We start from the raw sequence: 115343 nt of genomic DNA on the forward strand, positions 1-115343 counted from the left end.
CAGTAACCGGAGTACGCGGCCGACTTGATCGCTTCCTGTGCCGCAGGGGACTGCTTGCCCGGGCCGACGAAGGGATCGAGCAAGCCGCTCGACGTGAGGTTATTGACGGCAATGGCGCCAGGATAGCCGGAAATACTGCCTTTTACGCGGCTTTCGGAGAAGTTATAGGCTGCGTTATAGTCCCAGCCGGCCAGAATGCCGCGCGTGCCGACCACCACACTGGCAAAATCTGCCGTATCTTTCGAGGTACGCTGGCCCATGTCGAACAAGCGGTAGAACGCCGTGCTATCGCCGGTGATACCCGCTGGCACCAAGTACTTGTCATGCAGCGGCGTGCCCGCATCGACGGCGATCGCGCCAGGTACGGGAGCGATGCGCGAAGTCTGCTTGGTGCGTGACAGCAATACGTCCGCATACACTTCCTGGCCGGCGAGCTTGAAGGTGCCCGACGCCATGAAGTTGTCGCGTTTGCGTTCCGGATAGATTTCCAGGTCCTTGGTAAAGTCATAGCCGCAATAGTCATCGACCAGGCCGCTGCCATCGTTATACGGTTCAATCACGCGGAACGTCTTTTCCGGGCAGGAACCGTTGGCCTTCTGGTAAGGGCTGATCAGCTGGCCATTGTCATCGGTGGCATTGGCAGGAATCGGGCTGGCCGAAAACTGCTGCTTCTGATAGCGCTTGCCATTGGCCGAGAATTGCACCTTGCCCGTGTTGGCGAACTTGCGGTCGACGGAAGCGAGCTTGTCGCGCTCATCGTGGCCAAAGGTCAGCACCACGTTGTAGCCATCTTCGTCCAGATTGCCAAAGCCCTTGGTGGCGCTGAGGCGTTTTTCACGCGCACCGTTTTTGGGTGCGGAATAGCCGATGGTCACATCACCGATCGTCGTATCGTGCTTGGTAATGAAGTTGACCACGCCGGCGATGGCATCGGCACCGTACAGGGCGGAGGCGCCATCGGTCAGCAGTTCCACGCGTTCAATTGCCGAGATAGGGATCGAGTTCAAGTCGAAGCCAGCGGCGAAACCCGTCAGCGTCTGGCCGCCGAACTGGGCCAGGCGTTTACCGTTCAGCAAGACGAGCGTACGCGTCTCACCCACGTTATGCACGGAAATACCGGAAAAACCGAAGGTGCTGCCGCCAACCGAGGAGCTTTCACTGGTGGCGCCCTGGGCGGAAGAGAGTTTCTTGACCAGATCGGTGACCGAGGTGGCGCCCGATGTGCGGATGGCTTCAGCGGTCAGGACAGTGACCGGCAAGGCGCCTTCGGCGGCGATCCGTTTGATCGACGAGCCGGTGACTTCAACGCGCTGGATTTGCGCATCGGCGCCCTGCGCATCTTGTGCAATCGCGGACTGCGAAACAACTGACATGGCGGCAACTACACCACCGGCGCAGACGATGCGAACTGCACGAGAGATGACGGTTTCTTTAAGCATGGTGAACCCTTTTTTCATTTGTACGGTTATATATGACTCCGGATTTGCTACCCGGATTGCACTCGTTCATCTAAAGGAAACGTCTCGCACGGCACCTGATCAGGCACCGTGAAGTTCGCTGGCACACTTGTACAGAAATGGCACTAGGAGACTAAAAGTCAACTAGACAACTACATAGAATCACGGCAAGAATATGAGTGTCAACAGAACTCAGCATGCGTATGGCGTACATACAACATGTGAAAAACGGAGGCGGCTTGGGATAGGACGGCCCCTCCCCGCTAGACGGGAGGCCGCGCGGTGTCAGTTGGCCAGCGGCAGCCTGATTTGTATATGACAGCCGGGAGTGCAGTCGATGGCGCACACCTGGCCGCCCAGTTGCTGCACGATGGTGTAGACGATGTGCATGCCCAGGCCGGAGCCGCCCTGGCCACGCTTGGTGGTGAAAAACGGTTCAAACATGTGTTCGCGCACGGCCGGCGCCAGGCCGATGCCGTCGTCGGAAAAGTCCAGCAGCAGCCAGCGCGCATCGGCGCCATCGCCGTCCGCCTCGATGCGCGCGCGTATCGTGATGCGGCCCGGGCCGCCCTGCGGATAGCCGTGGCGCGCGCTGTTCATTAAGAGGTTCGAAAGGATTTGCGACAGCTTGCCGGCCGCCAGGCGCACCTGGCAATCGGGGGCGATATCGAGTTCCACGCCCAGCGCCGCCTTGCGCAGTTCCGGGCTGTGCGCCGACACCAGGCCGTGCACATAGTCGTGCAGCGCCAGGTCGGCCACATATTCGCTGACCTGGTCCACGGCCAGCTGCTTGAAATTGCCGATCAGGTCGGCGGCGCGCGCCAGGTTGCGTTCGATCAGGGCGGCCGCGCCTTTCAGGGATTCGGCAATGTCGATCAATTCAGCGCGGCTGACCTTGGCGCCGCCCAGCAGTTGCACCAGCTGGTCGGCATAGCTGCCCATGCTCGACGCCGCCGTCAGCGCCACGCCGATCGGCGTGTTGACTTCATGCGAGACACCGGCCACGAGCGAACCGAGGGCCGCCATCTGTTCCTGCTCGATCAGGTTCGCCTGCGCCGCCACCAACGACTCGGTGCGCACGCGCACGATTTCTTCCAGCTGCTGGGTGCGCTCCTGGTGCTGCAGCTCGGCCGCGCCGCGCGCCGAGAAGATCGACAGCAGCAGCAAGGCCAGCAAGCGCTTGTTTTCATCGATGGGACGCGTGTCGATGGCCGACAGGATGCCCAGGGTCTTGCCATCGGTATCGATCAGCGGCATGCCGACATAGCTTTCCGCATGCATGTCGACCAGGAGGGTATCAAGTGGAAAGCGACGCTGGATATCACTGCCGTGAAAACACATGCTCTGGCAGGTCACGTCCTGGCAAGGCGTGTGCTGCAGGCTGTATTCGATATTCGGCTGATAGTCGCCGCCACCCCACAGGGCCAGGGTGCGGATGCCTTCGCTGCCATCGTCCATGCGCACCAGCCGACCGGCGATCACATAGTGCACGTCGAGCGCTTCGGCCAGATCCTTGACGAGGATACGCAGGAAATCGTCGCCACGGGCGTGCGCCGTCGAGGCGGTGATCGAGCGCAGGGCCGCCTCCGCCAGGGTGCGCCGCTGCTCGGGATCGAACAGGGGTTCTTGCGAATTCACATCAAACAACGGAATACTCATGAATGCTCCTGCGCAGCACGGAAAGCGCAGGCAAAGCTGCCGGCGCGGCGATCCTCAGCAAAGGTCCGGGTCAACGGACTTGCCGCGATTGTACCCCTGGCTATTGTTTAATAATACAGATACACAGGAATTTTTTATAACCAGCCGGAACGCTTGAACAAGTAATACATATAACCGCAGACACAGCTCATCACTGCCACGGCGGCCGGATAACCATAATGCCAGTCCAGTTCCGGCATGAACTTGAAATTCATGCCCCAGATACCGGCAAACGCGGTAAATACGGCGAAGATGGCGGCCCAGGCCGCCAATTGCTTGTTCACTTCGCTCTCATCGATGGCGACCATCGACAGATTCACCTGGATCGCCGTGCTGATCGTGTCGCGGATGGTGTCGAGCGTTCCGTTGATGCGCGCCAGATGGTCATGCACGTCGCGGAAATACTCCTGGGTATCGTGGCACAGCGGCGGCACCCTTCCGCCGTGCAGCTTGCCCACCGCTTCCATCAGGGGTGCGACCACGTGGCGCAAGACCATGACCTTGCGTTTCAATTGATACAGCCGTTCGATATTGTCACGCTCGGTGCCACGGTCGAAGATGCGGTCCTCGATCAGTTCCAGCTCCGATTCGAGCGCGTCGAGGACAGGAAAGTATCGGTCGACGACGGCGTCCATCAGCGCGTACAGCACGAAGGCCGATCCCTGGCGCAGCAAGTGCGGTTCGCGCTCGGCGCGCGCGCGCACGCCAAGAAAACCTTGCGAGCTGTTGCTGCGCGACGAGAGCACGTAATTGGCGCCGACAAAAATGTCGACTTCGCCCAGCACCAGTTCGTTCTCGACCATTTCCACGGTTTTCACGACGGCGAACAGGGAGTCGCCATATTCCTCGATCTTCGGCCGCTGGTGGCCCCGCTGCGCGTCTTCCACCGCCAGTTCGTGCAGGCAAAACTCGTGCTGCATCTGTTTCAGCTCGTCCGGCGTGGCGTCGAGCAGGGCGACCCAGACGAAACAATCGGGGCGCTCGACGTAATCGCTGATATCGTCGATCGGCAAGTCGGCCAGTTTTTTGCCATCCTGGTAGGCCACGCAGTTAATCAGCATACAGTTTCCACAATAAAGTTAAAACCGGACGAAACAGTCCGGCAGGCGCTAGCTTACCTTATCGCCTGCTGTGGGTGTTGTGGCGTGCGAGGAACGCCAGGAGGGGAAGCGGACGGGGCGGAGCCCCGTCCGGACGGCAATCAGTCGTCTTTGGCGCCGTCGATGCCCAGTTCGGATATCTTGCGGGTGATGGTGTTGCGGCCGATGCCCAGGCGCACGGCGGCGTCGTTCTTGCGCCCGTGCGTATGCTTGAGCGCCGTCTTGATCAGGGCCGACTCGAACTGCCGCCCCAGCACGGCCATGACTTCCTGTTGCCCCGCGCCCAGCATGCCGGCCGCCTGCAATTCCAGCAAGCCGATCCAGCCCGGCGGCGCGCCGTTGGCGGGCGCGACGGCTTCAAAGACCTGGCCGCCGTGCGGGTGGGCAACGGCTGCTGGCGCAGCTTCGCCCGCCGCCGCCGTGGCCGCGCCATCGCCCTGCCCCTGCGTCAATTCCAGCGGCAAATCCTTGATTTCCACCGTCTGGCCCGGCGCCATCACGGTGATCCAGTTGCACAGGTTTTCCAGCTGGCGCACATTGCCGGGTAAATCGAGGCCGCTCAAGAACTGCATCGTCGGTTCGCTCATGCGTTTGGCTTCGACGCCCAGCTGGCGTGCGCTTTGCACCAGGAAGTGGCGCACCAGGATGGGGATATCCTCGCGCCGCTCCCTCAAACTGGGCAGGCGCAAACGGATCACGTTCAGGCGGTGATACAAGTCTTCGCGGAACAGGCCGTCGCGCACGCGCTGCTCGAGGTTCTGGTGCGTGGCCGTAATGACGCGCACGTTCGCCTTCATCGGCTGATGGCCGCCGACGCGATAGAAATGGCCGTCGGACAACACGCGCAGCAAACGCGTCTGCAAGTCGAACGGCATGTCGCCAATTTCATCAAGGAACAAGGTGCCGTTCTCCGCCTGCTCGAAGCGGCCCCGGCGCGTCGTCTGCGCGCCCGTAAACGCACCGCGTTCGTGGCCGAACAGTTCGGACTCGAGCAAATCCTTCGGTATCGCCGCCGTGTTGAGAGCAATGAAAGGCTGCGCCGCGCGCGGGCTGTGCTTGTGCAGCGCGCGCGCCACAAGCTCCTTGCCGGAACCGGATTCGCCCGTGATGAGCACCGTCACGTTCGATTGCGACAACCGGCCGATGGCGCGGAAGACTTCCTGCATGGCCGGCGCCTGGCCGAGGATTTCCGGGGTTTCGGACGGGCCCGATTCAACGCTCGTCTCGCGCAGGCTTTCTTCCAGCGCGCGGCGGATCAGCTCGACAGCCTTGTCGATATCGAAGGGCTTGGCCAGGTATTCGAAGGCGCCGCCCTGGAAGGCTGCGACGGCCGAGTCAAGGTCGGAAAAGGCCGTGATGATGATGACAGGCAAGCCGGGAAAGCGCGACTTGACCGTCTGCAGCAATTCCAGGCCGGATGCGCCCGGCATGCGGATATCGGACACGAGCACTTGCGGCGTGTCAAATTCCAGCGCGGCGATGGCGTCGCGCGCATTGGCAAAACTCTTGGTGGCGAGATTTTCCCGCGCCAGGGCTTTTTCCAGCACCCAGCGGATTGATTCGTCGTCGTCAACTATCCAGATTGGCTTCATTAGTGTGTGCGTCCCGCAATGGATTTCATGGGTGGGATACCTCCTCGCTTATGGCAAGGGTAGAACGATCCTGAAATCGGTGTATCCAGGCCGGCTTTCGCACTCGATCACGCCCAGGTGCTGTTGCACGAAGGTTTGCGCCAAGGTCAGCCCCAGCCCGCTGCCGCCTTCCCTGCCCGACACCAGCGGGTAGAAAATCCGGTCGCGGATCTGGGGTGCGATGCCCGGTCCATTGTCAATGATATGCAAGTCTAATGCCAGGTTGTAGCGGACCTTGGCCAGGGTCACCTGGCGCGCCACGCGCGTCTTGAAAATGAGCTCCGCATCGCCCGCCTCGATGCGCTCTGCCAGCGCTTGCGCCGCGTTGTGCGCGATGTTGAGCACGGTCTGTATCAGTTGCTCCTTGTCGCCGCGAAACTCGGGAATCGAAGCATCGTAATCGCGCGAAATGCTCAGGCCGCTGGGGAACTCGGCCAGGATCAGGCTGCGTACCCTTTCGCACACTTCGTGGATATTCACGTCGCCGACGATATGCGGGCGGCGGTGGGGCGCCAGCAAACGGTCGACCAGGGTTTGCAGGCGGTCCGCTTCCTTGATGATGACTTGCGTGTACTCGCGCAGCTCGCTCAGGTGCAGGGCCGGCAATTCCAGCTCCAGCAGCTGGGCCGCGCCGCGGATGCCGCCCAGCGGGTTCTTGATTTCATGCGCCAGGTTGCGGATCAGCTCCTTGTTGACCTGGCTCTGGTCGAGGATGCGCTCCTCGCGGTCAAGTTTGAGCTGCTGCACGTTTTCGCGCAGCTCGATCAGCACGCCGTCGCGCGGCGCGTCGAGCGCGCTGATGATGCTGTGCACGCGCAGCGGCTCGCGCCCCAGGCGCTCCAGAGTCAGGTCCTGGCGCAAGTCGGAAAATTTATGCTCGAGCGCCTGCGCGCAAATGCCGGCCAGCTCGTCGGGATTCAAGAACAGCGCCGTCAGCTTTTGCCGCGACAGGGCCTTCAACGAGCTTTCCAGCAGGTTTTCCGCCGCCGCGTTGGCATAGCTGATGCGGCCGTCGCCGTCGAGCAGGATCACGGCCGAAGCGAGCAAATCAAGGCCCGCCAGGTGGGCCGGGCGGCTGGAATGGTTGTCTAGTGTCATGTGCTTTACCGAATATTCGCGATCTCGCGTTTCAGGGCCTCGACGTTCTGCTGTGTCCGGCTAATGTTGTCCTTCAACTGCGCCACTCGTTCCTGGTATTTCGCGTAATTGCGCTCATTGCCCTGGCGCTCAGGCTGGCCGCCGTTGAACTCCAGGCGCTGCGCCGCCAGCTTCTGCTCTTCGCTGCGCAATTCGTCCTGCAGGATCTGGCGCCGGTCCAGGTCGCGCGCGCGCTGCTCGGCGCCATCGACCTTGGGAAACGCGCCTGCGGCAGGTGCTGCCGTGGCCGCCGCCTGCGTGGCGGGCCGGGACGGCGCGCCGGCCAGCGGCGCCGTCTTGCGTGGCGGCTCCGTCATGGCGCCCGGCAAATCGAGCAGCTGGCAATGCGCGCCAGCCCGCTTGTCCGTGTACGTCTTGTGTCCTTGCGCATCGGCGCACACATACAGCTGCCCGTGCGCCTGTGCCGCCGCGCCCAGCAATCCTGCCATCAGCGCCATTCTGCAATGCTTGGTCAATCTCTACTCCTGTCGGCGCGTGCCGCATCGTTCCTGGGCCGACTATACAACAACGCACTGTGGCGCCATAACAAAAAACGCGGGCAAGACCATCGCCTCACCCGCGTTTTTTTATTCACTACCGGCACATTGCCGGCGTGGCGCCATTACAGCGAGTAGTACATGTCGAACTCGGCAGGATGCGTGGTCATGCGCATGCGCTGTACGTCCTGCATTTTCAGTTCCAGGTAAGCATCGATCATCGAATCGCTGAATACGCCGCCACGGGTCAGGAACTCGCGGTCCTTGTCCAGTGCGTCCAGGGCTTCTTCCAGCGAAGCGCACACGGTCGGGATCAGCGCGTCTTCTTCTGGCGGCAGATGGTACAGATCTTTCGAGGCGGCTTCGCCCGGATGGATCTTGTTGGCAACGCCGTCCAGGCCAGCCATCAGCAGTGCGGCGAAGCACAGGTACGGGTTCGCCAGTGGATCCGGGAAGCGCGCTTCGACGCGGCGGCCTTTTGGATTGGCCACGTGCGGAATACGGATCGAAGCGGAACGGTTTTTCGCCGAGTACGCCAGTTTCACTGGCGCTTCGTAGCCTGGTACCAGGCGCTTGTACGAGTTGGTGCCCGGGTTGGTGATCGCGTTCAGTGCCTTGGCGTGCTTGATGATGCCGCCGATGTAGTACAGGGCGAAATCGGACAGGCCGGCATAGCCGTCGCCAGCGAACAGGTTTTTGCCATCTTTCCATACGGATTGATGCACGTGCATGCCCGAACCGTTGTCGCCAACGATAGGTTTCGGCATGAAGGTGGCGGTCTTGCCATAGCTGTGCGCCACGTTCCACACCACGTATTTCAGGTTTTGCGTCCAGTCGGCGCGCTCGACCAGGGTCGAGAACTTGGTGCCGATTTCATTCTGGCCAGCGCCGGCCACTTCGTGATGATGTACCTCAACCGGGATGCCCAGCGATTCCAGAATCAGGCACATTTCCGAACGCATGTCCTGGAAGCTGTCCACTGGTGGCACGGGGAAGTAGCCGCCCTTGACGGTAGGACGGTGGCCGCTGTTGCCGCCTTCGATGTCCTTGCCGGTCGACCACGAACCTTCGTCCGAACCGATCTTGACGAAGCAGCCCGACATGTCGATCTTCCAGCGCACGCTGTCGAAGATGAAGAATTCTGGCTCAGGGCCGAAGTAGGCGGTGTCGCCCATGCCCGACGATTTCAGGTAGGCTTCGGCGCGTTTCGCGATCGAGCGCGGGTCGCGGTCGTAGCCCTTGCCGTCCGACGGTTCGATCACGTCGCACTGCATGAACAGGGTCGTTTCTTCCATGAACGGGTCGATATTGGCCGTGTTTGGATCCGGCAGCAAGATCATGTCGGACGCTTCAATGCCTTTCCAGCCAGCGATCGAAGAACCGTCAAAGGCGTGACCGGACTCGAATTTGTCCATGTCGAAGTGCGACACGGGAACCGTCACGTGCTGCTCTTTACCACGGGTATCAGCAAAGCGGAAATCAACGAATTTGACTTCGTTTTCTTCTACCATCTTCAAGACTTCTGCGGCTGTCATTGCCATGCGTATCTCCTAAATGAATGTGGGGTGAGCCGACCTTAGTGCGTCTGGGCTGATGAAGCGAAGCAAACATTGCGTGCCACCAAAACTCATAAGGATCATAGCAGATTCCATGCCAGCTTCTAGTGGGATGTCGCCGCCAAGGTCAAAACCCGGCCATCCCAGTGAAAGTTTTCCTGCCCGCGATTTTCATGCTGGGTTTGCGTCAAATCAAGAATGCACTATGCAAGTGCAAAAAACGAATAACGCACTATTATCGTGCATTTTGTACCAATTCTTGAAAAATGCCTCGTTGTGGTGCATGCACCGTGCACCGTGATTTCCCGTTTGCGGGGCGCCGACGGCGCACTATAATCGACCACACCTGCCCACTTTCATCGAGGACGCCATGACCACCGCCGCCGACATCCTGACCACCGCCCGCAGCCGGGCCAATGAAGGTACGCCGTATGCCGGCGCCGTCACGCCGCAGGAAGCGTATGACTTGCTGCAGGGCGATCCCGCCGTCAAGCTCATCGACGTGCGCACGAATGCCGAGCGCGACTGGGTGGGACGGGTCGACATCGCCGATACCCAGCATGGTGCGGTGCAGTGGGCCACCTACCCCGGTGGCGTGCCGAATCCCGACTTTCTCGCGCAACTGGCCGCCCAGGCCGGCAAAGACGAGGTGCTGCTGTTCCTGTGCCGCTCCGGCGTGCGTTCGCGCCACGCGGCCAAACTGGCGACCGAACACGGCTACCTGCACTGCTTCGACATCCTCGAAGGCTTCGAGGGCGACAAGGATGCCGACGGCCACCGCAAGCAGATCGGCGGCTGGTGCAAGGCGGGACTGCCGTGGCTGGGCGCCTGACGCTGGCCACCTCACTATCTGAACAGTGTTTGATCTGGCGGGCCACCCTGCGGTCCGCTATCGGCTACAACCATCCATGCGCGCCCGATTTTTTTCAACTACGGCGCAAATTCTCCTTGCGAATATGTACCTTATATAGTACAACGTAGAGGTGCGTCATGGATGCTTCCGGCTTGCGGCAGATTACCCTGCTGTTCTATGCGAACGGCAATGGCGGCGAACCCGTGCGCGACTGGCTCAAATCGCTGCCCATCGAAGAGCGCCATGTGATCGGACAAGACTTGATGCATGCGCAATGGCGCTGGCCCGTGAGCATGCCCCTGTGCCGCCATCTGGGGCAAGGATTGTCGGAAGTACGCAGCAGCCTGCCCGGCAACCGCATCGCGCGCGTGCTGATCTGCCATCACGGCGATTGCCTGGTGGCGCTGCACGGCTTTATCAAAAAAACCCGCGCCACGCCCGATGACGATCTGGCGCTGGCCCGCAAACGCTACAAGGAACTGACATGAACGCCACCGCTCCCCACCTCGGCAGCAGTCTCGACGACTTCCTCAAGGAAGAAGGCATTTTCGAGCAAACGCAAAACCGTGCCATCAAGGAAGTGATCGCCTGGCAACTGACGCAGGCGATGCAGGAACAAGCGATGTCGAAGACGCGCATGGCGGCCCTGCTGCAGACGAGCCGCTCGCAGCTCGACCGCCTGCTCGACCCCAGCAGCGACGTAACCCTGTCGACCCTGGAGCGAGCCGCCGCGCTGGTTGGACGCAAGCTGTCGATCACCCTCATTTAGTACGCCTATCAAAACCTACTACGCGTCGTAATTTGCGGTCTGCGATGCTCACTGTACCTTCGTACAGCTGCGCTTCTCAACCACAACTTCCTTCCGCTCGCTACGGTTTTGTTAGGCGTTGTTAAGCGAGTTAATCGCTCAGGCCGGCTCGCCCACCTCAGCGGCAGGGTGCTCGCCCATCAGGGACAGAATGCGCTTGCGCACGAAATTGATGTGGCTGCGCAAGCCATACAGGCCATCGGCAAACGACAGGGGAATCGAGATCTGGTTGACCATTTCCTCGATCTGATCGAGCCGCTTCAATTGCGCCGCATACACTTGCGCGCGCTGCTCTGGCGGCACGTCCTCCAGCGCCTGCTCGACCGTGCGCAACTGGCCATACCAGCGGTACACGCGCGAGCGGATGCGCCATACATACAGCGGCGGCACCACGCGCGACAGGGGCAGGATCAAGGCGCCCAAGGCCACTACCAGCACCCACATACGGTCAAAGAAATTGGCCAGCCAGAAACTCATGTAGCGCTGCAGCACGGGCGCGCCATCCTTGTAGAATTTCAGCGCCTCCGGTGCCACGGGAATTTCCGTGTAGCGCGCGGACGGAAACTGCCCCTGCTGCTGGAACCAGCCCGTGCCGCCATGGATGCGGGCCGCGGCCTGCACGAACAGGTCGACGAGGGCCGGATGCAAGTCTTCGCGCGCGACCAAAGTGGCCGTCGGCGCGATCAGATGATAATCCTGGGCGGGAATGTTCTGCCCCAGGTCAACTATGCCGCGCGGCAAGACGACATGCGTGAGGAAAGGCAAACGCCGCGTGTACGCCTCCGCTTGCGAAAAATCAAACAGCTTGATGCCCGGCGTTTGCAGCAGCATCTGGATCAACGGCGCTTCCGGGGCCGAGCTGAACACGAGGCCATCGATGCGCCCTTCCAGCAGCTCCACCGTGGCAGGCGTGTTTTGCAAGTCGCTCACCGTCAGCTCGTTCGCCTCGACGCCATTAACGGACAGCAACTGCCGGAACAGGCCGGGCACGCCCGTGCCTTCCGGTCCCAGGTTGATCTTCATGCCCTTCAATTGCGCCAGCTCCGTCACCGCCTTGTCTTCGCGCATAAACAGCCAGACGGGTTCCGTAAACAGGCTGCCCAGGGAAATCAGGCCATGGCGTTCGGCATCCTCGTGCTCCGTCGAGCCGCTTTGCACGAAGGCGATATCGGTCTTGCCGCTATTTAATCGCTGCAGGTTGTCCTGCGAACCCAGCGACGGCTGCAAGGTCACCTTGATGCCGTGCTTGGCCAGGGTGGCCACATATTTTTTGCCGAACTCTTCATAGGCGCTGTTGTCTTGCCCCGTCGACAGGCTTACCTGGCGCGGTGGCGCCGGGTCGACCAGCCAGTAAGCGAGCGCGCAAAACGCGCCGACCAGCAGCAAGGTGGGACCGGCGGTGGCGAGGAAATCGCGCACGGAAAAGCGGCTGAACGCGAGGATTTTGGACATGTGGTGGCGCATAGGTTTCATGGGTGGCTACGATGCCAAGAAAACCTCAACTATGCAAGGCACTTTCACATGCGCGGCGTGGCCAAATCCGCTACAGTGCAAGATCGACCACCTGCCCTCTGGAGCCCCGCATGCTGAAAATTCTTGGAAAAGCCGCCTCGATCAATGTCCGCAAGGTCCTGTGGACATGCGATGAACTCGACTTGCCGTACGAACGCGAAGACTGGGGCAGCGGCTTTCGCGGCACGGACGACCCGGCTTTCCTGGCCTTGAACCCGAACGCCATGGTGCCCGTGCTGCTCGATGGCGACCTGGTGCTGTGGGAATCGAACACGATATGCCGCTACCTGTGCGCCCAGGCGGGCCGCGACGACTTGCTGCCAAGCACGCCCCGCGCCCGCGCGGAAGTGGAAAAATGGATGGATTGGCAAATGGGCGATTTGAACAACAGCTGGCGCTACGCCTTCATGTCGCTGGTGCGCCAGAGCCCGGCACACCAGGATGCGGCGCAACTGGCGGCCGGCATTGCCGGCTGGAACAAGATGATGGGCGTGCTGGAACAGCAGCTGCAGCGCACGGGTGCCTTCGTCTGCGGCGAAACGTTCACCTTGGCCGATATCGTGCTGGGCCTGTCCGTCAAGCGCTGGCTGATGGCGCCGCTGCAGCGTCCCGACTATCCTGCCATCGCCGCTTATCACGCGCGCCTGGAAGGTAAGACGGCCGTGTTTGCCGGCTAAAAAAAACGCCGGCGCGAACGCCGGCGTTTTGCCACAACTACCTGCCAGCGGCTAATTCGTGCACTGTTTCGCCACGCCTTCGGCCGGCGCAGGCGCCTCGATCAGCGGCATCAGGCTTGGCGCCAAGGACACCAGCAATTGCACGGGCAAGGCGCTCGTGAAGTCGTAGTTCTTCGATTCCGGTCCGCGCACATACGCCGTCATGCTGCCGTAGAAGCGCTCGCCGATATTGAACACGAACGTGGCGGAACGGTTCACATAGCGCGACTCGATCAGGCGGCCACCGGCGCCATACACGTCGAAGCGCTGGTCGCCCGTACCCGTCTTGCCGCCCATGGGGATCGGCACGCCGTCGGCGCCGACAAACGCCGTCTTCGCCCGTTTCGCCGTGCCGTCCGACACCACTTCGCGGATGGCCTTGGCGACGGCGCGTGCCACGTCCGGTGACAACACTTGCTCCGCTTCCACCTTGCTGCCCCGCTTGACCATCGTGTCGTACGGCGTGTTGGCGGCGAAATGCATGGAATCGATGCGCACGCTCGGTTTGCGCACACCGTCGTTGATGATGATGCCCATCAGCTCGGCCAGCGCGGCGGGACGGTCGGCCGACGCGCCCAGGGTCGTCGCATACGACGGCACGAGCGAATCGAACGGATAGCCCATCTTCTTCCACTGGCGGTGGATTTCCAGGAAACCTTCCACTTCCAGCAAGTTGGCGATGCGGCGGTCCTGCGCATGCTTGCGGTGCGTATTGAACAGCCATTTATACACTTCCTGGCGTTCCTTCTCGCTGGCCGCCACCATCTGCGACAAGGTGGAACCTTCATGCTGGCGCAGATACGCCACCATCCACAATTCCAGCGGATGCACGTTGGCAAGATAGCCGCGGTCGGCCAAGGACCAGTTTTCCATCGCGTACTGCTGGTACATCTTGGCCACGCGCTCGGGCGGTACTTCGTTTTGCGACGTCAGGTTGGCGTTGAGGAAATCGCCGAACTCCGCCACGGTCCCTTTTGGATTGACGGTGCGGAAGATATTCGCCAGGCGCACGGGTGTCGGGCGGATGCTGGCTAGCAGGATCTTTTCCTGCTCGTCAACGCTCTTGCCGCGGTACTTCTGGTAGAAGCGGTGCAGGAATTCTCGCCCTTCCTTGTCGGCAAACCGGCTCAGGTACTGGGCCCGGCGCGGATCGTCGGCGTCCGCCAGCAGCGAGGCCGAGGAATCGGGGCGCGAAAACATGTAGTAGCGGGCCACGTCGCGCATCAGGCGTACGAACACCAGGTTGGTCGACTGGCGCAGCGCCTGCTGCACCGTCATGATGCGGCTGTCGTCGAGCTTGGAGAAGTTGCCGAAATGGTGCAAGCCGCCGCCCGTGAAGAAGCCTTCGCCCGGGTTGCCCGAATATTTGCGCTCCATGGCGGCCGCCAGCATGGCGGGCAAGTTGCGCGCCTCGCCCATTGCCAACGGTTTCAGATAGGCAATCGCCCACTGCGACAGCATGTCCTTCGGATCGACGGCGATCTTGCCCAGCTCGGCGGCGCCCATGCCGCTGTAGCGCTGGTGCAGCTGGTCGATGATGTCCATATACGTGACCAGGGTGCGCAGCTTGGCCGTGGAACCCAAGTCCAGCTTGGCGCCCTCGTTGATGTCGAGCGGCTGGTCGTAGTTATCGGTCTGCACGCGCAGCAAGTTGGCCTGGTCGCCCTTTTGCAGCAAGGTAAAGCTGTAGACGACATTGGCCGGGTCGCCATTGCCCAGCATGCCCTTGCCCGTCAGGCCGGCCGCTTTCGCCACTTCCGGGTCGCGCAGCTCGCGCAAGACCTTGGTGACGGCGTTTTGCGCCTGCGCGTCGAGCGTGCTGACCACTTTCAGGTCGAGGCGGTCGAGGTTGTACAGGCGCGGATCACCGAGCATGCTGGCCAGGTGATTGCGCACGGCATTCGAGGCCTTGCGCGTGACAAACGAGGTCGACGCTTCCGATTGCACGCCCGAGGCCGTCGACGGACGCAGCTTTTCGGCGATGGCCGCATCGCGCAGCTGCGGCGAAATCACGCCCGCTTGCGCCAGCAGACGCAGATGGCTGTTGGTCAATTCTTCCAGGTCGGCACCGCCGGCCACCAGGTAATGCGAAGGACGGCGCTGCGCGATCAGCAAACTCAGCGCCTGCTTGTAGGCCAGCGCGCTGCCCGGCTGGTCCATCTTACCTTTGAGCAAAGTTTTCACTTCGGCAAATGGACGGCCATACCAGACCCACATGCCGTCGCCGATGCCGTTGACTTCGCCAAAACCGCTCTTTGCCGACAGCGGCACGGTGTTCAGGTAATTGACGACGATCTTGCGCCGCGCTTCCATGGTGTTTTCGCCATCCTGGTACGAGCGCAGGCTGGCCGAAATCATCTGCAGCAGCTTGTCCTGCATGGAACTGGTGCGGCCATCTTCCGAATGCCGGTATTTTTCAATCTGCGTGGCCAGGGTGCTGCCGCCGCCACTGCGGTGGCCGCCGAACAGGTTCAGCGCCTTGTCGAGGACAGCCTTGCTCAGGCGGTCCCATTCCACAGCCGGGTTACGCTCGGGCGTGCCCGGGTCGAGCAATTCGCGGTTTTCGATGAACAGCAGGCTTTGCACGAGCGCGAGCGGCGCTTCAGCAAAGCCGTCGAACATGCGCTCGGGATAGCTGGCCGCGAACAGAGGCGCGGCGCGGCAATCGAGGATGGTCAGTCCGGCGCGGTTTTTCTCGTGATACGTGGCAAAGATGCCCCGGTCGACCAGTTGCACCATCTTCGGCGACATGCGCGCCTGCGCCGTGACGGCATAGTCGCGCGCGTTGAGCTTGGTGATGAAGTCCGGCAGGCTGGCATAGCCAAGGCGCTCGTCGTAGGGCCCATGCTGCGGATAGCGGATGGCGCCCGCCGGTGCGGGGCCAGGCTCGACCTTGAACGCCAGCTGGCGGTCCAGGCGCGTGAAAAACTCCGCCTGCAGGGCCGACGTGCGCACTTCGCGCATGACGAACCACGCCACGCCGGCGATCAGCGCCAGCACGATGATGGCAAAGATGGGCCAGATGCGCGAACGGCGCTTCTTCGGCGGACTCGCCGGCGGCGCCTCGGCGCCCGTGTCGGGGAGTGGATCAGAAGGGGGCCGCTCGTGCGCGGCCAGATTGACGCCTGTGTCTTTCATGGGATGCTGGGGTAAGGTTGGGTTTGGACGGCGCGGGAAATGCGGTAGCGATACCGCTCCGCGCGGGATAAGACGAGGGCCAGCCAGGGCCGGTCACAACAAAGCTTGCTTAACATGATGTCCATACCGGTGAATCAAAAAAACACGCTACTGCACAGGCAGGCGACCCCGCGTTTGACACGCAAGGCCCCTGTTCACCATTCCACCACATCGGCATGAAAACGACTGACGAGCGCACACAAAAATCTTGCTTCATTGAAGATTTTCGCAAAAAAACAACGTCTTGGAATGTACGCTTGCGTACATAGATGCAAAGCGGGCTGAGCGCCAGCGAAAAAGCCGCCGGCGCCGGGCTGGCTGCGTCTCAGATGGTGGTGTATTCCGCCTGCAAGGTATCGAGCGCGGCGCACATCTGCGCAAAGGCGGCCTCGGCCTGCGCGGGCTCACCCTTGACGCCCAGTTCGATATGCCGGCGCGTCTGCGCATCGCCCACGCTGGGCAGGCTGAACACCTTGATCAGCGGGAACTCCGCTTCCAGGCGCACCATCAGCGGCGTGAGCAGCGATTCGGCCGTTTCGTACACGAGCAAGGCGTGTTCCGCATGCGGCACCTGGTTGAACAGGTGCGCATAATGCGTGTCGAGCACCCATTCGATCATGGGCCAGGACATGACGGGAAAGCCGGGCACGAAATAATGCTCGCGCACGGCAAAGCCCGCAATCTTGTTGTACGGATTCGGAATCAGCTCGGCGCCTTCGACAAATTCCGCCATTTTCAGGCGGTGCAGGTTTTCCGGCGAGTTCAAATCGGCCGGCACGCCCGCCTCTTCACCCATTTCCGTGATCCGTTGCTGGATATTGAGCTTGCCCTGCGGATGCAGCACCAGCGGCAAACCCAGCGCATCGGCCGCCGCCTGGCGCGTATGGTCGTCCGGCGTGGCGCCGATGCCGCCAAAGCTGAAGACGATGTCACCGCTGGCAAAGCTGCGTTTGAGCAAGGCGACCAGGCGGGCCGGTTCGTCGCCCACGTATTCCGCCCAGCTCAGCTGCAAGCCCCGCGCCTTGAGCATGCTTACCACTTTCGGAAAATGCTGGTCCGTGCGCTTGCCCGACAGGATTTCGTCGCCAATGATGATCAATCCGATAGCCATGAAGCTTCCTCGTAGAATTCGATAAAAATACTCAAGCGTCCGCCGGCGCCACGTCGGTCATGCCGCGTACGCCCCGCAAACGCGACAGTGCTTCCAAGCAGTAATACTGGAACCACAGACCCGTAAAGATAAAGATCAGCACATACAGCCAGATGGCGAACGCCGCCAGGAAGGGGAAGAACACCACGGCCATCACGCCGCCCATCCACAGCATGCCCGGCACGGCGCCGGCCGCGCCCGATACCATGCCGATGGCCAGCAAGGGCCAGCGCTGCGTGCGCATGATGGCATGGCGCTCTTCCGCGCTGGCGTAATCGGCCATGGCGTCATACGCCATCACGCGGTAGGTCAGCCAGCCCCACAGCACGGCTTGCCCCACCAGCGCGGCCGGCGGAAACGCGTACAGGGGCAGCATGATGACCCAGGCGATGATGAACAGCAAGAACGTGGCCAGCGAAGTGGCGACGCTGCCGAGCAGGCTGCCGCCATGCTTCTTGTCCAGTTGCGGAAAGTGCCGCCCGCCCACATGGCGGCCGATGGCCGGCATGGCGAACAGGCCCATGAAGATCAGCGCCGTCAGGATCATCAGCGGCAGCAGCATGAACATGGCGATCAACGGCACGATCACGGCTTTCAGCATGCCCAGGCCGAAGGTGGACAGCACCTGCCCGCTGGTGCGGAAGAAATCGTATTGCGTAAACAGCGCATGCAGGCTGTCGATCAGCGGCTGCAAGCCCACATACAGCAGTCCTCCCCACAGCACCAGCGAGAGGATGAACGGCGCCACGCTCAGCAGCAATATCCTGCCGTGCAATTGCGACAGCAAGGCGCGGCCATACGAATTCAACACATTACGCATCAACGGCGTCCTTTTCGTTTGATTCTTGCAAATTCCACCATACGGCGCAGGCCCAGCCATTGCTGCTGCCAGAAGCCGCGGCCATAGTCGCGTCCCGGCCGGCCCATGCCCTTGCTGTCGATGCGGGCCAGCTGGTCGCGCACGCCCGTGCGCGCATAGCCGGCCGAGAAATTCGCGGTGCCCAGCAGCATATCCCAAATTGGCAAGACCACGCCGAAGTTGCAGCCGCCCATGCTGCCCTTGCCTTTCGACTCATGCCCCACGCCGATCGCATGGTGTGTACGGTGGAAACGGGGCGAGATCAACAGCCGCTCGCCGATGCGGCCGAAGTGTATCCTCACATTCGCGTGCTGCAAGCTTTGCAGAATGCGCGAAACCGACACCAGCAGCACGTACTGGCCCGGCGGCACGCCGATGCCGAGCGCCACCAGCGCCATCACCACGTCGCGCAGGAAGTCATCGAGCAGGTGGTTGCGGTCATCGCTCCACAAATTCATGTTTTGCTGGCTGTGATGCAGGCTGTGCAAGCCCCACCACCAGCCGAAATGGTGCGAAGCCCGGTGGTAGCAATAGTCGACGAAGTCCAGTATCACAAAATAAATGATAAAACTGAGCAAGGGACTGATGCCGGGCAACAGCGATTCAAGGTTCAAGGGGTGGATGTCATCGAAACGCAAGGCGCCCGCCAGCGCATCCATCAGCGGATCGAGCGTGAAGAAGACCACGACAGAAAACAGGCCGATCCGGTGCAGCACCGTGTAGATAAAATCGTTCCAGCGGGCGCGCGGGTCGGTGATCTTTTGCGCGGGAATCAGGGCTTCGAGCGGGCGCAGCACGAGAAACAGCAGCACCAGTTCGCACAGGCCGATCAGCAGCCACTCCGTGCCTTCGAACGCTTCTTCCGTGAATTCGCCAAAGCCCAGGTGATAGACGAGGGGATTGACCACCGTCTGGAACAGCCAGCCTTGCGCCACGCCAAAGGCGTCGACCACCGTATCGATGACGGGCGTGACGAAGCCGAGGATGTCGGCGGCCATCATGGCTGGCCCTTCTTCTGCGCGTAGGCAGGGTGCTCGCGCAGGGTGGCAAAGCAGAAACCCTTGTCTTGCAGGCCGGAAATCAAAGCATCGAGGTTGGCCGGTGCCCACGCATCCTTGCGCGACCAGATGCCCATGTGCGAAATGAAGATGTCGCCGCTGCGCAAGTTCGCCAGCGATTTCTTCAGCAGCATGGCGTTCGGATACCTGTCGCTGGGCAGCTCATCGCCGGAATACCCCGCCGGCGCCCAGCCCGCGTGCTGGTAGCCGCAAGCGCTGCCGGCCGCCAGGGTACGCGGCGACGTGTAGCCGCCCGGCGCGCGCCAGAATGGGTCGAGCTTGTGGCCGGTCAGTTCCTGGAAGCGCGTATCGACACGGCGCAATTCCTCGCAGAACTGTTTATCGCTAAACGACGCCAGTTTGCCGCCGTCCTTGCCGAACTGAGGCTTAACCTGAATCAAGCCGTTGGCCAGATCCTTCTTCCAGTACACATGGTCAAACGTATGCGTACCGAACGCATGGCCTTCGGCGACCCGGGCTTTCCAGTACGGCGCCCACGAGGCATCGAGCGAATAATCGCCGCGCGTGGTCTTTTCGTTGGCAAGGAAAAACGTGGCTTTGATATGACGCTTGTTGAGCACGTCGGCGATCAGTTGCGCTTGCGACTGGCTGCCTGTGTCGAACGTCATATAGATCGTGCCCTTGCAGGCGGCCGGCGCTGAAGATGCGGCTGGGACCGGTGCTGCAGGTGCCGGTGTGGCGGCATACGCGGGGGACAGCATGGCGCTGGCGCACAGCAGCATGGCGGACACGCGGCCCGCAGGAATCAGGTGTTTCATCATCACACCCGCCATCACATGCGCGGCGAGTGGGTGGCGAAATACACGCCATGGGGCGAGCGGCCCACCGGTATGGTCTTGATGACCTTGCGCGTGGTCAGGTCGATCACGGCCACTTTCTTGATCCAGCGCAGGGTCACCCACATGGTCTTGCCATCGGGCGTGATTTCCATGCAGTCCGGACCGCCCGGCACATTGATGGTGCCCACGTTTTCAAGGGTTTGCTGGTCGATGATGTTGATGGTGTTCGATACGCGGTTCGAGACGAACGTCATGCGGTTGTCACCGAGCGCGCGGAAATTATGCGTACCGGCGCCCGCCTTGATGCGCTTGACGGTCTTTTGCGTGCGCCAGTCGATCACTTCCACGTAATCGCTGCCCATGATGCCGACCAGCAAATGCTTGCCATCGGGCGTCATCGTGATACCGGCCGGCGCGGGGCCGACAGGCATGGTCCATTTGACGGTTTGCGTGGCCAGGTCGATGGCGCTGACCTGGTTGCTGCCCTGCTGCGTGATGAAGGCCATGGTGCTGTCGGCCGTGAACGCCATGTGGCTGGGCAGTTTCGGCAGCGGGATGCGCTTGGCCAGGGTCAGGTTCTTGCCGTCGTAGCGGTACAGGTCGATGCGGTCCAGGCGCAGCGAATTCGAAATGAACCATTTCTGGTCCGGCGAAAAGCCGATCTGGTAAGGATCGAGGATGTTGCTGATGCGGCGCTGGATCTGGCCCGAGACAGGATCGAGGAAAATGAGCTCGTTGCCGACGGAACTGGCGACGATCAGCGACTTGCCGTCCGGCGTTTCCATCAGATGGTGCGGTTCCTTGCCGACGGCAAAGGTGGACAGGGGAGCATAGGTTTTCTGGTCCAGCAGTTGCACCGTAGCATCACGGGAATTGAGTACCACCACCACTTCGGCTTGCGCCGTCGATATTGCGGAAACCAGGCACAGCGAGGAAAAAACAAGGCGGCGTAGACTGCGGAACATGGAAGAAATCACTGTTAAATACAAAACATGCATTTTACGTGGAACACTGTATTTATTGTGTGAAATCCCCCCTTAAATACAACCGGCAGCCACACATCGGCGTAATTTCCGGTTTTCGCTTGCGCCGGGCCTGGAATGGCGCTTTGCAACTCATTGCTCTACAATCTGAAGCTTTCATCGCCTACACAAGGATTATCATGACCACCACCACTACCGCTTCCGGCCTGCAATACATCGATACCGTCGTTGGCGAAGGCGCTGAAGCGCAAGCCGGCAACAATGTTGTCGTGCATTACACGGGCTGGCTGCAAAACGACGACGGCAGCGCCGGTTCGAAATTTGACTCGAGCAAGGACCGCAACGATCCATTCGAATTCCCGCTGGGCGCAGGCCGCGTCATCCAGGGTTGGGACGAAGGCGTGCAAGGCATGAAAGTGGGCGGCAAGCGCCAGCTGATCATCCCTGCGGCACTGGGCTATGGCGCACGCGGCGCCGGCGGCGTGATTCCACCGAACGCCACCCTGATTTTCGACGTCGAACTGCTGGGCGTATAAGAAGCTGAAGGCTGCGTTCCAAGGACCGTGCCAGACGCCGCCACTGATCACTCAGCGGCGGCGTTTTTGTTTTGAGGGTGTCCTCTAATGCACGGCGCGCTTTTTTCACTATGATGTCAGGCACTGCAGCACGCACGGTGGCCACTCCGCCGGGCCTGCCGCACTTTTCCAGCGATTCCATCAGCACACAGGAGCCATCATGAGTTTACAAGAGCAATTCGAACAAGCGCAGCTCGATTCCAAGACCCTGTCCGAGCGTCCGGACAATATGACCTTGTTGAAAATCTACGCCTTGTTCAAGCAAGCGTCGAGCGGCGACGCCACGGGCGAGCGTCCTGGCATGACCGACTTCGTCAACCGTGCCAAGTTCGACGCCTGGGCGGCCCTGACCGGCACCTCGAAGGAAGATGCGCAGCAACAATACATCGACCTGATCGAAGACTTGAAGGACTGATCGTCCCTCCCTGCCCCGGCGCCTGCCGGGGCAGTATAATTTCTGCATGACACCATCACCGAATTCCCTGGTTTCCCTGGCCCATGCCGCCGACCTGCCCCGCTTGTTCGATGTCTGGCACCTGTCCGTACGCGCCACCCACGATTTCCTTGCCGATAGCGATATCGCCTTCCTGATGCCTTTCGTCCGCGACGAGCTGGCCAGGGTGACGGCCGAACGCCTGCTGCACGTGCTGCGCGCCGATGACGGCGTCGCCTATGCCTTCCTGTGCGTCGAGCACGCCAAGATCGAGATGCTGTTCGTACATCCCGACCAGCGCGGCAGCGGCGCCGGCCGCGCGCTCGTGCGGCACGCCATCGCGGCCCTGGGCGCCACGGCTGTCGATGTCAACGAACACAACACGCAAGCGCATGGCTTTTACCTCCACCAGGGCTTTATCGGGGAAAGCCGCTCCGAACGCGACCCGTTCGGCAAGCCTTTCCCCATTTTGCCCCTGAAACTGGCCGAAAACGGCTAAAAACTCACCAAAAACCACCAAAACAGGCCGTTAACGCAAAAGTGGCTACCAAAATGGTAGCCACTTTTTCATGTTGAAACGGCGCTAGAACTTACTTTTTCGCCGCTGCCAGCGCTTGCGCGATCCAGCCGTCAAACTTTTGCTGGTGGAACTTGATCCAGCCAGCCGTATGGCGCGCGATATCGGCTTGCGTGTTTTCGCCACGGCGCATGCGTTCGTTCTGCGCATTGATGTCGGCCACGGGCAATTGCATCACTTCGAACAGCTTGGCCGCGGCCGGGTTTTTCTCGGCCCAGGCCTTGTTGGACACGATGCGCGCCGTGTTGACGGCAAAGCCGTAATCGCTGCCATTGTCCAGACGCGTGTTTACTTTCTCCGGATTGGCCGAGAATGGCACTTTCAGCCAGACCACGTCCTTGCCCGGGACCAGCACGCCGCTGACCCAGTACGGCGTCCACGTGTAGTACAAAATCGGTTCGCCACGCTTGTAGCGGCCCATGGTGTCGGCGATCAGGGCCGCATAGCTGCCCTGCACGTGCGTCACCGTTTCGCGCAATTTGTACGCATCCATGTGATTCTCGATCAGCGCTTCGCAGCCCCAGCCGGGGTTGCAGCCCGTCAAGTCGGCCTTGCCGTCGCCGTCGTGATCGAACAGCTTAGCCAGGTTCGGGTCGCGCAACTGGTCGATATTCGTGATGTTGTACTTCTCGGCAGTCGCCTTGTCGATCAGATAACCTTGCGCGGCAGGGCCGGCGTATTGGCCCGTGCGCAACAGCTTGGCGTCGCCGCCCGCATTGTTATAGAAATCCTTGTGCATCGGGTCCCAGTGCACGGCCATGAAGGTGGCGTCGCCGTTGGCAATGGCGATATGCGCGGTCGGATACTCCACTTCCTTGATCGGCTGCACTTCGTAGCCAAGCTTTTCCAGCGCCTTGTCGACCAGCATGGTCTGGAAGGTTTCTTCCGCGATCGAGCTTTGCAGCGCCTGCACCTTGATGCCCTTGCCGGGCAGCGCATCGGCGGGCGCGGCCGGCGTCTGCGCCATGGCCAGGCTCGTGGTCAGGGCCATGGCGGCGATCGCCAGGGCGGAAAACAGCTGGAACTTGCGTTGCGATTTTTGCGTCTCTTTAAAATGTGCGATTTGATGCATGTAAATCCTTTCTTATTGTGCGTTGGCCAGCGTAGCTTGCTGTGCAACATTATTTTTCTCCGTGTTGCCGCGCACCAGGCGCAGCACGAAACCGGCAGGACCCGTCTGGTACCAGTGGCGCACGCCACGGCGTGGCTGGCCCATCGCTTGCGTCAAGCGGTCCAGGGTAATGGCCAGCAGCACGATACCGAGGCCACCGACGGTTGCCAGTCCCATGTCCAGGCGGCCGATGCCGCGCAATACCATCTGGCCCAGGCCACCGACGGCGATCATCGAGGCGATCACGACCATCGACAGCGACAGCATCAGCGACTGGTTGATACCGGCCATGATCGATGGCATGGCCAGCGGAAACTGCACGCGCGTCAGCAACTGCCACGGCGAGGCGCCATAGGCGCGGGCCGCTTCGATCAGGTCGGGACGCACCTGGCGGATGCCGAGGTTGGTCAGACGCACGAGCGGCGGCAGGGCAAAGATGATTGTCACGATCACGCCTGGCGCATTACCGATACCAAACAGCATCACCACCGGCACCAGATAGACGAAGGCGGGCGTCGTCTGCATGGCGTCCAGCAAAGGGCGCAGGATATTCTGCGCGCGGTCGCTGCTGGCCAGGAAAATACCGAGCGGCAAACCGATGGCCAGACAGAAGGCCAAGGAGGTGAGCACCAGCGACAAGGTCGTCATGGCTTCCGGCCAGATGCCCAGCATCGATACGACCAGCAGCGCCAGCACGGTGCCGATGGCCAAGGTGCGGCTGGTAAATTGCCAAGCCAGCAAGCCGATGATGGCGATGACCGTCAGCGACGGGGCCGCCAGGAGCACGCCTTCCACGCCGGACAGCACGCTGTCGATCGGCGCGCGCACGGCCTGGAAGAAAGGACGGAAATGGGCGACAACCCAGCCCAGGCCCTGGTTGATCCAGCTTTCCAGCGGCAGCGAGCCGTCGAAAATCTGCGTCAGGTGAAAACCGGAGGCCGCGTGTTCCGGCTGTACGGCCGGTCCGGCCGCATCCAGCCAGGACGTGTCGCCCGGCGGCGTCAGCGCCCAGGGATTGATTTGCGCGGCCGGCTGTTCAACAACAGCTTCTACTGTGGAAACGGTGCTTGGATTCATGCTTGTCCTTTCTGTTGTTGTTCGGCAATGGCTGGCGTATCGCGGTCGAGGAACTTCAGCAAGGTCGTCTTGCTGATGGCGCCGCGGAAACTGCCGTCATCGGCCACCACTGGGACGGCGTAAGGCAGTTGCGCCACCTGGCCGAACAGGCCGGCGACTGGCTCGTCTGCATTGATGGTCTGCACGTCAGGCAGATAGGCATGCGCCAGGCCCAGCGGGCCCACATGGCCGTCGAGCGCACTGCGCAGCGAATCGGCCGACACGACGCCGAGGAACTTGCGCTGCGGATTGACGACGTAGGCAAACGCGCGATCCTGCTCTTCCAGCATCGACAGCGCGGCGCGCGAGCCGCGGCTCGGCGACTCGGACACGACGATCTGGCTCTTGCGGGCAATATCGCTGGCCTTAAACACGGCCGCAGCATCGACGCCGCGCACGAAGTTGCGCACGTAATCGTTGGCCGGTTTGCGCAGGATTTCTTCCGGCGTGCCCACTTGCACCACGTGGCCGTCTTTCATGATGGCAACGCGGTCGCCGATGCGCATGGCTTCATCGAGGTCATGCGAAATGAAGACGATGGTGCGGCGCTTGATTTGCTGCAAACGCAGCAGTTCCGATTGCATTTCCGTACGGATGATCGGATCGAGCGCGGAAAACGCTTCATCCATCAGCAGGATCGACGGATCGCAAGCCAGCGCACGGGCCAGGCCCACGCGCTGCTGCATGCCGCCCGACAATTCGTCGGGATAGCTGGCGGCGTAGCCGTCCAGGCCCACTTGTTCCAGCGCTTGCTGGGCCAGCGCATGACGCTCAGGCTTGGGCATGCCGGCCAGTTCCATGCCGAAGGCAGTGTTGTCGAGCACGGTAATTTGCGGCAGCAGCGCGAACGACTGGAACACCATACTGATGTCCTTGCGGCGCAGGGCGCGCAGCTGGGCATCCGGCAAGGTATTGATGTCGTTGCCGTCGATCAGGATGCGGCCGGCCGTCGGTTCGATCAAACGGTTCAGCATGCGCACCAGGGTCGACTTGCCCGAACCGGACAGGCCCATGATGACGAAGATCTCGCCCGCTTCAATGGTAAAGGTGGCGTCGAAAACGCCGATGGTGCAATCGGTCTTGGCCAGGATGTCCTGCTTGCTGGCGCCTTGATGAACGAGTTCAAGTGCTTCTTCTGGCTTGTCGCCGAACACTTTGAACACATGGTCGATAATGATTTGTTTTGCCACGATGTGGTTCTCCCTCGATTTGACGAATGGAATGAAACCCAGCAAGCCTGCTAGCTTGCGGCGGGAATCAACAAACCCTGTTGCGTCGGCTACGCCACGGCGCAAAAAGCGCACGGGAGCGACAGGAAACAGGGGGTGACACGCGTGTGACCAGCGGATGGCCAAGGCCGGTGCCGGGGTGCCGTGTGCGTGCTAAAAGAGGCTGTGGTTCAGGACTTTTAACAACGCTAGCGCCATGCAAATACATGGCACCAAATGTATTTGACCGAAAAAAAATCGACCAAGCTACTTTTAACTGGATGCGGGTGTAAAACCCGAAGAATTATTCACCACTGAGCGAGTGGAGAGTACTGCGAAGCAGAAGGTGAAACGCGGTGTAGCTGTTGTAAATATGACTCAAGTATAACGCAAAAAGCCGCCAAAGTCCAATGGCTTTCCAAATAGAAATGTGCTAGCAATGTTCGCTAGCGTACAGTCAGGCGTAAAAAAGGCGAAAAGCGACGTGTTTTCGTCGTCTTTTCGCCTTCCGCCGCAGCGCCATTTTTACCACCAAACTTGGCGCGAGACAAGCGGGGCAAACGCCATCAAGCTGGCTCGGCAAACACCTTGCGCATCTTCTCGGCAATCTTGCCTTCGATAGTGGAAGCAAAGGCGCTGAGCATGAAGCCCAGCTTGATTTGCAGTTGCGCCTGCTCTTTTTCCAGGGTCAGCGAACCATCAACGCCGCTGCGCTCGAAGCGCAGCACATCGCCATCCCAGGCGCACGCCAAATCATATTCCTGGGCCAGCTTGTCGGCCACTTGCTGCGCCGCTTCGCGCGCCTTTGCCGCCGTCAGCTTATGTTGCTGAACTATATTTATATCCGCCATCAAACGATCCTTTTATTATAAAAACGGGTGCCATACGGCCAGCATCATACCAGCCGCCATGCGGCGGGCGCGGCCGAAGCTGGCGCCGGACGGCTAAAAAAGCCCGTCCTTCCCGCGCATCGCTTGCGCCGTATCAAACCGGATACGCCGAAGCGGGACGACTATTCCAGTTCCAGCTGCGCGTGTCTTGGAGAGCTACCATGGACCAGAAAGTCATCGTGCCGGTCGAAGCCGTACTGACCAAATGCGTGTCCCTGCCTGTCGGCTATGTCCCCACCCCCTCGGCGCCGTACCGCCAGCACCGCAAGAATGCGCAACTGACCCTGCAGCCGGGGCCGCCCCGCCTGACCGAGGCCACGGTGTGCAACGCGGCCGCCGTGCCCGTCGGTTCGCGCGTGCTGATCTGGAAGCAGGACCCGTCCGTCAGCGAACTGGGCACGCGCAAGACCTTCCTGCCCGGTCTGATCCTGCAAGGCCCGCGCGACGCGCGCGTCACGTTCGGCGAACCGGGCATCGCGCAGGTCAGTCCGAATGCCTTCGGCGACTTCATCGTTTCGCCCAACACCGACCAATTCGACGCCGTGCACACGTTTGCCATCGTGCGCATGACATTGACCATGTACCAGCGCGCGCTGGCCAGCAACGACACGGCGCCGCCCCTGCCCTGGCAATGGAATAGCGCCAGCAACACGGCACCGCTGCGTGTGTTCCCGCACGGCTTGCCCAATGTCATGAATGCCTATTACAGCCGCAGCGACAAGGCGCTCAAGTTCGGCGATTTCATCCCCAGCGGCGCCACCGAGCGCGTCTACACCTGCCGCTCGCTCGACATCGTCTCGCATGAAACGGGGCACGCCGTGCTCGATGGCCTCAAGCCCAACTGGCTGCTCAGCAACAACCCGCCGCAGACGGGCGGCTTGCACGAATCGTTCGGCGACCTGACGGCCATCTTCCTGGCCCTGTCGCAGCTGGACCAGGTGGAAGCGGTCATCGCGCAAACGAAATCCGACTTGCACGACAAGACGTTTCTGGCTGATCTGGCCGAGCAGTTCGGCCTGGCCCTGGGCCGGCCGAACGGCTTGCGCAATGCCGACAACGACATCAAGTTGTCGGAGGCAGGCACGGAAGTGCACGCCATCTCGCAAGTGTTTACGGGCGCCATCTACGACATCCTGGCCGACATCTTTGCCCACGAACGCCAGCCACAGCTGGAAGACGACGCGGCCGTGCTGCACCGCTGCGGCGACTACCTGCGCAGCCTGGTCCTGCGCGCCCTCGTGGCATCGCCCGACCAGGCCGCCACCTACGCCGACGTGGCCGGCCACATGCTGACGATCGCCGAGACCGATGGCAACAGCGCCTACCTGGACTTCATCCGCAACAGCTTTACCGTGCGCGAAGTGCTCAAGGCCAATGCCATGACGGAGGATGGGCAGATGACATTTGCCCCCGCTGTCGTCGACGAAGACGACGCCGTGCAAGACAGGCGCGCCTGCTGCGGTACCATGAACCATGCGGAATACAGCGAGTCGGATCAATTGCTCGAAGCGGAGCGTGAAGCCCTGGCCGCCTGGTGCCGCAGTTACGGCCCCAAATAGACAGCACTGCAGCGCACCAGCGCGCCCTATCCAGGCCTGCCGGAACAGCGGCAGGCCGTGGCGCGTCCCACCACCACCCCAACAGCAAGGAGCAGCATGAAAATTTCAGCCCGCAGCAGCGGCGGCTTTGCCGGCCTGAGTGAACAGTACGAGATCGATACGCAAGCCCATCCGGCTGGCCCCGGGCTGGAAGCGGCACTGGCCAGCAGCGGCTTTTTCACGCACGCGCAGGCGGCGGGCGAACAGGTGGGCGCCGATATTCCCCACTGGCAGATCACCGTCGACGCGCCCAACGCGCGGCGCACCATCACGTTTGCCGAGGATGGCAGTGCTGAAAATGCACGTTGGCAGCAATTGCTGAAGCAAATACGCGCCAGCGCCTGATAGTTTCGGCACGATTTGGCACTTATTTTTACCGATCTTGATTTGGGTAAAACAAAAACACCACACGGCAAGCCAGCGCGCCGCCCGCCCCGCACCCTGCCGCATCGGGCGACTGTCGCTTTCTTGCCGCGTTCTTCATCGCAACGTCCCGGATAGTCGCTGAATTGCCCGCTCTGTGTGGCAACGCCACTGCCAAAAAATGAATTTGCTTATATGTATTGTATATAAGCGGGATTTGTGAGAAATAGCGAATTGCCTTAAAATACAATGCTTTGCTTTAGTACGCGCCGCCGAGGTTCCTGCAGGCGCTACAGCACCTCCCCCAAATTGATAGGACTGTTATGACCCACGTTGTCACCGAATCCTGCATCGCCTGTCGCTATACCGACTGCGTCGATGTCTGCCCGGTAGATTGTTTCCGGGAAGGCCCAAACTTCCTGGCAATCGATCCGGACGAATGTATTGACTGCGCCGTCTGCGTGGCAGAGTGCCCGGTGAACGCGATTTTCGCGGAAGAAGACGTGCCGGGCGACCAGCAAGCCTTCATCAAGATCAACGTCGATCTGGCGCGTAACTGGCCGTCGATCACCAAGACGAAGGCTGCCTTGCCGGAAGCCGAGCAATACAAGGACGTCAAGGACAAGCTCGACATGCTGGTGCGCTAAGCGCACGGCAGCTGCGGCGGCGATTCTTGCGGGGGAGGCTCTTCCCCGCAGGGGCGTAGCGGCAAAAAAACAGACAAAAAGCAGCGGAAACGCTGCTTTTTTTGCTTTTAAAGCATGGTTGCAGGTCTATCCATGCAAGTGTGGCGCGCTGTCACAACTATGCGCAAACTGTGGATCTATGCGCGGTAAAGCACATTTTGTCCTCAACAAATATCGTAAAATTGGATTATGATATTTGAGCCGATATTGGCGCTTGGAATCAAACAAGGACTCTATATGCTTTACCAACTGCACGAACTGCAACGCTCTTTCCTCACTCCGGTGATGCAATGGGCAGACATGTCCTCCAAGTTATTTACCAACCCGGTTTCTCCACTGGCCCACACCCCGTTTTCGCAACGCATCGCAGCCGGCTACGAGCTGATGTACCGCCTTGGCAAAGACTACGAAAAACCGCAATTCGACATCCAATCCGTTCTCGTCAAAGGCGAGAGCGTCGACATCCGCGAACACGTTGTCGTGACAAAACCGTTTTGCCGCCTGATTCACTTCAAAAAAGAAACCACTGGTTTGCAACAGCCCAAAGTTTTGCTGGTTGCCCCCCTGTCCGGTCACCACTCGACCCTGCTGCGCGACACCGTGCGCGGCTTGCTGGCCGAGCACGATGTCTACATCACCGACTGGACGGACGCGCGCATGGTACCGCTGACGGAAGGCCCGTTCCACCTGGACGACTACATTTATTATGTGCAGGAATTCATTCGCCTGCTGGCGCCTGACTTGCACGTGATTTCCGTCTGTCAACCGACCGTGCCCGTGCTGGCCGCCATCTCGCTGATGGCGACGGCAAAAGATCCACACATGCCGAAAACCATGACGATGATGGGCGGCCCGATCGATCCGCGCCGCTCGCCCACGCAAGTGAACAACCTGGCGACGGAAAAGAAATTCTCGTGGTTTGAAAACACCGTGATCTACGCGGTGCCGCCGAACTACCCGGGCTTTGGCCGCAAGGTGTATCCGGGCTTCCTGCAGCACGCCGGTTTCATCGCCATGAACCCGGGCCGCCACGCGCAAAGCCACCGCGAGTTCTACATGCACCTGGTGACGGGCGACGATGAGCCGGCGGAAGGCCATCGCCAGTTCTACAACGAGTACAACGCCGTGCTGGACATGCCGGCCGAGTACTACCTGGAAACGATTAAAACGGTTTTCCAGGAATTCAGCCTGCCGATGGGCACGTGGAAAGTGGGCGGCCAGCTGGTGCGTCCGCAAGACATCACGAACGTGGCGCTGTTCACGGTAGAAGGCGAACTGGACGACATTTCCGGCGCCGGCCAGACGCAGGCGGCGCATGATTTATGCTCCGGCATTCCTGCCGAGATGCAACAAGACTTCGTGGCGCCGAAATGCGGCCACTACGGCATCTTCTCGGGCCGCCGCTGGCGCGAAATCATTTGCCCGAAAATCGGCGAATTCATTCAGAAACACGGCTGATACACGGCATCTCCATCAAAACGCCACGCCAGTTCACACTGGCGTGGCGTTTTTTTTAGGCACGTGCAACAGCGGCGCCGCACGTCAAGGGGAGGACGGGGCCGTGGCCAGGCTCTGGTCGAGCCGCTTCCAGTAATCGCGTTCCAGCCGGGCCGTGTCGATATCGCGCGCCGCCTCGTTGAAGCGCTTTTGCCGCGCAGCACCTTCGGCATCGCGCTGGAAGCACACGTAGACGGGGCGCTCCTTGAAGACGGTATCGATGATGGCGATGCGTTCCCGTTCGGCCTTGCTGAAGTTGCGTCCCATCAGCAAGTGCTGCAGGACATGGCGCTCGATGACGATCACGCGGTAACGCTTGATCAACAGCTTCTTCAGATTCGTCGCGTCGTTCAAGCCCTCTTCTGTCTTCAGTTCGCCGCGCGCCACCATGCCATCGAACTGTTCTCCATTCGAATAACCGGCCACGGTGCCGATGCGCAGCTTGCCCAGATCGGCCAGGGTGGCGCCGGGCGCGCCATCTTCCTTCAAATAGGCCAGCACGCCCTGCGTATTGCCAACCGGCACAGAAAAGTGGCAGAGCTTTTCCCGTTCCGGCGTGCGCCAGACGGCCAGCAGCCCGGCGTAGCGGGGGCTGGCCAGGCCGAACTGCATGGCGCGCTTCCAGGGGAAATATTCATATTTAACTGCATAGCCGAGGCGCTCGAAGACGGCGCTGACCATGGCGCCCGACATGCCGTCGGCAGGCAGGCTGCGGGTAATGAAGGGCGGCCAGTCTTCCGCCGCGAAGCGGACGATGCGCGAGCTGGCAGCGCCCGGCGCCGCCATGGGCGAGGCCGCCTGCCCGTACGCAAGGGCAAGTGTAGAGTGCATGAGCAAACAGAAGGGCAAACCAACTGTCCGGAGGAAACGCATGTTTGGCTCCTATGGCCTGGCGCGCATTGCAATGCAGGCGCGGCAACAGGACTGGCGGTCGGCTTTTGATAACTAACTTGATAAAATCATGCTCCCACAAAAAAAAGAAATTGCAAAGTTGTTTATTTGCACTTTGACATTCCCAAGGGAAATAAAATACGATTGCGGCGCGTCTGCAACAGCCCGCCTTGGTGCACCTTATCCCCTCTTGCAAAACAGGTTTTTACTTGTGCGCGCCCCGGATGGCCGATAATGGCGTTTTACCGTATCGAAGATGACCGTGCCGCACCCTGCCCCTCCCTCACTTGCCGACCAGATCGAAGACTTGCTGCCGCAAACGCAATGCACCAAATGCGGCTACAACGGCTGCCGCCCGTATGCGGAAGCGATAGCCGCCGGCAGCGCCGACATCAACCAGTGCCCACCGGGCGGCGTGCAAGGCATCGCGCGCCTGGCCGGCTTGCTGGGCAAAAAAGTCATCCCGCTCAATCCCGTCAACGGCCTCGAGCGTCCGCGATCTGTCGCCTATATCGACGAATCGCTGTGTATCGGCTGTACCCTGTGCATCCAGGCCTGTCCCGTGGACGCCATCGTCGGCGCCGCCAAGCAGATGCATACGGTGGTCACTAGCCTGTGCACGGGTTGCGACCTGTGCGTGGCGCCCTGCCCCGTCGACTGCATCGTCATGTACCCGGTCAGCGGGGACGCCACGGGCTGGGATGCCTGGAGCCAGGCAGAGGCCGATGACGCGCGCGCGCGCCACGATTTCCGCACGCAGCGCCTGCGCCGCGAAGCCGAGGCCAACGACGCGCGCCTGGCCGCCAAGGCCGTCGCCAAGATGCAGGAAGTGACACAGGAAGTGCCCGTCACGCCAGATGAACAGGCAGAAAAGGAGCGCAAGCGCGCCATCATCGCCGCCGCCATGGAGCGCGCGCGCGCCAAGGCCGCTGCCGCCAGCACGGACACCTCCCCGCCAGCCCCCAACACGCCGAAAAAAGACGCATGAACGCCGCCAAACGCCTGGAAATCTTTACGCGCTTCCGCGCCGCCAATCCATCCCCGAAAACGGAACTCGAATACACGACGCCGTTCGAGTTGCTGATCGCCGTGCTGCTGTCGGCGCAAGCAACGGACGTGTCCGTCAACAAGGCGACCCGTTTGCTGTATCCGGTCGCCAATACGCCGGCCAAGATACTAGCCCTAGGCGTTGACGAGCTGACCAGCTACATCCGCACCATCGGCCTGTTCCGCACCAAGGCGAAGAACGTCATCGCCACCTGCCAGATCCTGCTCGAGCAGCACGGCGGCGAAGTGCCGCGCGACCGCGCCTCGCTGGAAGCCTTGCCCGGCGTGGGCCGCAAGACGGCCAATGTGGTCATGAACACGGCGTTTGGCGAACCGACGATGGCCGTCGATACGCACATCTTCCGCGTCTCGAACCGCACCGGCATCGCACCGGGCAAGAATGTCGATATCGTCGAGCAAAAGCTATTGAAGTTCGTACCGAAAGAATTCCTGCACGACGCCCACCACTGGCTGATTCTGCACGGCCGCTACACATGCACGGCACGCAAGCCGCAATGCTGGAACTGCATGATCGCCGACCTGTGCGATTACAAGGACAAGTCGCCGATGCCGGCTGTGGTGTAGTCAAAAAAAAACGGCCCGAATGGGCCGCTGTGATTACGTCGTAGGTCGGATTAGCGCGCAGCGCGTAATCCGACAGGACGCGGCAACAATGTTGTCGGATTACGCTACGCTAATCCGACCTACAGCAACACCATATTGTCGCGGTGAATCAGCTCATGGCCTTCCATGTAGCCGAGTATCGCCTCGATCTCGGTGGACGGCTTGCGCATGATGCGGCGCGCTTCGCCGCTCGTGTAGTTCGACAGGCCGCGCGCCACGGGCACGCCGTCCGCGTCGACGCAGGTGATGACGGCGCCGCGGCCGAACTCGCCGTTCACGCCCGTCACGCCGATCGGCAACAGCGACTTGCCTTCCTGGCGCAGCTTTTGCACGGCGCCCGCGTCCAGCACGACGGCGCCGGCCGTATGCAGATGATCGGCCATCCACTGCTTGCGCGCCGTCAATTGCCCCGTTTGCGCCCGCAGCTCCGTGCCGATCGCTTCGCCCTGGGCGAGACGGCTGAGCACGTCGCTGTCGCGGCCCCAGGCGATGATCGTATGGGCGCCGGACTTGGCGGCGCGCTTGGCGGCAAGGATTTTCGTCAGCATGCCGCCGCGTCCCAGGCTGCTGCCGGCGCCGCCGGCCATCGCTTCCAGGGCCGGGTCGCCGGCGATGCCTTGCGTGATCAGGTAGGCGTTCGGGTCCTTGCGCGGGTCGGCCGAGAACAAGCCGTGCTGGTCCGTCAGGATGACGAGCGCATCGGCTTCGATCAGGTTGGCGACCAGGGCGCCCAGGGTGTCGTTGTCGCCGAACTTGATTTCATCGGTGACGACCGTGTCGTTTTCATTAATGATCGGCACCACGCCCAGGCGCAGCAGGGTCGTCAGGGTGGAGCGGGCATTGAGGTAGCGTTCGCGGTCGACCAGGTCGGCGTGCGTCAGCAGCACTTGCGCCGTGCCGAGGCTGTGGGCGCGGAAGCTGCTTTCATAGATTTGCGCCAGGCCCATCTGGCCGACGGCGGCGCACGCCTGCAATTCGTGGATATCGGTGGGGCGCTCCTCGAAACCGAGGCGCAGCATGCCTTCGGCGATGGCGCCGGAGCTCACGAGCACGACTTCCTTGCCCAGGGCGCGCAAGCCGGAAATCTGCGCGGCCCAGCGCGCGATGGCGGCATGGTCGAGCCCGCGGCCGTCGTTGGTGACCAGCGAGGAGCCGACTTTGATGATGATGCGGGTAGCTTTTTGAATCACGGAATCCATGGGGCGGCGCTCTTCACTTAATAGACGTCAGCGCGCAGGACGCAGCAGCAGCAAGGCCAGCCCCGCCGTCAGCTCCATTGCGCACATGAACAACACAAAACCCTGGGGCAAGCCGAAGCTGATGGCCGCGAACAGACGGCCGGCGGGCTGCGCCAGGACCAACATTGCAGTGATATCGCCGAGGTCAGGCGGTTCGCCCTGCCGTGCCGCGAACAGCGCCAGGAGTGCGGTAGCGCCCCAGACACCGACATGCGTAGCGTAGAACTGGCTGTAGCCATTGACGCCATTGAGGAAGATGCCCATGCCGGCCGCCATTGCATCGGCGAACAGCAGACAGGCGACCGCGCTCAGCCCGTAAGCATACGCGATCAGATGCAATACACGGCGCTGCCACGCTTGCTTGCGCGCGGACGCGGCAGCGACCGTTTGTACCGACATCAGGATAAAGCCTTAGTCGAGGATCTTGAAACGCGGATCATCCGGGTCGATCGACGAGATACCGCGTGCTTCTTCGGTCATCTGCGTTTCTTCGGCACGGCTTTCGCTGTGTTTCTTCTCTTCCAGATGCTGGTAAATCGCGTTCACCAGTTCCGGGCAACCCTGATGGTTCAGCGCGGAAATCTCGAAGACGGGACCCTTCCAGGCGAAACGCTTGAGGAAGTCCTTGACGATCTTCTTGCGCTCTTCTTCCGGCACCATGTCGAGCTTGTTCAACACCAGCCAGCGCGGCTTGTCGACCAGCGACTCGTCGTACTTTTTCAATTCCTTGACCAGCGCCTTGGCTTCCTTGACAGGATCGACGTTGGTTTCAAACGGCGCCAGGTCGACGATGTGCAACAGCAGACCCGTACGCTGCAAGTGACGCAGGAATTGATGGCCCAGGCCCGCGCCTTCGGAAGCGCCTTCGATCAAGCCGGGAATATCGGCGATCACAAAGCTCTTCTCGTGCGACACGCGCACCACGCCCAGGTTCGGGTGCAGAGTGGTAAATGGGTAATCGGCAATTTTCGGACGCGCGTTCGAGACGGCCGAAATGAAGGTCGACTTGCCGGCGTTCGGCATGCCCAGCAGGCCAACGTCAGCCAGCACTTTCAATTCCAGGCGCAGTTCGCGGCGTTCGCCTTCCTTGCCCTCGCCTTTTTGGCGTGGTGCGCGGTTGGTCGAGGACTTGAAGTGGATATTGCCCCAGCCGCCTTCGCCGCCCTTGGCCAGCATTTCGGTCTGGCCGTGCTCGGTCAGGTCAGCCAGGATTTCGCCGCTCGCGTTGTCGATGATCAAGGTGCCGACCGGCATGCGCAGGTGGATGTCATCGGCGCCCTTGCCATAGCAATCTGCGCCACGGCCAGGCTCGCCATTGCGAGCCTTGTGCATTTTGGAGAAGCGGAAATCGACGAGCGTGTTGATATTGCGGTCGGCGACTGCCCAAATGGTGCCGCCCTTGCCGCCATCGCCGCCATCGGGACCGCCGAAAGGCCGGAATTTTTCACGGCAGAAAGAGGCGCAGCCGTTGCCGCCATCGCCCGCGATGACTTCGATTTTTGCTTCGTCGATAAACTTCATAATTTTGCCGCCATAAAACTAAAAAGGCTCTACCTTGGGCAGAGCCTTTCGATTGAAGGCTTGCGCCTTACATCATGCGATCATTGCGGAGCGAACTGGCTCCGCGATGAATTACGCTGGTACTGCTGCGTTAGGTACAACGGTCACGAATTGCTTCGAGCCAGCACCTTTGACAACGAACTTCACTTTGCCCGCGATCAGCGCGAACAACGTGTGGTCCTTGCCCATGCCTACGCCTTCGCCGGCGCGCACTGGGGTGCCGCGTTGACGAATGATGATGCCGCCAGCATTGATAGCTTGGCCGCCGTAGACTTTAACGCCCAGACGTTTTGATTCTGAATCACGGCCGTTTCGCGTTGTGCCGCCGCCTTTTTTATGTGCCATTTAAGACTCCTTGATAGCTGATTAATTCAAACAGCGGCGATTAGCCGTTGATCGAAACGATTTGGATTTCGGTAAAATTCTGGCGATGGCCTTGATGCTTTTGGTAGTGCTTACGACGACGCATCTTGAAAATTTTGACCTTATCATGGCGACCATGCGCCACAACCGTAACCAGTACCGTTGCACCTTCGACCAATGGAGCACCAAACTTGATGCTGTCGCCCGCGCCTACTGCGAGAACTTGATCGATGGTGATTTCGGAACCAATGTCTGCCGGTATCTGTTCTACTTTAAGTTTTTCGCCAGCGACAACTTTGTATTGTTTGCCACCGGTTTTTATGACCGCGTACATGATTTGAAACCTCATCAAATGTTGAAAGAATTTGTCCCATTGCCGTGCAAAGCAAGCCGTACACAACAGGGGGAACCAGCGATTATACACGGACTGAGAAATTGCGTCAAAAACTATTCACAAAGGCCGATGATCGTGGTATGTCGGCAACCCGGCCATCCTGTCAGGCTTGCGCCAGGCGGACAGCAAAACGCGCGCCAGTGCCAACAAGATCAATCAATTGCCCTACAGTCATAGGCAAACGTCACGCACGCGCAAGCCTTGTCGTATAATCGCGGCACCCACAATCTAATGCAGGTTCGCCTTGTCTGACGCTAACAAACACGTTAACCAAAACACCATCGTGCAAACGATTGCCGCCGATATGGACGCAGTCAATACGGTGATCCGCCAAAAGTTGCACTCCGATGTGATTCTGATCAACCAGATCGCTGAATACATCATCAGCGCAGGCGGCAAACGCATCCGTCCCGTGCTGATTTTGCTGGTGGCCAATGCCCACGCCTATCGGGGCACGGCGCACCATGAACTGGCCGCCGTGGTCGAATTCATCCACACCGCCACCCTGCTGCACGATGACGTCGTCGACGAATCGTCGATGCGCCGCGGACGCCAGACGGCCAATGCCCTGTTCGGCAATGCCGCGTCGGTGCTGGTGGGCGACTTCCTGCACTCGCGCTCGTTCCAGCTGATGGTGTCGCTCAATAATATGCGCGTCATGCAAATCCTCTCCGACGCCACCAACGTGATCGCCGAAGGCGAAGTGCTGCAATTGCTGAACATGCACGATCCGGACGTGACGCAAGAAAGCTATTTGAACGTCATCCGCTCGAAGACAGCCAAGCTGTTCGAAGCGTCGGCGCAACTGGGCGCCCTGATCGCCGGCGCCAGCGAAGACGATATCGAAGCGGCAGCCGAATACGGCCGCTCGCTGGGTACGGCGTTCCAGCTGATCGACGATGTGCTCGACTATGCAGGCGACGCCGCCGAAATCGGCAAGAACGTGGGTGACGACTTGCGCGAAGGCAAACCAACGATGCCGCTGATCTGGCTGATGGAAAACGGTACGCCGGAACAGCGCGAACTGGTGCGCAGCTGCATCGAGCAAGGCGACGAACAGCATTTCGATACCGTCCTGACGGCCATCACCAGCAGTGGCGCCCTCGACTACACGCGCAAGCAGGCGGAAATCGCCGGCCAGCGCGCCGCCGACGCCATCGCTGGCTGGCCGGACAGCGTCTACAAGCAATCGATGCTGCAACTGTGCTCGTTTGCCGTGGACCGCAATCACTGATCGCGTTTTACTCTCCATAATACAAAACGGCGCCAATGGCGCCGTTTTTTTATGCGCGCCTATTTCACCGGCTTGCCATCGGCGCCGACCACGGCCTGGCCATCTTCCTTGGCAAACGCCCCTTGCTGCGGCAGCGGCAGAATCTCCAGCGCCTTTTCCGACGGCCGGCACAGGCGCACACCCAGTTCCGTGACGACGATGGGACGGTTGATCAAGATAGGATGGGCTTGCATGGCGTCCAGCAGGGCAGCATCGCTCAGCTCAGGATTGGCCAGGCCCAGTTCGTCGTACAGGGCGCCCTTGTCGCGCATGACGGCGCGCACGGACAGGCCCGCGCGCTTGATCAGGTCGACCAGTTCCTCGCGCGAAGGCGGATGCTTGACGTAATCGATGATGACGGGCTCGACGCCCGTGTTGCGGATCAGGGCCAGAGTATTGCGCGACGTGCCGCACGCCGTGTTGTGATAAATCGTGATCGTCATGTCGTGATGTCCTTCAATAAATGTGGTTCGCTGACGCAGCAAGGCGCGCCAGCACAGCAGTTCTCGGTCAAAAAGGCCAGCAAGCCGTTCATGCCCGCATAATTAGCAGAGTAGATGATGGAGCGGCCCGCCTTGCTCGCCGTCACCAGATTGGCATGCGCCAGTTCTTTCAGGTGAAACGACAGCGACGATGGCGCGATCGCCAGCGCTTCGGCGATTTTCGTCGCGGCCATGCCTTCCGGCCCCGCTTGCACCAGCAGGCGGAACACGGCCAGCCGCGATTCCTGCGCCAGCGCGGCCAGCGCTGCGATGGCGGCCGCGCTCGTCAGTGGCTCGGCTTGCGCCGCGATTGATTTTTCATTTTCCATACTTCAATAATAGTCGAATTATTGAATCACTTCAAGCGAGGTGTCTTACGTAACCCAGCGCACCGACTGTTATGGCCTATCGGTCTACCTTGATGAAAAAATCACTGCGATTGGCATCCTCATGACACGCTCAACCCCGCTCAAAATCCTCGGCTGGAGCCTGGCCGCCCTGCTCGCCCTGATCACCATCGTCGTCATCTTCGTGCTGACCTTCGACTGGAACCGCGCCCGCCCCTACATCAACGAAAAGGTGTCGAAAAGCACGGGCCGCAGCTTCGTCATCGGCGGCGACTTGCAGGTGAAATGGCAGCAGGGGCTGAAGACGGAGCCGGGCTGGCGCCGCTATGTGCCGCGCCCCGTCATCAGCGCGCAGGACGTGCGCATGAGCAACCCGGACTGGGCGACGGCCGGCCCGCAACTGGCCAGCGCGAAACGTATCGACGTGGCCATCCATCCCTTGCCCCTGTTGCAGCATCGCGTGGTACTGACGGACCTGGCGCTCCAGGCGCCCAACATTGCCCTGCAGCGGCGCGCCGATGGCAGCAACAGCTGGACCTTGAAAGACAACGGCCCTTCGGCATGGGATTTGGAAATCCAGCGCATGGCCTTCGGTGACGGCGTCATCCGCTATCTGGACGAGGGTATCGCCCTCGACGTGCACGCCAAGGTCAGCTCGACGGCGCCCGACGCCACACCCGGCGATGCGCCAGGCAATGCGCCCGTGCAGAAATACGGCATCGCATTCACCCTGGGCGGCAGCTACCGCAAGGCGCCCGTGACGGGCGGCGGCAAGGCGGGGGCCGTGCTGTCATTGACCGACAACAACACCGTGTATCCCATTCAGGCGCATGCCGTGCTGGGCAAGAACAAGGCCAGCATCGATGGCACGCTGACGGACCCGCGCTCGCTGTCCGGCATCGATTTGCAGCTGAGCCTGGCCGGCGCCAGCATGGCCGACCTGTACCCGCTGACGGGCGTGCTGCTGCCGGAAACGCCGGACTACGCCACCAAGGGTCGCCTGCTGGGCAAGAAGGACGGCGCCAGCTGGAACTGGACCTATCAGAATTTCAAGGGCACGGTAGGCGAGAGCGACCTGGCCGGCACCCTGCAATACCTGCCGCGCCAGCCGCGGCCCTTGCTGCGCGGCGAAGTGGCGTCGCAGCAGCTGCGCCTGGAAGACCTGGGCCCCACCATCGGCGCCGACAGCAATGCGCGCAAACAGGCGCGCGGCAGGGCGCCCGTGCAGCCCGGGAATAAAGCCTTGCCCGTGGAACAGTTCAACACGGCCAAATGGGATGCGCTCGACGCCGACGTGAAGTTCACGGGCAAGAAACTGGTGCGCACGCACGATATCCCGCTCAACGGTATCGTCGCCAACATCCGCATGAAAGACAAGGTGCTGAGTTTGACGCCGCTCAATTTCGGCATGGCCGGCGGCAATATCACCTCGAACATCACGCTCGACGGCCGTCAAAAGACCATCGCCGCGCAAGCCAAGGTGGCGGCGCGCCACCTCAAGATACGCGAACTGTTTCCCAAGCTGCAATCGATGCAAGCGAGCTTCGGCGAAGTGTATGGCGACGCGGCACTGACGGGCCACGGCAATTCTGTCTCGGCCATGCTGGCCAGCGCGAATGGCGAACTGGCAGCCACCGTCAGCGAAGGCTCCGTCAGCCAGTTCATGCTGGAACTGGCTGGCCTGAACCTGGCCAATGCCGTCTTCGTGAAAATCTTTGGCGACAAGCAAGTGCACCTGAACTGCCTGGCCAGCGACTTCGCCGTGACGAATGGCCAGGCCGACGTGCGCCGCTTCGTGCTCGACACGGACACGGCCGTCGTCAATGTCACGGGCAACGTCAACCTGGCCACCGAAACCCTGGACCTCGACGTGCGCCCCCGTACCAAGGGCGCCCGCATCATCACCCTGCGCACGCCGCTGTACGCAAAAGGCACGTTCAAGAACCCGGACGTGGGCCCGCAAAAAGGCCCGCTGGCATTGAAAGCCGGCGCCGCCGTGGCCCTGGCCACCGTCGTCACGCCGCTGGCCGCCCTGCTGCCGCTGGTCAACGTCGACAAAGCCCCCGACACGGACTGCGCCGCCGTCATGGCGCAAGCGAACGCCACCCGCAAGGCCCCGACTTCGCCCGCAACGAATGCGCCAGCGAAAAAAGTGAGCGAAGCGGAAATCAAGAAGGCGCAGCAGGAAAAGAAATAAGCAGGCTTGCAACAAACAGGCTTGATACAGCCGCTTGAAACCCGCCCCGCCATCTGCTGTAATGAAGAAAAGCGGGGTGTGGCTCAGCCTGGTAGAGCGCTGCGTTCGGGACGCAGAGGCCGGAGGTTCGAATCCTCTCACCCCGACCAAAATACCCTTGAAAAACAATTACTTACCTCGCGGTCATTTTCTTGCTAATGCGATACGGTGGCAAATCAGTGGCAGCTATCATATGACGGGCAAGTGATTGAAAAAACAAGGCCTATTTGCAGGGACATTGTCTACTCGATAGTGCATGCTCCCCGTTTGACTCTATACGGTACTCCACAACTTCATGGAGTACGGACATGGCGTCCATCGAGAATCGCTCGCACTACCAAGTCGCGGTCAAGAACCGCGACGATCTCACGCAGACCTTCCCCCACGACAAGTTGGAAAAAGCGGAAGCTTACCGCCAGTCGCTGAAGGCGCAAAAACTCAAACCCAAGCTGATCCCCTTGGATAATCATTACATGATTCGCATCCGTAAAAAGGGTCTTAAGGAACAGGTGCTGTACGCAAACTCCCTGAAGGAGGCCGAACTTGTAAGGGCTAAACTGCAGGTCGAACACAGCCAAGGTATCCTTATCGACTACTCAAAAGGCCAGAACACCACGCTCGCGGAACTGATGATCCGCTACCTGCACGAAGAGGCGCCACGCAACAAGAGCTTCGAGATTGATGCCTACAAAATCAACGCGATGCTGGAAGATGCGGGCTTGCAGAGGCAATCCATCGCGGAGATTGTCGCCAGCCATCCCAATCCCTGTGCCAAGGTCAAAGCGATGAGGATTCGCAAAGAGATTGGCAAGAAAATGCGCCCAGCAGCCTGTTCGGCTACGCGCTTCATTCTGAAGCCATTTGCGCAAATCGTCCCGGACGACCTGACTGAGTATGTTGACGAGCGTTGCCAGACGGTATCGGAATCGACCGTAGACCGGGAACTAGATATCTTCTCGGCCGTCTGCAACATCGCCATCAAAACTTGGCGCATCCATGTTCTCAACAGCCCAATGGACGGTGTAAAGCGCCCGCCATACTTTAATGAACGGGACCGCCGCCTCAAGCCTGGTGAGGAGGATCGCCTGCTGGTCGCAGCGTTTGAAGAGGATGAAAAATGGTCCCAGTCCTACTGCCATGACCAACTGGTCGCCTCCGAGCTCAAAGACATTGAAGGAAGGCCTACCCGTTATCGTTTCTGGCAAACCCGAAAGCAGCTTCTGAAAGAGGCACAAGCCACCTGGGTTCACATTCCCATGTACGAGTGCTTCGTACAGTTCCAGCTCATGACCGGGGCCAGACGCGGTGAATCTCTGTCCCTGCGCTGGGCTAACGTCGATCTCGATGTTCAGACCGCCTTCCTCCCAGAGACGAAGAACGGGCGCCCTCGCAAGCTACCACTGCGCAGAGACCTTATAGAGTTGCTTCGTCAGTTACCGCGCACCAACGAGCTCGTATTCGAGTTCAGCAATGATGCCTTGCGGAAGGCATGGACGCGCATGTGTGAGTGCGCGGGACTTACCGGCGAGTTCGACCTGCACGTCCATGATCTGCGGCACGAGGCCATCTCACGGGTCGCAGAGATCGGCAGCAACACGCCCGGCGGCTTTTCGTTGCTCGATCTCCAGGCATTCAGTGGCCACCGCGATGTGCGGATGTTGCTGCGATACGCCCATTTATGCGCGCAAGGCTTGGCGAAGCGGCTAGATGACGCGTTCCGTTCCAAGGACCCCGACAAACAATTCAACTCACATCATGGGCGCAAGCGCCTTAACCCGAAAGTAAAGGTAACGCTCAAAGACGTTATTGACCACGCAGTTGCGGAGCAGCCAGTTAGAGCATTAGAAGATCATTCGCATCAACAAACCGCGTCTATGACCACGCCTTCACCCGCAGCCGACATCCCTTCGGTGTACCCGGCGACGGCCGAGAACGCCGCTCCATCCGCAGAAAACGTCATTCACGTGAACTTCCGACGCCAAGCAGCCTAACCATTTTCACTAACGTCTTTAGTCCGCCGATCTCGGCGGGCTCATCCGGAAAACCTCCCCCCAACTAGAGGCCATTTCGTTCACCTATCTCACTTGATACTGGATGAAGATACAGTATAATAAAAAATCATTCTAAGACGTATTGAGCATGGGTAAAGAGACATCAATCGAATGGACGCATCACACCTTTAACCCTTGGTGGGGTTGTGTCAAGGTGTCTGCTGCTTGCGACCATTGTTATGCCGAGACTTGGGCTAGGCGGCTAGGCGAGGATGTGTGGGGGCCAAAGTCCGAGCGGCGCTTCTTCAGCGATGCGCATTGGAAGGAGCCACTGAAGTGGGATGCCGATGCCAAGGCTCAAGGCGTCCGGCACCGAGTATTTTGCGCGTCTATGGCTGATGTGTTTGAAAACCGTGCCGATCTCATTCCCCATCGACTGCGCTTGTTTGAACTGATAAAAAACACTCCACATTTGGATTGGCTTTTACTTACAAAGCGAATTCATCTTGTAAAAAAACAACTACCGAAGGGATATCAGTTCCCGTCCAATGTATGGCTGGGCGCAACAGTCGAAAATCAAGCCTCTGCGGGTAAGCGAATTAAGTATCTACTCGAATTCACTTCGCCAGCCGTTCGATTCTTATCTTGCGAGCCGCTACTAGGGCCTCTCGACATCAGCGAATTTTTGCGCAAAGGTCCATTGGGTACAAAAGTGGATTGGGTGATCGCCGGCGGTGAATCAGGGCATGGTTCTCGCCCAATGGAACCACAATGGCCAGAAGATTTGCGTAAGCAGTGCAGTGCAGCGCGAGTACCATTTCATTTTAAGCAATGGGGACATTGGGCACCGATTGAGTTGGCGGGAGACGCGGTCACTCGAAAGACGGTAATTCATATTGTTCGACATGCCGGCGAAGAGATTACACTGGTCGCAGTAGGAAAGGGCAAAGCAGGCCGATCACTTGGCGGCAGGCATTGGGACCAATTCCCCAAAGTGCGCAGGGCATAAAAATTATCCCACTATTGAAAGGCTCCCTTGGCAAAGAAGCACTATGATTGGGCAAATGGTCCCGCAGAACTGGATGCCCACAGCTTAACAAAGCATGATGTCTTGGTCGGTTATCTTTGCCGTTACTTTGAGCAACGGACACTCAACGCTAGGGGGCGAGAACTCTTCCGAATTACTTTAGTAGATGGTTTCTGTGGCGGCGGTCTTTACACTGTTCGTGGTACAGGCAAAGAGGCACTAGGCTCTCCACTGCGTATGTTGAATGCTGTTGAGGAGGCGAAGGTTCGAGTCAATATAGGCCGTACAAAGCCTTTAAACCTTGACGTCAAATTCATCTTTATCGATAAAGATAAGAGCGCCATCGCATTTCTAACTAGAGTCCTTATTAATAGGGGCTACGGCGCGGCTATTGGCACGTCGATCCACTTAATTCACGAGGAATTTTCTGTCTCGTCGCCGGCAGTCATGAATTTAGTCAAAAATCACACTCCGAGAGCGGGGAAAGCACTCTTCTTTCTTGATCAATACGGATATAAAGACGTACCGGCTCCGCTTATTCAATCCATATTCGCTACTCTTCCGCACAGCGAAGTCGTGTTAACCTTTCATGTATCGTCATTTGCCACTTATACCAATGACGAGTTTACAGATCATGTCAGTTCAAAGTTAGCAATCGATATCCGGTCGGCGCTAGGTGGCCGATCAATTGAGGAACTCAAGAACAACGACGCGGATTGGCGCAGGCTTATTCAGGGAGCACTTTATCAAGCTTTAGTTAAGAACTGCGGCGCCAGATTCTTTACGCCTTTCTTTATCAGAGGAGAAGGTAGCGGTCACGGTGAATATTGGCTCGTTCATCTGTCGCAGCACCATCGCGCTCAGGATGTAATGAAACAGGTACATTGGCAGCACCAAAACCATTTCATTCACTACGGCGGTGCTGGTCTGGACATGTTAGCGCCACATACCATGGGCTTCCGCCAAGAATTTACTGGTGGCTTTCAGTTTGACGATGTCGCTCTCAATCAATCCAACAAAGCACTCCTGCAGCAACTCGCCGACCATATCTTTGCGAAGAACCAGCCAACCACTATTGGAGATTTGTACGCGTCGACATGCAATACCTCTCCAGCCACAACAAGCATGTATAAGGATGTTTTAGAGATTTTGGTTGGGGAGCGAGATCTTCTTGTCACCTCAAGTGAAGGAAAGCCAAAGAATTACGCCAGGTACATGAGCGATACCGACATAATAGAGCGCAGCCGCCAAACAAGCTTATTTCCTTCATCATTCGAGGCAATATAATGGCCTTCTCACTTGCACATGATATCGATCCCTTCCCCGAGCTTCCAATAGAGCGAGGCCGCAATGGTGAAGGCGTGGGAATTTGGGTACCGGAGATGAAGCATACGTTCTTGGCAAAATATATCGAAGGCACACGCCAAGCTCGAAAGAAGTTTCCTCAACGAGTATTCTTAGATTTATTTTGCGGCCCTGGGCGAATTCAAGTAAAGGGCGAGATAGCTACTCGATATGGTGGTGCATTGGTGGCTTGGCAACACTCCAGACTTGATGCTGCCGCATTTACAGAATGTTTCGTTGCCGATCTGGACAGTGCCCGAGCTACGGCGTGCGGAGAGCGTCTGCGCGCAGTCTCAGCTCCTGTGCGCGTGTTCAATGGACCAGCAGAAACTACGGTTAATACCGCTGTGGACGCCATCGCTCAAAACGCTCTTTGCCTCGCCTACCTCGACCCATACAACCTACAGTATCTTTCATTCAACATCATAGAAAAACTTGCGACGCTAAAACACGTAGATATCGCCGTGCACTTTAGCACTATGGACTTACGCAGAAATATCTTTATGGAATTCAACGAAGAAAGAACGCGGTTCGATATGACTGCGCCCGGATGGCGTGACCACATTGATCCTGCTGCGTTTGTTCGAGGGGATGCTGATGAGGCATTTTTTGATTACTGGTGCTCGTTAATTACGAATCTCGGATTTACAATTAGCAAAAGAATGCCATTAGTTCGAGGTGATGGAAACCGTCCTCTATATCACTTGGTCTTTTTCAGTAGGCACTCGCTTCCGAATCGCATATGGGGTGACGTGGCTCAGGGTCCCAATCGAGAACTAGATTTCGGTTAAATTTGGGCAACTAAAACGGCGCCCGGTCGACCATAGCTGGATGCGACTACGAGAGATGCGTCACAAACATGCGAGCGATGATGGTCCGACACAGCCATTCCGACGGGACGCATCCAGAAAATTTAACTCCATGCGCAAACGTCGCCGACTCTTGATCGGTCAATTTGATTGCCGCATCACTATTTCCTTCGAGTTTCATCGCTGCAGTAGGTGCTTGAACGCTCAATGCATCAAATTTGACGCGCCCTCCCCCATTGGCAGCGGCACGCGCGTAGGTCCGATTCGCCTTCGTACCAGCGAATGTCCATGTACGCGTCTGACTTTCTTCGATCCTCGACATAAAGTAAGCATCGGAGGACACGTACAAGTCGTCCTGCAAAGCAGCAAGCTCAACTTTTCCACGCTGTGAAAGCTGAATAGCAGGCAACACACCCTCTGACAAGGCAGCACGTATGCCCTGGCACACCTCTCGGCTTAAAGTGCGAGCACCGCCCATCCATCGGGCTTTACCGCCTTCTTTCGCAGGCTCCAGCCAAACAGTTCGTTTGGACCACTCGACCTCCTTTACCAGCCAACTACGACCAGCCAGAAGCAGCAGCCGTTGAGGCTCTTCTCCGGTCAGCACTGTCGGATCGATGTAACCAATCTCCGCACTTCCGCATCTACCAGTCAAGAGCTGTGCACCGCTAAAGGACGCCAGCAGTTCGCGATAGTGGCCCCGGCCGAACTCTCGCTCTGTTTGTGGGCCGATGCGAACCAATCCCTCCGCACCGTCCAGATAGGCCTGCTGAATCATGTGTTCGATCATCGACCTGAATCCGTCCAATGGAAGCTCAGGGAAGCAACGGATCAACAACGAAATGGCTTCTCCGGCAGGCCATTCTCCTCGTTCCAAAGTGGCGACTAGAATCTGTTGTCCCACAATCGGCCAGGGCTCTTCAGGTGGTCGCGCTGCTTCTACCCAGGCCTGGGACCATAAATGGGTGACCCCCAACGCCAACATAAAAGCATCTTGGTTAGTCGTTAAGAACAGGCAGTTCCTGCGGCTCCCTGAACGCCTGCCGGTACGCCCCATACGCTGCAAGAATGACGACACGGTAGTCGGCGAGTCGATCTGAATCACTCGGTCCAGATCACCGACATCGATTCCCAGCTCCAGTGTAGAGGTTGCTACGATTACGCAATCTTTCTCTTCTCCGAACGCAGCTTCGGCTTGCCGCCGTTCGGATGCGCTCAGCGATGCATGACTCACGAAGGTCCGCACATCCTTGGCGCGCAGCATGCTACTCAGCTGCTCAGCGCTGCTGCGCGAGTCGCAAAACACCAGGCGCTTCTCGCCACGATGAAGGCGCGAAATGACCGTCGCTGCGTTCTCAAGGCTACCAACGTGGTCGACGGTGACGTCGGCGTCGGTACTGACTGATGCGCTGCCCACTACTCGCCGATCACCGAAAGGAGCAAACCAGTTCAGAAGCTCCTCAGGGTTGCTTACTGTCGCTGAAAGGCCGATGCGCTGGAGGGGTTGCGGCAAATAGTGCTCAAGCCGTTGCAGAACCGAGCGCATGTGCCAGCCGCGGTCGTCTCCAGCAAAGGCGTGCAGTTCGTCGACGACCACCACTCGCAAATTTCCAAACCAGGTGGGCCGATCCACCCGGACGGAAATTAACATAGCCTCGATGGACTCCGGCGTGGTCAAAAGGATGTCCGGTGCGTTCTTAAGTGCCTTTTTCTTGCGGGACTGCGACACGTCGCCATGCCACACCTCCACCGTGCGACCGACAAGTCCCGCGTAGTGTGTCAGTCGGTGTTCAAGGTTGTTAAGCAGCGCTTTGATGGGGCAGATATACAGTACGCTCGTTCCCGGCCAAGATTCCTTCAACATCCTAGACAGGATAGGTATTGCTGCCGCCTCTGTCTTACCGCCCGCAGTGGGTGCCAATAACAGGCAGTGAGCGCCGGCATGAATAGGTTGAATCGCTGCGAGCTGCGTGGGCCGCAACGTGCTCCAACCCAACGTGTTGACCACGTGGTACTGGAGAGACGGATGCAACTGCTCGAAGTCGTTCACAGCTCGATATCGTCCACGGAAGTCGCGCTTGCCGCAGCCCGCTCAATAGCAGACATCTCGGTTTCGGCGAGGGTAAGAGAGTAGTGCTGACGCGGATCGAAATCCGCATGCAGGTCGACACGATCAAGAACATCTGCAACGAGTTTCTTCAAGAACAATCGAGGCGCCACACCGACCTTTCCTCCAAGACCACCCGCCACGGCTCGGGCCAGAGAGCCTAAGTAGGCATCGTCGACAATAGATCGCAGGCGCTGTTCGTGCTCTCGCCCTTCTGCGTAAATGTCGCGCACCCGCCGCCCCACCGAAAGCAACGCGCTATGATCGAACGTAGCCAAACGAATCTGTACAGCGCGGGGGTTGTCGAACCTACGATCAGTCCCAAAGTCCACATGCAGCCTTTGCGCCAGCGGTGCCAGCCGTTGCACTCCCTGCGGACCATCAAAGAACGCCGGTGTGCCGGTGATAACCAAATATAGCCCGGGGTAGCGGCCCGTATCGATCTCATCGATCCACTGCCTCAGGGCATTGAGCCCCTTCTCGCGCGTATCGGTGCGCATACGCTGCAGTGTCTCAACTTCGTCCAACACCATCACAAGGCCCGGAAATCCGCTGTCTCGTAAGATTGTGAGCAGGCCCACCAAGAAGTTGCTCGCCCCAAAGTGGTCTAGGTCGCCCTTGATGCCTGCAGCACGCTTCACGCTAGCCGCTACATTGGGCTGCCCAGCCAACCAACTGATGAGGCCTTCAGCCAACATACCATCGTTTTCGGCAAGCGCTTTTCGATAAGTACGCAGCACCGCAGAGAACGCGGGGGCTGTCTTGCTAATGGCGCTTAGCCGGGCTTCCATGAGTGCATCTGTCTGATGCAACAGCATTTGCGCATCGTCAGGGTCCACCGACGGGTCAGCCAACACATCCTGCTCCAACGCGTAGAACCAGCCGTCGATCACGCTTCGGAACGCGCCGCTAGCCATGTCCGCTGTTCCCAGGTGCTCGACGAGTCGCCTGTAGACAGTTTCCAGCCGATGCAACGGCGTCTCGGTCTCGTTAATCTGGACTTCGGTCGCAGCAAAGCCCCTGGAGCGCGCACGCTCTTGCAGCCAACGGCCGAAGAACGTCTTGCCGGTACCATACTCACCTCGCACTGCTTTAAAGCCGCCGCGACCTGATGCCACCGACTCTAGCTCCTCGCTGAGGGTGGGCGAAAATGTCTCAATGCCAACCGCCAAGACGTCCAAGCCGCTGCTTGGAACAGTGCCTCGACGCAATGCACTAATGATGTCTTCTCTGCGAGCCGAGCTTATCATCGTGCACCTCCCTGCTTGACTAGATTGAACTGCTGATGCAACAAGGGTACGTTTAGTTCGATCAATCCCGCAGCTTCGTCGACCGTCAGGACCGCCGCCTGGTCCACGTTCAACATCCGGCGGACTGCGCTAAGCAGGCCACCTACGCGAACCTCAGCCAAAGACAGGCGACTCGCCAGCGCCGTCCGAGACAATTTACCGCCTCGTTCGGATAACGCCTCCAACAGCAGCCTCATCTTATCGTCAGGCAATGCCACACGCGCTGCCAGTTGCCGCTGAGATGCATAGATAGGACTGACGAGTAAGTCAGCAATCCAGTCTTGGGCTGCCACATCCACTATAGGCGAAGGCAGATCGACGGGAGCGAAGAGACCCGATTGAGCTTCGGTTTCGACCGGCTTTTTGTGAGTAGGCTTGGCTTGCGTTGCTGGGGGAAGCGCAGATTTCTTAGGTTGCATGAGGGGTGGCACTTCCCACCACTCCGGCTGAATCGGTGGCGCAGGGCTCCAACCAGCAAGGCTGGCACCTAGCGGGGCAAAGACGCTCAATGGAACAGTCACCTCTTGGGGCGACAAACCACCGTGGTAACCGTTCTTACGGCCCACATAACGAGTACCTTCGCCCCAGAGGCAAACCACCTCGTTACTACCATCACTGGTAACCACGCGGTCACCGCTGACAGCTAGCTCCTGTGGGGATGCCGCAGTTCGGCCCAGCCTCCAGCGGTCACTCTCGCCGCCTGGGATCTTCGTGGTTCCATCCTCCAACAAATGGCCATGATCAGCCGTAATCACCACTACCCGCCGTGCTTCGCGGGCTTCCCGCAACAAGGGCAGCAATAATCGCAGATCCTCCAGCGCCCAGCGCTGGTTGAGCTGATCCGGTCCGCTGAGGTGGTCGTCAACCGCGTTATAGACGATGCCCACGACCTGCTGCTTTTGGTTGGTGATCGCAGCGCGTATCTCGACAGCAAGATTGCCGCCCTCGGCCAAATCAGCTTTATGGAAGACCTTGGGCGCGTACTCTGCTCGGCTTGTTGCCATCAACGCCGAATGCGCCGCAAAACCGGATTTCTCCTGCGCCTGCGCACCTGCCATGAGTCGGCCACACAACAAACTGGTACGGCTTATCTCGGTGATCGTAGGAACTACAGCGACGCCAACAAATGGCTTTCCCTGCGACGTGGGCACCAGTTCAGTCCAACCGTGGGTGGCAGCACGTGCAAACAGTTCCCGGAAGATACTGTTGCTCAAGCCGTCCATCACCAGCAACAGCACAGGTTGTGCTGCTGCAATCGGAGCCACGACACGGTCCAACACCTGTTCAAGCGGAACCACTCGGCCACTGGCAGCAAATGCTTGAGCGTTCCATAGAACCAGCGCTTGAGCAAACGGCTTGGCAAAGGCGTCACGCCGGGTAATAACAGCTCGGCGGCACGCGGCGTAGGCGTCAGACAACTCGGCCAACTCATCGCCACCCAACAGTCTAAATCGGGCCCAGTCAACGTAGGCGCCCTGGTCAGCTTGCCATTCCACTGACTGCGGTAGCGACGTCCCCGAGGCCATAGGGGTCAGCAACCAACGCGCCAGACGTCGCGCCATCTCTACACTTTGCATGCGCGGTCGCTGATCGTTCATTAGCGTGTGCTTCAGAGCACGGTCAGCCTGAATTTCCACCTGCTGAAGGCTGGCTTCGGTAGGCGCTACAGCATGGGCGCTTAGGGCCAAGGCGAAGTCAATTAGCCTCTGGTCCAACGCAGACGGCAGCACATCACTTAGCTGCGCGAACTCCGCGATACGAAGATCACGCAATAGGGCATCGGCGCGATCTAGTAAGGGGCGACAGGCTTCCACACCCAAGCTCCGAACTACTTGCTCGGCAGCCAACGCCCAGGCTCTGCCCTCCGTTACGCCCACATGCTTGTCACTAACAAAGCGCTCAAGGCGAATCGCCGCCTGACCTAGCCCGGCACTGCCCTCCCCATCTGGCGCAAAGATTACACCACTGACCAAACCCAGAGGCAACGCATCCCCCGTACGACCCGCCTCTACACAACCAAGCACCATGGCTCCCGCCACACCGGCAGTATCGGCCAACCAACTAAAGATATCCGAACGCATCACTGCAGGCAAAGGCCCAAGCCGGGCATCCGCATCGGCTGACATCGACCAACCCAAGAGCATCATCGCGTCCGGGCGGGAAACTTCAATCCCGACAAAGCGTGCTAACACTTCGCGCCAAGCTGTTTCCAAGTCCAAAAAACCGCTAGCCACAGGCTGGTAATCGCCTTGAGATGCACCATCAATCAAAGCCTGCGGCATCCAAGCGAACCGCCCCAACCGCGCGTCGGTCTCCTTTGCCTGAAACATAAGACGAACGATATCCCACCCTTCTGGCTGAAATATCCGAGCACGGGCCAACCTGGCGGCGATGTCCTCTGATACCTCGTGCGTCAACAACGGAGTAATTACCAATATGCCCGAAGCTGATGGAGCCAACTGCTCCAGCTCGCACAACGCCTCGCGTATAGCTAGCGACGATTCGCACCAGCGCAGGACAAACGACCGCCCATGCGGGGTGACCACGTCCGGCCAGGGCTGCTTCGTGACCGCACGAATCGCTACGGCTTGGGCAGCCGGGTCGCTGTCGAGCACACGCTCCAATTGCGCTTTGATCTGATGAGTCGACAAACTCATAGCTGGGTGCCCTTGCGCTGCAGACGCCAGCTGAGCGTTAGCTCCAAATCTCGTTCGCTAGTCATGCGAGACTTCAGCTCGTCCAGTGCTTTCACGGCCTCAACACCAGTCAGATGCAACTGCTGTTTCTCGGCGATCACTTCGGGCGCTAGATTGGCTGACAAAGGAGGGATTGTCACGGGCGCAGGAACAGGCACGCCGAGCGTCGGCACCGGGCCAAAACCGGGAGTTGGAGCAGGCACTGGAGCAGCTGCAGCAAGCAAGCCCATAGCGTCACGTTGCAACTCATCGAGCCGGCTCTTTAATGCCAGCACATGCTCGTCGCTGGTCAGCACCTCGGCCAAGCGCCGCCCGATAACTTGTGCTGCTTCAGACCGGTGATCACTTAGCTTCAGCACTACGTCAAAAAGCTGCCAGTAGCCGCCCGCCTCCAGCGCATCGGCACAAGGCTTAGCCTGTCCCAACGCACGCCCGACGGCGGCCTCTGACGTCTGCAGATCGGCCGTAGCCAGTGCAGTGACCAGCTCTGACTCTGCCGCAGATACCACCGCAGCCAGCAGGGCCTGCGCGGACTCGGCGGTTTGCTGGCGAGCACCCGTTGCTCCGGCCGCATAGCGACCTGCCCTGTCTCGCATTTGTACCACAAGACGGGTCACCGCATCGCGCTTCTCACTAGCTTTCTGCTTCACCTCGTCAACCAGTTTGCCCACATTGGCGGCGTTGAGCGTCTGACCCAGAGTCAGGCCAAACAGACTAGACGCACGCTGCAACGCCAATTGCCAATCGCCGGCATTGGGCAGGGACTGTTCCCGCAACTCCAACTCATCCGGCAAGTTATCTACCGTCGGCTCGTAGGGTCCACCGCGCATTGTGAAACGTCGGCTCGTGGACGCAGCGAACGCCAGTATGATGAGATTCTGTAGCTCCAGCGGCAGCCCCATAGGCGTGGGAATGTCAATCCACTGCCGCAACTTAGCCACAGTGATCGGCCCACCACCATCTCGTGCGTGGCTTTGGGAGAAGCGCGATTGCCAGTGCGGCTCAATCAACAGGTGCGTTTCAGCCATCTGCCCTAACTTACAGGGATTGACAACCGAACGCACAAGCTTGCGAAGTCCTGTGTCTTGGACCAGTCCTCGGTGCCCCGGTGCCTCAATAGCCTTCTGCACTTCTGGCCAGATTTTGCGAATAACTACAGGCTTGATCTCGGTGTCGAACTCCGGGTGGGCAGGATATTGGTGGGCAAACAACTGCCCCAGCAGGTTCTCGAAAGCCGACTTGAAATCTGCGCCAACGGGTGGTCGCGGCGACAGAGTTGGGTCCAGCGAGCGGAACTGCTGATCAGCCGTTAACGGGCTGTTAACCGCATCTCGCGGCTCTGTACTGATTCCATAGGCCACTTCGAGCTGCGAGCGCAGCTTGATACGTAGCGTATCCAACTGGTTACGGGCAAGTGCCTTCGCCTGCACACGGTCCACAAACGACAGGTGGCCCGCATAAGTATCAAAACGATCTCCTTGCAGAATGTAGTCCAACACCACCAAGCGGCCAAGATCAGCCAGAGCTTTGTTGCTCAGGAATGAAGGGAGCCAGACCAAAGTCTTGGTGTCTCCGCCGCGGTAAGACGTGAGCTTCGCCATGTCATCTGCCGGACCGAAATTTGCGTCGTCGAACGGAAAGTCCAACACAACCGTCCACGTGCCGGAACGGCCACGTAGACGGTCATCCGTCATTTCACGCACGTTCTCGTACAACAATTCGATCTCACGCTTCGTACCACGCCAATTGAACTCATAGCTATTGAACAGGTCGCCCGTGTCGCTAATTTCGAGCTCCTTGAACAGAGCTTCGCGAATCCGCTTGCGCCGGTTGCCCGGGTTGTCGTTTGCCTCCGCCGCACGCAGAATGGGTTCAATATCGACGCCCGTCACCTGAATAGAGATAATCGGGTTTTGGTCCTCTGTAATCTTGATTTCGCCAATCTCACTGGCCCAATCTCGGCACTTGCGCAATACATCTTGCGCCTCCCGCCCCGGAATTGGTGACCGGAAGGTGCCGTGGTTCAACGCTGCCAGGCGTTGAGCACTCAAGGCCTTAAGCGATTCCACCTCAGGCACCAACGCGCCCAGCAGGAGAGTTTTCAACAACCGCGCATCGTTACGGAGGTTCTTCGCAGCCGCCGGATCAGCCAGGCCCACTTTGATCGCATCCCAGGTCACGCTGTGCTGCCGCTCAAGCATGGGCAGCAAACGCTGGTTGTACAGTCTCTTTGCGTTCTCAAAATGCAGGCGCATACCCTCACTGAACGGTTCATCCCCCTCGGCGATGGCGTCGTACAAGTCACCCACGGGGATCAGTTGGCCCAGTTCCAAGTCTGCGCGCCGCTCAACCAACAAGTGCAACATCAGCTTGAGTGCCGTGCGCTCACGCTGAAGCGCTGCAGATACAGCAATCAAGGTCTGCACCAGAGCCGGTGAGAATGGATAAACCTTACGGAACATGTCTCTATCGGCCGTGGTGGTCAGCAGCGTGTCCAACACGTCCTTGCGCATCTTCAATAGATCGTCGAAGGTACTCTGCAGCGTCTGCCGCGCCGCCTCATCAACTGGGCGCAGAACACGCTTCTCAGCAATGGCAGGCAAATTACGGTCTTCCAGGGTGATGCGGTGGAAGCGCGCTTCCCAGTGTTTCAACACGTCGCTGAACTGTACCTGCACCGACCCGGCCAAATTCTCGCCAACCAAATCGCGTAGGTCACGCTGCCTCGCCACGAAACTGACCAGTGGGATGGGCCGGTCTGCGTTGGTGGCCTCAACTAACTTGACAAGCTTGGTTCCTTCACGGCTAACGAAATTGACGTCGGCCGCATGGCTAGCTAGCCACAGCACCAACTCATCCAAGAACAGTATGACAGCGTCATAGCCCAGCGCTTTGGCGTGTCGGCTCATGATGCTGAGGCCAGCATCGAGTGAAACATAGGACTCGCCACTGCCCGCTAAGGTTCGATAAGCCGAGAAGAACTGGGTGATTAGATCCCCCACCAAGCGGGAACGTTCTTCCCCATTCGGGGCTTCCAACATCGCAGCCTCGAAGGCAACGGCGTCCCAGCCGCTTTCGAAAGCGCCCCAACCGCCTTCGCCCTCACTAGCCCCCTCGTTGAGCTTAGCGAAGAACGCATCGTCTCCCATGCGCTCGCGCATATCGCGCGCATCCTTGAACATACCTTCAGCTAAGTAAAAACCAGGCACCGGCGCATCCGGATGCTTCTTACGGACGAACTCGGCATACTGTCCGAGGATCGCAGACTCCATGTCGCGAGCCCCAATCATGTGATACGGTACCAGCAAGAACTTGCGCTCATCAGTCCAGCTATGGCGAGCTACTACATCGGCAAGTTCTGGCGTTGCACGGGCTTGGGCATTCCCCGCCAGCAGCAAGTTCAGCACTGCCATGAAGTGGCTTTTACCAGAACCGAAACTGCCGTGCAGGTAAGCTGCCTTGCTGCCGCCAGTCTGCACTGCCTGTTGGATGAAGCCCAGCGCGTTGGCAAAGGCATCCACCAGCTGAGGCGTGACAACGTAGTCACGTAGCGTTTGTTCGGGTTCGGTCACACCCTTGGATAATTGCAGGACGAAGTCGCCCTGATGCACCCGTTCAGGGATGGTGATGAGGTCTTTTAATAAAGTCATTGGTGTTCTTTCCCTCCGGATCGCAGTCAAACCGGTGGTTGCCATCCGGAAGCAGTTATTGGTTCATTATTTTTTCAAATCTATCTGCAGAAATATTGAAGCTTGGCATGTCTTTCTGCGTCGGTCCACTTGCCCTGGCCGCTCTGGTTTAGCTGGCCCACCATTACCGCCACCGTCAAAATTCATCTGTGCAGCTAACGGTGGGTCGAGAGCATACGGACTTCGGTTGTTCCAAGGCAGCCTTCCAGTTGTCGCGCTTATGATAATTCTGGATCTTCAAAGCGGGCTGCCGCCGCACTCCAAACTTTTGGCCTCAAGCCACGTAAAACTCCTTAACTACTAGTCTCTTTTTCATGCGTTTTCCTTCTTCCTACGTCCGCGCTTGGTAGTCGTGGCAATCGGCTTTAACGCTCTCAAGTCGTCCAGAGTGAAACCCAACGCATGCGCTTCCTCTACGACGAAGCCGCGATAATAGTCCCCCATACGTTCGCCAAATACCGGATCTAGTTCGTTATGCCATTGCACCAACCAGGGGACCAGTTCTAGCAAACTTGCTAGCAAAGGTTGCAAGCGTAAGGGCTCCCAGCCTTCCCCGTCCTTCATGTCCACGTAGTAGCTGGCCACGGCGGTTGCTTGCTGTAGATGATCCCAGCCGGCCCAAGCGATCACCAAGCTTCCGTCCGAACCGCGCTCGCAACCAAGGTAGCTGATCCACCGCTCCTTCGGAACATCCATGCCACCGCGTAGCCGCCAAAAATCGGCTTTGAGAAAGTCTTTGTTCGTGTACTTGGGTGGCACTGGAATGGAACCAATCTCAGTGGCTTTGCGTTCATTCTGGTTACGCCTAATTTCCGCGACTAATTGCTGTTCCACCCAGGCCTCTGCTTCCTCACTAAGGGACTTGCCTGCCGCGATGTGAAAACGTTGGCGTGCATCCTTGCCGAGCTCTACTCGCAAGCCCTCCGCGATATCAGCCACTACCTGGACATCGATACCATCTTCGCGGCGCTGTAGACTCCAAGTGTCATGCCACTGGCCACGCTTTCGGAGCCCAGTGTCGCTGTAGCACTGGACAGGCAATGCTGGGACGGACTCGGCGGCAACCAGTTCGGCCACCAACTGCGGCAGGTCAAAATCGGTATGACCGGCGTACAGCGTGGCGATCTGCATGAACTGAACATCGTGCGAAACAGCCTCGGCGAGGCGACTAGAGCTGCTCAGTTGAGGAGGTTGGTCAATACTTGACGGCCAAAATTCCGGTGCCTCAAGCCGATTCAACATCCAATCGCGCAACGCATTGGTAAACTCATTGGCTTTCGCACCGTGATTAAACAATCCTTGTCGGCCAATCCAGCGTCGTTTGTAATGGGGGTCCTCGATTGTCCGCAACGACGGGATGTTTTGTATAGCTTGCATTCGTCGTGCCCAGACTGCACGCATGTCCTCAGGCCAATCGGCAGGAACGGACGTCGGAACGTCAAATCCGTCTACGTTCTTTTGGCCCAAAATGCAAAACGGGCGGGCGCCGGGTTCGAGTTGCACGCTCCAGCTAGAAGGCTCGGAAAGAAGGTCGGCGTCCACAGCAAGCCCGTACATCGCGTAGCACAAGAAATCAATTTCTTCTTGCAAAAGAATGGAATTTGAGCGGCCCAGCTGCCGGAGCACCAGTGCATCATCCCAGGCCTTGCCTACATCAGCATCCGTAGCTAAGCTATTTTCTATGACTATACTGGCTCGCAGCAATGAAGACTCATGTGCGAGCCGATCCATTTCACGAGAAAGGTCGATCAATCTCGATTTCAATACATGAGAATTCCAGTTCTCTGGGATTGGAAGTTGCTGCAGTCGCGTGCTGGCAAACTGAAAGGGGACCTTCGACTTCTCTGAGATCCGGATTCCATCCCCCCCCATCATTTGCTTCTGATGGCTTACCTGCTTCATCCAAAAACAAGCGACAGACGAGTTCAAGAGCCCGATCAACGCCAAATGTTCATCTAAGCTTGTCCCAGTTGGAAGCTTGATAACCGGTGCAGTTTGCTTGAAGACCTTGTCGCCACGGTCGAGAACAAAGTGATTATGAGTGGCAACTTCAGCAAAGGTTATGGTCAGTGGATCTCGGTACTTGGACGGCACCCAACGATACCAAGTCCACCATTGATCGCCGCACTCCTTTCGGGTTTTTCCCGCGAAAGAAATGACACCTTCCAAGCTTGCCCGATACGGCCACATAGCCCGTGCCCAAGAACTGTCGGGGTCCAACGAAAAAGGAGATAAATCGGCATGATATGGCGTGAAAGCGAAGTCGTCAGCCCCTATTTGGTAGTCACGTACCGTATCCCCTACGACAAACGTACGAATGGATTGCTCTGGAAAACCTTTGCGCCTTAACGCTGTAGCTGGCACGCCGAATACCTCGTCCGTTCCGGTGAAGCTGGCGAATCCAATCGATCCAGCCAATGCTCCCAATGTTGAGCGCATTCCTTCAATCTTTTCTTTGACATCGGCCGCACCGCCTCCCGCAATGCTCCATGGATGCTTTGCAAACGTGGTGCGCGAAGTGTCGGCGATACTGACGAAATCGCTCTCACTGCCTAAATGATCGATCTGATTAACTATGGAACTCCACACCAGCCCGAGAGCTGGATCATCCGGAGTGCTGGGTTCTCCCTTGATACCCATCACCGTGCGAACACCATCATTGACCGGCCTACGATTTCGACCAAACAGAATGACAGTTGGGGTACCGTGTCCTGGGATGTAGGCACCACTTGTATCCACCACATGCGTCAGGTCTAGCAGTGGCAGCACCTGCTCGATCAGTTTGCTGCCGAACTCGCGCTTCATGAATGAATTAGCCGTGATTAGGCCCACGTAGCCGGCTGAGCGTCCATCCACAGCAGTTACAGCAAGCTCGAAAAAGCGCTCAGTGAACGGTGCACCGAGCGAGTATTTCATATGGCAACTGGCGTACTTGCGCCGGTAGGCAGCATTCAGCGCGGCGTCCTTGACTACGATGTAGGGTGGATTGCCCACTACCGCATGATATTGGCGGCCCAGAATGCGCTGCACCTCGGCGATATCCTCACTGGCGTAGGCATGCGCCAAGCCGGTGTCAGCATGGGTCTCGACCGCGTCGAACAAGTCCTGGCTCTGGGTTAAGCCAAAGCGGGTGCCGTGCAGCAAGCTATCACCAATCGCAACCGAGATTTGGAAGTCGTGGGCATTGGCTAGGCGCTTTACACCTGAGGCTTGCAATGCGGCCACGAACAGCCTGAAACGCGAAATTGCCACAGCGAAGGGGTTGAGGTCTACCCCCGCCACGGCGTCAAGCGCCTTTTGAGCAATGTCCACCTGATTGCGGCCGGGTTCGTGCCGCTGCCACTCGGCCAGCACGCGATGAAATCCCCCCAACAAGAAGTGCCCCGACCCACACGTTGGGTCGATTAGACGCACATCGCGGAAACCAAACTCACGAATAGCCGGCGTGAGCGTTCGGTCGAGGATGAACTCTTCCACAAAATCAGGCGTTTGCAGCAGCGCGTAACGCTTACGCGTGGCTTCGCTCAGATCCTGGTAAAGGTCGCCCAAGAATCGAGTGTTCCAGACTGGATCAGTAAAGTCATGACGGAGCGCACCAGTGTTCGGGTCCACCTGCTGCCAAAACTGACGCACCGTCATAGCAGCATCACCACTGATGCCCAACCTAAAGGCAGGGTTATGGACTTCATCGAAAAAAGTATGTAGACCGGGCAGAGCGCCAGCCTCTCGGAACGAGGCCAGCAAGTAGTCGCGGTCGTTCTCTAGCGGATGCGCTTGGAAGTAAGCCTCATGCCTATCACGTACTAGGGCTAAACGGCCCGACTCCGGCGTGCCGCCCAACCAAGGGCGGTCGATCAGTTGGTTGTCTTCAATGAAGCGCAAGAATACACAGCTCAGGAGCCAGTGCACACCGGCCTGGGTGATGACTTGGTCAGCCCAAGTCTCGAAGGTTTCGGCACAACGCGCCGCGTCACGGGCGGCCTGCCATTCAGCTTGCAGACTACCTCTGATCTCTGGGATTTCTTCGATGCGCTGCAGGATATCTCCCTCCAAGCGTTTGAGCAACTTGGTCAGGTCTGATAGCAGTTGGGGGGCGTTGATCACGGAAGTGCTTTCAATAAGTGGCGGACGAACCGGCCTGGCTGCCCGCGTTTTGGCCAGACTTGGCCCGATGCGCGTTCTCCATCCAAGCCTGTGGCAATGCTAAGGCGCGGGTATTGTTGATGTTATTGACCAGGGGCACTGCAACGCCGTCGATGACCGGCAAGCCTTGGTGGCTAGTAGGGATGAGCACCCAAGCACAGGGCGTATAGCCGGGTCGGCCAGCAAGTTCTTCTAGCTCGGTGACAAGGCTCATCAATTCATAGCGTGCCAGCAGGCCAACGCACACCAGCAGGATGGGCGACGGGCTATTGAGAAGGTCAGCTCGTATAGTTGCTACAGAGCGCTGCACCAGGCGTTGCAAATTGGTCCAATGGCGGCTACCACGATCTGCAGCGTCAGCTTGGAGGACAACATTCCAATCTACATTCATAGCTCGTGCTTGCTCACGCAGGGCAGCAAGCAGCAACGCGTCGACATTGAGCCGCCTTACGGCAGTGGGCGAGGCAACAGGACCGCCGAATCGATGTATAAGTTCAGCATCAGCGCGGCGAGCAATGCGCGGATGAACCGTTAACACAAGCAAGCCACCCTGCTCCAGCGAGCGCACCAGTCGCTCTTCCACCACAGCGGCCTGGTCCGCATCGCCATCACCCATCACATGGGTAGTCTGGAGCGTGGCATGGCGCGAGAATTGAGTAGTGGTGCCGGCGGTCTGCCCACGGCCCATAGTGGCTAGGCGGTAGGCGCCTCGACCATCAGCCGCAGTCACATCCCACGTCAGCGGCGCGCCAGCTTCTTCGAGCAAGCGATCCAAGCTGGGGCGGTCAGGGAGTGCCGATGCCTCGGGATAGCGACCGCGGACACGATCCTGAATATCCTTGACCCGCAACTCAAGAGCACCAACCAATGCGCCCAAGGATTGGCGCAGCGCCTGAATGGGAGCCATCCCGCGTGCATACATCTCTTGTCGGCTTGACACAGCTGCCTTGCGCGACGCTGACGCAGCCAGACGTAGCAGCCTCGTGGGAGTGAGCGGCGCCGGTGCTGCGCCTCGCAATTGTTCCGAGGACGGCATACTAACCCCCTCCAGCAACTCCAACACACGGGCGGGAGGAAGTAAAGGGTCAGCCATCGCACAGGCATCTGCCGCAGCACCCAACTGGCGAGCATAGTCGGCCCACGGCGCAGCACTAGCGATCAGTAAATACGGCTGGTGCTCATAAACTTCAAAACGAGGCTGGTCAAGATGCGCCTCAGCCTCCAGCGCGCCGCGCAGTACAGAGGTGGCTTGTCGCAAGCGTTCCGCATCATCCTGTGAAGCACAGCCTCGCAGGGCCAATAGGGCTAGCGCGCCCTCTCGTGTACTCATCACATGGCCCTGACTACGAACAAGCGCGTCAATCTGGTGCCGCAGCTCGGTAAAGGCGGGATTCTTGAGCCAACGTTCACGTGCCTTTATCAGCGTAGTAGTCAAGATGGTGCGATCCACCTCGCCCGCCTGCGCCGAATCACCTAAGCTCGGCCAAGCTCCCGCTTTCACAACATCGTCCAGGCCCAGGTAGTAAGCTAAAGCGGCTTCTTCGGGCCGGTCGTCGCCAGCCGGGCGGCGCGGCAGCAACTGGGTAGCAAGTTCGTTGATACTGACTGCGCGCCCGACCTCTTCATCAGAATCGAGCAAAACACTTCGGCCTTGGGTCAGGTCAGGCCGCAAACGAGCCAGCTCCTTAGCGGTGAGCCGGATTTCCTTGCGAATCTTGTCGCCCACGCCCTTGAGGTAACGGAAAACGATGCGATCCACCGCGAGCAGCTCTCGGGCATTATGCACGCCCATACGCTCCAGCACATCCTGGGCTTCCAGACTATAGCCCAGCTCCGCCATGGTAGTTTGAGGGGTCGCAGTAGGGGCGATGGCAGCCAAGCCACTGGCCGGTACGACATCACTTGGGTGCACAGTCCGGCGTGCCGTGAAGATGGCTCGCCAATCTCGGAGCATATCTTCAGCGTTGTCAAAACGTTCGCGGAAGTCGCGTCTCAACGCTTTCTCAAAGAAGCCGGCAAAACCTTCACGCGTGACTGGGTCGAATACATCCCGCTCGATACTGGCTTCGACATCGAGCATAGCAGGCGAGGTCTGACCATCCCCCCACACCGGCGGCTGTCCGACCGCCATCTCGTACAGCGTAACGGCCAAGGCAAAGCGCTCGGCGTACAGATCCCAACGAGGTGGTCGGCGCAGCGACAGGAAAGGATCGAGGTACGGATGAGTACCTGCGGTAATGTTACTGGCTGGCGTACGGCACAGCGAAAAATCAAACAGCACCAGCTGCAGCTTGCCACTACGATTCTCAGAGATGCCAATATTCTCGGGCTTGATATCGCGATGCGCCACCCCTTCGGATTCGAGGTGGTTCACAGCCTCGATCAATTCTTCGCCGAAGCGCTGCAACATATCGAGCGACAGACGCCCCTCTTCCTTGAGCTTCTCGGCCAAAGTCTTGGCACCCGCGCTCTTGAGCAGCAGAGCGGTGCGACCGGAAACGGTGAGCGTTTCGCGATGGGCAACAATATTCTGATGGTGAAGACGTGCCAATACCTCGCCCTCGGCCACGAGACGCTCGTTGTGAGCAATGTCGCAAGCCACCTTGAGGATGGCTTCGTCGTCACTACCGTCGCGGCGCACCAGCAACGCGTCGCTGGAGGAGCCGCGCCCCATGCGCTTGACGACGGTGAAACCGCCAACCAAGCGGTCACCTGCACTGGCGATACTAGGGTCAACGGTGATTTCAGGGTCTGGCGTGGTCAGCTCGTCTTCGACCAGGTCCAGATCGTCCAGGAAGCCCTGGATCGTGTCATAACGAGCCAGAAGGTCGGGCGCCGTAGCGAACTGAATGAGGTCTTGCTGCCGGGCCCCACAGCCGTCCATCGTATCGGAAAGGCGCAAGCCTTGGCCGACACGCAGCTTTTCCGCTAGTTCCAACGTTGACTCTGCTGGGGGTTGGCCACTGAAGATGTAGAAGGCAATACAGCCAAGTGAAAAGACGTCAAGGCTGGCCCCGTGGGCTGGATCGGCGCGGGTGGTTTCTGGTGCTAGGTACAGCAGACCCGGGTCTTCGACATAGTCCTCAACGTGGCGTGTTCCTGTTGTACGGTGAACGGTGTTGGCTCCAGCGGAAGCACTCACGTTACGCGATGCCGTCTGCCAATTCATCAGGCGTACTTGCACTGCGCCGGTATCCGCGCCGTACACCATGACGCTCTGCGGTCCAAGAGCTCGGTGGTACAGCCGCTTGGCATGTGCGTACTTCAGCGTCTCGGCAATGTCGCGCACCATCTGCAACCGCTGGGTAATGGTGAGTACCTTGCCCTTTTCCCGAAGTAAGTGGTCCAGCCTCACAGCCTTGGGAGAATGCTCGAAAATCAGCGCCGGGCCGAGTTCGGTTTCTTTCAGATCGTTGACACGCAAAATACCAGGGTGATCTATACCTTCGAGCACCTCAAATTCACGGCGCGCCTGCCTAAGCCGAGCCGCACGCATCTCCGGCGTGGACGCAGAGGCCACCGTGTAGATACGCACACGGCGTCGGATAGTGTCGACGCTGACGTGGCTAGCTTCCCAATCCTGGAAGCCGTCGCCTTCGGCAGCGAGTTTAGTCAGCTTGTAGTCTCCCACTTGGCGGTGCTTGTTGGAGGGGCGAATGCCAGCCTCAATCACGGCCCGGCCAATCGCGCGTGCCTGCGTGACATCCACCGGCGTGGCCGCCCTTGTGGTGATGCCATTGCTGAGCGCACCAATGATGCCTGAGTCATCTAACGATCCTGGCCTCCCATGTTGATATGTGGCGGTCTTGGCCAGCCCCTCCAACTGACAAGCCAAGCTTGAAGAGGACAGGAAGATGGCTGGCTCCACGAAGGGCAAACGAACCTTGGCCTTCACGATGGCTGGCTGGCGACGCAACAGGTTCGCCAGGCGTTTAGCCTTGCGGTTAGCGAGAATCAGCGGATTGTCGTAAGTGGATGTGCGCCCATCGGTAGTCCAGGTCCAGCTGTGCGCATCCCCACGCAATACCCCGGGACGACTCTTGATTTCGACTAAGAACAAACCAGCTGGTGAGAGCACGAGCGCGTCGACTTCGTTAACCTTTCCCTCGTCGTCGATGAACTCGAAGTTAGTCCAAACGTGCCACGAATCGCGGTCGGGCAAATGCGCGCGCAACCATTCAAGCGCCTCGCGTTCCCAAGCGAAGTTTGATTCGGCAATCACATGCCAACGGGATGCGTTGAGCGTCATGAACCACTCCTGTCAACATCGGGAAGATGCTCAAACAACTCGCCGACCGAACAGCGGAACAATTTGCAGAGAGCGTCGATGGCGGCCATGTCCAGACGCGTTGCAGTCTCCTTGTACAAGGAGCTGACGGTGCTGCGATTCAGGCCCGTCAGGCGAGAAACGTCAGAGATACGGAGCTTGTCGCGACCCATGAGGGTCGACAGATGACAGCGGACCATGGCAAGCCTACAATGATGGGGTGATGCGCAGTATAGCAAAACGATAGCTTGCGCACAACCCCGATGCATCTAGCGACAAGTCCGTGCGCAGAAATCAGAGATCACAAGCACCATGCCTGACCGAGTGAAAATTACTCCGACGTCCTTGTCACGCAGCTACAATATTTCTCATAAGAAATCCTTGGGCCGACGCCAAATGAACATCTATAAACTCCGAATCGAGCATACTGCAGCTAAAACGATTTCCAAGGAATCCTTCGAGGAGGAGACTCGCTGTCGAGAGCCTTGGTATCAAGACGGTTCAGGAAATAGACCATGGATATTTGCCTATTTATCCGACGCCACAGACCTGTTCGGCCAAAAAGTCACAGGTAATATAGCACTCTCAAAAGCGATCTCAGATCATGCCCCTGAGGCTCGAATCGAGAACGGACGTGTCTTATCTATGTCGCGACCGGGAGAAAAGTGCTTTTGTCGATCTGAAGATAAGCTTCATTCGACACCGCATTACCAAGGATATCGAAGGGATGAACTAGTGGAAACCATGGCATTGGTGGTATCTCGGCAGGAGAAACGAGAACTTATAAACATCCACAATGAGGTAATCGAGTTCGACCAGAATTGGTTCGAGCGCTTGATCCAGTTACCTCCAGATCACCAAAACCGGAAAATGGGCAGGGTGACACTTGCGAGAGAAGTGTTGGGCAGCCTGCTCTAAATGAGCACCAGGGAATCAAGGAAGCGGAGACATTGTGACAGGTCGCGGCGCGGTCAATGTCGCGAAGCGCGGGCAGCGCATTGATCGAATAGGTCAATTGAAGGGCCCTTACTATCCCACTCCATAGAGTACCATCTGTCAGTGTATGCTTGCCGACAAAGTCTAGCCCTCCGCAGTAGGCAATTTCGGCTTGCCTGGCCCTTTTGTGGCATCGATCAGACTCCCGCCAAGCCCAACCAGGGCGTCGATGACGCCACACCGTAGGCCCTGCACTCTACTTGCGGCGACGCTATTCACGGAGACAACTTGAACAACGAAATCGGCGAGCCGCCATATGTACTCTGGGGCCTGACAAATGGCCCAGCAAGGCGTCACCGGAGCGACCTTGCAGCACAAACTCAGGCATAGCCAACACCATCAAAACGCATCCCACTCATGATTTCTCCTTTGCCTAAATTATGGCTCAAGAGTGTCTACAATGGTCATGACGATTCAATTCGCGGCGCGGCGAAAGTCGCGAAGCGCGGCCAGCATTTTCATCAAAGTTACTTAAGTAGTACCCAACCTATCCCACTCCATCCATCGTATCTTCGTGCTATGCACCCAAAGCACATGAGCACACGTTCCCCGGCGAACATCGCCCGGCTACAGCGCCCAATTGGCCGCTGCGACCAGCGTGAACGGCGGGCTGGAATGAAGGCCGCAGCTATGTCAAAATTGGCAAACTTATCAATCTGAGGATATATCGACATGCCCACGGTCACGCGCGAGAAGCTCTACGAAGCGACGATGCAGCAGTGGTTCGAAGCGTTGGACTGTATCGCCTCGGCGATTGACAATATCGACTGGGACGGGCTGCTGGCGCCGTCATCGGCACCGCTCATGGTGGAACGTGCGCCTGTCCGTGACGCCAGGCGCGTTTTCAACAGCCTTTACGAGACCCGCCAGCATTCCGCTGATGACAATATCGCGGAGAAAAGAGCCCACCGCTTTAAGCCCGACGTGTTACTTTTCAACGAGAGTTCCGGCGCCTACATTGTCGTTGAACTGAAAGCCAGCGCGACAGCAGCAAGGCAGACGCTGACGGAGGTGCTGGGCTACGCTCAGGAGATTCAGAAGCAGACCAATGACACGCAAGTGTTCATCGTCATCGTTGCTGCGGAATGGAATCCACTGCTCGACAACGCGGTAGCGGCGCAACTGCGCAGCCGTCATTTTCCGCTGCTTCCGCTGCAGTTTTATGATGAAGACGGTTTCCGCCTGCGCCTAAGGACAGAACCATTCGTTCCCCGGCTGACGACGATTGAATATATCGATCAAGAAGCTTTTAGGTGCGACACGCGGAGTTTTTTTTTCCAGCGCAGCGATTATCTGTATCGGGACATGCAAACAGCTGAAGTGCGCATCGTGGAGGAAGCGCAATACCTGGCTGCACGTGGAGAAAGGACCAGCACCTCCGGCTTGGTCATCGCATGGCGCAACGGGCACGCATGGATACTCACCACCTGCATACTAAATTCGGCGCGACTTGCGTTGCCGGACACCGCAAACCCCTTGCTCGGCCATCGCGATGCAGACTGGATAGACTTGGATGCGGGACGCGAGTTGCTCGATCAGGTGGACGAACACGGCCTGCCGGATGGCACCGAGTTGAGCGGACAACAGGGATGGCTCAACCAGGATCGTATGATGATGGGTGAAAATGCCAGGTTGCTCAATGCAAGCATGTGGGGGCCGCTACGCGATTCACTGGCCGCTTTCAAAAAGAACGTAATGAAAGAAACGCCGGCCTACACCGACATCAATTTTTCAGCTTGTCCGCTCGACCATCCCTTCATGTGGGTGCCCCACCTTGACGAAATGATGGGGCTGTCGGTCGACATGGATATCCCCGGCCTATACCGGCATTACCGTCTCGGCATCGCACTCGGGGCGGCCACCGCCTACTATATCGGGAACATCAAATCAATAATTCCGACTGAAAATCTCGGCTATCTGTCGGCCATGGGGCGGCTGCTGGACGCCTGGCGCCGCGTTGCGGCCCATGCCGGGGATGCCTGCGCGGAACCACCGCTGCGCTTCGAAGTTGATGGGGTAACGCTGCGCCTGCATGACATTGACAGGGCAATTCAATGGGCGAAGCAGCAGTCGCAACAAGCCGGCAGTTGGCCGGCGTTCGCACACCGCCTCGGCTTCGCGCGCGGACTGACCACGCTGGCGGCGGGACAGTCCAAGGCCAGCGAAATCTTCGACAACGCGCTTGACGCCGACGTGAACCTGAAGCTGATTGCAGCTGCACGCAAATCGGCTGCGTTTGCCGAAACCGAACGAGGCCAGGCGATGCTGGACTACCTCCAATATTGCATCGGGGAGCATAAAAGCTTCAGCTATGATTCCTTGAGCTTTGAGACCACCTGCGCAGTCATCATCGAGCTGGCCGAGGAATGGGCGTCGTTCAATGCCTCGCCACCTCCCAGCGATATTTCGACGTGATGAGAATACCCAGCCAGCAGTGCGTTGCGCACTTCGACACCCCGACCGATCCTTCCTACCAGGGCGCCCAAGGGCGCCACACATCCACCCCGCGCGCTTCGCCTACACGACGATGTTTAAGGGCAAAGCTGAGCAACCAAATCGGCAAGCGTGCATGTGTTATCCGGGCCTGCTAAATGCCAAAGGTCGGCTTCGCGTGAGCGACCTGAAGACACACATCTGCATCGCTCGCATCATCAAAATGCTCCCGCCCCGCCCCTTCCCGATGCCGGCGCAACGCTGGACCAAGGCTAGACCGTGTCGTAGCACTTCCCAGTCATTTTCCAACGACATGCCAAGCCAGTGATGGCCCATGCAACGCCTGCTTAGAACCCTACCCGCTCGGTTGCTATATGCGTAACATCATCTCGGTGGCCTACGACACCGTTCCGGTATCGAGACTTGCCATCCCGGAATCGGTGGGCACAATGGACCGGAATACCCATCCAGTCATATGGCGGAGCATTTCGTCAGTTAGCGTCTCCGAAGGTCGTCAAAATGGCGCTCTACGAGTGCGCTGCGCAGCCTAAAGCCTTAGGGTCTCGGCCATTCCTAAAGGTGCCTTGAGCTGGAATTCGATTGCCCCATTTGCTCCGTTAGAGGATTCATTTTGCGCCCAGCATTCGCTGTCCGGCCCCATCGTTTTCCGCTTTGGTTTGATCTTCTAGCAAGGCATTTCGAGCGCTCTCCGCCTCTGACCGCCTGGTGTCGCACGATGGCCTCCGCCGATCATATGCTCCGCGCTAATACGCTTCCGGCTTTTGTCTGGAGACAGCGCGCCCGTACCGAGGAACAATATGCGTAAGATAAAAGAAGTATTGCGTTTGAAGCTCGACGCCAAGCTGTAGCATCGGCAGATCCGTGCGCCCAACAAGTGACGCCTCGCCCCTACCTCGAAGCTTGGGTTACGACGCCTCACAGCCGGGAAATGCCAGATGAGCTAGATCACGCATCGCAATAAGCAAGCACCGACTTGAGCGGCGCACCAGGTGCGAGATCGAACGACGCAGGGGGGCCACCCTCGCGAAATCCGTACCGACTAGCTCTAGGGGATACCGCGTCTCCGACGTTAGAGTAGAGTCATGCCGCACCCCAAGGGGCCTCCGACCTTAGTCGGAGGCTCCGATGAAGCTGAGTCCAGGAGCCGAGCTCAGTTAAAAGAGCGCGAAGCACCAGTACAGTGTTTCCCCCCCAGCAAATGATCGCGTTTAAAAGTAGAATTTTTCAAACTCAGACTTTTTGAAAATTCTGCATGAAGACGTCCCGTTTTTTTGATAGCCAAAATCATCGCCATCCTCAAGCAAGCCGAGGGTGGCTCACCTGTGCCAGAGTTGTGCCGCGAGCATGGCATCAGCAACGCCACCTTCTACAAGTGGCGCTCCAAGTTCGGCGGCATGGATGCTTCGCTCATGGTCCGCATGAAGAAACTCGAAGACGAAAATCGTCGCTTGAAAAATGTACGCCGAGGAGCGCCTGAAAGCCGAGATCGTTGCGGAGGCCCTGGCAAAAAAGTGGTGAAGCCATCTCACCGACACGGGCTTCACCGCCACCGCATCGGATGCGGCAGTCAACGTCATTTTAGCGCGCGCCAAAATATCCTACACTAACTTCGGCGCAGCTCTCATCTGAAGTTCCGTGCTAAAACGCTCGGCGAGCTTCAATGCCACTACCGCAGTTATCGTCGGTGCTCCGGCCAAGATTCACCGACACTGGCTTCATCGTCACCGACCGCGATGCAGCAACCGACGTCCATTTTGGCGCGCGCCAAAATATGCCGCGCATACTTCGGCGCTGCCGCTCACCGAAGGCTCAGCCCCAACACACCAGATGATCCTCGACGACAACGCGCTGGTGCCGCCGGGTGCTCCCGACCAGATGCGCCAACGCTGGCGTCAGGACCACTGACGGGATGCCTCGGTCGGCCTGTTTTGTCCACACACATCCCAATATCCCGCGCTGGCTTCGGCGCAACTGCTCACCTAATGTTACGAGCCGATACCCTCGGTGATCCTCAACGACAACATCACACTTGCCACCGGTACCCCCGGACCAGATGCGGTGACGCGGGCTTCAGCGCCACCGACTTAGATGCTACAGCCAACGTCGTTTTGGGGTACGCCAAAATATCCCGCGCATACTCCAGCGCTACTAATCACCGAATGTTCAAAGCCGGCACATCAGATGATCCTCAACGCAGCAACCGCGAGCTACCGGCACCCCGGGACCACATGCATCGATGGGAGCTTCAGCACCACTGGCCTGGATACTTCGTCCACGTCGTTTTGGCGCGCGCCAAATTATCACTTGCTAGCTTCGGCGCAGCTGCTCACCTGAGGCCCCGCACCAGCACGCCCGACGATCCTCGACTTCGCCGTCGCGCCTGCCACCGGCGCTCCGGTCCAGATGCGCCGACGCGGCTTCAGCACCACCGACTAGGACGCCGTGGCCAACGTCGTTTTGGCGCGAGCTACCAACCTGATAATATCTATTACCAAGGTGATATTTATCGACGGAATCCAGGCCAGTTCAGCATCCGATGATGCTCAGATGCCCCGCAGCGTGCGCACAGACGGCTTGAGCGCATTGGTTCCGTAATCTCACCTGCCCCAGCCGTGAACAGTTCTCCCGCCTACCAGCTGCGGAGCGGAGTGAAACCAGAGTTTCCGAATTCCTCTAAGTGCGCACGCACGGCATATTGCGCCGATACCGTCGGCGCCCTGGTTGGTCTCTATCCACACGGCATATCACTGCCAACCCACCTACCTGCTCTTGATGATCCGGAAGACTCCCTCGCGCGCGCAAGGAGTAGCTCCATCTTCAAGTATTGCAAGGAAATCTCTTTGCTTCAGGGTTATTGAATAGCTCAATCTTCAAAAGATACTCATATCTTTACATACATCGAAGCCGCTTCGAAGCCCCTTGCCAACTATGACGACTCCAGGGGCTTACTCGTTGCAAAAAAACGGCTGTGGCACATGCCGCCCCCCTATTGGAGCACTATCGTGTTTCCAACCATCCCCAAAATACCGCTTAATTCAAGCCAAATTTATGCAAGCAATCTCGTAGAGTCAAACCGTCCTATACCGAACATGGAATTGCTTCACTGGCCATCTGGCAGATCGAGATAGCCACCCTCTCTGATTAACTGAAAAAGGAACTGTATGCCACGTTATACCAAAGTGCACGCCAATTACTGGAACAGCAAGATCGGGCGTGCGGCTAGCGCTTGCGGCCCTCAAGGTCACCAGATTTACCTGTACTTGCGTAGCGGCGAGCAGGGGAATTACATCGGTCTTTACAAATTCAATGCTGGCTACGCAGCCGTCGATCTGGCCATCCCGGCAAGCACTGTAATGGAATACATCGAGAAGTTCGAAGCCGCCGGCTTGGTAGCCTACAGCCCTGCAATCGAGGTCCTCTGGATTATTGACCAAGCTGAAGAGCAAGTGGGCGAACTGAAAAATGGCGACAAGAAGATTGTCGCAGTTAACAAGGACGTCGCAGCCATTGAACGCTCTCTCATCCGTGACGCCTTCTTTATCAAATACCACCAGTTTCTGAAGCTGCATGCAACCCTGGCGCCGCGACCATCGGCAGCGACAGCAACCTTGACACCGACTACGGCGGAAGTCATTCCAACGCCCGCAGAGCAATCACGTGCAGCAATGCAAGAGGCTTCTGCCGAGGGCCATTTTGAGGGTCTCCTTTCTGCGCTACTTGCTGTACGTGAAGCTGACCGTAAGCATTACAGCGAGGTACGCGATTTGTGCGTTCGAGAAGATGTTGAAATCATTCGCCAAAAACTTGGTATCCGCCACGCAGCTGACATCATCCGAAATTCCATCGCGACTGGTGATCTCGGTCTGGTTCAGGCAATGGCGGCTTTGACCGGGAGTACCTGCTGAAGCTCCGGATAGGTGGCCAGCGAGTAAGCCATGATTGCGATCACTGGCAGCCCAGCCAGTCCTGTGCTTGTGTTCTCAAAATCATGAAGGAGGAAATCATAGAAAACGTAGGCATGGCGCGGTGGCAGCTTCAAAGTAGTGGGGTGGCCAGTTTGCTGAAGCACCTACATCTGGCCTAGTCGACAGGAGAACTGCTGGTCTGTTGGCACCGACCGAAAACTGCCCCACCTATAGCTGTTGTGCCGACCCAAAATTGAGCCAGGTGTTCTACTGCTCCTGCCTACTTATTAGGCGGGAGATATACAAGGTGATCACCATGGAAATTTTAGGCAAAGTTCGACGTATGCATCTACGCGACAAGCTGTCGCTGCACGAAATTTCAAAACGCACGGGACTGTCCCGCAACACGTTGCGCAAGTGGCTCGGGCAGCCGGAAGAGGCGGTGGTTTTCCCACCGAGCTACCGACGTGGCGCGATATCGACCAAGCTCGCGCCGTTTCATACCAGACTGGAATTGGCCCTCAAGGCCGATGCGCTGCGCGTAAAGCAGAACCGCCGAACCCGCAAGGCCGTGTTCCTTCAGATCAAAGCCGAGGGGCACACTAGCAGCTATAGCCGCGTCACCGATTTCACCAATGAATGGCGCGGCCGCGAAGGCAACGCGCCGCGCGCCTTCGTGCCACTCAGCTTCAAGCAGGGCGAGGCCTTCCAGTTCGACTGGAGCGAAGAAGGCCTGGTGGTCGGCGGCATCTACCGTCGCATGCAGGTGTCGCACATGAAGCTGTGCCCTAGCCGCGCGCTCTGGCTGGTGGCCTACTCGGTGCCGTGCGAGTTCGCCGGGCAGATGATCAGCCCGCGGCTGTATCCGGAGAAAGTGTGCGTCGTCGCCGGCGACGCCATCGTGGTCAGCCATGATCGCGTGGCCGAGCGCGGCCAGGTGCTTTACGACTGGCAGCACTACATCCCGCTGGTGCAGCGCAAGCCGGGGGCGCTGCGCAACGGCGCGCCGTTCGCCGACTTGCCGGCGCCATTGCTGCGGCCCAAACAGGGCCTGCTGCGCCACGCCGGCGGCGACAAGGTGATGGCGCAAGTGCTGGCCGCCGTGCCCAGGGCGGGGCTGGCGGCGGTACTGGTGGCGGCGGTACTGGTGGCGGCGGAACTGGTGGTGGAGTCGGGGGTACTCAGCGCCGAGCACGTCGAAAATGTGCTGGCGCGGCTCAATGCCGGCCCGGTGCCGGCGACGGTCGAGACCAGTTTGCAATTGAAGGACGCGCCGGTCGCTAACACCGGCCGCTACGACATCTTGCGCGCCACCGGCGGCGATCTGCTGGAGGTCGATCATGCGTGATATCGGCACCGAATTGAAGTAACTGCGGTGCAGGGCATGGTGAACGCCTTGGATGAATTGGAGGAACAAGACGAAAGCGCGGTGGCAGCGTGGAAGTGGCTGATAGAACACTTGCTGCAGGCCGAGCATACCGACCGAGCCATGTGTTCGGTCAGTCACCAGATGTTTGCCGCCAAGTTTCCCTTGCATCGCGATCTGGCCGGCTTTAACTTCGTATCAAGCAAGGTCGGTCAGCCGCTGGTGCGCCAGCTTGCCACGCTGACGTTTACCGACCCGGCGCAAAACGTCGTGCTAATCGAAGGCCCAGGCACCGGCAAGACCATCTGGCCACAGCGATGGCCATGTTGCGCATCGCGACCAAGGGCAAACGGGTGCGCTTTTACACCACCGTCGACCTGGTCAATGTGATCGAGCGTGAGAAGCGCGACGGCAAGGCGGGCCGACTGGCGCTGTCGTTACTCCGCATGGACCTGGTGGTGCTGGATGAACTCGGGTATTTGCCGTTCAGCCAGGCCGGCGGTGCCTTGCTGTTTCACTTGCTGTCGAAATTGTACGAGCACACCAGCGTCATCATCACCACCACCAACTTGAGCTTCGCCGAATGGTCGAACGTGTTCGGCGATGCCAAGATAACCACGGCGCTGCTGGACCGGCTGCCCCATCATTGCCACATCGTGGAGACCGGTAACGGGGCGTATCGCTTCCAGCTTTAGACAGAATTAGTTTCAATTTCCGTAAATCTTAGCAGAGCTTCTGCAATTACTCAGATAAGTTGTCGAGAAGATCAAAAAGCTCAGGGTCAACAAGGTCTCGAAGTGGGACGCCGACCGCTTGCGATAAGACGCTCATGTTATCGATAGATACGTTTCTATTCCCGCGCTCAACTTCGCTTACGTAAGAACGACTTAGATTTGCGCGTAACGCCAACTCTTCCTGTGCCATCTCTTTCAGACGTCGGGCGCGGCGTAGATTTCTAGCAAATACTTCCCTCGCAGAGAGCGGTTGATTTGGCTTTTTCATGACTGATAGCTTCAGTCACGCAGCGATATCAGTCCACCAACTATAAGGAACAATCTGTTTACTATAAGTGACTTTTTTCTGATTTTGAGGTATATTTCCTCGTGGAAATCTAAATTTCTTAAAGCTGGAAGATGTTATATTTGCAACTATGACAGGAGCAAGAATGCTAGACGTTCTCAATGCAATCTATTTAGCCGCCATCTTAATATCAAGTATCACACTGTATCCAACCGACGAAACGCCTGTTCCGATGGGAAAGGATGCGTTTGTTGAGTTGAAACTTCACAGGGAATGGTGGCGTGACGATGGCAAGGGAAAATGCTCTTACAGCGGTGTTCTCGTACCGTACACCCGCACTTGGTCCGAAGAGGTTCGGCGTGGTGAAGAAATCGTGATTCTGCTTCCTGAACCTGACAAGATCGCTGGTTACGTGGTGGTCGCGAACCGCAAATTGTGTGACGGAAAAGCTGCTGAATCAATCCTCCGCGCCGGCACCCCGTCTACGCGTAAGCCTTTTTTCGGCAAGCGTCAGGTCGACTTGCACACTTTTTTCCAGGCTGGGGACATGCTGCAAACGCCGCCCGACAAAATGCCGCCGTGGATGCCGCAAGTGATTGATCGCATGTCCTTGCTCGCAAAAACTGATAAAAACGCCCAGCGTTTTATCGTCGAATCTCTACCAGAGTTGCACAAGGCGCTGCCGGGTTTGCCAAGTTTGGAAGGGTATTGATTGGTAAAGAACCTGATTAGAAATTTTTAGCTTCAACTAAAAGGACTACACGTGAAAATCCATGATTTGCCACGCCACCCGTTCCCGAAAAAGATTATAAATCGTTCGATATATAACGTCTTTTGGTGGCCTTTTGGGGCAATTATTGAATTGATTAATGGTTTTATGCGGAGCTTGCTGTTCTTCGCTTCGTGGACTGGTATTATTATTTTATTAATTATCGGTCCGGTGGTTTTCAAAATTTTCGGATAAATATTATTTCTTGAAATCATTACGGAAATTTCATGAAGTAATTGCGCTGCTACAAGCTCGGCGTTAATCGCATGCCCTTAAAAACGGTGCTAAAAATTTTACCCCCCCATCATGAATAAAAATCTTCTCCCAGGATACAGCGACCCTCGCACCGAATTCGTGCCAATTCGTTATCTGCAACTGGCGGCCGATTTGATCCTCGCCAAACAGAACGTTGCATACTGGAACGCGGTTCCCGTGCCTGAGGCTCCTAACAATCGACTGCCGTACGAAGAGTTGCGCCAAGCTGCTGTTTTCGTGCCGCTGGTGCTGGTGGCTATCGCCTACATGTTTTTCGGTTTTATCGGTGCTTGCGTTGTATTCGTGGTGGCGCTGCCTCTGATGAATATGATTCACAATGCGCTGGAAGAGGCCATTGCTCGCAAGGGAAGGGAATGGTTTTTCCGCGACGCTGGAAGGTATTCTTTCACAAAATTTATGTGCAAGGAATTCGATCTGCGGCCGGAAGATGTGACGCTGCCGCTGGTGTATAAAATGTGCGGTGACCTGAAGATGTGGCTGATCATCGCCAAGCGTTTGACGCGTGAAGATGCGATCAAGGCTGAAGCAGCGCTTAAGGCAGCTAAGTGCTTCCCTAAAAGCCAGGAATTTGCTGCCGGAGCCGCTGCGGTTGCTACTGCATTCTCTACTGTCGCTATCATAGATGATCCTGCTAATGCAATGACGAACGATCTGGCAATTCCCGAATTGCAATTTAACCCAGCTTCCGGGCTGCCGATGCTTGACGACGTTTTTGACGTCCACGGAAACACCTTCGGCAGCAACAATGTTGATGACCTCTGGCAGAACACGAATGACTTTAATTCTAGTGGAAGTGGTGTTTTTGATAATATTGGGTGTGGTTGGGATGGGGAAATCTGACATCTTCTCGCTCACGAATATTTAATTTCCGTGGAGTAAAATCGGAATATCAAATTTATTCTGATTTAAAATAAAATCAGGTGAATTTCCTGAGTAGTTAAACTTTCAAATATGCGAGAAATCGCGCTTTTGTTGCATATGCACCTCGAAAAAAGAGGAGGCATACGGCTATCTAGTGAAAATTTACAGATAGTAAACGATAATTTTGAAAGGAATTACTATGATAGGTAAGGTTGCCACAGAGGTTGAACACGCGGTCCGTGAAAAGAACTACCACGTCGCTATCGGATTGTTGCGTGAATGGTTGGAGACTTGCGAGCAAGGCGAACCAAATAAGTTATTGGCCGCTTGTACTCCTAGTATTCGAGAAAATGTGCGTGATCTCCTATGCGACGTTCTAGCTTTCTATCCAAAAACCTTGCTCGGTTTTCCCCTTTTAATTTACGGTGCGGCAAAGGGCGAAGAGGACGGATTTTTAACACTGCCGTTTCCTACATTTGAGAGTGCCCACCCATGTCCTGGCTTACGCTTTCTTGGTTGGATTCCGTGTGAATCTAGCTTGCCTGTTAGAATTCCGTTTCGCCAAGAGCAGTATAAAACCGAAGTTACTTGGCGGACCCCCACGGCATACATCGGGGTGTTTCGTATCGTTTCGGATGAATATGAAATTGAGGTTAATGACGTCCGCCCCCTTTGGTGGGGGGATTTGTTTTTTAATCACCCTCGCTATGAGGACGAGATAGGTAACGTACGGCTGGAAGGTAACATGCTTTTTTCTTATCCGGAAGCAATCGAGGTGGCGGCAGCAATGCAAGCTGGTGCTCGACGAAGTGAACTAGCTGCGACCTACGATTTCCATGAAAACTTAGATTGGGCATACCAGCAAGGAGTCAGCTTTTCTGAGAAATGCTGTACTGAATTCGGCGATACCTCCGTGCGCGACATGGAATAAAATTATAGAAATATCTTAAGTAAAAAGGCCTGCATAATCAAAGCGATATGCAGGCCTTTTTTTAGTTAATCAATTTTGATTCTTATCCTGAGATGGAGCTATTTCCTTAATTTTTTTACCCTTCAAGTCTTCTTCTTCCATTTCCTTTATAGCTTGCATCATCATTTCGTGCTCGTGCTGGTGCTGAGCATCAGAGATAGAATCCCACATCACGTGTGCTTCAGCAAAAGCTGCATCGCTGTCAAAATAAGTTGCGGTCCGAGAATACTGGATGTTTTCCAAATGGTTTATATCAGTCTTCATGTTTTTCCTCCGAGTGGTGACAATCAGTATAGAAGAAAATAACGTAAAAGAAATATTCTATCTTATCGTAAAAAAAACCACTAATTTAATGCAAATTTACAATCTGGTTGCGTCTTCCATGCAAACTGGACACCTCAGGGGGAATCTCGAATTACCACTGATATCGGTCGTGCACTGAGCATGTAGCTCTCCAAATAGCGGCAGCGCCACTAAATCATGTTTATTTGATAATGTTTTGCGGTCCGGATCTGCCGCTCTCGACAGTCCAGGCGGACCTAGGGCGTCAGAACGCTAGGCCCCTGGCCTCCTTCAGATAGACAAAGCGGCACAAGTTGTGGGTTGCCGCTTTCCAGTTTAGATGGAGCGTGGCACGCGCCAAGCCAATTGAACGCAGCGTTTTTCCGCCCAGTTTCGCCAGGCCGGCAAAAACATACTCGACGCGCACACGCGGCGAAGCGACGCGGCCGTTGCGTCGCTCCTGCGCCTCGGGCAGTGCTGCCTTTGCGCTGGATGTGCATGCGCCAGCCTTTGCTCTTAGGCCGCGCTTTGCGCTCGCCGTCGATGTAGCCTTTGTCGGCGTAGATGTCACGGCTGGTACGCTTTGTATTGTGAGTATTTGCATTCAAGCCACCTCTCTATTGCCTTGGACGCTGCTTGATCTCATATAGCGCTGTTACTCATCTCGTCAACCGCAACAACTGCAAAATCATAGAGAGTTGCATGCTCGCGATCTCAGGGCGGATGGCGGAGCTATTAGAGTAAGTCGGGCGTTCCGAACCCAAATTTAGAGGTCGCCCATGCCTTACCAATGCAACAAAGAGTGTATTTCTTCACGGGATTTAAGTGTAGAATTGATGCCAATACCTGTTACCGCAATAATCGCGCGAAGGCAGAACAACACTTCAACTTTCTCAATTACAGGTATGACTAAAACACCGGCGTCAGTAGTTCATGATCATGAATGGCAAAACGTAAGTAGCGAGGCCCCGATTCGCCAAGGAGACTTGTTGGTTCTACGGCATTCGCGCACCCTCTCGATTCAAGAGAAAGTTCTTGTAATTACCGCGGACTGTGATTTTGCGCAGTCGAAGACTGGTGGGGCGTTCGCTGCTTTGCGCCTGCTACCATTGGAATCATACGTCCGGCAATTCTGGACCGTAAAACACGCAAAGCGTTTACTCACTATAGATCACGATGAGTTAATCAATTCGTTTAACTCTTTGTTTGCCGCTGCAAGCAGCAATTCTAAGACATTGTCGAAGTCAGCAATTGTAAGTTGGATTAATAGGCGAAATGGAAAGCAAATATGTGAAGAATTAAATGTGCAGGATGTCAAGATACAAAAGAAGTTTGATTCATGTGTAAATAAGCTTATTTCATTGCAGCTAATTGAGAAATCGAAAGGCAACGAGCAATGTTTTGAAGATATAATTTCTTTTTATTCCATTAAAGATAATCAAACTCCTGAAGATGCTAGGACAAGTGTGCTTAAAAAAGTACGCAATGAATTGTCTGCATTGCCGGAAGACGCCTTCTTACTATCAAGTTTCCCCGAAAAGCCAAATGAGCCACATGTTGTCTTGCTGCGCCAACTTGTCGTTCTGCCGCTTGAAAAAGTTACAACATCCGCTGAACATGCGCGAGAAGAAAATTGTTATTTAAGATACGGACGCCTTGCTCCAACTTTCAAGTATGCGGTTTCACAGCAATTTGGACTCTTGTATTCGCGAATTGGCTTGCCTCCAGAGTACGACTCACATAAAAAATCTCTCTTTGAATCGTTTTCTTGCTAACCTATGAATATTCCATTTTTCACATTAACGCTTGATCTGCAAGCGATAGAAAACGTACTTATAGGCAGGACCGATCTTTCCGCATTTCTCGAGCAAGGAGACACTCCAACCAGTGATGGTTTTAGCAAAACCGTGATTCTTGATGGCAATATCTTTGTCATGGGAAGAAATTTGCTAAAAAACACCGGTTATCTCACGGTCTTATTGAATTCAACCGGCCCGATTTTTGGTCTAAGCGCCAATCTCCGAGTCGATGCCTTTGAGCGTCTTCTCCGAGTTGCAAGAACTGCCATTACTTTAAACGGCGCAATCCCTGTTTATTGGCGACCTTATCATGTCGGTAAATTTATTTCATTTCAGTCAAATAGCCGCACGTCTGGAGAAGACGCACGCATCGTAATCGACACAAACGCGATAAATGAACGACATGTGTACGCTTTCGCCCTTGATAGAAATAGGCTCGGACTAGCCGAAAATGATTTAGATGCAGATGCCTTGCTTCTTGCAGCAGACCTGATCGCCCAAGTCGCCGATGCAGTCGAACAACCTCGATCAGACATAATGGAATTGAATGGAGCACTCAGGTTAAGTAGCTCACTGCTTGACCGTGAAACTAATCCACTTTCATATACAGAATGGTATGACGGTCGTCTGACAAAGGAACAGCGAAAGTTTGTCGATAGCGAGCTTACGCAATCTATGCGGCTTGTGGGACCTGCAGGTTCTGGCAAGACTGTAGCGCTCGCTATTAAGGCTCTCAAAGAGCTCAAGAGTGCACAGATTGCAGGAAAGCCGTTGAGAGCCTTGTTCTTGACCCATGCAATGACAACCGCAACATTGGTCGAAGACTTAGTAGATACGATGGATCCCTCCGGTCATTTCCTGCTTCACGGGGAAGGGCAAACTTCATTTGAAATTACAACCATTTTCGCTTTGGCGAATCGCCATATGCATTACGATCTCGAGGGGTTGCAACCACTTTCTCTCGACGGTACAGAAGGCAGAAATTTGCAATATGAGCTTCTGGATTCAATAATTCAGGATTTCAACGAATCAGACTGGCGGGCATTCCGCTCGGCATGCGCTCCTTCGTTCATAAAGAACGTTGAAGCTACTCAGAATTCGACGGCTTACAAGTTATTCGTGTGGGAACTCATGAATGAATTTGCATGCGTTTTGGATGCCGATGGAATTCGCTCGTCACGCGATAGAAAGAAGCATTACCTCGATGAGCAGCGCAAATCGTGGATGATGCCTTTGACGAATAGAGAGGAGCGGGAGGTGGTACTCGAGCTTTATTCTCGTTTTCGAGGTGAACTCAAGCAGATGAAGACACTTGGTGTCGATCAGATGATTGCTGATTACCTGAATTGGCTTGATAGCAATCGATGGGAGGCACTCCGTGAGGATAAAGGCTACGACGTTGTCTTCGTAGATGAATTGCATCTTTTTAATCGGCAGGAACGAACGGTTTTTCGACACTTGATGCGAGACATTAATACTATGCCTGTAGTTATCATGGCATATGATGCAAAACAATCACCTCGGGATACGTTTGCTGGTTTGCATAGCAGTGATCAGAGTTCTGATTATTGGAAGGATGCGAAACTTGGTCGAACGGAAAAGTATGAGCTAGTTGATGTATTCAGATATACACCTCAGATTGCTGCAGCGTTAGCGTGCATCGACAAGTGTTTCCCTGGGCAGAACTTGGATGATGATTGGCCAGCATATAACGGAATTTCGAAACTGGCCGATGGCCCAGTTCCCACATTGACCGAAATCGGGAATAGTCGGGAACTTTTTGATAAAATATTCCCTAGGGCTAAAGAGTTGCAACGACGTCTCCCGCCAAAGAAACGCGTTGCGGTTCTGTGTGCAAGCAACCACCTGTTTTCAACTTATTCGAGCGCGGGGAAATATAAGGATGACTTTGTTCTAATTTCCTCCAGGGAAGATTTACCAAAGTTAAAAACTACGTCGAAGCGTTACATACTTAGCACTCCCGAATTCGTTGCGGGGCTTCAATTTGATACGGTGCTCTTGATTGAGGCAAACGAAGACGAGGTGCCTGATTTAAGTTTTCGTGCTAGTGCTCAGAGAAAATTTGTATCGGTCCTCTATCTCGGCGCAAGTCGTGCGGAGCAGGGGCTTGAAATCTATGCGACGAAAGAACACGGAGGGCCAACTCAATTACTTCAGTTAGCCCTTCAACAAGGTGCGATTGAGCAAAAGAAGTTCGACGATCTTCATTAAGAGAGACGCATACGCGTCAATTATTTTGGCAACTAGCCAATATAATTGACGCGCATCAGAGCTATAAGGGTGAGGAACGCAGCGGTACCCTTTTGCTTATGCGTTGTACGTACTAGACTCTAAGTGGCTTTTGGTTTAAAAATAGCGGCCTGCGCCGTTTCTCGGTGCAGTCCAATCCAGGAATACGACAGGTCAAATAGGAGAACGACCAGGTTTATTTTTTCTTCTTGATGACAGGCTTTGTGTTCAATGGAGCCTCAATTGAATCGACAGAGTGTGTGATGCCTAGATCGGCTTCATTGATTGATTTGCAACCCTTGAGGACGCTATTGGCCAGTGAAAGCGCTTCTTTGAACTGTAGAATGCCGCTGACATCGACTGCACCGTCGAGATGTTGAATCAAATGGGAGTGAGGGTAGTTGCCCTTGACTTGCCAGTTATGGAAGTGACTAACAGGCTGCTGAAATACCTCTGGATTACACCGAATTTGAGCCTAACCAAGAGTACCTCACCCCTTGGCAAGCTCGAAAAAATCGCTTGTAGCTCGTTTTACGAGGTCGGCAATCCAACGCGACGAGCCATCAACCAATACGGCGTGGCTACTAAGCTCGCCTCATAAAAGTTTGATTTCCACATGGAAATGTTGTATTGTGAAAGCCGCATACAAATCATCCTCAACGAGAGATGGATGTGTGTCTTTAAGTGAATTTATAATTCACGAAGATTGCCGGCACGGCTTCTTCATCATTGATTACCTATTTAGATGACTTCATCCCGAAGTCCGTCTATACCTCTAGGAGAAAAAATGATGAAGTTGGGCAAATACAAAACGGCGTGCGGTGGTTATCTCAGCATTTCTGCGCGCGTTCAGAGCCACCTCTTGGCTCATCCAGATGTCATTACGCATCTTCCCGAAGCGGCTAGCAAACTTCACTTGCCTTCCGACGGTATGAAGCTTGAATGCGAAGTCCCTATGGGACGCGTAATCGGCCGCTCTGGTGTCGTAACAACTCATCCAATCCAAACTCACCACCGCGCGCTGTTCGCACTTCGGAACAACCGAAAATTTCCATCACGTGTTGCGGCCCCTGGTGCTGTCGGGAATGACTCAACCACGGTGGTCGTGATTGCCAAACCACGAGCCGGACAGGGTGAATATGAGCTTATCACTGCTTGGGTCGGAGCTCTGGCTCGTAAAGAGCCCTGGGACCCCCACATTTCCACCGGCGAAGAATTCGAAGACTGCTTACGTTTCTGGAGCACGACTGCGTTGGTCTTCGACGCGGCCACCATGGCTCCAGCAGTGGAGAGCAACTGGGCTGAAGTGTTGGCATCCGCCGGTGTCATGGCCGGCGAGCATGCCTATATGCTGCAGTCGACCAGCTCGAAATCGCAGGAGGCAAAATGAGCGCGGGTACTCAACAGCATACGAGCATCGCCTGGCACTACACGACCGGCCAAAAATTCGCGCTCATTCAGAAAAACGGAGTGCTTCGGCCTGCGCATATTGGCGTTCTCGCGTCCGAGCGACCCGTCATTTGGTTCTCAACGAACCCAGTCTTCGAACCTACCGCAGCCAAAGCTTTTGTAGTCGATGGCGTGCGCCGCATGCTCACGGTTCGTGAGATGTATGACCTGGCTGGCGGCGTAGTTCGGCTGGGCTGCCGCATTAGCCGCCTCAAAAGCGGTGCAGATTTACGCAAAGCAGCCAAGATGCAGCCGGCAATCTGGAATGTTCTTGCCAGCGTTGGTAAGCGGCTGGGAGCAAGCCCAGCAGAATGGTGGGGGTACGTCGGCGCGCTGATGTTAGATGACGTGACTGTCGAGATGATGAATGATGACCTTACCTGGTCCTCGCATGACGCAAGAGTGTTCGTTTAGGTAGGCACGGCGCTGATGCACATGCTCACTTGGAGGGGCATGCCGTGGCAACCATCGCTAATTATGCTCGTTGTCGCGGGAATTAATTACGCGTAGCAACACGGGTTTAACGCAAACCTTGCAAGGATTGCTGGGATAACGTCGCTTAGTCTTCATTAAAACCATCAGTAAAATATACGTGTTTTTATGTAAGACTTTCTTCCTCTTATGCCTAGTCATTAACACTATATTGAAAGCAGTCACCTTAAATTTCTCATCTTTGGGACGGGGCTGCACAACCAGGAGCTTAGAGTGAATAATTTTATCTTTTCCGATTTTGAACAAAGTATCGCTTTTGCGCATAGTGATGAAGGCGCTGATTACATCGCCGCGCAGTATGTTGGCCAAACCTCGTTATATCAAGGGTATGCCTCAGCATATAAGACGCCAGTCGCCGCCGCCCTTGGTGCACTCGCTTATTATGATGTTAAATATATAGATAAGTGTGGTGATTTTTACAGCGTATATGTCGTGCGCTGTGATGGAGTCTTACTTTATTGCGCCGACATAGGGCACAACGACGATATGACCCATACTGATCGTGATGGCTTCATATATTTTTTAAAGGGAGAAGATTGGACTGATCGTGACTGGGGCTGCGATATCTATGACTTGGAGATTGATGTTGAGGGATGCATGCCATCTAGCCTCACTTTCGATCCCGAGGATCCGTGGACGTTACACGAGGTTCGAGCTATTGCAAAGTTCGGTAATACATTAATAGCTAAGCCGGATTGCTACTACCAGACCGCATTTCCCGAGGTGATCGGGCTCGACAATGGCGAAGCGTTGCTCGTTATCTACAGTCACTCTAAAATCAAGTGGTATGGTGTGCTAAGCAATGAAGATCTCGAAAATTTAAATAATAATGTAGAACAGTTCCACATCACAGATGTCAATTATGTATGCGAGATGTTCAAAGGAAAAAAACTCTGCTACTACAGCAGTGAAGTCGAGGAGGAGTTCTGGGATGATGTCAACACTGATCCTGACTATTTAACGTAAAATTCCGCTCACTGCCATCTATCTTAAAAATCCACGTACTCCAGAGTAGTTCCCGTCACCGTTGTAATGGGAATTACTTTGGATACAGTGAATCGCCACTTTGAGGGTGTCGCTGCGCCGGCAACTAGACACGAAGCCGTGACCGCTAAAAGAATCATCGGCCACCGCGGTATTTGTCGAGGCCAGTGTAATTACCTGAGTAGGTGACGGTAGGCCGAGACCCTGATTGTGGAAGGGGAATCAGTATGCATCAAGCAGTCGGCGCGATTTTGAGGGGAAAGGGATTTTTTTTGGATAAAAGCCATTTATTGCTAGCACTCTGCGGTTCGCGCAAACCGCCCCGCGGCGACTGCACCGAATGTGCTCGTAGGGCACAGCTGGAGGCTGGTCTTGACCAGTTCATTGAAGCGCATGTCGCCCATGATTTTCGCCAGCCGCATTGCTAGCTTCAAATAGCTTTAAAAAATACCCAAAATGGAGGGAATCGACTGGCGCCGACCAGAGCGCACCTGGCGGCCGACGCCGGCCTTGTAACCGTCATCGGCCTCGCGTAAACTCGCTTCATGCTCACTGCAGCCGACCTACCTGACGATATCGCTGCCCTGAAGACATTGCTATTGGCAAGCGAACGTCGCGTTCAAGAGCGCGATGAACAGGTAGTAGGACTGGCAGTTAAACACGCGCGCCACCGAGATCGAGCATCTCAAGCTGTGGATCGCCAAGCTGCGGCGCATGCAGTTCGGCCGCAAGTCCGAGAAACTGGACCACCAGATCGAGCAGCTGGAACTGCAGCTGGAGAATCTGCAAGCCGATGAAGGCGAGGTGGTGAAGGCGACACCTGAAAACGGACCGGGCACCACGCAACAAGCCTGTACGCAGCCGCTGCCTAAACACCTGCCTCGCGATGAAAAGGTCCATCTGCCTGCCGCCGACGCATGCCCGTCTTGCGGTGGTGGACTGCGCTTTTTGGGCGAGGACGTGGCCGAACAGCTCGAATACGTAGCGGCCAGTTTCCGAGTAATTCGCCATGCGCCCCAAGCTCGCTTGCAGCTGCTGCGACGCCATCGTGCAAGCGCCGGCGCCGAGCCGCCCAATCGAACGCGGCATCGCCGGCCCCGGTTTGCTGGCACATGTCCTTGTGGCGAAGTTAGCCGACCACTTGCCGCGCTACCGCCAGAGCGTGATCTATGCACGGGACGGCGTCGATCTGGATCGCGCACTGCTGGCAAGCTGGGTTGGTGCCGCCAGCGACTTACTGCGACCACTGGTCGATGCCCTGCGCCGCCACGTACTGGCGGCATCGAAGCTGCATGCCGATGATACGCCGATCCCTGTGCTGGCACCCGGCAACGGCAAAACCAAGACGGCGCGCCTGTGGACTTATGTGCGCGACGACAGGCCTTCCGGCGACACTGCGCCGCCGGCGGTTTTTGGTTTGCCTACACGCCGGACCGCAAGGGCATCCATCCGCAGACGCACCTGGCCAAGTTTGAAGGCGTTCTGCATGCCGATGCATACGCCGGCTTCAACGCATTGTTCGAAGGCGGCACGATGCACGAAGCGGCATGCTGGGTGCATGCGCGACGAAAATTCCACGACCTGCACGCGGCGCGACCGACGCCGCTGACCACCGAGGCGCTGCGCCGAATCGCCGAGCTCTATGTGATCGAGGCCGAGATCCGAGGCAAGCCGTCCGACGAACGAAAAGAAGTTCGGCAATTGCGCTCCCTCCCGCTGCTCGAAGACCTGGAACGCTGGCTGCGCAGCACGCTCGAAACGCTATCGCGTAAATCCGACACGGCGGCGGCGATCCTGTATGCGCTCAAACTATGGCCGGCGCTGCTGCGCTACCGCGACGATGGTGTCATCGAGATTGACAACTCGGCGGCCGAACGCGCTTTGCGCAGCGTGGCCATCGGACGACGCAACTATCTCTTCGCCGGCACCGACAGCGGCGGGGAGTGCGCCGCCGCGATCTACTCGCTGATCGGCACGGCCAAGCTGAGCGGTGTAGACCCCGAAGCTTAGTTGCGTCACGTGCTGACGCATATCGCCGATCATCTCCTCAACCGGGTTGATGAATTCTTGCCTTGGAACTGCAGCTTGCCAGCAGCCCTCTGAGATCACGCCGCTTCCCAGCGGTGTGATGCCATCATCATTCAAATCGCCAACCCATTCAAGACGTCACTGGGCAGACGATTACAGTGGTAGGTTAGGATGAGTTCAAATGGCAGATCGGTGGCGGATTGAGCGGTTCAAAAATCAGTGCCAAATCAGTGGCAGTTTCCTCTTTTTCCCACGCATTTTCATTTCCATGAAGAAAAACACTAGAATTGTAAGTCTTTGATTTATAATGAATCACCCGCAACCCGGGGTACGGTATAGATCATAAAGTTGTCGTTCGGGACGCAGAGGCCGGAGGTTCGAATCCTCTCACCCCGACCAGCCTTTTCCCTCGCGCGCCGGCTTGAACTGCCTGCACCTTGACCTGCGCGTTGGCGGCTTGCCGGGAAGTATGATATTAACTGCATTATTAATATCTTAACCACTTCTCGCGCAAGGGCCTGACCGATGTCTTTCCTGATAGTTCTGGCCGCACTGGCCTTCCTGATGCTGGCCGCCTACCGCGGCTACAGCGTGATCCTGTTTGCACCCGTCGCTGCGCTCGGTGCCGTGCTGCTGACCGATCCGTCCGCCGTGCCGGCCGTGTTCAGCGGCATCTTCATGGAAAAGATGGTGGGCTTTATCAAGCTGTATTTTCCCGTCTTTTTGCTCGGCGCCGTGTTCGGCAAGCTGATTGAATTGTCCGGCTTTTCCCAGTCCATCGTCGTGGCGGCCATTCGCTATATCGGCAGCTCGCGCGCAAATGCCGTCATCGTTGCCGTGTGCGCAGCGCTGACGTACGGCGGCGTGTCGCTGTTCGTCGTGGTGTTTGCCGTGTATCCGTTTGCGGCCGAGCTGTACCGTCAGAGCAATATTCCCAAGCGGCTGATGCCGGGCGCCATTGCCCTGGGCGCGTTTTCCTTCACCATGGATACGTTACCGGGCACGCCGCAGATCCAGAACATCATCCCCACCACTTTCTTCAACACCACCGGCTGGGCCGCACCGTGGCTGGGCACCATCGGCGCCGTGCTGACGGTGATCATGGGACTGGCTTTTCTCGAATGGCGCCGCCGTTCCGTCATGGCGACGGGCGAAGGTTATGGGGCCGAGGCCGACAAGGTCACGGCCGGCGTGGGCGACCTGCCCCATCCGCTGCTGTCGGTGGCGCCTCTGGTGCTGGTGGGCGTGGCTAACTTTGCGCTGACCAAACTGATTCCCCAATGGTACGGCGCCAGCTACGTGCTCACCGCCGAGGCCCTGCCGGGCTTGCATGCGCCCGTGTCGACGTCGATCGGCGCCGTGACGGGTATCTGGGCCGTGGAAGGCGCCTTGTTGCTGGGAATTTTGCTCGTCTGCGCAACGGCCTTCGGGCGCATCCGCGCCGCGTTTGCCGAAGGCACCAAGGCGGCCGTGGGCGGCGCCTTGCTGGCGGCCATGAATACGGCGTCCGAATACGGCTTTGGCGGCGTCATCGCCGCGCTGCCCGGTTTTCTTGCCGTCAGCAACACCTTGCGCAGCGTGCCCGATCCGCTCGTCAACGCGGCCGTGTCCGTGACGACCCTGGCCGGCATCACGGGATCGGCCTCGGGCGGCATGAGCATCGCGCTGGCCGCCATGTCGGACAGTTTCATCCAGGCCGCGCAGCAGGCGCACATTCCGCTCGAAGTCATGCACCGCGTGGTGGCCATGGCCAGCGGCGGCATGGATACCCTGCCGCACAATGGCGCCGTGATCACCCTGCTGGCCGTCACGGGGCTCACGCACCGCCAATCCTACCGCGACATTTTCGGCATCACCGTCATCAAGACGGTGGCCGTGTTCCTCGTCATTGCCATCTATTACATGACGGGACTAGTCTGAGGGTTGGGGCAAGCTACAGCCGCGACGACGATGCCGGCTTCGCCAACGCTTGCGCCGGCTTGAACAGATGGCTGATACCCATGGTCAGCAACGGACCAGCCAGCGCCAGGTAGGAACTGTCCACGCCGTACGGATTGCCCGCCAGGAACCAGCCAATCGTGGCGATCACCGAGACGATCACGCCGACAAAAGCGCCGCGCGGTGTGCCGAATTTCGGCGCATAGAAGGCCATCAGCACCAGCACGGCGAGGGTGGCGCGCAGGGCCTTGCCCAGGAAGGCGATCATCAGCAGTTTTTCCGCATACAGCGCCAGCACCAGCGGCAGCAGGCCGGCCACGACGATGGCGATGCGCAGGAACATCAGCGATTTCGCGTCGTTCTTCGCCTTGTTGTACCAGGGATCATAAAAATCCTTCATGGCCAGGGTGGCCGATGCCAGGGTGGTGGCGGAAATGCCGCCGAACAGGGCGCCGGCCAGGCCCACGATCATGATGCTGGCGGAAAACGCCGGCATGTGGGCGATCATCGTGGGAAACGCGTCGATCGACTTCATGCCCGGATACAGCACGGCGCTGCACATGCCGATCAGGGCCGCCATCAGGCCGAACGGGATCATCAGCGACGACACGTAATAGCAGGCGCGCTTGGCCACGGCCGGGTTGTCCGTGCTGACCAGGGCCTGGATCACGTATTGCGTGGCGAAGATGGAACCGATGCCGCCGATCATCCAGGCGATGATCTGGCCCCAGCCGATCTCGACCCAGTTGAACATCTTGGCCGGCAACTGCGCCTGCAGCTCGCCGATACCGCCTGTTGCTTCCAGCGCATACGCGAGCGCCAGGATCACGCCCAGGTATTTGACGATGGAGTGGGCGAAATTCGTGTACACGACAGAGCGCATGCCGCCCAGGCTGACATAGATGACGGTGATGGCGCCCACCAGCAAGATGGCGACCGTCTTGTTGATGTGCAGCACGGCCGCCAGCACGGCGCCGCCGCTCGCGTACAGGGCCACGGCAACGATGCTCAGCGCGACGATGGTGAGGATGGACGCCGCATAGCGCACGGGCTCGCCATACGTTTGCGCGAGGATGCCGGAAATCGTCGACTGCCCGCTTTCCTTGTATTTTTTGACCAGCACGATGGCCAGCAGGAAAAAGCCCAGCGACAGCGCCACCAGATTCCACGCGGCGGAAATGCCCAGTTCATAGCCCTTCTGGGCCGTGCCGATGCTGACAGAGCTGCCGATGAATTCCGACAGCAGCAAGGCGCCGATCAGGAAGGCGGGATAATTGCGCCCGCCCGCCGTCATGCCTTCGGCGCTGTTGGCATGCTTGCGCACGCTATAGGTAATGTACGACATGAGGGCGAAATAGCCCACCGTGACCGCAGCGATAATGATCAATCTGTTTTCCATCCGTCTACTCCAAGTCTGCTTTTCTTATTATTATTTTTCAAGAAAGCTTCCCCTGCCGCATGCCGGACCAGCCGGCGGCGGTGCTCAGGAGAAAGCCGCATTCCTGCCGTACCGATACGGTACAGCAAGCCTCACAATAAAAATGTCCGCAACTGCTCTGTAAACAAATCCGCCGCCTCGATGTTCGAGATGTGCGAGGCGGGCAGGCTTGCCAGACGGCCGCCCGCGATCTGCTGCTGCAGCCAGCGCCCGTCGTCGATGGTGGTCACGGGATCGTGCTCGCCCGCGATGATCAGGGTCGGCACGGCGATCGTGCCGACGGCGTCGTGCAAGTCCGTCTGGGCCAGCACGTCGCAACAGGCCGCGTAACCGCCCGCATCCTGACTGCGCAAAATGCCGGCCAGGCGCGCCACCGTCTCCGCTTCGCGTTCGATAAACTGCGGCGTGAACCAGCGCGCAGCGGCGCTGTCGGCCACCGCGGCCATGCCGTCGCGGCGCACTTGCTCCGCCCGCAGCTGCCACGGCGCGGCGCCGCCGATGCGCGCCGCCGTATTCGCCAGCACGAGCTTCGTCAAACGCCGCGGCTGGTGTATGCCCAGCCACTGGCCCGTCAAGCCGCCCATGGAAATGCCGCAGAAGGCGGCGCGTTCGATATCGAGGTGGTCGAGCAGCGCCACCACGTCCAGCCCCAGCCGGTCGATGCCGAACGGCGCGCCGCCGCTGGCCGACCGGCCATGGCCGCGCGTATCGTAGCGCACGACAAAAAAGTCACCGGCCAGCGCGGCCGCCTGCGCATCCCACATGGACAGGTCCGTGCCGAGGGAATTCGACAGGACCAGACAAGGCTTGCCGCGCCCGCCATCCGTGCGGTAATGCAAGCGAATACCGTCCACCGCGCACGTCTGCCCGACAGTGTCATTGCCTATCTGCGTCATGGCATGTCTCCTCAGGAATCGTCGTCGCGCACCGACGAAGGATGGCGGCACAGCGGCATCACGTCGATCTGCATATAGGGAAACAGCGGCAGGGAGGTCAGCAAATTATGCAGCTCGTCCACGCTGTCCACGTCGAAGACGCTGACGTTCGCGTACTGGCCGGCGATGCGCCACAGGTGGCGCCACTTGCCCTCGTGCTGCAGACGTTGCGCCAGTTCCTTTTCCGTTTGCTTCAGCTGCGCCGCCTGCTCGGCGGGCATACTCAAGGGCAGGTTCACGTTCATGCGTACATGGAATAACATGGTTTCTCCTTATTGACGCTGCATGGAGCGCAGCTTGTCCATATCGATCTCGACGCCCAGGCCCGGCCCTGTCGGCACCTGCAGCATGAAGTCGCGGTAGACGAGCGGCTCGCGCAAGACTTCCTGCGTCAGCAGCAAAGGCCCGAACAGTTCCGTGCCCCAGGCCAGTTCCGCAAACGTGGAACACACGTGGGCCGTGGCGGCCGTGCCGACGCCGCCTTCGAGCATGGTCCCGCCGTACAGGCCCACGCCCGCCAGACGCGCCACGGTGGCCACTTCCAGCGCGGGCAGCAAGCCGCCCGACTGGGTGATTTTTACGGCATACACGTCGGCCGCATCGGCCTGCGCCAGCGCCAGCGCATCGGCAGGACCGTGCAAGGCTTCATCGGCCATGATGGCCACGTCGAAGCGCTGCTTCAGGCGCGCCAGCGCGGCGCGGTTGCCCGCCTTGACGGGCTGCTCGATCAGGTCGACGCCGCCCGCTTCCAGTGCGGCGATGCCGCGCACGGCGTCCATCTCGCTCCAGGCCTGGTTGACGTCGACGCGCACGCTGGCCCGTTCGCCCAGCTCCCGCTTGATCTCCAGCACGTGGGCCACGTCATCCATCACGTCGCGCAAGCCGATCTTCAGCTTGAAGATGCGGTGGCGGCGCAGTTCCAGCATTTTTTCCCCTTCGGCGATATCGCGCGCCGTGTCGCCGCTGGCCAGCACCCAGGCCACGGGCAGCGCATCGCGCACGCGGCCGCCCAGCAGTTCTGACAGCGGCACGCCCAGGCGGCGCGCCTGGGCATCCAGCAGGGCCGTCTCGATCGCGCACTTGGCAAAGCGATTGCCCTGGATGACCTTGCGCACCTTGGCCATGGCCTTGGCCACTGCACTCGCTTCCATGCTGACCAGCAGCGGCGCGATATAGGTATCGATATTCGTCTTGATGCTTTCCGGGCTTTCGCCGCCGTAGCCCAAGCCTCCGATGGTGGTCGCTTCGCCCCAGCCCGTGATGCCGTCGGCGCAGCGCAGCCGCACCAGCACCAGGGTTTGCGTATTCATGGTGGCGACCGACATGCGGTGCGGGCGGATGGTAGGCACATCGACCAGGTAGGTCTCGATATTTTGAATCATATTTATTCCGTATAATTCTGTGGAGTGGTGACACCATATTCCCCAAATATCCCCACGTCCAACACCGAGTTGGTATCAAACCTATACCTGAAAGGTATGAAGATGGAATTAAGGCACTTGCGCTACTTCGTTGCGGTCGCAGAGGAAAGGAACTTCACGCGGGCCGCCGCGCGCCTGCACATCGCGCAGCCGCCGTTGAGCCGGCAGATGCAGCAGCTGGAAGAAACCCTGGGCGTGGCGCTGATCGAAAAAGGGTCGCGGCCCTTGCGGCTGACGGAAGCGGGCGAGTTTTTCCTCGCCCATGCGCGGCCGTTGCTCGACCAGGTGCGCGACCTGCAGGCGATGACGCAGCGCGTGGGCAAGCTGGAACGCACGCTGTCGATCGGCTTCGTCGCCTCGACCCTGTATGGAGAATTGCCCGACATCGTGCACCGTTTTTGCGAGCGCCATCCCGAGGTCGACGTGACCCTGCATGAAATGACGACGGTGCAGCAGTTGAAGGCCCTGAAGGAAGGCCGCATCGACGTGGGTTTCGGGCGATTGAAAAGCGAAGACCCCAGCATCCGCCGCATCCTGCTGCGCGAGGAGCGGCTGGTGGTGGCCCTGCCACCGGGCCACCGCCTGGCCAAGGGCGAAGGCGGATTGCGCCTGACGGACCTGACCCACGAAACCCTGCTCGTGTACCCGAAAGCGCCCCGCCCCAGCTTTGCCGACCAGGTGCTGGCCATGTTCAGCGAAGGCAATGTCACGCCCGGCCCCGTCACGGAAGTGCGCGAGCTGCAGATTTCCATGGGACTGGTGGCGGCCGGCCAGGGCATTTCCATCGTGCCCGAAAGCGTGCAAGCCATGCATCACCGGAACGTCGTGTACCGCAAGCTCGACGACAAGCATGCGTTCTCGCCCATCTTATTCAGCATGCGGCATAGGGACCGCTCGCCCGAGTTGGAAAACATCCTCGCCGCCGTGTACTCGATCTACGATGAACACGGCATCGCGCACGTCAAGGAAAGCCTGTAGCGATGACTACGCGGCGTCGGCCAGCAATTCCGGGCGCAGCGCGCGGATGCGCAATTCCGTGAAATAGCCGCCCGCCTCGTTGTAGCGCAGGTAGTGGCGGCCGCAGTTCAGGCAGCGTGCCACCTGGCTCAGGTTGGCGGGATAGTAGCGCGGTGCGATGGGCGCATCGATGCTGTCGTAGCGCGTGCCGTGCGGGTGATATTCGGCAAACGTCGGCTCCTCGTACGGGTCCTCGCGCAGGGTGCCGATTTCTTCAAAGCGGTCCAGCTCCAGCGAGGTAGGCAGGCGCTGCCAGGCGTCCAGCGGGACGGCGCAGCAGCTGCATTTTTTTGTCACCAGCGCCGACGCGGCGGCCAGTGCGGACAAGGCGGGAAAGTCGATGAATACCATGTTCAGCCGTTACAAGGGGCGGCCCATGGCAACGAGCCTGGCCGCACCCCTTATTCTAGCGCAATCGCATCCTGCCGATACGCGCACCGCATTTCGCCAGGACCAGCTCCAGCAGCAACAGCATGCCGCCGGAAACGAGCAGCAGCGGCATCAGCGCACACATGGCGGCCGCCGCCAGCCAGGCCAGCGCGGAAGGCGACGTCCAGGCGCCCGGCAGCAGCTTGGGCAAACCCAGCGAGCCAGGCAAGCGCCGCTTGAAAAACATCACCCAGCCCGACACCAGCGAGAACAGCACGCTGGCGCCAAAGACCAGCAGCAAGGCCTGGTTCCACCAGCCGAATTCGCCGCGGTGAAACGGGATGCCGATGGCGGTGGCCTTGCCGAACGCCGTCTGCGCCTCCCAGCCCGCGTAATACAGGGGCTTGCCGCTGTAGGCGTCGAACTGCAGGTCGAAGCGCAGGGTGGGCTGGCTGCGGTCGGCCATCGTGGCGCGCCACACGTCGTCCTGGCTGGCCGGTGCCGTCAGCTGCACGGCGATGGCGGGCGCATGGCTGCGCGCCACCTTCCACGCATCCTGCCAGTCGAGCGGAGCACCCGCCTCGGTCGAATGCAAGCCTCGCGGCGCGGGCGGCGGCGCCTGGCCGCTGACGTCGCGCAGCGCGCGGATGCGCCCGCCTGCCTGCTGGCTCCACGTCAGCCCCGTCGTCAGGATCACGAAGCTGACAATACCGAGCGCCACGCCGAGAAACGCATGCCACTGGCGCCAGCCATTGCGGCCCCGCGCGCCCCGCTTCGGCAAGCCTGATTGCGCGCCGCGCGGCCACCAGAGCACCACGCCCGTCACCAGCATCACCATCAGCCAGCTGGCGGCCAGCTCGATCATCCAGCGCCAGCCATCGTTTTGCAGCAAACGCGAATGCAGCTTTTTTGCCCAGTTGCCGAAACGCTCGCTGCTGGCCAGGCTGCCCAGCACGCGCGCATCATAGGGGTTCACATACATGACGATGGCTTGCGCAGGCAGGCCGAACTTCGGCCTGGCCTTCACCGGCATCCCATGTCCAGCATGTTCATCGTGCGCGCCGCCGGGCGGCGCGAACGCCACTTGCACCGCATCGTCCTGCTGAAACGGCGGCACCACGTGCTGCACCGTCCAGCCACGCGGCGCGGCCCGTTCGGCGGCCGCCACGGCGGCGTCCAGCGGCAGCATGGACGCTTGCGGCGCCACATGATCGAGGTGCTGGTACAGCCTTGCCTCGATCTGCGGCGTCAACACGTACAGGATGCCCGTCAGGGTGGCCACCAGCGCGAAGGGCGAGGCGATCAGCGCGGCCCAGAAGTGGATGCGCCAGTACAGGCTTTTGCGGCGCGCGATGAGAAAGGTGAAATCGTCCATGGCCGTCCTCACAGTGCGCTATAGGTATAGGACAGGCCCAGCATCACGCTGCGCGGCGCACCGGGCGTGTACTGGTTCTGCGTATTGGCCGCGTAGCTGCCCGTGCCCGCGTAACTGCTGCTAGCCGAATCGGCGTAGCGCTTGTCCATCAGATTGCGCACCTGCGCCCACGCTTCCAGCCCGCGCGCGATCTGGTAACTGGCGCGCACATTCAGCAGCGCATGGCCCTTGTACTCCACCGTGTTGGCATTGTTCATCCAGTAGCGGCCCTGGTGCACGGCTTCGAGCGCGATACGCGCGCCCGCCACGGGCTTGTAGCCGACCTCGAACGAGGTGATGTCACGCGGCGCCTGCGGCATGGCGCGGCCGCTGTAATCGAGGGTGGAGGACACCTGGTAGCGCAGGTAGCGGTGGCGCGCGATGGCCGTGGCGAAGCGCGCGTCGAACGGACCGCTGTCATAGGTCAGGCCCAGTTCCAGCCCTTCGCTGCGCGTGCGCCCCGCATTGCGGTTTTCGCTATTCCCCGGTGACACGGTATAGCTGACGATGGTGTCGCGCCCGTCGAGCCGGTACAGGGCCGTATCGAGTTTCAAACGCCCCTGCAAAAAAGCCCAGCGCAAGCCCAGCTCATAGTTGTTGTAGACGGACGGCTGCAAGTTGGCGATGCCCGTCTTGCCATACAGCTGGCTCACTTCGGGCGGCGTGAAACCCTGGCTGACGTTTGCATACGCGCTGCCCGCATGGCCGATGGCGTAGGTGGCGCCCAGCTTCGGGCTCACATGCGAAAAGCTGCGCGACTCGTCGGGCGCGCCGTAACTGGCGCTGCCGCCCGGCGCCAGCCTGTTATGGTAGTCGTAGCGGATGGCGTCCGAGCGGCCGCCCAGCACCACGCGCGTGCCAGGCAGCGGAGAGAACTCCCATTGCGCGAAGACGGCCGTGTTGAGGATGTCCGTCTGGTAGTCGCGCACGCCCTGCGGATTGGACGCATTGGCCAGCGAGTAGCGCAGGTAGCGGCCCGTGGCCGCATCGCGCACGATGGACAGGTTATCGCTGACAAAGGGATTGTCGCTCTTGTCGACATACACGCCGGCGATCAGGCGCGAACGCAGCCAGGCGAATTCCTGCTGGTGCTTCACGTCCAGCCCCAGTGAATCGACGTGGTTGTTGTTGATGACGCCCTTGCACAGCAGTCCCGCGCAACTGCCTATGGAATACGCGGGAAGCTGCCCATGGTCGTTCTTGCGCGTAAACACGGTGACGGTGCTGGTGCCATTGGCCGTCGTCTGCCCTTCCCACGCCAGATTCATGCGCGTGGTCCTGTCCTTGCGGTAGGTGAACGTATTCAGGCTTTTGCCGGGATTGCGGCGGTAGTCGTTCTCGAACAGGCTGCCCGTCATGGCCGCATCGAGATCCGTGTGGACGATGGTGGCGCGCAGCTGCGACGTGGGGCTGAGCGCATAGTCGGCACGCAGCGAGAACGAATCCTTGTCGCCATAGCTGTACTCTTGCCAGTTGTCGCGCGAGCGGCGCGAACTGTAATGGGAAAAGCGCAGTCCCAGCGGGCCCCAGGTATCGCTGGCGGCCGTGTCGTAGCGCGTGTAGCCGCCCACGCTGTCGCGTCGCACGCCCACGCTTGCCGTCGGTGTCGCGCTGGCGCCTGCCGTGAGAAAGTTGACGGCGCCGCCGACGGCATTGCTGCCATACAGCGAGGAAGCGGCGCCCTTCACCACTTCCACGCCGCCGGCGCCCGCCATGTTCATCTCGTTGAGAGAATTGTGGTTGAAGACGCCCAGCGGACGGATGGGAATGCCATCTTCCAGGTACTGGTAGACGGCATTCGTGCCGATGGGCTGGCGGATGCTCATGCTGTGCTGCTCGTTGCCCAGGTCATTCCAGTACACGCCGGCGATGCGGTTGAGGATATCACCCATGGTCTTGGGCTTGTCGCGTTCCAGGGTTTTGGCATTGATGACGCCAATCGCTTGCGGCGTTTCGGATAGCCACGATTGCGCGCGCGAGCCGGAAACGACGACGGTGTCGATGGCGTGATCAGTTTGGTCAGGTTGCTGCGCCTGTGCGCACGGGTAAGCCACGGTGATGGCCGCGGCCAGCACCAACAGTTTCTTGTTCATGTGATTCTCGTATAAGTGTGCGGATGCGGCGCGTCACACCGCGAGGTGGACAGCGCCAGCATTGAAAATGCAAAAACTCAGACGAGAGCGGGCGGCGCGCGCGACTGCGCGGTGGACCAGATGAACAGCGGTGCGGGAGACTGGTAGTACAGGGACGGGAAAATGGCCGTGCCGCTGGCCACAAGCAGCGGCAGCACGGGGCTGGCGGGCGGCAGGCCGACGGAACCTGCATGCGTGGAACAGAAGGCGCAATGCTCCATCTGCATGGCCTTGCCGCCGGATTTTTCATCGGCGGCGCCGCCATCGATCTGGACAAAACGGATGCCGGCCACCGAGCAGATTTCCGCCCAGCCGGAGCCGGATTCCTGCTTGGCGTTGGCGACGGCCTGGGAAATCGATGGCGCGAGCGCCGCCAGCAGGATCGCGAAACAGGCGATCCAAGCGGCAAAGCGGCGCGTGAACAAGGTCATTCCCATGGCCGCATTTTACCAGCGGCCGCCGGGACTGGGTAGCGGAAAGAGGCTCAGGCGGCCGGGCAGGCGGCGTTGCCGCTGTCAAAAGCGCGCACGACGCTTGCCGTATCGGCGGCGATGCGGTTCACGGCCCGGCGGTGGCCGAGCACCAGTTCATCGTAGCCGGCGCCCACCTTTTCATTGGCGATCGTGCGGCAAGTGACCACCTTGTTGCTGGCCAGCTGGCGCACGCTCCACACGGCGTCGATCAGCGCGTACTGGCCCATCACCGACTCGAAGCGCTGCACATTGGTGCTGATGCGGTATACGGGCAGCTTGTCCGGGTATGGCGTGCGGAACACATCGATGGCGCCCAGATCGTTCGTCACGGCCGTCGACAGGGCCTGGCCGATCTCGCCGGCCAGCGGCCCCGCCCAGCGCTGCTGCTCCAGCAGTTCGATGCGGCCAGATGGCGCCGTCACAACAAACTGGTTGCGGCTCACCTGCTGCGGCACGCTGACGGCCAGCACCTCGACATAATATTTGACGGGCTTGGCCGGCTGCGCGTCGGCGCCGCCGCTCAGCGTATAGAAATGCTCGGGCTGGGGCGTGGAGCAGGCGCCCAGCAGACTGGCCGCCAGCAGTGCGGAAAAAATCGGTTTCATCATTTTTTTTCATCTCCTTTTTTACCGCGGATCAGGGACTCGGGATGACGTTCCAGGTAATCCGACAGGGCATTGAGCGATTGCAGGGTTTGCGTCAATTGCTGCAAGGCCTGGCGCACGTCCGACTGCAGCGGCGAATCCTTTTGCAGCACCTGTTCGGCCGAACCAAAAGTCTGTTTCGCCGCCGTCAGGGTGTCGCGCATTTCCGGCACCACCTGGCCATCGAGTTGCTTGAACAGGGTATTGGCCTGCTTGATGGTGGCGTTCAAGTTATTGCCGATCTCCGCGTACGGCACCTGATCGAGCTTGCGGGCGATGCTGGCGATCTGCGTCTGCAATTCATCGAGGGTATTCGGCACGGTCGGCACTTCCAGCGGATACCTGTTCGGATCGAGCGCCACCTTCGGCGCTTTCGGGAAGAAGTCGAGCGCGATATAAAGCTGGCTGGTCAGCAGGTTGCCCGTGCGTAGCTGGGCGCGCAAGCCACGGCTGACCATGCGTTCGAGCAGCTGGTGGCCGGCCGAGCCTTCCTCATCGTCGACGGCGGCCTTGAAGCGCATGCCCAGGCGGGCCGGGTACAGGTTGACGGTGACGGGCATGCGGAAGTTCTTCTTCACGGGATCGAATTCGATGCCCACCGAACGCACCTCGCCCAGCACGATGCCGCGGAAGTCCACCGTGGCGCCAGGCTGCAAGCCGCGCAGGGACTGGTCGAAATAGAACACTGTGGTGATCGCCTCGCCATCGGGCTCGCGCATGGCGCTGGCCTCGTCGGCCGCCAGGCGGTAGTTGGTGCCGGCCGGCGCCGGTTCGACGGGCTTGCGGCCGTTTTCCGCCTCGAAGGCGATGCCGCCCACCAGCATGGCGGCCAGCGATTGCGTATTCAATTTGAAGCCGTTCGAATCGAGGCGCACGTCGACGCCACTGGCATGCCACCAGCGCGCATCCTTGCCGACAAACTGGTCGTACGGCGCATTGACGAAAACCGACATGGTGATGCCGTTGCCATCCTTGTCCAGCGCGAAGCTGACCACCTTGCCCACGCGCAGGCGGTGGAAGAACAGGGGCGAGCCCACATCGACGGAGCCGAGGCTGTCCGCATGCAAGGTGTACAGCTTGCCCTTCTGGTCACCGGCCACGGCGGGCGGGCTCTCCATGCCGATGAAGTTCTCCTTTTTGGCTTCCGACTTGCCCGTGTCGACGCCGATGTAGGCGCCCGACAGCAAGGTGCCCAGGCCCGTCACGCCGCTGGCGCCGATCTGCGGGCGCACCACCCAGAAGCGCGAATCGGCGGTGGCGAAGCGGCGCGCTTCCTTGCTCATGTCGATCGTCACGAGCACCTTGCTCAAGTCGTCGCCCAGGGTGATGGCGCGCACCTGGCCGATATCGACATCCTTGTACTTGACCTTGGTCTTGCCCGGCTCCAGGCCTTCGGCGCTCTTGAAGCTGACCGTCACCGTGGGTCCCTGATCGAGGATGGACTTGGCGGCCAGGCCGGCGCCGATCAGCGCGGCCAGCAGCGGAATGAGCCACACCAGCGACGGCAGCCAGCGGCTGGCCGGGTCCACATCGGGTTCGGGCAGAGGCCGCGCGCCGGTTTCGGCAAGGTCGCCCGTTTCTTTGTCAGCCATGCTGTTCTCCAATCACTGTATTGTTTCCGGTATTTGCCGCACTGCTGCGTTTTTCATCCTCGGCCGCCTTGTCGTCGACGGGGTCCCAGATCAGGCGCGGGTCGAACTGCATCGCCGCCAGCATGGTCAGCACCACCACGGCGCCAAAGGCCAGCGCACCGGGTCCGGCCGTGATCACGGCCAGCGACTTGAAGCGCACCAGCGCCACCGTCAGGGTGACGACAAAGATGTCGAGCATGGACCAGCGGCCGATGAATTCGACCATGCGGTACAAAATGGTGCGCTGGCGCGGCCGCCAGCGCGAACGCCGCTGTGCCGTGAACGCCAGCAGCGCCAGGACGCCCAGTTTCAGCATCGGCACGACCACGCTGGCAATGAAAATGATGATGGCCAGGCCCTTCGAGCCGCTGGTCCAGAACAGCACCACGCCGCTCATGATGGTGTCGTCCTGCGCGCCGAACAGCGATTGCGTCACCATCACGGGCAGCAGGTTGGCGGGAATGTAGAGGATCATGGCGGCGATCAGCAAGGCCCAGGTGCGGTTGATGCTGTCCGGTTTGCGCACGTGCAGGGCCGTGCCGCAGCGCACGCACGCCAGGTGCCTGCCCTTGCCCAGAGGCGGCGCCACCAGGCCGCAGGCATGGCAGGGCAACACCTTATCGCCCGGGGCGAAAGCCTTGTAGCGGATGCCGGGCAGCGCCTGGCGGGTCAGGTCGTCGCCCAGGTTCCACAGGGCCTTGGGGTCGAACGAGACGACGATGGCCAGCATCAGGGTCAGCGCGCCAAACGCGAACAGCCCCGGTTGCGGCAGCACCGTGGCCAGGCTGGTCATCTTGACGACGGTGATCAGGATGCCGATCATCAGCACCTCCGTCATGCCCCATTCGCGCGCCGTCTGCACGGCGCGCAGCACGCGGTTAAAGCCCGGCACCTTGACGCCGCCGCGCAAGCCCAGCGCCACATACAGCAGGGAACCGAGTTCGATGGCGGGAAAGAGGATGGTAAACAGGAAGACCATCGTCGCCACGATGTGCATCTGCTCGGACCACAGCACGCGGATGGAACCGAGCAAGGTGGCGCTGGACGTGAGGCCATTGACATCGAGTTCGACGATGGGGAAAAACTGGGCGATCAGGAAGACGAAGGCGGCGCCCAGGGTCAGCGCCACCACCTTGGTCAATTCGGCCGATGCGCCGCGCGCGTGCGCGCCCCGGTACAGCACCGAGCGGCAACGGATACAGCGCGCCTTTTCGCGGGGACGCAGCGGACGTTTGCGGTACAGCACGCCGCAGTCATGACAGCTAATCAGGTCGTATCGGTGCACAGTGTGAAGTTTGCCAGCGCCCGAAGCGCGACTATCCCATGTCAATGCCAGCCATCATATTACATAGTTGGCATTTTCCTGCACTACGGCACTATTCTTTTCCACGCCCCCGCAGCAGCGCCTCCACGGCGCGGCCGATTTGCAGCACTTGACCGTCCGCGCCAGCCAGGCCGCAAATACCCAGTCCCACGGGCAGTTCGCCGTCCGCATGGCACGGCAAGGACAGCGCGCAGCCGTCGAGGAAGTTGATCACGCTGGCGTTGCGCAGTACGAGGCCATTCGTGGCAAAGAAGGTGGCGTCATCCGATTCCAATGGCGCGACCTGCGGCGCGACGATGGCTACGCTGGGCATCAGCCAGGCGTCGTATGGCGCCAGGCGCTGCTCCGCGATGGCGATCAGGCGCGCGCGCGCATCGAGTAAATCGATGTAGTCCGCTGCACCCTGCTGCTGGCCGCGGCGGATGCGCGCCGCCACGCGCTGGTCGTACTGCGCGCCCTTCTCTTCCAGCAGCTCCCTGTGCCAGTGCCAGGCTTCCGCCGCCACCAGCCCGCCGCCGCCGTTGATACCCGGCAGTTCCAGCACTTCGGGGAAATCGAACTGCTCCACGAAGGCGCCCGCTTGCCGCAGCTGGTCCAGCGCCGCATCGAAAGCCTGCTGCACCTGCGGCTCCACGTGCGTACCGACGTAGTCAAGGGTAAACCCGAAGCGCAAGCCTTTCAATGCCGGCGCCTGCGCGCCGATGTCATTGCCCGACAGCGCCGCATACAGAATGGCGCAGCAGTCGACGCTGTGGGCGATGGGGCCGGCCGAATCGAGGGAACGCGACAGGGGCACCGTACCAGCCAGCGGCACGGAAGCGGCCGTCGGCTTGAAACCGGTCAAGCCGCAAAAAGCGGACGGGATGCGGATCGAGCCGCCCGTGTCTGTGCCCAGCGCGCCGGCCGCCATGTCCAGCGCCACTGTCACGGCGCCGCCCGAGGTGGAACCGCCCGCCACACGTTCACGATCGTGCGGATTGCGCGGCGTGCCGTAATGGGGATTCAAGCCCAGGCCGGAAAACGCGAATTCGCTCATGTTGGTGCGGCCCAGCAGGACGGCGCCGGCCGCGCGCAGGCGCGCCACGGTGCCCGCATCGGCCACGGCAGGCGGTGCATCGGCCAGCGCCAGCGAGGCGGCGCTGCTGGTTTGCCCCTTGACGTCGAACAGGTCCTTGATCGAGATGGGCACGCCGGCCAGCGGCGAGGCAACGATGCCGGCGGCGCGCGCCGCATCGCTGGCCCGCGCCTCCATCAGCGCCTGTTCGCCATCGAGGCTGACATAGGCATGGCCGCCCTGCGCCCGGTGTGCTTCGGCGCGCGCCAGCATCTGCTCTGTCAGCGCCACGCTGGTGATGCGGCCGGCGGCCAGGTCGGCCGCCAGTTCTCGAATGGTCTTGGTCATTGTTTTATCCTTCCACGGGCAGGGTTTGCACGGCATAGCGGTGCTGCAGGCGGCGCTGCAAGGCTGGATCATACAGCTCCAGCGCGAAAGCGTCGCCATGGCCCATCTCACCGATGATCGGTTGCGTGCCGCAAAACATGGCGCTGCCCACGGGCAGAGTCGCCTGCCCCGTGTAGCGCTGAATCAGGTCTTCCGGCGACAGCATGCGCGTCACGGGACCGTCCTGGTACAGGGCCGGCACGCCGGCACGCTCGCGCCAGGAACGCATCTGCAGCTGGTCCCAGTGGCCGGCCACGTCGGTATAGCGCCACAAGGTGTCGCCCACAGGCTTGCCGCACATCTGCTTCGACACCGTCACGCCATAGCTTTCCACCTTGCGGTCCGTGTGGTCGGAACCGATACCCACCAGCAGGCCGTATTCCGTGGAAAACAGCACGAATTCCGCTTCGCCCGAGGAATCGCCGCCCGGCACTTCGATGGCCGCGTCGCTCGAGAGCAATGCCGCCGAGACGCGGTAAAACGTGGGCACGCTTTTCGGGCGCGCCACGCCGATGGCTTCCAGTTCGGCGATATGGTGTTCCACCATCGCCATGTCGCGGCCCGTCCAGCCGGCGATGATCAGGTGATCGATGTCGAAGGTGACGGGGCCGTGGCCGGCCAGTTGAAAACGCAATGTCGTCATGATGTTATTCCTCAAGAGGGCCGCGGCCCGTTTCGCGCGCCGCAAAGACGGCGGCGCCGGTGATCAGCAAGGCCGCCGCCACGTACAGCGAGACGGCCACGGTGCTGTTGTACGAACGGTACAGACTGGCGATGACGAGCGGGGCGAAACCGCCGCCGATGACACCGGCCAGGGTGTAGGCCAGCGAGGAACCCGCATAGCGCACCTTGGTGGGGAACTGCTCGATGACGAAGGCCGCTTGCGGGCCGTACATGATGGCGTGGATGACCAGGCCCACGACGACGGCCGTGACGATGGCGGCCGGGCTGGCCGTGTCTAACAAGGTGAAGAAGGCAAACGCCCACACGAGGCCCAGGATGGCGCCCAGCGCATACACGGGGCGGCGGCCGATCTTGTCCGACAGCGTGCCAAACACGGGCACCGCTAGCGCATTGCAGGCCGTGCCGACCATGATGGCCGTCAGCGCCAGGGTCGACGACAGGTGCAGCACCGTTGTCACATACGTCAGGGTGAACACCACCACCAGCGCATACAGCACGTCCGAGCCGATACGCACGCCGCCGGCGATCAGCAGACGACGCCAGTACACGCGCAGCACGTCGCCAATCGGCGCTTCCGCCTTCGCATCCTGCTGGTCGAGTTCCTTGAACAGCGGGGTTTCCTCGATGCCGCTGCGTATCCACATGCCGAACGCCACCAGCAGCAGGCTGGCGATGAACGGCATGCGCCAGCCCCAGTCCATGAATGCTTCATGCGGCAGCAGGTACGTGATCAGGCCGATGCAGCCGGTCGCCAGCAAGGTGCCGAACGATGGTCCCACCTGCGTCCACGAGGCGTTGCGTCCCCGCTTGTCCGGCGCGCCGTGTTCGACGGAGATCAGCACGGCGCCCGCCCATTCGCCACCGAGCGCAATGCCTTGCACGAAACGCAGTGCCACCAGCAGGATGAGGCTCCAGATGCCGGCCGTCGCGTACGTCGGCAAGAGGCCCATCAGGCCCGTCGTCACTCCCATCAGCATCAGGGTCACCACCAGCACCCAGCGCCGTCCCAGCTTGTCGCCCAGATGGCCGAAGATCACGCCGCCGATGGGGCGCGAAATATAGCCGACCGCATACGTGGAAAAGGCCAGGATGGTGCCCGTCAGCGGGTCGAACGAGGGAAAGAACAGGTGATTGAAGATCAGCGCGGCCATGGTGTTGTAGACGGTGAAGTCATACCATTCCAGGGTCGTGCCGACCATGCTGGCCGTGGCCAGACGTCCCGTCTTGGCCGCCGTGGCCTTCTCGCCCGGTGCCTGGGCTGCCGGATGCGCAGCGTTCGTATATGTGGTCATAGCCTACCTCTCTCGTCAGTTTTATTGCAGGCCCGGCGCAGGATGCTTTGCCCTGCGCCGTGGCCCGTGTCTCGTGTTATCGGTGCCGGCAAGATGCGCGCGGCCGTGTCAGGCAGCGCGCAGGTCCGCCTCGCGCAATTGCCAGGATAGTTGCAGGATGGCCGCCTGTTCCGCATCGAGTCCCAGCGCCGCGCTGGCGGCATTGGCGGCCGCCATGGCGGCGCTTTCGGACGATGCGTCGATCAGGAAAATCGGGTCGAGCACGCGGCCCTCCGTCCGTTCCGCCGGCAAAGGGCCGGACAGATTCGCGTCCGGTGTCAGCAGGCGCGTGGCGATGACGCCGTCAATCTGCAGCAGCTTCGTTCCCAGCGTGGCCATGGCGTCCACGGCTTGCGCGTCCTGGCCGATGGCGGGCGCGCCCAGGCGCAGCACGGCCAGCCAGGCGCCCGTGCCCATGCCCGTTTCCGCCTCAATGGCACATACACGGCGCATCGGGTCGACCATGCGCTGCAAGTTCGTCAGCGACCATGGCGTCTGCTGGCCGAAAGCCTTGAAGTAGTCGGGCGTCTGGAAGGCGCCCAGCGATACGGTGCGGTACAGGCCCAGGTATTTGCGCGGGCCGCGCACGCTCTGATAGCGCGTGCCGCTGACGAAGCCGGGAATGCGCACGCGCTCTTCCACGTGTTCGCGGTCGTACCAGCGGTTGAAATCGCGTTCGTGTTCGGGGTCGGCGCTGGTCCAGACAAACAGCATGCCTGGCAAGGTGGGGGACGTCGTCATGATGGTTCCGTTCTGCGTTATGGGTGGTATGCCAACCCAGAATAGGTGGCACGCCATCACTTGGCAAACGGGTTATTCTGAACGCGACTGATAAGTTTTTCTTGTGGGTGGGGTCAACAATGTTGTCGGATTACGCGCCGGGGCGCTAATCCGACCTACGCCACCGCGTCAAGCTCCGTACTCCTCCGCAAGCCCCACGCTAAACCGTGCCGCCTCCTCGCACGCCAGCATGGCCACCAGCTGGATCGCTTCCGTGGTGATGTCTTCGCTGTAGCTGATGACGATGCGCTGCGGCGCCAGGCTGCTGGTGCAGGGAATCAGGGCGATGTGGCCCTGCTCGATTTCCTCGCGCAGGGGCGCCAGCGGCAGCACGGCGATGCCGAAGCCCGCTTTCACCAGGCGCACGATGGCGGAAATCGAGCTGACGCAGTGGACTCTTCCCAGCTGCACGCCCTCGTCCTGGCACAGCGCTTTCAAGGCCGAATGCGGCTGCGAGCCGCGGTTCATGGTGATGATCGGATGCTGCGCCAGTTGCGCCACCGTGAACGGCACGCCCGTATCGGGCCAGTCGGCGGCCCTGCCGGCCCAGCCCATGGCGATGGCGCCGCTGCCCGTGCTGCGGATATGGTCGCCCGTCAGCATGTCCGTCTGCAGCGCGATATCGAGCTCGCCCTGCTGCAGCTGTTCGTGCAGGCGGCGCGTCGATTCCGACGTCAGCTGAATCTCGATACCGGGATAGCGCTCCTGCACGCGCTGCAGGAACGGGATCAGCCACGTATGCACGATGGTTTCGATGACGCCGATGCGCACTTCGCCCGTGATCAGCGCAGGCGAAGAATTGGCCGCATACATGTCGCGGCACAGTTCCAGCATGCGCTCGGCGTACACGAGCAGGTTGCGCCCGGCAAAGGTCAGGCGGATTTCACGCGCGTCGCGGTCGAACAGGCGCGTGCCGAAATCCTGTTCCAGCGAGGCGATGCGGTTCGAGATGGCCGCCTGCGTGATGTGCAGCTTGTCGGCCGCCGTGCGAAAGCTGCCCAGCCGCGCAGCCCAGACAAACGCTTCGAGAAAACGGGTATTCAATGGAGCTCTTCTTCACAGGTTGAGTGTCCGCCCCATTGTAAGCCAAATCGTCCCTTCTATTTCTCACCCAGGAAGTCCAGCAAGGTCAGGGCGACGATCTTGCTGGCCTTGCGCAAGTCATCGAGCGCCAGGCGCTCGTCGGCCTTCTTCGCGTTCGATTCGGGCACCGTGCGCGGGCCGGCGCCATACAGCACGGCAGGGATGCCACGCTCGCCATACAGGCGCGCATCCGCATACAGGGGCGTGCCGACGGCGGGAATCGTCTCGCCCAGGATCGCTTGCGCGTTTTTCTGCAGGCTGGCCACCAGCTGTTCGGAACCGGGCAAGGGCCGCAGCGCATGCGACAGCAGCAGGCGGCGGATCTCGATACGGATGCCCGGCTCGCCGCGTACGGCGTCCTCGATCAGCGCGCGCACCTGCGCTTCCACCGCCACCGGGTCTTCTTCCGGGATCATGCGGCGGTCCATCTTCATGACCACCTTGCCCGGCACCACATTGGTGTTCGTGCCGCCATCGATACGGCCCACGAGCATGGTGGGCGAGTCGATGCCGGCCACTTTGGACTTGATCTTTTTCAGCTCCGGCAGCTGGCCATAGATGGCATTGAGGATCTTGTTCGCCGCCTGCAGCGCATCGTGTCCCGTCTCCGGCATCGAGCCGTGGCCCGACTTGCCGTGCACGGTGATTTCCAGCTGCAGGCAGGCGTTGTGCGCCGTGACGATGCCGTAGCTGAAACCGGCGGCGATGACGAAATCAGGCTTCGTCAGCTGCTGTTCCAGCAGCCAGCCCGGCCCCAGCAAGCCGCCGAATTCCTCGTCGTACGTAAAATGCAGTTCCAGCTGGCCCTTCAAGGGAATGCCCAGGGCTTCGAGCGCGCGCGCGGCAAACACATAGGTGGCGAAGTCACCTTTCGAGACGGCCGTCGCGCGGCCATAGATATAGCCGCCGTCGATCTGCCCGCCGTACGGCGGATACGTCCAGTTGTCGCCGGGCGGCACCACGTCGCCATGCGCATTCAGGGCCACGGTCGGCCCGCCCGCCGCGTATGGGCGGCGCACGATCAGGTTGGTGATGCTCTGCATGCCATATGCTTCCACCTGGTCCGCCGGCACAGCGTGCTTTTCAGTGTTCCAGCCATACGCCTGCAGCAGCTGCGCCACCAGGTCCGCATGGGGCGCGTTATTGCCGGGCGGCGTATCCGTCGGCTGCTGCACCACCTTCTGTAAAAATGCGACTTCCTCGTCGAAGTGCTCGTCGATCCAGGCCGTGATTTTTTCTGCGTGCGTAGTCATTTTGCTCCTTGCATGGTCTGTTGCAGCCAGGCGCCAAGCTCGCTGCGCTCGGCCTCCGTCATATTCGTCAGGTTCCCGATCGGCATGGCTTTCAGCTCGATGGCCTGCTTGTAGATTTGCGCCGCGTGCTGGCGTATTTCCGTTTCATTATCGAGCATCATGCCGGCCGGCGCCGTGGCGAAGCCCGGCTGCGTGGGCTGCGCCGAATGGCAGGTGGCGCAGCGCTGGGCGATGATGGCATGCACGCTCTTGAACTGCGCGGCAGGATCCACCGCCGGCGCGACCGCCACGGCCACGGGTGCCTTGGGTGCGATGGCGACGGCAACAGCCAGCAGCAACGCCACGCCGAGAGCCGGATAACGCCACTCGACACGCCCCTTGTGGCGCAGATTGAAGAAGTGGCGGATGAAGACGCCGGCCGCCATGATCAGCGCCAGCACCAGCCACGCGTGGTCGTTCCGGTAGGTCATCGCGTAATGGTTGCTGATCATGATGAACAGCACGGGCAACGTAAAATAATTGTTATGCACGCTACGCTGCTTGGCCTTCAAGCCGTGCTTCGGGTCGGGCAGCTTGCCGGCCACCATGGCCTCGACCATCTTGCGCTGGCCGGGAATGATCAGCATCAGCACATTGGCCACCATGATGGTGCCGATCATGGCGCCCACGTGGATGTAGGCGGCACGCCCGCTGAGCAAATGCGTGAGCACGTAGGCGGCGCCGACGATCAGCGCGAACACCGTCACGCCGAACCACAGTTCATGTTTGGCCAGCGGGGAACGGCACAGCAAATCGTACACGGTCCAGCCGATGACGAGGGTGGCGATGCCAATGCCGACGGCCTGGCCGCTGGAGATGTCCGCCACGGCCTTGTCGATCATCATGGCCTGGGCATTGAAATAGTAGGCAATCGTCAGCAGCGCAAAACCGGACAGCCAGGTGGAATACGCTTCCCACTTGAACCAGTGCAGTTCCTTCGGCAGTTCGGCCGGCGCTACCAGGTATTTTTGCGGGTTGTAGAAGCCGCCGCCATGCACGGCCCACAATTCTCCCGACACGCCCTTCTTCGCCAGCTCGGAGCCGGGCGCGGGCGGGCGGATCGAGTTGTCGAGCCAGACGAAATAGAAGGAAGCACCGATCCAGGCGATGCCCGTGATGACGTGCAGCCAGCGGACGATCAGGTTCAGCCACTCAAGGCCGTACGGGATCAGGTAGGCAAATACTTCCATAAATTTCCTCTAGTCAGACCGAACCAATATTCGTGCCAATCTACACAAGATAAACGGATTTACCGCCCATCACATGAAAAATATCGTATATTTGACATATTCAAATCGATATACAACAGAGCCGCCGCCACATGTCCAGCCTGCCGCAACACCTCGACCTGCACCTGATCCGCATCCTCTACCTGCTGCTGGTGGAAAAGAATGTCTCGCGCGTGGCATTGAAGCTCAACCAGCCGCAGCCCTCGATTTCCGCCTCCTTGCGCAAGCTTAGAGAATTGACGGGCGACCCGCTGCTGGTGCGCGGCGCGCGCGGCATGGTGCCGACCCAGCATGGCGAAAGCCTGCTCAATCCGGCCAAGCGCATCCTCGACCAGACGGAAAGCCTGTTCGTCAAGAAGACGCCGTTCGTGGCGCAGGAAGAGGCGCGCACCTTCCATATCGCCGCGCCCGACTACCTGGACAGCCAGTTCCTGCCCAACGTGGTGGCCCTGCTGCGCCGCGGCTCGCCGAAAAGCCGCGTCGTGCTGCATAGCCTGGGGCCGGGCATCGACCATATCCGCCAGTTGTCCGATGGTGGCCTGGACCTGGTGATCGCCAACTGGGACGAGCCGCCCGCGCACCTGCATATCTCGAAGCTGTTCGAGGACCCCATCATCTGCGCCATGCATGCGGAAAACGCCTATGCGCGCCGCACGGCCAGCGACGCGATGACCCTCGACGATTATCTGAGTCTGCCCCATGTGGCTCCGTCGCAGATGATGCCCGGCTACCACGGTGTGATCGATTCCTTCCTCGAACGGCAAAACCTGCAGCGCAACGTGGTGGTGGAATCGGCGTATTTCGGCCTGATCCCCTACATGCTGACGCAGACGGACCTGGTACTGACTACGGGCCGGCAATTCATGCGCTTCTATGAAAAGACCCTGCCGCTGAAAACGTACACAGTGCCCCTGAAATTTCCGCCCATGCGCTTTTACCAGCTGTGGCATCAGCGCGTGCACCAGGCGCCCGAGCATAAATGGTTGCGCGACCAGGTCAGCGCGGCGGCCAAGGCGCTGGTGCAGCGATAGCCGCTATCAGCGCGCGCATATAATGGACGCAGAACGGGGCGCTATCATCACCGCTTGCATGATCGGAAAACCATGACCACCCTTTCAGACCTGAACGCCGGCAGCCAGGCCGATTTTATCGCGCACCTGCACGGCATCTACGAACATTCGCCCTGGATCGCCCAGCGCGCGGCCGCCGCCCGGCCGTTTGCCAGCCTGACGGCACTCAAGACGGAACTGCAGCGCGTGCTGGCGCAAGCCTCGCCCGAAGAGCAGCTGGGACTGATACGCGCCCACCCGGAGCTGGCCGGCAAGGCCGCCATCGCCGGGCAGCTGACGGCGGAATCGACGCGCGAACAGGCCAAGTCCGGCCTGAACCTGTGCAGCGCCGACGAATTCGCCACCCTGCAGCGCCTCAACACCGACTACAACGCCAAGTTCGGCTTTCCCTTCATCCTGGCCGTCAAGGGCCCGACGGGCGAAGGCTTGACGCGCCAGGACATCATCGCCACGTTTGCGCGCCGCCTGAAAAACCGCCGCGCCGACGAACTGGCGGAATCGCTGCGGCAAATCAAGCGCATCGCCGAGCTGCGCCTGAACGAGCTGTTCGACGTGCGTCTGGAGTTCGGCCCGGCCATCATGCAGCAGGCGGAAACCCTGGCCGGCTGGAGCGACAGCGATTACAACCTGACCTGCGCCTACCTGACGCCGGCGCACCAGAAAACGGCCGCGCAGCTGGCCGACTGGATGCGGGACGCGGGCATGCAGGTGCATATCGACGCCGTCGGCAATGTGGTCGGCCGCTATCTGTCCGATATCCCCGGCGCGAAGACCTTGATGACGGGATCGCATTACGACACGGTGCGCAACGGCGGCAAGTACGACGGCCGGCTGGGCATCGTGCTGCCGATCGCCGTCGTGCGCCACCTGCACGAACGGGGAGAAAAGCTGCCGTTTCATTTCGAGGTCGTCGGCTTCGCCGAAGAAGAAGGCGTACGCTTCAAGAGCACGTTCCTGGGCAGCACGGCCGTCACGGGCAAGTTCGACGTGTCGCTGCTGGAGCAGTTAGACGCGGACGGCGTGAGCATGCGCGACGCACTGGCCGTCGCCGGCCACGAGGCGGGCGCCATCGGCGCCATCGCGCGCGATCCCGCCGGCTTGCTCGGCTATGTGGAAGTGCATATCGAGCAGGGTCCCGTGCTGCTCGAGCGCGACCTGCCGCTGGGGATCGTCACGGCGATTGCCGGCAGCTCGCGCTACCTGGTCAATCTTGGCGGCGTGGCCAGCCACGCGGGCACCACGCCCATGACCATGCGCAAGGATGCGGCCAGCGCTGCCGCCGAAATCATCCTGCTGGTGGAACAGCGCTGCAACCAAGGCGAGGCGCTGGTGGGCACCGTGGGCCAGCTGCACGTGCCCAACGGCTCCGTCAACGTGATCGCCGGCGCCTGCAGCCTGTCGCTCGATATCCGCGCAGCCGTTGATGCCGTGCGCCAGGCGGCCGTCGACGATATCCTCGATGGCATCGCCGCCATCTGCGCGCGGCGCCAGATCGACTACCAGCTGGAACTGCTGCTGTCGGCACGTGCGGCGCCGTGCGCACCGTGGCTGATGGCGCAGCTGGCGCAAGCCGTGGAATCGGTGGGCATCGAACCATACGCATTGCTGTCGGGCGCCGGCCACGACGCCATGGCCATGGCCGCCATCACCGACGTGGCCATGCTGTTTACCCGTTGCGGCAATGGCGGCATCAGCCACAACCCGCTGGAAACCATGACGGCCGACGACGCCGACATCGCGGCGCGCGCGCTGCTGGCGTTTTTGCGCGGCTTCCAGCCGAAGCCATAAGGTTACACAGCCACGGCCCGCTCCAGCATCGCGTGCAGCAGCACGTTGCAGCCCGCTTCCAGGTGCTGGGGTTTGGCGTCCTCGATTTCATTGTGGCTGATGCCGTCCTTGCACGGTACAAAGATCATGCCGGCCGGCGCCAGCCGGGCCGCGTAGATGGCGTCGTGGCCCGCGCCGGACACCACGTCCATCACGGAGTAGCCGAGTTTTTCCGTGGCGTTGCGCACGGCGCCCACGCAGTCGGGGTGGAAAGGGCATGGCGGGTAGTAGGACACCCTTTCCAGTGAAATGCCCAGGCCCGTCCTGTCGCGCGTGGCGTCGATGAAGGCCGTGATTTCGCCATGCATGGTGTTGAGCAGTTCGTCGTTCACATTGCGCAGGTCGATGCTGAATTTGACTTCGCCGGGGATCACGTTGCGGCTGTTCGGGAACACCTGCACCATGCCCACCGTGCCGCGCCCGTACGGCGGGTAGCGGTTGGCAATCGCCACCACTTCCTGCATGATGGTGGTGGCCACCTGCAGCGCATCCTTGCGCAGTCCCATGGGCGTGGGGCCCGCATGCGCTTCCATGCCCGTCACCACACAGTCGTACCACGACAGGCCCATCACGGCAGGCACGACGCCAATCACCTTGTCCGCATCTTCCAGCACGGGGCCCTGTTCGATATGCGTTTCAAAGTAGGCGCCGATCGGATGGTCGCCCGGCACCTGCTCGCCCTTGTATCCGATGCGCGCCAGTTCCTCGCCCACGGTTTTGCCTTCCGTGTCTTTCGCTGCATACGCCGTTTCGAGCGAAAAGGCGCCGCAAAATACGCCGGAACCCATCATCACGGGCACGAAACGCGAGCCTTCCTCGTTGGTCCAGAAGGCCACTTCGATGGGCGCCTGCGTCTTGATCTTCAGATCGTTCAGTGTGCGCACCACTTCCAGTCCGGCCAGCACGCCGTAGTTGCCATCGAACTTGCCGCCAGTCGGTTGCGTGTCGATATGGCTGCCCGTCATCACGGGCGGCAAGGTGTTATCTACGCCGTCACGGCGCATGAAGACATTACCGATCTGGTCGATCGTGATGCTCATGCCCGCTTCGCGCCCCCAGCCCACCACGAGGTCGCGTCCCTGCTTGTCCAGGTCCGTCAGGGCCAGGCGCTTGACGCCGCCCTTCGCTGTCGCGCCAATCTGCGCCAGCTCCATCAGGGCCGCCCACAATCGTTCGCCATTGATACGCAATGCATCCATCGTCAACTCCTTATGCTGTCGTGGCGGAAAAGGCGGGACGCTCGATATAGCGCCCGGCCCCTTCGACGGCCATCAGTTCGCCCTGGTGAAACACCACCTTGCCGGCGGCAATCGTGGTGCTGGGGATGCCGCGCACGGTGCGCCCTTCGAAGACATTGAAGCCTCCTTTGGCGAACTGCGTGGCGGCGGAAATGGTGCGCGTGCCCTGCGGGTCCCACAGCACGATGTCGGCATCGCTGCCTGCGGCGATGACACCCTTGCGCGGATACATATTGAAAATCTGCGCCGCATTGGTGGAACTGACCTTGACGAATTCGGAAGGCGTGAGCATGCCGGAATTGACGCCAGCGTCCCACACGACGGCCATGCGTTCCTCGACGCCGCCGCAGCCGTTCGGGATGCGCGTGAAGTCGTCCTTGCCGGCCGCCCTCTGCTCGGCGCAGAAGGTACAGTGGTCGGTGGCCGTCGTGTGCAGGTTGCCGCTTTGCAGGCCGTGCCACAAGGCCGATTGATGGTGCTTGCCGCGAAACGGCGGGCTCATGACGTGACCCGCCACGTAATCGAAATCATTGCTCTGGTAGACGCTGTCGTCGATCACCAGGTGGCCCGCCAGCGCCTCGCCATACACGCGCTGGCCGTTGGCGCGCGCCCGCGTGATGGCGTCGAGCGACTCGGCGCACGAGACGTGCACGATGTACACGGGGGTATTGAGGACATTCGCAATGGCGATGGCGCGGTTGGCCGCCTCCGCTTCCACGGCCGGTGGGCGCGACAGCGGATGCGCCTGCGGTCCGGTGATCCCCTTCTTGAGCAAGGCTTGCTGCAATTGAAAAACCAGCTCGCCGTTTTCCGCATGCACGGTGGGCAGCGCCCCCAGTTCCAGCGAACGGGTAAAGCTTTTCACCAGGGTTTCATCGTCGGCCATGATGGCGTTTTTATAGGCCATGAAATGCTTGAAGCTGTTCACGCCATGCTCGCGCACGAGGGTGCCCATCTCCGCATGTACCTGCTCGCTCCACCATGTGATCGCCACGTGGAAGGTGTAGTCGCCGGCCGCCTTGGCCGACCACTCGCGCCATTGGTGATAGGCCTCGATCAAGGATTGCTTCGGCGCGGGAATGACGAAGTCCATGATGGTGGTGGTGCCGCCTGCCAGCCCCGCCGCCGTGCCCGTGAAAAAATCGTCGGACGTTACGGTGCCCATGAAGGGCAAGTTCATGTGCGTGTGCGTGTCGATCCCGCCCGGCATCACGTACAGGCCGCCCGCGTCGATCACGGTAGCCCCTGCCGGTACCGCCAGGTTCTCGCCGACGGCGGCGATGATGTCACCCTCGATCAGCACATCGGCGCGAAACGCGCGGTCGGCGTTGACGACGGTACCGCCACGTATCAGTGTAGTCATCTTGTCTCCTTCAGTGATTACGACTGCGGCGCCTGCTGCACGTGCGCCACGGCCTTGCCCTTCATCATGACGCCGTACACGACGGCGGCGATGGCCACGCCCACGAACCAGGCGTAGGTGTAAATGGTTTTGAAGCCTTCGGCCACGTTGGGAAACGCCGTGGGAAAGGCCGCGTTCAAAAAGCCCGGGATGTTCGGCAGCACGGCGATGACAAAGGCGATCAGCGCCGCCATGTTCCAGCCATTGCCATATGAGTAGACGCCGTCGTCGCGGTACAGCTGCTTCACATCAAGCTGCGTCTTGCGCACAAAATAATAGTCGACGATGAGGATGCCGGCGATGGGTCCCAGCAGGGCCGAGTAGCCGATCAGCCACGTGAAGATATAGCCCTGCGTCGACTCGAGCACCTTCCACGGCATCATGACGATGGCGATGAAGGCCGTGATGTAGCCGCCCATCTTGTACGAAATCTGCTTCGGCGCCAGCGAGGAAAAATCGTACGCCG

The 115343-nt window shown here is 59.2% G+C and carries 92 protein-coding genes, 2 tRNA genes and 3 pseudogenes (2 of these 97 running past the window's edge); 41 read left to right on the forward strand and 56 right to left on the reverse strand.

Annotated features, from left to right (window positions below; all coding sequences use genetic code 11):
* The 7 genes from JAB6_RS14265 to glnA all read right to left on the reverse strand — a co-directional run.
* Window positions 1-1439 carry the 5' portion of a TonB-dependent siderophore receptor gene (locus JAB6_RS14265; protein ID WP_254671621.1) on the reverse strand. 1378 nt of this gene lie to the left of the window's left edge, so the window shows 1439 of its 2817 coding nt (coding positions 1-1439); its start codon is at window positions 1437-1439; its stop codon lies beyond the left edge, outside the window.
* Between the two features lie 303 nt (window positions 1440-1742).
* The gene (locus JAB6_RS14270) at window positions 1743-3116 is read right to left on the reverse strand and encodes a GAF domain-containing sensor histidine kinase (protein ID WP_034760214.1); all 1374 of its coding nucleotides are present in this window, start codon (window positions 3114-3116) and stop codon (window positions 1743-1745) included.
* A gap of 134 nt (window positions 3117-3250) precedes the next feature.
* Complete coding sequence (corA, locus tag JAB6_RS14275) at window positions 3251-4216, reverse strand: magnesium/cobalt transporter CorA (protein WP_034760218.1); 966 nt, start codon at window positions 4214-4216, stop codon at window positions 3251-3253.
* Between the two features lie 140 nt (window positions 4217-4356).
* Window positions 4357-5847, reverse strand: a complete 1491-nt coding sequence (ntrC, locus tag JAB6_RS14280; protein ID WP_070303345.1) for a nitrogen regulation protein NR(I) — start codon at window positions 5845-5847, stop codon at window positions 4357-4359.
* 48 nt (window positions 5848-5895) lie between these two features.
* The gene (gene glnL, locus JAB6_RS14285) at window positions 5896-6984 is read right to left on the reverse strand and encodes a nitrogen regulation protein NR(II) (RefSeq protein ID WP_070303346.1); all 1089 of its coding nucleotides are present in this window, start codon (window positions 6982-6984) and stop codon (window positions 5896-5898) included.
* 5 nt (window positions 6985-6989) lie between these two features.
* Entirely contained in the window at window positions 6990-7472 is a 483-nt protein-coding gene (locus JAB6_RS14290) for a DUF4124 domain-containing protein (RefSeq protein ID WP_070303448.1), read from the reverse strand.
* 173 nt (window positions 7473-7645) lie between these two features.
* On the reverse strand, window positions 7646-9061 hold the full coding sequence (gene glnA, locus JAB6_RS14295; protein ID WP_029496182.1) for a type I glutamate--ammonia ligase: 1416 nt from the start codon (window positions 9059-9061) through the stop codon (window positions 7646-7648).
* A 385-nt stretch (window positions 9062-9446) separates the two neighbouring features.
* Here glnA and JAB6_RS14300 point away from each other — a divergent pair, with 385 nt between their 5' ends.
* The 3 genes from JAB6_RS14300 (at window position 9447) to JAB6_RS14310 (ending at window position 10698) form a co-directional block, all read left to right on the forward strand.
* Complete coding sequence (locus JAB6_RS14300; protein ID WP_070303347.1) at window positions 9447-9908, forward strand: rhodanese-like domain-containing protein; 462 nt, start codon at window positions 9447-9449, stop codon at window positions 9906-9908.
* 158 nt (window positions 9909-10066) lie between these two features.
* The gene (locus JAB6_RS14305) at window positions 10067-10417 is read left to right on the forward strand and encodes a type II toxin-antitoxin system RelE/ParE family toxin (protein WP_070303348.1); all 351 of its coding nucleotides are present in this window, start codon (window positions 10067-10069) and stop codon (window positions 10415-10417) included.
* A complete protein-coding gene (locus tag JAB6_RS14310; RefSeq protein WP_070303349.1) occupies window positions 10414-10698 on the forward strand; it encodes an XRE family transcriptional regulator in 285 nt (94 codons plus the stop codon). Before JAB6_RS14305 ends, JAB6_RS14310 begins: the two co-directional genes overlap by 4 nt.
* 138 nt (window positions 10699-10836) lie before the next feature.
* Here the strand turns inward: JAB6_RS14310 and JAB6_RS14315 are convergent, their stop codons facing one another.
* Window positions 10837-12189 carry a TAXI family TRAP transporter solute-binding subunit gene (locus tag JAB6_RS14315; RefSeq protein ID WP_070303449.1) on the reverse strand — a complete coding sequence of 451 codons (1353 nt, stop codon included), beginning with the start codon at window positions 12187-12189 and terminating at the stop codon, window positions 10837-10839.
* Between the two features lie 131 nt (window positions 12190-12320).
* Between JAB6_RS14315 and JAB6_RS14320 the strand changes: the two genes are divergently transcribed.
* Window positions 12321-12926, forward strand: coding sequence for a glutathione S-transferase family protein (locus JAB6_RS14320; protein WP_070303350.1), 606 nt, complete (start codon window positions 12321-12323; stop codon window positions 12924-12926).
* 51 nt (window positions 12927-12977) lie between these two features.
* Here JAB6_RS14320 and JAB6_RS14325 read toward each other — a convergent pair whose 3' ends face one another.
* The 6 genes from JAB6_RS14325 to JAB6_RS14350 form a co-directional block, all read right to left on the reverse strand.
* Entirely contained in the window at window positions 12978-16103 is a 3126-nt protein-coding gene (locus tag JAB6_RS14325) for a transglycosylase domain-containing protein (RefSeq protein WP_070303351.1), read from the reverse strand.
* Window positions 16104-16467: 364 nt separating this feature from the next.
* Window positions 16468-17253: a molybdopterin-binding protein gene (locus JAB6_RS14330; RefSeq protein ID WP_034760254.1), complete on the reverse strand. Its 786-nt coding sequence runs from the start codon at window positions 17251-17253 to the stop codon at window positions 16468-16470.
* 31 nt (window positions 17254-17284) lie between these two features.
* Window positions 17285-18112: an EI24 domain-containing protein gene (locus JAB6_RS14335; protein ID WP_070303352.1), complete on the reverse strand. Its 828-nt coding sequence runs from the start codon at window positions 18110-18112 to the stop codon at window positions 17285-17287.
* Window positions 18112-19149 carry a sterol desaturase family protein gene (locus tag JAB6_RS14340; RefSeq protein WP_070303450.1) on the reverse strand — a complete coding sequence of 346 codons (1038 nt, stop codon included), beginning with the start codon at window positions 19147-19149 and terminating at the stop codon, window positions 18112-18114. The genes JAB6_RS14335 and JAB6_RS14340 overlap by 1 nt, the downstream gene beginning before the upstream one ends.
* The gene (locus JAB6_RS14345) at window positions 19149-19988 is read right to left on the reverse strand and encodes a polysaccharide deacetylase family protein (protein ID WP_051992123.1); all 840 of its coding nucleotides are present in this window, start codon (window positions 19986-19988) and stop codon (window positions 19149-19151) included. The genes JAB6_RS14340 and JAB6_RS14345 overlap by 1 nt, the downstream gene beginning before the upstream one ends.
* Window positions 19989-20002: 14 nt before the next feature.
* Window positions 20003-20974, reverse strand: coding sequence for a beta-propeller fold lactonase family protein (locus JAB6_RS14350; protein WP_034760259.1), 972 nt, complete (start codon window positions 20972-20974; stop codon window positions 20003-20005).
* Between the two features lie 197 nt (window positions 20975-21171).
* Between JAB6_RS14350 and JAB6_RS14355 the strand changes: the two genes are divergently transcribed.
* From JAB6_RS14355 to JAB6_RS14365, 3 genes are all read left to right on the forward strand, one after another.
* Entirely contained in the window at window positions 21172-21528 is a 357-nt protein-coding gene (locus JAB6_RS14355; protein WP_034760263.1) for an FKBP-type peptidyl-prolyl cis-trans isomerase, read from the forward strand.
* A gap of 199 nt (window positions 21529-21727) precedes the next feature.
* On the forward strand, window positions 21728-21982 hold the full coding sequence (locus JAB6_RS14360) for an acyl-CoA-binding protein (protein ID WP_070303353.1): 255 nt from the start codon (window positions 21728-21730) through the stop codon (window positions 21980-21982).
* A 46-nt stretch (window positions 21983-22028) separates the two neighbouring features.
* Window positions 22029-22499 carry a GNAT family N-acetyltransferase gene (locus JAB6_RS14365; protein ID WP_083292725.1) on the forward strand — a complete coding sequence of 157 codons (471 nt, stop codon included), beginning with the start codon at window positions 22029-22031 and terminating at the stop codon, window positions 22497-22499.
* Between the two features lie 91 nt (window positions 22500-22590).
* Here the strand turns inward: JAB6_RS14365 and proX are convergent, their stop codons facing one another.
* From proX to JAB6_RS14385, 4 genes are all read right to left on the reverse strand, one after another.
* On the reverse strand, window positions 22591-23649 hold the full coding sequence (gene proX, locus JAB6_RS14370; RefSeq protein WP_070303354.1) for a glycine betaine/L-proline ABC transporter substrate-binding protein ProX: 1059 nt from the start codon (window positions 23647-23649) through the stop codon (window positions 22591-22593).
* Window positions 23650-23661: 12 nt separating this feature from the next.
* On the reverse strand, window positions 23662-24765 hold the full coding sequence (proW, locus tag JAB6_RS14375; protein WP_070303355.1) for a glycine betaine/L-proline ABC transporter permease ProW: 1104 nt from the start codon (window positions 24763-24765) through the stop codon (window positions 23662-23664).
* Window positions 24762-25994 carry a glycine betaine/L-proline ABC transporter ATP-binding protein ProV gene (proV, locus tag JAB6_RS14380; RefSeq protein WP_070303452.1) on the reverse strand — a complete coding sequence of 411 codons (1233 nt, stop codon included), beginning with the start codon at window positions 25992-25994 and terminating at the stop codon, window positions 24762-24764. Before proV ends, proW begins: the two co-directional genes overlap by 4 nt.
* A gap of 584 nt (window positions 25995-26578) precedes the next feature.
* Window positions 26579-26863, reverse strand: a complete 285-nt coding sequence (locus tag JAB6_RS14385) for a polyhydroxyalkanoic acid system family protein (RefSeq protein WP_070303356.1) — start codon at window positions 26861-26863, stop codon at window positions 26579-26581.
* A 200-nt stretch (window positions 26864-27063) separates the two neighbouring features.
* On the opposite strand from JAB6_RS14385, the gene JAB6_RS14390 reads away from it, so the two are divergent.
* The 4 genes from JAB6_RS14390 (at window position 27064) to JAB6_RS14405 (ending at window position 31007) form a co-directional block, all read left to right on the forward strand.
* A complete protein-coding gene (locus tag JAB6_RS14390) occupies window positions 27064-28461 on the forward strand; it encodes a hypothetical protein (RefSeq protein ID WP_070303357.1) in 1398 nt (465 codons plus the stop codon).
* Window positions 28462-28557: 96 nt separating this feature from the next.
* A complete protein-coding gene (locus JAB6_RS14395) occupies window positions 28558-28845 on the forward strand; it encodes a protealysin inhibitor emfourin (protein ID WP_070303358.1) in 288 nt (95 codons plus the stop codon).
* Between the two features lie 341 nt (window positions 28846-29186).
* Window positions 29187-29510, forward strand: a complete 324-nt coding sequence (fdxA, locus tag JAB6_RS14400) for a ferredoxin FdxA (protein ID WP_010395176.1) — start codon at window positions 29187-29189, stop codon at window positions 29508-29510.
* Window positions 29511-29786: 276 nt separating this feature from the next.
* Window positions 29787-31007, forward strand: a complete 1221-nt coding sequence (locus JAB6_RS14405) for a polyhydroxyalkanoate depolymerase (RefSeq protein WP_070303359.1) — start codon at window positions 29787-29789, stop codon at window positions 31005-31007.
* 84 nt (window positions 31008-31091) lie between these two features.
* On the opposite strand, the gene JAB6_RS14410 is transcribed toward JAB6_RS14405, so the two are convergent.
* Complete coding sequence (locus JAB6_RS14410) at window positions 31092-31877, reverse strand: ABC transporter substrate-binding protein (protein ID WP_254671623.1); 786 nt, start codon at window positions 31875-31877, stop codon at window positions 31092-31094.
* A gap of 316 nt (window positions 31878-32193) precedes the next feature.
* On the opposite strand from JAB6_RS14410, the gene rsxB reads away from it, so the two are divergent.
* Both rsxB and nth read left to right on the forward strand, forming a co-directional pair.
* Complete coding sequence (rsxB, locus tag JAB6_RS14420; protein WP_070303362.1) at window positions 32194-32925, forward strand: electron transport complex subunit RsxB; 732 nt, start codon at window positions 32194-32196, stop codon at window positions 32923-32925.
* Window positions 32922-33569, forward strand: a complete 648-nt coding sequence (gene nth / locus JAB6_RS14425) for an endonuclease III (protein ID WP_034754654.1) — start codon at window positions 32922-32924, stop codon at window positions 33567-33569. Before rsxB ends, nth begins: the two co-directional genes overlap by 4 nt.
* A 119-nt stretch (window positions 33570-33688) precedes the next feature.
* On the opposite strand, the gene proB is transcribed toward nth, so the two are convergent.
* The 5 genes from proB to rplU form a co-directional block, all read right to left on the reverse strand.
* Window positions 33689-34807, reverse strand: a complete 1119-nt coding sequence (proB, locus tag JAB6_RS14430) for a glutamate 5-kinase (protein ID WP_070303363.1) — start codon at window positions 34805-34807, stop codon at window positions 33689-33691.
* A 27-nt stretch (window positions 34808-34834) separates the two neighbouring features.
* Window positions 34835-35245, reverse strand: a complete 411-nt coding sequence (locus JAB6_RS14435) for a hypothetical protein (protein WP_070303364.1) — start codon at window positions 35243-35245, stop codon at window positions 34835-34837.
* Window positions 35246-35257: 12 nt separating this feature from the next.
* Window positions 35258-36367, reverse strand: a complete 1110-nt coding sequence (gene obgE, locus JAB6_RS14440) for a GTPase ObgE (RefSeq protein ID WP_034754647.1) — start codon at window positions 36365-36367, stop codon at window positions 35258-35260.
* Window positions 36368-36478: 111 nt separating this feature from the next.
* On the reverse strand, window positions 36479-36751 hold the full coding sequence (gene rpmA, locus JAB6_RS14445) for a 50S ribosomal protein L27 (RefSeq protein ID WP_010395157.1): 273 nt from the start codon (window positions 36749-36751) through the stop codon (window positions 36479-36481).
* Window positions 36752-36791: 40 nt separating this feature from the next.
* A complete protein-coding gene (gene rplU, locus JAB6_RS14450; protein WP_034754730.1) occupies window positions 36792-37103 on the reverse strand; it encodes a 50S ribosomal protein L21 in 312 nt (103 codons plus the stop codon).
* A 304-nt stretch (window positions 37104-37407) separates the two neighbouring features.
* On the opposite strand from rplU, the gene ispB reads away from it, so the two are divergent.
* Complete coding sequence (gene ispB / locus JAB6_RS14455; protein ID WP_034754644.1) at window positions 37408-38397, forward strand: octaprenyl diphosphate synthase; 990 nt, start codon at window positions 37408-37410, stop codon at window positions 38395-38397.
* Window positions 38398-38456: 59 nt separating this feature from the next.
* Here the strand turns inward: ispB and arsC are convergent, their stop codons facing one another.
* A complete protein-coding gene (arsC, locus tag JAB6_RS14460; protein ID WP_034754642.1) occupies window positions 38457-38879 on the reverse strand; it encodes an arsenate reductase (glutaredoxin) in 423 nt (140 codons plus the stop codon).
* Window positions 38876-39247, reverse strand: coding sequence for a helix-turn-helix transcriptional regulator (locus JAB6_RS14465; RefSeq protein ID WP_175444545.1), 372 nt, complete (start codon window positions 39245-39247; stop codon window positions 38876-38878). Before JAB6_RS14465 ends, arsC begins: the two co-directional genes overlap by 4 nt.
* Before the next feature lie 121 nt (window positions 39248-39368).
* On the opposite strand from JAB6_RS14465, the gene JAB6_RS14470 reads away from it, so the two are divergent.
* The 6 genes from JAB6_RS14470 (at window position 39369) to JAB6_RS28460 (ending at window position 46654) form a co-directional block, all read left to right on the forward strand.
* Complete coding sequence (locus JAB6_RS14470; protein ID WP_070303365.1) at window positions 39369-41462, forward strand: AsmA family protein; 2094 nt, start codon at window positions 39369-39371, stop codon at window positions 41460-41462.
* Between the two features lie 72 nt (window positions 41463-41534).
* A tRNA-Pro gene (locus tag JAB6_RS14475) sits at window positions 41535-41611 on the forward strand.
* A 198-nt stretch (window positions 41612-41809) separates the two neighbouring features.
* Entirely contained in the window at window positions 41810-43492 is a 1683-nt protein-coding gene (locus JAB6_RS14480) for a site-specific integrase (protein ID WP_070303366.1), read from the forward strand.
* A 148-nt stretch (window positions 43493-43640) separates the two neighbouring features.
* Entirely contained in the window at window positions 43641-44501 is an 861-nt protein-coding gene (locus JAB6_RS28455; RefSeq protein WP_083292734.1) for a DUF5131 family protein, read from the forward strand.
* A gap of 27 nt (window positions 44502-44528) precedes the next feature.
* Complete coding sequence (locus JAB6_RS14490; protein ID WP_070303368.1) at window positions 44529-45806, forward strand: three-Cys-motif partner protein TcmP; 1278 nt, start codon at window positions 44529-44531, stop codon at window positions 45804-45806.
* The gene (locus tag JAB6_RS28460; RefSeq protein ID WP_083292726.1) at window positions 45806-46654 is read left to right on the forward strand and encodes a three-Cys-motif partner protein TcmP; all 849 of its coding nucleotides are present in this window, start codon (window positions 45806-45808) and stop codon (window positions 46652-46654) included. The genes JAB6_RS14490 and JAB6_RS28460 overlap by 1 nt, the downstream gene beginning before the upstream one ends.
* 46 nt (window positions 46655-46700) lie before the next feature.
* On the opposite strand, the gene JAB6_RS14495 is transcribed toward JAB6_RS28460, so the two are convergent.
* The 7 genes from JAB6_RS14495 to JAB6_RS14525 all read right to left on the reverse strand — a co-directional run bounded on the left by JAB6_RS14495 (window position 46701) and on the right by JAB6_RS14525 (window position 65063).
* Window positions 46701-48722 carry a DEAD/DEAH box helicase gene (locus JAB6_RS14495; RefSeq protein WP_070303369.1) on the reverse strand — a complete coding sequence of 674 codons (2022 nt, stop codon included), beginning with the start codon at window positions 48720-48722 and terminating at the stop codon, window positions 46701-46703.
* A complete protein-coding gene (gene brxD / locus JAB6_RS14500; protein WP_070303370.1) occupies window positions 48719-50029 on the reverse strand; it encodes a BREX system ATP-binding protein BrxD in 1311 nt (436 codons plus the stop codon). Before brxD ends, JAB6_RS14495 begins: the two co-directional genes overlap by 4 nt.
* Window positions 50026-52725 carry a BREX-2 system phosphatase PglZ gene (gene pglZ, locus JAB6_RS14505; RefSeq protein WP_070303371.1) on the reverse strand — a complete coding sequence of 900 codons (2700 nt, stop codon included), beginning with the start codon at window positions 52723-52725 and terminating at the stop codon, window positions 50026-50028. Before pglZ ends, brxD begins: the two co-directional genes overlap by 4 nt.
* Window positions 52722-56414: a phage resistance protein gene (locus JAB6_RS14510; protein WP_070303454.1), complete on the reverse strand. Its 3693-nt coding sequence runs from the start codon at window positions 56412-56414 to the stop codon at window positions 52722-52724. The genes pglZ and JAB6_RS14510 overlap by 4 nt, the downstream gene beginning before the upstream one ends.
* A gap of 351 nt (window positions 56415-56765) precedes the next feature.
* Window positions 56766-60557, reverse strand: coding sequence for a BREX-2 system adenine-specific DNA-methyltransferase PglX (gene pglX / locus JAB6_RS14515; protein WP_070303372.1), 3792 nt, complete (start codon window positions 60555-60557; stop codon window positions 56766-56768).
* 10 nt (window positions 60558-60567) lie between these two features.
* Complete coding sequence (gene pglW, locus JAB6_RS14520) at window positions 60568-64845, reverse strand: BREX system serine/threonine kinase PglW (RefSeq protein ID WP_070303373.1); 4278 nt, start codon at window positions 64843-64845, stop codon at window positions 60568-60570.
* On the reverse strand, window positions 64842-65063 hold the full coding sequence (locus JAB6_RS14525; protein WP_070303374.1) for a helix-turn-helix transcriptional regulator: 222 nt from the start codon (window positions 65061-65063) through the stop codon (window positions 64842-64844). The genes pglW and JAB6_RS14525 overlap by 4 nt, the downstream gene beginning before the upstream one ends.
* A 196-nt stretch (window positions 65064-65259) precedes the next feature.
* Between JAB6_RS14525 and JAB6_RS28465 the strand changes: the two genes are divergently transcribed.
* From JAB6_RS28465 to istB, 6 genes and pseudogenes are all read left to right on the forward strand, one after another.
* Window positions 65260-65781 (forward strand): hypothetical protein, encoded by a 522-nt coding sequence (locus JAB6_RS28465; RefSeq protein ID WP_217494630.1) that lies wholly within the window; start codon window positions 65260-65262, stop codon window positions 65779-65781.
* Window positions 65782-66531: 750 nt separating this feature from the next.
* Window positions 66532-68274 (forward strand): hypothetical protein, encoded by a 1743-nt coding sequence (locus JAB6_RS14530; protein WP_070303375.1) that lies wholly within the window; start codon window positions 66532-66534, stop codon window positions 68272-68274.
* A 1291-nt stretch (window positions 68275-69565) separates the two neighbouring features.
* Window positions 69566-69825 (forward strand): annotated as a pseudogene (locus JAB6_RS28470) (transposase); the annotation flags it as partial.
* Window positions 69826-71474: 1649 nt separating this feature from the next.
* Window positions 71475-72218 carry a hypothetical protein gene (locus JAB6_RS14540; RefSeq protein WP_070303377.1) on the forward strand — a complete coding sequence of 248 codons (744 nt, stop codon included), beginning with the start codon at window positions 71475-71477 and terminating at the stop codon, window positions 72216-72218.
* 316 nt (window positions 72219-72534) lie between these two features.
* A complete protein-coding gene (locus JAB6_RS14545) occupies window positions 72535-73566 on the forward strand; it encodes a hypothetical protein (protein ID WP_083292727.1) in 1032 nt (343 codons plus the stop codon).
* Window positions 73567-73588: 22 nt separating this feature from the next.
* Window positions 73589-74426, forward strand: a pseudogene (istB, locus tag JAB6_RS14550) (IS21-like element helper ATPase IstB).
* On the opposite strand, the gene JAB6_RS28475 reads toward istB, so the two are convergent.
* Window positions 74326-74586 carry a helix-turn-helix transcriptional regulator gene (locus tag JAB6_RS28475; RefSeq protein WP_083292728.1) on the reverse strand — a complete coding sequence of 87 codons (261 nt, stop codon included), beginning with the start codon at window positions 74584-74586 and terminating at the stop codon, window positions 74326-74328. The pseudogene istB and the gene JAB6_RS28475 sit on opposite strands and share 101 nt — an antisense overlap.
* Before the next feature lie 163 nt (window positions 74587-74749).
* On the opposite strand from JAB6_RS28475, the gene JAB6_RS14555 reads away from it, so the two are divergent.
* The 4 genes from JAB6_RS14555 (at window position 74750) to JAB6_RS28970 (ending at window position 77441) form a co-directional block, all read left to right on the forward strand.
* The gene (locus JAB6_RS14555; protein WP_070303379.1) at window positions 74750-75316 is read left to right on the forward strand and encodes a hypothetical protein; all 567 of its coding nucleotides are present in this window, start codon (window positions 74750-74752) and stop codon (window positions 75314-75316) included.
* 51 nt (window positions 75317-75367) lie between these two features.
* Entirely contained in the window at window positions 75368-75568 is a 201-nt protein-coding gene (locus JAB6_RS28965; RefSeq protein ID WP_139143389.1) for a hypothetical protein, read from the forward strand.
* Window positions 75569-75679: 111 nt separating this feature from the next.
* Window positions 75680-76489, forward strand: coding sequence for a hypothetical protein (locus JAB6_RS14560; protein WP_139143390.1), 810 nt, complete (start codon window positions 75680-75682; stop codon window positions 76487-76489).
* A gap of 220 nt (window positions 76490-76709) precedes the next feature.
* Window positions 76710-77441 carry a hypothetical protein gene (locus JAB6_RS28970; RefSeq protein WP_139143391.1) on the forward strand — a complete coding sequence of 244 codons (732 nt, stop codon included), beginning with the start codon at window positions 76710-76712 and terminating at the stop codon, window positions 77439-77441.
* A 69-nt stretch (window positions 77442-77510) separates the two neighbouring features.
* Here the strand turns inward: JAB6_RS28970 and JAB6_RS14565 are convergent, their stop codons facing one another.
* Window positions 77511-77744, reverse strand: a complete 234-nt coding sequence (locus JAB6_RS14565) for a hypothetical protein (RefSeq protein ID WP_070303381.1) — start codon at window positions 77742-77744, stop codon at window positions 77511-77513.
* Window positions 77745-78541: 797 nt separating this feature from the next.
* Between JAB6_RS14565 and JAB6_RS28975 the strand changes: the two genes are divergently transcribed.
* From JAB6_RS28975 to JAB6_RS14605, 8 genes and pseudogenes are all read left to right on the forward strand, one after another.
* On the forward strand, window positions 78542-79537 hold the full coding sequence (locus tag JAB6_RS28975) for a hypothetical protein (RefSeq protein ID WP_139143392.1): 996 nt from the start codon (window positions 78542-78544) through the stop codon (window positions 79535-79537).
* A gap of 3 nt (window positions 79538-79540) precedes the next feature.
* A complete protein-coding gene (locus JAB6_RS28980) occupies window positions 79541-81793 on the forward strand; it encodes a UvrD-helicase domain-containing protein (protein ID WP_139143393.1) in 2253 nt (750 codons plus the stop codon).
* A gap of 805 nt (window positions 81794-82598) precedes the next feature.
* Window positions 82599-83201, forward strand: coding sequence for a hypothetical protein (locus JAB6_RS28985; RefSeq protein ID WP_139143394.1), 603 nt, complete (start codon window positions 82599-82601; stop codon window positions 83199-83201).
* Window positions 83198-83674, forward strand: coding sequence for a hypothetical protein (locus JAB6_RS14590; RefSeq protein ID WP_070303386.1), 477 nt, complete (start codon window positions 83198-83200; stop codon window positions 83672-83674). Before JAB6_RS28985 ends, JAB6_RS14590 begins: the two co-directional genes overlap by 4 nt.
* A gap of 291 nt (window positions 83675-83965) precedes the next feature.
* A complete protein-coding gene (locus tag JAB6_RS14595; RefSeq protein WP_070303387.1) occupies window positions 83966-84718 on the forward strand; it encodes a hypothetical protein in 753 nt (250 codons plus the stop codon).
* Between the two features lie 563 nt (window positions 84719-85281).
* Window positions 85282-86839, forward strand: a pseudogene (locus JAB6_RS14600) (IS66 family transposase).
* 249 nt (window positions 86840-87088) lie between these two features.
* Window positions 87089-87163, forward strand: a tRNA-OTHER gene (locus JAB6_RS29340).
* A gap of 126 nt (window positions 87164-87289) precedes the next feature.
* The gene (locus JAB6_RS14605) at window positions 87290-88684 is read left to right on the forward strand and encodes a GntP family permease (protein WP_070303388.1); all 1395 of its coding nucleotides are present in this window, start codon (window positions 87290-87292) and stop codon (window positions 88682-88684) included.
* Window positions 88685-88697: 13 nt separating this feature from the next.
* Here JAB6_RS14605 and JAB6_RS14610 read toward each other — a convergent pair whose 3' ends face one another.
* The 4 genes from JAB6_RS14610 to JAB6_RS14625 form a co-directional block, all read right to left on the reverse strand.
* Window positions 88698-90089, reverse strand: coding sequence for a sodium:solute symporter (locus JAB6_RS14610; protein ID WP_217494631.1), 1392 nt, complete (start codon window positions 90087-90089; stop codon window positions 88698-88700).
* Between the two features lie 143 nt (window positions 90090-90232).
* Complete coding sequence (pcaD, locus tag JAB6_RS14615; RefSeq protein WP_070303390.1) at window positions 90233-91036, reverse strand: 3-oxoadipate enol-lactonase; 804 nt, start codon at window positions 91034-91036, stop codon at window positions 90233-90235.
* 11 nt (window positions 91037-91047) lie between these two features.
* Window positions 91048-91338, reverse strand: a complete 291-nt coding sequence (gene catC, locus JAB6_RS14620; RefSeq protein ID WP_070303391.1) for a muconolactone Delta-isomerase — start codon at window positions 91336-91338, stop codon at window positions 91048-91050.
* A 9-nt stretch (window positions 91339-91347) separates the two neighbouring features.
* Window positions 91348-92457, reverse strand: coding sequence for a muconate/chloromuconate family cycloisomerase (locus tag JAB6_RS14625; RefSeq protein ID WP_070303392.1), 1110 nt, complete (start codon window positions 92455-92457; stop codon window positions 91348-91350).
* 102 nt (window positions 92458-92559) lie between these two features.
* Between JAB6_RS14625 and JAB6_RS14630 the strand changes: the two genes are divergently transcribed.
* Entirely contained in the window at window positions 92560-93474 is a 915-nt protein-coding gene (locus JAB6_RS14630) for a LysR family transcriptional regulator (protein ID WP_034754711.1), read from the forward strand.
* A 6-nt stretch (window positions 93475-93480) separates the two neighbouring features.
* Here JAB6_RS14630 and JAB6_RS14635 read toward each other — a convergent pair whose 3' ends face one another.
* The 14 genes from JAB6_RS14635 to JAB6_RS14700 form a co-directional block, all read right to left on the reverse strand.
* Window positions 93481-93864: a hypothetical protein gene (locus JAB6_RS14635; protein ID WP_070303393.1), complete on the reverse strand. Its 384-nt coding sequence runs from the start codon at window positions 93862-93864 to the stop codon at window positions 93481-93483.
* Between the two features lie 55 nt (window positions 93865-93919).
* Complete coding sequence (locus JAB6_RS14640; protein WP_070303394.1) at window positions 93920-95257, reverse strand: PepSY domain-containing protein; 1338 nt, start codon at window positions 95255-95257, stop codon at window positions 93920-93922.
* A gap of 8 nt (window positions 95258-95265) precedes the next feature.
* The gene (locus JAB6_RS14645) at window positions 95266-97389 is read right to left on the reverse strand and encodes a TonB-dependent receptor (RefSeq protein ID WP_070303395.1); all 2124 of its coding nucleotides are present in this window, start codon (window positions 97387-97389) and stop codon (window positions 95266-95268) included.
* A gap of 77 nt (window positions 97390-97466) precedes the next feature.
* Window positions 97467-97865, reverse strand: a complete 399-nt coding sequence (locus JAB6_RS14650; RefSeq protein ID WP_254671627.1) for a DUF2946 domain-containing protein — start codon at window positions 97863-97865, stop codon at window positions 97467-97469.
* A gap of 47 nt (window positions 97866-97912) precedes the next feature.
* The gene (locus tag JAB6_RS14655; RefSeq protein ID WP_070303397.1) at window positions 97913-98509 is read right to left on the reverse strand and encodes a membrane integrity-associated transporter subunit PqiC; all 597 of its coding nucleotides are present in this window, start codon (window positions 98507-98509) and stop codon (window positions 97913-97915) included.
* The gene (locus tag JAB6_RS14660) at window positions 98506-100137 is read right to left on the reverse strand and encodes an intermembrane transport protein PqiB (RefSeq protein ID WP_070303398.1); all 1632 of its coding nucleotides are present in this window, start codon (window positions 100135-100137) and stop codon (window positions 98506-98508) included. The genes JAB6_RS14655 and JAB6_RS14660 overlap by 4 nt, the downstream gene beginning before the upstream one ends.
* Window positions 100130-101461 (reverse strand): paraquat-inducible protein A, encoded by a 1332-nt coding sequence (locus JAB6_RS14665; protein ID WP_070303399.1) that lies wholly within the window; start codon window positions 101459-101461, stop codon window positions 100130-100132. Before JAB6_RS14665 ends, JAB6_RS14660 begins: the two co-directional genes overlap by 8 nt.
* 91 nt (window positions 101462-101552) lie before the next feature.
* Complete coding sequence (locus tag JAB6_RS14670; RefSeq protein WP_070303400.1) at window positions 101553-102902, reverse strand: amidase; 1350 nt, start codon at window positions 102900-102902, stop codon at window positions 101553-101555.
* A gap of 4 nt (window positions 102903-102906) precedes the next feature.
* Entirely contained in the window at window positions 102907-103584 is a 678-nt protein-coding gene (locus JAB6_RS14675; RefSeq protein ID WP_070303401.1) for a DUF2848 domain-containing protein, read from the reverse strand.
* A 4-nt stretch (window positions 103585-103588) separates the two neighbouring features.
* Window positions 103589-104917 (reverse strand): MFS transporter, encoded by a 1329-nt coding sequence (locus JAB6_RS14680; protein ID WP_070303402.1) that lies wholly within the window; start codon window positions 104915-104917, stop codon window positions 103589-103591.
* Between the two features lie 108 nt (window positions 104918-105025).
* Complete coding sequence (locus JAB6_RS14685) at window positions 105026-105697, reverse strand: DUF4286 family protein (RefSeq protein WP_070303403.1); 672 nt, start codon at window positions 105695-105697, stop codon at window positions 105026-105028.
* 168 nt (window positions 105698-105865) lie between these two features.
* Window positions 105866-106780 (reverse strand): LysR family transcriptional regulator, encoded by a 915-nt coding sequence (locus JAB6_RS14690; protein WP_070303404.1) that lies wholly within the window; start codon window positions 106778-106780, stop codon window positions 105866-105868.
* A gap of 56 nt (window positions 106781-106836) precedes the next feature.
* Window positions 106837-108072: a M20/M25/M40 family metallo-hydrolase gene (locus tag JAB6_RS14695; RefSeq protein WP_070303405.1), complete on the reverse strand. Its 1236-nt coding sequence runs from the start codon at window positions 108070-108072 to the stop codon at window positions 106837-106839.
* A complete protein-coding gene (locus JAB6_RS14700) occupies window positions 108069-109301 on the reverse strand; it encodes a urate hydroxylase PuuD (protein ID WP_070303406.1) in 1233 nt (410 codons plus the stop codon). Before JAB6_RS14700 ends, JAB6_RS14695 begins: the two co-directional genes overlap by 4 nt.
* Window positions 109302-109432: 131 nt before the next feature.
* Here JAB6_RS14700 and JAB6_RS14705 point away from each other — a divergent pair, with 131 nt between their 5' ends.
* Together JAB6_RS14705 and JAB6_RS14710 are read left to right on the forward strand one after the other, a co-directional pair.
* Window positions 109433-110371 carry a LysR family transcriptional regulator gene (locus JAB6_RS14705; protein WP_034754583.1) on the forward strand — a complete coding sequence of 313 codons (939 nt, stop codon included), beginning with the start codon at window positions 109433-109435 and terminating at the stop codon, window positions 110369-110371.
* 72 nt (window positions 110372-110443) lie between these two features.
* Window positions 110444-112198 carry an allantoate amidohydrolase gene (locus JAB6_RS14710; RefSeq protein ID WP_070303407.1) on the forward strand — a complete coding sequence of 585 codons (1755 nt, stop codon included), beginning with the start codon at window positions 110444-110446 and terminating at the stop codon, window positions 112196-112198.
* Window positions 112199-112200: 2 nt separating this feature from the next.
* Here the strand turns inward: JAB6_RS14710 and JAB6_RS14715 are convergent, their stop codons facing one another.
* The 3 genes in view from JAB6_RS14715 to JAB6_RS14725 are tightly spaced (at most 17 nt apart) and all read right to left on the reverse strand, a layout consistent with a single transcriptional unit that may run on beyond the window.
* The gene (locus tag JAB6_RS14715) at window positions 112201-113436 is read right to left on the reverse strand and encodes a Zn-dependent hydrolase (RefSeq protein ID WP_034754578.1); all 1236 of its coding nucleotides are present in this window, start codon (window positions 113434-113436) and stop codon (window positions 112201-112203) included.
* 10 nt (window positions 113437-113446) lie between these two features.
* Window positions 113447-114838, reverse strand: coding sequence for a dihydropyrimidinase (gene hydA, locus JAB6_RS14720; protein ID WP_070303408.1), 1392 nt, complete (start codon window positions 114836-114838; stop codon window positions 113447-113449).
* A 17-nt stretch (window positions 114839-114855) separates the two neighbouring features.
* Window positions 114856-115343, reverse strand: partial view of an NCS1 family nucleobase:cation symporter-1 gene (locus tag JAB6_RS14725; RefSeq protein WP_070303409.1) — the end only. 997 nt of this gene lie beyond the right edge of the window; only the last 488 of its 1485 coding nucleotides appear in the window; its start codon lies beyond the right edge, outside the window; the stop codon is at window positions 114856-114858.

This window comes from Janthinobacterium sp. HH104, assembly GCF_001758715.1.
Lineage (GTDB): Bacteria > Pseudomonadota > Gammaproteobacteria > Burkholderiales > Burkholderiaceae_D > Janthinobacterium > Janthinobacterium aestuarii.

Coding starts and splice junctions, on each gene's coding strand:
- JAB6_RS14590 (WP_070303386.1), top strand. CDS start 83,198: ATGAGCGCGGGTACTCAACAGCATACGAGCATCGCCTGGCACTACACG.
- JAB6_RS14390 (WP_070303357.1), top strand. CDS start 27,064: ATGGACCAGAAAGTCATCGTGCCGGTCGAAGCCGTACTGACCAAATGC.
- JAB6_RS14355 (WP_034760263.1), top strand. CDS start 21,172: ATGACCACCACCACTACCGCTTCCGGCCTGCAATACATCGATACCGTC.
- JAB6_RS14330 (WP_034760254.1), bottom strand. CDS start 17,253: ATGGCTATCGGATTGATCATCATTGGCGACGAAATCCTGTCGGGCAAG.
- JAB6_RS14470 (WP_070303365.1), top strand. CDS start 39,369: ATGACACGCTCAACCCCGCTCAAAATCCTCGGCTGGAGCCTGGCCGCC.
- ntrC (WP_070303345.1), bottom strand. CDS start 5,847: ATGAAGCCAATCTGGATAGTTGACGACGACGAATCAATCCGCTGGGTG.
- JAB6_RS14705 (WP_034754583.1), top strand. CDS start 109,433: ATGTCCAGCCTGCCGCAACACCTCGACCTGCACCTGATCCGCATCCTC.
- JAB6_RS14555 (WP_070303379.1), top strand. CDS start 74,750: ATGCTAGACGTTCTCAATGCAATCTATTTAGCCGCCATCTTAATATCA.
- JAB6_RS14310 (WP_070303349.1), top strand. CDS start 10,414: ATGAACGCCACCGCTCCCCACCTCGGCAGCAGTCTCGACGACTTCCTC.
- JAB6_RS14340 (WP_070303450.1), bottom strand. CDS start 19,149: ATGGCCGCCGACATCCTCGGCTTCGTCACGCCCGTCATCGATACGGTG.
- JAB6_RS14385 (WP_070303356.1), bottom strand. CDS start 26,863: ATGGCGGATATAAATATAGTTCAGCAACATAAGCTGACGGCGGCAAAG.
- corA (WP_034760218.1), bottom strand. CDS start 4,216: ATGCTGATTAACTGCGTGGCCTACCAGGATGGCAAAAAACTGGCCGAC.
- brxD (WP_070303370.1), bottom strand. CDS start 50,029: ATGATAAGCTCGGCTCGCAGAGAAGACATCATTAGTGCATTGCGTCGA.
- JAB6_RS28465 (WP_217494630.1), top strand. CDS start 65,260: ATGAACATCTATAAACTCCGAATCGAGCATACTGCAGCTAAAACGATT.
- JAB6_RS14545 (WP_083292727.1), top strand. CDS start 72,535: ATGGAAATTTTAGGCAAAGTTCGACGTATGCATCTACGCGACAAGCTG.
- pcaD (WP_070303390.1), bottom strand. CDS start 91,036: ATGACGCAGATAGGCAATGACACTGTCGGGCAGACGTGCGCGGTGGAC.
- JAB6_RS14350 (WP_034760259.1), bottom strand. CDS start 20,974: ATGTTCCGCAGTCTACGCCGCCTTGTTTTTTCCTCGCTGTGCCTGGTT.
- JAB6_RS14675 (WP_070303401.1), bottom strand. CDS start 103,584: ATGACGACATTGCGTTTTCAACTGGCCGGCCACGGCCCCGTCACCTTC.
- JAB6_RS14465 (WP_175444545.1), bottom strand. CDS start 39,247: ATGGAAAATGAAAAATCAATCGCGGCGCAAGCCGAGCCACTGACGAGC.
- JAB6_RS14605 (WP_070303388.1), top strand. CDS start 87,290: ATGTCTTTCCTGATAGTTCTGGCCGCACTGGCCTTCCTGATGCTGGCC.
- JAB6_RS28460 (WP_083292726.1), top strand. CDS start 45,806: ATGGCCTTCTCACTTGCACATGATATCGATCCCTTCCCCGAGCTTCCA.
- pglW (WP_070303373.1), bottom strand. CDS start 64,845: ATGACGCTCAACGCATCCCGTTGGCATGTGATTGCCGAATCAAACTTC.
- JAB6_RS28985 (WP_139143394.1), top strand. CDS start 82,599: ATGATGAAGTTGGGCAAATACAAAACGGCGTGCGGTGGTTATCTCAGC.
- JAB6_RS14640 (WP_070303394.1), bottom strand. CDS start 95,257: ATGGACGATTTCACCTTTCTCATCGCGCGCCGCAAAAGCCTGTACTGG.
- JAB6_RS14325 (WP_070303351.1), bottom strand. CDS start 16,103: ATGAAAGACACAGGCGTCAATCTGGCCGCGCACGAGCGGCCCCCTTCT.
- proX (WP_070303354.1), bottom strand. CDS start 23,649: ATGCATCAAATCGCACATTTTAAAGAGACGCAAAAATCGCAACGCAAG.
- JAB6_RS14660 (WP_070303398.1), bottom strand. CDS start 100,137: ATGGCTGACAAAGAAACGGGCGACCTTGCCGAAACCGGCGCGCGGCCT.
- JAB6_RS14635 (WP_070303393.1), bottom strand. CDS start 93,864: ATGGTATTCATCGACTTTCCCGCCTTGTCCGCACTGGCCGCCGCGTCG.
- JAB6_RS14305 (WP_070303348.1), top strand. CDS start 10,067: ATGGATGCTTCCGGCTTGCGGCAGATTACCCTGCTGTTCTATGCGAAC.
- hydA (WP_070303408.1), bottom strand. CDS start 114,838: ATGACTACACTGATACGTGGCGGTACCGTCGTCAACGCCGACCGCGCG.
- arsC (WP_034754642.1), bottom strand. CDS start 38,879: ATGACGATCACGATTTATCACAACACGGCGTGCGGCACGTCGCGCAAT.
- JAB6_RS14525 (WP_070303374.1), bottom strand. CDS start 65,063: ATGGTCCGCTGTCATCTGTCGACCCTCATGGGTCGCGACAAGCTCCGT.
- JAB6_RS14625 (WP_070303392.1), bottom strand. CDS start 92,457: ATGATTCAAAATATCGAGACCTACCTGGTCGATGTGCCTACCATCCGC.
- glnA (WP_029496182.1), bottom strand. CDS start 9,061: ATGGCAATGACAGCCGCAGAAGTCTTGAAGATGGTAGAAGAAAACGAA.
- JAB6_RS14685 (WP_070303403.1), bottom strand. CDS start 105,697: ATGACGACGTCCCCCACCTTGCCAGGCATGCTGTTTGTCTGGACCAGC.
- JAB6_RS14270 (WP_034760214.1), bottom strand. CDS start 3,116: ATGAGTATTCCGTTGTTTGATGTGAATTCGCAAGAACCCCTGTTCGAT.
- JAB6_RS14300 (WP_070303347.1), top strand. CDS start 9,447: ATGACCACCGCCGCCGACATCCTGACCACCGCCCGCAGCCGGGCCAAT.
- JAB6_RS14345 (WP_051992123.1), bottom strand. CDS start 19,988: ATGAAACACCTGATTCCTGCGGGCCGCGTGTCCGCCATGCTGCTGTGC.
- JAB6_RS14655 (WP_070303397.1), bottom strand. CDS start 98,509: ATGATGAAACCGATTTTTTCCGCACTGCTGGCGGCCAGTCTGCTGGGC.
- JAB6_RS28970 (WP_139143391.1), top strand. CDS start 76,710: ATGATAGGTAAGGTTGCCACAGAGGTTGAACACGCGGTCCGTGAAAAG.
- JAB6_RS28980 (WP_139143393.1), top strand. CDS start 79,541: ATGAATATTCCATTTTTCACATTAACGCTTGATCTGCAAGCGATAGAA.
- JAB6_RS14320 (WP_070303350.1), top strand. CDS start 12,321: ATGCTGAAAATTCTTGGAAAAGCCGCCTCGATCAATGTCCGCAAGGTC.
- JAB6_RS14405 (WP_070303359.1), top strand. CDS start 29,787: ATGCTTTACCAACTGCACGAACTGCAACGCTCTTTCCTCACTCCGGTG.
- catC (WP_070303391.1), bottom strand. CDS start 91,338: ATGTTATTCCATGTACGCATGAACGTGAACCTGCCCTTGAGTATGCCC.
- JAB6_RS14365 (WP_083292725.1), top strand. CDS start 22,029: ATGACACCATCACCGAATTCCCTGGTTTCCCTGGCCCATGCCGCCGAC.
- JAB6_RS14315 (WP_070303449.1), bottom strand. CDS start 12,189: ATGTCCAAAATCCTCGCGTTCAGCCGCTTTTCCGTGCGCGATTTCCTC.
- proW (WP_070303355.1), bottom strand. CDS start 24,765: ATGAATCCAAGCACCGTTTCCACAGTAGAAGCTGTTGTTGAACAGCCG.
- rpmA (WP_010395157.1), bottom strand. CDS start 36,751: ATGGCACATAAAAAAGGCGGCGGCACAACGCGAAACGGCCGTGATTCA.
- proB (WP_070303363.1), bottom strand. CDS start 34,807: ATGGATTCCGTGATTCAAAAAGCTACCCGCATCATCATCAAAGTCGGC.
- JAB6_RS14700 (WP_070303406.1), bottom strand. CDS start 109,301: ATGGAAGTATTTGCCTACCTGATCCCGTACGGCCTTGAGTGGCTGAAC.
- JAB6_RS14680 (WP_070303402.1), bottom strand. CDS start 104,917: ATGACCACATATACGAACGCTGCGCATCCGGCAGCCCAGGCACCGGGC.
- JAB6_RS28975 (WP_139143392.1), top strand. CDS start 78,542: ATGCCTTACCAATGCAACAAAGAGTGTATTTCTTCACGGGATTTAAGT.
- JAB6_RS14510 (WP_070303454.1), bottom strand. CDS start 56,414: ATGACTTTATTAAAAGACCTCATCACCATCCCTGAACGGGTGCATCAG.
- JAB6_RS14710 (WP_070303407.1), top strand. CDS start 110,444: ATGACCACCCTTTCAGACCTGAACGCCGGCAGCCAGGCCGATTTTATC.
- JAB6_RS28475 (WP_083292728.1), bottom strand. CDS start 74,586: ATGAAAAAGCCAAATCAACCGCTCTCTGCGAGGGAAGTATTTGCTAGA.
- glnL (WP_070303346.1), bottom strand. CDS start 6,984: ATGACACTAGACAACCATTCCAGCCGCCCGGCCCACCTGGCGGGCCTT.
- fdxA (WP_010395176.1), top strand. CDS start 29,187: ATGACCCACGTTGTCACCGAATCCTGCATCGCCTGTCGCTATACCGAC.
- JAB6_RS28455 (WP_083292734.1), top strand. CDS start 43,641: ATGGGTAAAGAGACATCAATCGAATGGACGCATCACACCTTTAACCCT.
- JAB6_RS14645 (WP_070303395.1), bottom strand. CDS start 97,389: ATGAACAAGAAACTGTTGGTGCTGGCCGCGGCCATCACCGTGGCTTAC.
- JAB6_RS14410 (WP_254671623.1), bottom strand. CDS start 31,877: ATGCACTCTACACTTGCCCTTGCGTACGGGCAGGCGGCCTCGCCCATG.
- nth (WP_034754654.1), top strand. CDS start 32,922: ATGAACGCCGCCAAACGCCTGGAAATCTTTACGCGCTTCCGCGCCGCC.
- JAB6_RS14695 (WP_070303405.1), bottom strand. CDS start 108,072: ATGACTACGCACGCAGAAAAAATCACGGCCTGGATCGACGAGCACTTC.
- JAB6_RS14530 (WP_070303375.1), top strand. CDS start 66,532: ATGCCCACGGTCACGCGCGAGAAGCTCTACGAAGCGACGATGCAGCAG.
- JAB6_RS14395 (WP_070303358.1), top strand. CDS start 28,558: ATGAAAATTTCAGCCCGCAGCAGCGGCGGCTTTGCCGGCCTGAGTGAA.
- pglZ (WP_070303371.1), bottom strand. CDS start 52,725: ATGAGTTTGTCGACTCATCAGATCAAAGCGCAATTGGAGCGTGTGCTC.
- JAB6_RS14715 (WP_034754578.1), bottom strand. CDS start 113,436: ATGGATGCATTGCGTATCAATGGCGAACGATTGTGGGCGGCCCTGATG.
- rplU (WP_034754730.1), bottom strand. CDS start 37,103: ATGTACGCGGTCATAAAAACCGGTGGCAAACAATACAAAGTTGTCGCT.
- JAB6_RS14290 (WP_070303448.1), bottom strand. CDS start 7,472: ATGGCAGGATTGCTGGGCGCGGCGGCACAGGCGCACGGGCAGCTGTAT.
- JAB6_RS14630 (WP_034754711.1), top strand. CDS start 92,560: ATGGAATTAAGGCACTTGCGCTACTTCGTTGCGGTCGCAGAGGAAAGG.
- JAB6_RS14565 (WP_070303381.1), bottom strand. CDS start 77,744: ATGAAGACTGATATAAACCATTTGGAAAACATCCAGTATTCTCGGACC.
- JAB6_RS14560 (WP_139143390.1), top strand. CDS start 75,680: ATGAATAAAAATCTTCTCCCAGGATACAGCGACCCTCGCACCGAATTC.
- JAB6_RS14650 (WP_254671627.1), bottom strand. CDS start 97,865: ATGGGAATGACCTTGTTCACGCGCCGCTTTGCCGCTTGGATCGCCTGT.
- rsxB (WP_070303362.1), top strand. CDS start 32,194: ATGACCGTGCCGCACCCTGCCCCTCCCTCACTTGCCGACCAGATCGAA.
- JAB6_RS14435 (WP_070303364.1), bottom strand. CDS start 35,245: ATGTCGGTACAAACGGTCGCTGCCGCGTCCGCGCGCAAGCAAGCGTGG.
- JAB6_RS14540 (WP_070303377.1), top strand. CDS start 71,475: ATGCCACGTTATACCAAAGTGCACGCCAATTACTGGAACAGCAAGATC.
- JAB6_RS14360 (WP_070303353.1), top strand. CDS start 21,728: ATGAGTTTACAAGAGCAATTCGAACAAGCGCAGCTCGATTCCAAGACC.
- JAB6_RS14480 (WP_070303366.1), top strand. CDS start 41,810: ATGGCGTCCATCGAGAATCGCTCGCACTACCAAGTCGCGGTCAAGAAC.
- obgE (WP_034754647.1), bottom strand. CDS start 36,367: ATGAAGTTTATCGACGAAGCAAAAATCGAAGTCATCGCGGGCGATGGC.
- JAB6_RS14335 (WP_070303352.1), bottom strand. CDS start 18,112: ATGCGTAATGTGTTGAATTCGTATGGCCGCGCCTTGCTGTCGCAATTG.
- JAB6_RS14670 (WP_070303400.1), bottom strand. CDS start 102,902: ATGACCAAGACCATTCGAGAACTGGCGGCCGACCTGGCCGCCGGCCGC.